This window comes from Marinicella rhabdoformis (assembly GCF_009671245.1).
Classification (GTDB): domain Bacteria; phylum Pseudomonadota; class Gammaproteobacteria; order Xanthomonadales; family Marinicellaceae; genus Marinicella; species Marinicella rhabdoformis.
Genome location: NZ_VTFS01000001.1, coordinates 1,268,770 through 1,384,112 on the forward strand (window position 1 = coordinate 1,268,770; position 115,343 = coordinate 1,384,112).

The 115,343-nt window shown below is 41.8% G+C and carries 108 protein-coding genes, 1 tRNA gene and 1 pseudogene (2 of these 110 only partly in view); 42 read left to right on the top strand and 68 right to left on the bottom strand.

All coding sequences use genetic code 11. From position 1 onward, the window contains the following. A protein-coding gene (locus tag FET73_RS05595; RefSeq protein WP_218944268.1) for an MATE family efflux transporter crosses the window boundary here: on the bottom strand, positions 1-1,143 show its 5' portion. 171 nt of this gene lie to the left of the window's left edge; the window shows 1,143 of its 1,314 coding nt (coding positions 1-1,143); the start codon lies at positions 1,141-1,143; the stop codon falls past the left edge of the window. A 67-nt stretch (positions 1,144-1,210) separates the two neighbouring features. Beyond that, a complete protein-coding gene (locus FET73_RS05600) occupies positions 1,211-2,779 on the bottom strand; it encodes a right-handed parallel beta-helix repeat-containing protein (protein ID WP_154222916.1) in 1,569 nt (522 codons plus the stop codon). Positions 2,780-2,881: 102 nt separating this feature from the next. Between FET73_RS05600 and FET73_RS05605 the strand changes: the two genes are divergently transcribed. After that, positions 2,882-3,064, top strand: coding sequence for a patatin-like phospholipase family protein (locus FET73_RS05605; RefSeq protein ID WP_154222917.1), 183 nt, complete (start codon positions 2,882-2,884; stop codon positions 3,062-3,064). A gap of 353 nt (positions 3,065-3,417) precedes the next feature. Here the strand turns inward: FET73_RS05605 and FET73_RS05610 are convergent, their stop codons facing one another. Together FET73_RS05610 and FET73_RS05615 are read right to left on the bottom strand one after the other, a co-directional pair. After that, a complete protein-coding gene (locus tag FET73_RS05610) occupies positions 3,418-4,326 on the bottom strand; it encodes an MBL fold metallo-hydrolase (protein WP_154222918.1) in 909 nt (302 codons plus the stop codon). Between the two features lie 121 nt (positions 4,327-4,447). Next, a complete protein-coding gene (locus FET73_RS05615; protein ID WP_154222919.1) occupies positions 4,448-6,634 on the bottom strand; it encodes a malate synthase G in 2,187 nt (728 codons plus the stop codon). 237 nt (positions 6,635-6,871) lie between these two features. Here FET73_RS05615 and FET73_RS05620 point away from each other — a divergent pair, with 237 nt between their 5' ends. Next, positions 6,872-8,467: an isocitrate lyase gene (locus FET73_RS05620; protein WP_154222920.1), complete on the top strand. Its 1,596-nt coding sequence runs from the start codon at positions 6,872-6,874 to the stop codon at positions 8,465-8,467. Between the two features lie 111 nt (positions 8,468-8,578). Here the strand turns inward: FET73_RS05620 and FET73_RS05625 are convergent, their stop codons facing one another. Further along, a complete protein-coding gene (locus FET73_RS05625; RefSeq protein ID WP_154222921.1) occupies positions 8,579-11,722 on the bottom strand; it encodes an efflux RND transporter permease subunit in 3,144 nt (1,047 codons plus the stop codon). Continuing rightward, on the bottom strand, positions 11,715-12,848 hold the full coding sequence (locus tag FET73_RS05630) for an efflux RND transporter periplasmic adaptor subunit (protein WP_154222922.1): 1,134 nt from the start codon (positions 12,846-12,848) through the stop codon (positions 11,715-11,717). The genes FET73_RS05625 and FET73_RS05630 overlap by 8 nt, the downstream gene beginning before the upstream one ends. A 207-nt stretch (positions 12,849-13,055) precedes the next feature. Here FET73_RS05630 and FET73_RS05635 point away from each other — a divergent pair, with 207 nt between their 5' ends. After that, the gene (locus tag FET73_RS05635) at positions 13,056-14,852 is read left to right on the top strand and encodes a DUF885 domain-containing protein (protein ID WP_154222923.1); all 1,797 of its coding nucleotides are present in this window, start codon (positions 13,056-13,058) and stop codon (positions 14,850-14,852) included. 128 nt (positions 14,853-14,980) lie between these two features. Here the strand turns inward: FET73_RS05635 and FET73_RS05640 are convergent, their stop codons facing one another. The 4 genes from FET73_RS05640 to FET73_RS05655 form a co-directional block, all read right to left on the bottom strand. Next, on the bottom strand, positions 14,981-15,343 hold the full coding sequence (locus tag FET73_RS05640) for a hypothetical protein (protein WP_218944269.1): 363 nt from the start codon (positions 15,341-15,343) through the stop codon (positions 14,981-14,983). Between the two features lie 84 nt (positions 15,344-15,427). Beyond that, a complete protein-coding gene (locus FET73_RS05645) occupies positions 15,428-15,970 on the bottom strand; it encodes an NADPH-dependent FMN reductase (RefSeq protein ID WP_154222924.1) in 543 nt (180 codons plus the stop codon). Between the two features lie 315 nt (positions 15,971-16,285). Further along, positions 16,286-16,723 (bottom strand): hypothetical protein, encoded by a 438-nt coding sequence (locus tag FET73_RS05650; RefSeq protein ID WP_154222925.1) that lies wholly within the window; start codon positions 16,721-16,723, stop codon positions 16,286-16,288. Positions 16,724-16,926: 203 nt separating this feature from the next. Continuing rightward, the gene (locus tag FET73_RS05655; protein WP_154222926.1) at positions 16,927-17,316 is read right to left on the bottom strand and encodes a RidA family protein; all 390 of its coding nucleotides are present in this window, start codon (positions 17,314-17,316) and stop codon (positions 16,927-16,929) included. 40 nt (positions 17,317-17,356) lie between these two features. Here FET73_RS05655 and FET73_RS05660 point away from each other — a divergent pair, with 40 nt between their 5' ends. Together FET73_RS05660 and FET73_RS05665 are read left to right on the top strand one after the other, a co-directional pair. Then, positions 17,357-17,914, top strand: a complete 558-nt coding sequence (locus tag FET73_RS05660; RefSeq protein WP_154222927.1) for an ECF-type sigma factor — start codon at positions 17,357-17,359, stop codon at positions 17,912-17,914. A 13-nt stretch (positions 17,915-17,927) separates the two neighbouring features. Continuing rightward, positions 17,928-20,942, top strand: a complete 3,015-nt coding sequence (locus FET73_RS05665) for a serine/threonine-protein kinase (protein ID WP_154222928.1) — start codon at positions 17,928-17,930, stop codon at positions 20,940-20,942. Positions 20,943-20,954: 12 nt separating this feature from the next. Here the strand turns inward: FET73_RS05665 and FET73_RS05670 are convergent, their stop codons facing one another. Then, on the bottom strand, positions 20,955-21,323 hold the full coding sequence (locus FET73_RS05670) for a cupin domain-containing protein (RefSeq protein WP_154222929.1): 369 nt from the start codon (positions 21,321-21,323) through the stop codon (positions 20,955-20,957). After that, positions 21,320-22,219: a 1-aminocyclopropane-1-carboxylate deaminase/D-cysteine desulfhydrase gene (locus FET73_RS05675; RefSeq protein ID WP_154222930.1), complete on the bottom strand. Its 900-nt coding sequence runs from the start codon at positions 22,217-22,219 to the stop codon at positions 21,320-21,322. The genes FET73_RS05670 and FET73_RS05675 overlap by 4 nt, the downstream gene beginning before the upstream one ends. Before the next feature lie 111 nt (positions 22,220-22,330). On the opposite strand from FET73_RS05675, the gene FET73_RS05680 reads away from it, so the two are divergent. Next, positions 22,331-24,112, top strand: a complete 1,782-nt coding sequence (locus FET73_RS05680; RefSeq protein WP_154222931.1) for a monovalent cation:proton antiporter-2 (CPA2) family protein — start codon at positions 22,331-22,333, stop codon at positions 24,110-24,112. Here the strand turns inward: FET73_RS05680 and FET73_RS05685 are convergent. The 7 genes from FET73_RS05685 to FET73_RS05715 all read right to left on the bottom strand — a co-directional run bounded on the left by FET73_RS05685 (position 24,105) and on the right by FET73_RS05715 (position 30,264). Next, entirely contained in the window at positions 24,105-25,031 is a 927-nt protein-coding gene (locus tag FET73_RS05685) for an ABC transporter ATP-binding protein (RefSeq protein WP_179952117.1), read from the bottom strand. The two genes, FET73_RS05680 and FET73_RS05685, sit on opposite strands and share 8 nt — an antisense overlap. Next, positions 25,028-25,849 carry an ABC transporter permease gene (locus tag FET73_RS05690; protein WP_154222933.1) on the bottom strand — a complete coding sequence of 274 codons (822 nt, stop codon included), beginning with the start codon at positions 25,847-25,849 and terminating at the stop codon, positions 25,028-25,030. The genes FET73_RS05685 and FET73_RS05690 overlap by 4 nt, the downstream gene beginning before the upstream one ends. A 59-nt stretch (positions 25,850-25,908) precedes the next feature. After that, positions 25,909-26,367 (bottom strand): lysis system spanin subunit, encoded by a 459-nt coding sequence (locus tag FET73_RS05695; RefSeq protein WP_154222934.1) that lies wholly within the window; start codon positions 26,365-26,367, stop codon positions 25,909-25,911. Between the two features lie 180 nt (positions 26,368-26,547). Further along, positions 26,548-27,060, bottom strand: a complete 513-nt coding sequence (locus FET73_RS05700; RefSeq protein WP_154222935.1) for a GNAT family N-acetyltransferase — start codon at positions 27,058-27,060, stop codon at positions 26,548-26,550. A gap of 401 nt (positions 27,061-27,461) precedes the next feature. Further along, entirely contained in the window at positions 27,462-28,991 is a 1,530-nt protein-coding gene (locus FET73_RS05705; protein WP_154222936.1) for a B12-binding domain-containing radical SAM protein, read from the bottom strand. Beyond that, positions 28,981-29,832, bottom strand: a complete 852-nt coding sequence (locus FET73_RS05710; RefSeq protein WP_154222937.1) for an alpha/beta fold hydrolase — start codon at positions 29,830-29,832, stop codon at positions 28,981-28,983. The genes FET73_RS05705 and FET73_RS05710 overlap by 11 nt, the downstream gene beginning before the upstream one ends. A gap of 12 nt (positions 29,833-29,844) precedes the next feature. After that, positions 29,845-30,264 (bottom strand): DUF1801 domain-containing protein, encoded by a 420-nt coding sequence (locus tag FET73_RS05715; RefSeq protein WP_154222938.1) that lies wholly within the window; start codon positions 30,262-30,264, stop codon positions 29,845-29,847. Positions 30,265-30,388: 124 nt separating this feature from the next. On the opposite strand from FET73_RS05715, the gene FET73_RS05720 reads away from it, so the two are divergent. After that, positions 30,389-32,164, top strand: a complete 1,776-nt coding sequence (locus FET73_RS05720) for an ABC transporter transmembrane domain-containing protein (protein WP_154222939.1) — start codon at positions 30,389-30,391, stop codon at positions 32,162-32,164. 174 nt (positions 32,165-32,338) lie between these two features. Here the strand turns inward: FET73_RS05720 and FET73_RS05725 are convergent, their stop codons facing one another. Then, positions 32,339-32,773, bottom strand: a complete 435-nt coding sequence (locus FET73_RS05725; protein ID WP_154222940.1) for an OsmC family protein — start codon at positions 32,771-32,773, stop codon at positions 32,339-32,341. A gap of 188 nt (positions 32,774-32,961) precedes the next feature. On the opposite strand from FET73_RS05725, the gene FET73_RS05730 reads away from it, so the two are divergent. After that, the gene (locus FET73_RS05730; protein WP_154222941.1) at positions 32,962-34,275 is read left to right on the top strand and encodes a hypothetical protein; all 1,314 of its coding nucleotides are present in this window, start codon (positions 32,962-32,964) and stop codon (positions 34,273-34,275) included. A gap of 78 nt (positions 34,276-34,353) precedes the next feature. Here the strand turns inward: FET73_RS05730 and FET73_RS05735 are convergent, their stop codons facing one another. The 3 genes from FET73_RS05735 to FET73_RS05745 all read right to left on the bottom strand — a co-directional run bounded on the left by FET73_RS05735 (position 34,354) and on the right by FET73_RS05745 (position 38,840). Next, positions 34,354-34,758 carry a hypothetical protein gene (locus FET73_RS05735; RefSeq protein ID WP_154222942.1) on the bottom strand — a complete coding sequence of 135 codons (405 nt, stop codon included), beginning with the start codon at positions 34,756-34,758 and terminating at the stop codon, positions 34,354-34,356. Between the two features lie 146 nt (positions 34,759-34,904). Further along, complete coding sequence (locus tag FET73_RS05740) at positions 34,905-38,054, bottom strand: glycosyl hydrolase (protein WP_154222943.1); 3,150 nt, start codon at positions 38,052-38,054, stop codon at positions 34,905-34,907. A gap of 18 nt (positions 38,055-38,072) precedes the next feature. Further along, positions 38,073-38,840 (bottom strand): LolA family protein, encoded by a 768-nt coding sequence (locus tag FET73_RS05745; RefSeq protein ID WP_154222944.1) that lies wholly within the window; start codon positions 38,838-38,840, stop codon positions 38,073-38,075. A 154-nt stretch (positions 38,841-38,994) separates the two neighbouring features. On the opposite strand from FET73_RS05745, the gene FET73_RS05750 reads away from it, so the two are divergent. Then, a complete protein-coding gene (locus FET73_RS05750) occupies positions 38,995-40,308 on the top strand; it encodes a serine hydrolase domain-containing protein (protein ID WP_154222945.1) in 1,314 nt (437 codons plus the stop codon). A gap of 133 nt (positions 40,309-40,441) precedes the next feature. On the opposite strand, the gene FET73_RS05755 is transcribed toward FET73_RS05750, so the two are convergent. Beyond that, the gene (locus tag FET73_RS05755) at positions 40,442-41,809 is read right to left on the bottom strand and encodes an FAD-dependent oxidoreductase (RefSeq protein WP_154222946.1); all 1,368 of its coding nucleotides are present in this window, start codon (positions 41,807-41,809) and stop codon (positions 40,442-40,444) included. Further along, positions 41,806-43,095 (bottom strand): kynureninase, encoded by a 1,290-nt coding sequence (gene kynU / locus FET73_RS05760; RefSeq protein ID WP_154222947.1) that lies wholly within the window; start codon positions 43,093-43,095, stop codon positions 41,806-41,808. The genes FET73_RS05755 and kynU overlap by 4 nt, the downstream gene beginning before the upstream one ends. A 277-nt stretch (positions 43,096-43,372) precedes the next feature. On the opposite strand from kynU, the gene FET73_RS05765 reads away from it, so the two are divergent. After that, positions 43,373-48,760, top strand: coding sequence for a beta strand repeat-containing protein (locus FET73_RS05765; RefSeq protein ID WP_154222948.1), 5,388 nt, complete (start codon positions 43,373-43,375; stop codon positions 48,758-48,760). Positions 48,761-48,860: 100 nt separating this feature from the next. Here FET73_RS05765 and FET73_RS05770 read toward each other — a convergent pair whose 3' ends face one another. The 8 genes from FET73_RS05770 to FET73_RS05805 all read right to left on the bottom strand — a co-directional run bounded on the left by FET73_RS05770 (position 48,861) and on the right by FET73_RS05805 (position 57,506). Next, entirely contained in the window at positions 48,861-49,352 is a 492-nt protein-coding gene (locus FET73_RS05770; RefSeq protein WP_154222949.1) for a P-loop NTPase family protein, read from the bottom strand. A gap of 7 nt (positions 49,353-49,359) precedes the next feature. After that, positions 49,360-49,710, bottom strand: a complete 351-nt coding sequence (locus FET73_RS05775) for an outer membrane protein assembly factor BamB family protein (RefSeq protein WP_154222950.1) — start codon at positions 49,708-49,710, stop codon at positions 49,360-49,362. Positions 49,711-49,833: 123 nt separating this feature from the next. After that, on the bottom strand, positions 49,834-51,384 hold the full coding sequence (locus tag FET73_RS05780; protein WP_154222951.1) for a choice-of-anchor I family protein: 1,551 nt from the start codon (positions 51,382-51,384) through the stop codon (positions 49,834-49,836). Positions 51,385-51,476: 92 nt separating this feature from the next. Beyond that, positions 51,477-52,112: a sulfotransferase family 2 domain-containing protein gene (locus FET73_RS05785; protein ID WP_218944270.1), complete on the bottom strand. Its 636-nt coding sequence runs from the start codon at positions 52,110-52,112 to the stop codon at positions 51,477-51,479. A gap of 73 nt (positions 52,113-52,185) precedes the next feature. Then, positions 52,186-53,394, bottom strand: coding sequence for a M12 family metallo-peptidase (locus FET73_RS05790; RefSeq protein WP_154222952.1), 1,209 nt, complete (start codon positions 53,392-53,394; stop codon positions 52,186-52,188). 195 nt (positions 53,395-53,589) lie between these two features. Beyond that, positions 53,590-54,282: an outer membrane protein gene (locus FET73_RS05795; protein WP_154222953.1), complete on the bottom strand. Its 693-nt coding sequence runs from the start codon at positions 54,280-54,282 to the stop codon at positions 53,590-53,592. A gap of 58 nt (positions 54,283-54,340) precedes the next feature. Beyond that, positions 54,341-54,865, bottom strand: a complete 525-nt coding sequence (locus FET73_RS05800; protein ID WP_154222954.1) for a DUF4442 domain-containing protein — start codon at positions 54,863-54,865, stop codon at positions 54,341-54,343. Between the two features lie 97 nt (positions 54,866-54,962). After that, positions 54,963-57,506 carry a M14 family zinc carboxypeptidase gene (locus FET73_RS05805; protein WP_154222955.1) on the bottom strand — a complete coding sequence of 848 codons (2,544 nt, stop codon included), beginning with the start codon at positions 57,504-57,506 and terminating at the stop codon, positions 54,963-54,965. A 156-nt stretch (positions 57,507-57,662) separates the two neighbouring features. On the opposite strand from FET73_RS05805, the gene FET73_RS05810 reads away from it, so the two are divergent. After that, positions 57,663-58,067, top strand: coding sequence for a biopolymer transporter ExbD (locus FET73_RS05810; protein WP_154222956.1), 405 nt, complete (start codon positions 57,663-57,665; stop codon positions 58,065-58,067). Positions 58,068-58,103: 36 nt separating this feature from the next. Here FET73_RS05810 and FET73_RS05815 read toward each other — a convergent pair whose 3' ends face one another. The 8 genes from FET73_RS05815 to FET73_RS05850 all read right to left on the bottom strand — a co-directional run bounded on the left by FET73_RS05815 (position 58,104) and on the right by FET73_RS05850 (position 65,495). After that, on the bottom strand, positions 58,104-58,577 hold the full coding sequence (locus FET73_RS05815; RefSeq protein ID WP_154222957.1) for a DUF1203 domain-containing protein: 474 nt from the start codon (positions 58,575-58,577) through the stop codon (positions 58,104-58,106). Between the two features lie 94 nt (positions 58,578-58,671). After that, positions 58,672-58,947: a hypothetical protein gene (locus FET73_RS05820; protein ID WP_154222958.1), complete on the bottom strand. Its 276-nt coding sequence runs from the start codon at positions 58,945-58,947 to the stop codon at positions 58,672-58,674. A 59-nt stretch (positions 58,948-59,006) separates the two neighbouring features. Then, the gene (locus tag FET73_RS05825) at positions 59,007-60,074 is read right to left on the bottom strand and encodes a flavin-containing monooxygenase (protein WP_154222959.1); all 1,068 of its coding nucleotides are present in this window, start codon (positions 60,072-60,074) and stop codon (positions 59,007-59,009) included. Between the two features lie 28 nt (positions 60,075-60,102). Beyond that, a complete protein-coding gene (locus tag FET73_RS05830; protein WP_154222960.1) occupies positions 60,103-60,684 on the bottom strand; it encodes a hypothetical protein in 582 nt (193 codons plus the stop codon). After that, positions 60,684-61,940: a multifunctional CCA addition/repair protein gene (locus tag FET73_RS05835; RefSeq protein ID WP_154222961.1), complete on the bottom strand. Its 1,257-nt coding sequence runs from the start codon at positions 61,938-61,940 to the stop codon at positions 60,684-60,686. Before FET73_RS05835 ends, FET73_RS05830 begins: the two co-directional genes overlap by 1 nt. Next, positions 61,937-63,928, bottom strand: coding sequence for a transglycosylase SLT domain-containing protein (locus FET73_RS05840; protein WP_154222962.1), 1,992 nt, complete (start codon positions 63,926-63,928; stop codon positions 61,937-61,939). The genes FET73_RS05835 and FET73_RS05840 overlap by 4 nt, the downstream gene beginning before the upstream one ends. A gap of 18 nt (positions 63,929-63,946) precedes the next feature. Continuing rightward, positions 63,947-64,582: an HD domain-containing protein gene (locus tag FET73_RS05845; protein WP_154222963.1), complete on the bottom strand. Its 636-nt coding sequence runs from the start codon at positions 64,580-64,582 to the stop codon at positions 63,947-63,949. A 10-nt stretch (positions 64,583-64,592) separates the two neighbouring features. Then, a complete protein-coding gene (locus tag FET73_RS05850) occupies positions 64,593-65,495 on the bottom strand; it encodes a recombination-associated protein RdgC (protein WP_179952118.1) in 903 nt (300 codons plus the stop codon). Between the two features lie 570 nt (positions 65,496-66,065). Between FET73_RS05850 and FET73_RS05855 the strand changes: the two genes are divergently transcribed. From FET73_RS05855 to FET73_RS05865, 3 genes are all read left to right on the top strand, one after another. Beyond that, positions 66,066-66,689 (top strand): BON domain-containing protein, encoded by a 624-nt coding sequence (locus FET73_RS05855; RefSeq protein WP_154222965.1) that lies wholly within the window; start codon positions 66,066-66,068, stop codon positions 66,687-66,689. 80 nt (positions 66,690-66,769) lie between these two features. Next, positions 66,770-66,934: a DUF1328 domain-containing protein gene (locus tag FET73_RS05860; RefSeq protein ID WP_154222966.1), complete on the top strand. Its 165-nt coding sequence runs from the start codon at positions 66,770-66,772 to the stop codon at positions 66,932-66,934. Positions 66,935-67,156: 222 nt separating this feature from the next. Beyond that, the gene (locus FET73_RS05865; RefSeq protein ID WP_154222967.1) at positions 67,157-67,357 is read left to right on the top strand and encodes a DUF3185 family protein; all 201 of its coding nucleotides are present in this window, start codon (positions 67,157-67,159) and stop codon (positions 67,355-67,357) included. A 62-nt stretch (positions 67,358-67,419) separates the two neighbouring features. On the opposite strand, the gene FET73_RS05870 is transcribed toward FET73_RS05865, so the two are convergent. Beyond that, positions 67,420-68,352 carry a patatin-like phospholipase family protein gene (locus FET73_RS05870; RefSeq protein WP_154222968.1) on the bottom strand — a complete coding sequence of 311 codons (933 nt, stop codon included), beginning with the start codon at positions 68,350-68,352 and terminating at the stop codon, positions 67,420-67,422. A gap of 68 nt (positions 68,353-68,420) precedes the next feature. Beyond that, a complete protein-coding gene (locus FET73_RS05875; RefSeq protein ID WP_179952119.1) occupies positions 68,421-69,776 on the bottom strand; it encodes a pyridoxal phosphate-dependent decarboxylase family protein in 1,356 nt (451 codons plus the stop codon). A gap of 112 nt (positions 69,777-69,888) precedes the next feature. Between FET73_RS05875 and FET73_RS05880 the strand changes: the two genes are divergently transcribed. Next, positions 69,889-70,500: a hypothetical protein gene (locus FET73_RS05880; protein ID WP_154222970.1), complete on the top strand. Its 612-nt coding sequence runs from the start codon at positions 69,889-69,891 to the stop codon at positions 70,498-70,500. Positions 70,501-70,579: 79 nt separating this feature from the next. Here the strand turns inward: FET73_RS05880 and FET73_RS05885 are convergent, their stop codons facing one another. From FET73_RS05885 to ruvC, 9 genes are read right to left on the bottom strand one after another with little or no spacing between them, the layout of a single operon-like run. Continuing rightward, on the bottom strand, positions 70,580-71,200 hold the full coding sequence (locus FET73_RS05885; RefSeq protein ID WP_154222971.1) for a fumarylacetoacetate hydrolase family protein: 621 nt from the start codon (positions 71,198-71,200) through the stop codon (positions 70,580-70,582). An 18-nt stretch (positions 71,201-71,218) separates the two neighbouring features. Then, positions 71,219-72,511 carry a Tol-Pal system beta propeller repeat protein TolB gene (tolB, locus tag FET73_RS05890; RefSeq protein ID WP_154222972.1) on the bottom strand — a complete coding sequence of 431 codons (1,293 nt, stop codon included), beginning with the start codon at positions 72,509-72,511 and terminating at the stop codon, positions 71,219-71,221. 3 nt (positions 72,512-72,514) lie between these two features. Beyond that, positions 72,515-73,321: a cell envelope integrity TolA family protein gene (locus FET73_RS15390; protein WP_154222973.1), complete on the bottom strand. Its 807-nt coding sequence runs from the start codon at positions 73,319-73,321 to the stop codon at positions 72,515-72,517. Positions 73,322-73,323: 2 nt separating this feature from the next. Further along, entirely contained in the window at positions 73,324-73,740 is a 417-nt protein-coding gene (locus FET73_RS05900; RefSeq protein ID WP_154222974.1) for a biopolymer transporter ExbD, read from the bottom strand. A 3-nt stretch (positions 73,741-73,743) separates the two neighbouring features. Beyond that, complete coding sequence (gene tolQ, locus FET73_RS05905; protein ID WP_246172641.1) at positions 73,744-74,409, bottom strand: protein TolQ; 666 nt, start codon at positions 74,407-74,409, stop codon at positions 73,744-73,746. Further along, a complete protein-coding gene (gene ybgC, locus FET73_RS05910) occupies positions 74,406-74,807 on the bottom strand; it encodes a tol-pal system-associated acyl-CoA thioesterase (protein WP_154222975.1) in 402 nt (133 codons plus the stop codon). The genes tolQ and ybgC overlap by 4 nt, the downstream gene beginning before the upstream one ends. Next, positions 74,804-75,853 carry a Holliday junction branch migration DNA helicase RuvB gene (gene ruvB, locus FET73_RS05915; RefSeq protein ID WP_154222976.1) on the bottom strand — a complete coding sequence of 350 codons (1,050 nt, stop codon included), beginning with the start codon at positions 75,851-75,853 and terminating at the stop codon, positions 74,804-74,806. Before ruvB ends, ybgC begins: the two co-directional genes overlap by 4 nt. Before the next feature lie 8 nt (positions 75,854-75,861). Beyond that, positions 75,862-76,464 carry a Holliday junction branch migration protein RuvA gene (gene ruvA / locus FET73_RS05920; RefSeq protein WP_154222977.1) on the bottom strand — a complete coding sequence of 201 codons (603 nt, stop codon included), beginning with the start codon at positions 76,462-76,464 and terminating at the stop codon, positions 75,862-75,864. Positions 76,465-76,495: 31 nt separating this feature from the next. Further along, positions 76,496-77,011 carry a crossover junction endodeoxyribonuclease RuvC gene (ruvC, locus tag FET73_RS05925; RefSeq protein WP_154223093.1) on the bottom strand — a complete coding sequence of 172 codons (516 nt, stop codon included), beginning with the start codon at positions 77,009-77,011 and terminating at the stop codon, positions 76,496-76,498. A 165-nt stretch (positions 77,012-77,176) separates the two neighbouring features. Between ruvC and xth the strand changes: the two genes are divergently transcribed. From xth to FET73_RS05940, 3 genes are read left to right on the top strand one after another with little or no spacing between them, the layout of a single operon-like run. Continuing rightward, positions 77,177-77,944, top strand: coding sequence for an exodeoxyribonuclease III (gene xth, locus FET73_RS05930; RefSeq protein ID WP_154222978.1), 768 nt, complete (start codon positions 77,177-77,179; stop codon positions 77,942-77,944). Positions 77,945-77,950: 6 nt separating this feature from the next. Continuing rightward, complete coding sequence (locus tag FET73_RS05935; RefSeq protein WP_154222979.1) at positions 77,951-78,469, top strand: cytochrome b; 519 nt, start codon at positions 77,951-77,953, stop codon at positions 78,467-78,469. An 18-nt stretch (positions 78,470-78,487) separates the two neighbouring features. After that, complete coding sequence (locus tag FET73_RS05940) at positions 78,488-79,057, top strand: YceI family protein (protein ID WP_154222980.1); 570 nt, start codon at positions 78,488-78,490, stop codon at positions 79,055-79,057. Between the two features lie 292 nt (positions 79,058-79,349). Here FET73_RS05940 and FET73_RS05945 read toward each other — a convergent pair. The 7 genes from FET73_RS05945 to dnaA form a co-directional block, all read right to left on the bottom strand. Further along, positions 79,350-79,425 (bottom strand) — tRNA-Lys (locus FET73_RS05945). A gap of 116 nt (positions 79,426-79,541) precedes the next feature. After that, positions 79,542-79,946, bottom strand: coding sequence for a DUF3465 domain-containing protein (locus FET73_RS05950; RefSeq protein WP_343032272.1), 405 nt, complete (start codon positions 79,944-79,946; stop codon positions 79,542-79,544). A gap of 13 nt (positions 79,947-79,959) precedes the next feature. Continuing rightward, positions 79,960-80,856: a Grx4 family monothiol glutaredoxin gene (gene grxD, locus FET73_RS05955; protein WP_154222981.1), complete on the bottom strand. Its 897-nt coding sequence runs from the start codon at positions 80,854-80,856 to the stop codon at positions 79,960-79,962. Positions 80,857-80,858: 2 nt separating this feature from the next. Continuing rightward, entirely contained in the window at positions 80,859-83,243 is a 2,385-nt protein-coding gene (gene gyrB, locus FET73_RS05960; protein WP_154222982.1) for a DNA topoisomerase (ATP-hydrolyzing) subunit B, read from the bottom strand. 100 nt (positions 83,244-83,343) lie between these two features. After that, complete coding sequence (gene recF / locus FET73_RS05965; RefSeq protein ID WP_179952120.1) at positions 83,344-84,396, bottom strand: DNA replication/repair protein RecF; 1,053 nt, start codon at positions 84,394-84,396, stop codon at positions 83,344-83,346. 4 nt (positions 84,397-84,400) lie between these two features. Continuing rightward, complete coding sequence (gene dnaN, locus FET73_RS05970; protein WP_154222984.1) at positions 84,401-85,501, bottom strand: DNA polymerase III subunit beta; 1,101 nt, start codon at positions 85,499-85,501, stop codon at positions 84,401-84,403. A 175-nt stretch (positions 85,502-85,676) separates the two neighbouring features. Continuing rightward, positions 85,677-86,981 (bottom strand): chromosomal replication initiator protein DnaA, encoded by a 1,305-nt coding sequence (gene dnaA, locus FET73_RS05975; protein WP_154222985.1) that lies wholly within the window; start codon positions 86,979-86,981, stop codon positions 85,677-85,679. A 189-nt stretch (positions 86,982-87,170) separates the two neighbouring features. On the opposite strand from dnaA, the gene rpmH reads away from it, so the two are divergent. The 4 genes from rpmH to mnmE are packed head-to-tail and all read left to right on the top strand — an operon-like array spanning position 87,171 to position 90,692. Next, the gene (gene rpmH, locus FET73_RS05980; protein ID WP_154222986.1) at positions 87,171-87,305 is read left to right on the top strand and encodes a 50S ribosomal protein L34; all 135 of its coding nucleotides are present in this window, start codon (positions 87,171-87,173) and stop codon (positions 87,303-87,305) included. Between the two features lie 25 nt (positions 87,306-87,330). Further along, positions 87,331-87,687, top strand: coding sequence for a ribonuclease P protein component (rnpA, locus tag FET73_RS05985; RefSeq protein ID WP_179952121.1), 357 nt, complete (start codon positions 87,331-87,333; stop codon positions 87,685-87,687). Positions 87,688-87,690: 3 nt separating this feature from the next. Then, on the top strand, positions 87,691-89,379 hold the full coding sequence (gene yidC, locus FET73_RS05990; protein ID WP_154222987.1) for a membrane protein insertase YidC: 1,689 nt from the start codon (positions 87,691-87,693) through the stop codon (positions 89,377-89,379). Next, positions 89,379-90,692 (top strand): tRNA uridine-5-carboxymethylaminomethyl(34) synthesis GTPase MnmE, encoded by a 1,314-nt coding sequence (gene mnmE / locus FET73_RS05995; protein WP_154222988.1) that lies wholly within the window; start codon positions 89,379-89,381, stop codon positions 90,690-90,692. Before yidC ends, mnmE begins: the two co-directional genes overlap by 1 nt. 67 nt (positions 90,693-90,759) lie before the next feature. On the opposite strand, the gene FET73_RS06000 is transcribed toward mnmE, so the two are convergent. Genes FET73_RS06000 through FET73_RS06010 form a run of 3 tightly spaced genes read right to left on the bottom strand, consistent with a single transcriptional unit; the run spans position 90,760 to position 92,312 of the window. Next, positions 90,760-90,963, bottom strand: a complete 204-nt coding sequence (locus FET73_RS06000; protein WP_154222989.1) for a hypothetical protein — start codon at positions 90,961-90,963, stop codon at positions 90,760-90,762. 25 nt (positions 90,964-90,988) lie between these two features. Next, the gene (locus tag FET73_RS06005; protein WP_154222990.1) at positions 90,989-91,417 is read right to left on the bottom strand and encodes a methyltransferase domain-containing protein; all 429 of its coding nucleotides are present in this window, start codon (positions 91,415-91,417) and stop codon (positions 90,989-90,991) included. Positions 91,418-91,433: 16 nt separating this feature from the next. Beyond that, the gene (locus FET73_RS06010) at positions 91,434-92,312 is read right to left on the bottom strand and encodes an FkbM family methyltransferase (RefSeq protein ID WP_154222991.1); all 879 of its coding nucleotides are present in this window, start codon (positions 92,310-92,312) and stop codon (positions 91,434-91,436) included. Positions 92,313-92,484: 172 nt separating this feature from the next. On the opposite strand from FET73_RS06010, the gene FET73_RS06015 reads away from it, so the two are divergent. From FET73_RS06015 to FET73_RS06065, 11 genes and pseudogenes are all read left to right on the top strand, one after another. Further along, positions 92,485-93,927 (top strand): ATP-binding protein, encoded by a 1,443-nt coding sequence (locus tag FET73_RS06015; protein WP_154222992.1) that lies wholly within the window; start codon positions 92,485-92,487, stop codon positions 93,925-93,927. A 1-nt stretch (position 93,928) separates the two neighbouring features. Further along, entirely contained in the window at positions 93,929-94,594 is a 666-nt protein-coding gene (locus tag FET73_RS06020) for a response regulator (protein ID WP_154222993.1), read from the top strand. Positions 94,595-94,675: 81 nt separating this feature from the next. Continuing rightward, positions 94,676-94,990 carry a hypothetical protein gene (locus tag FET73_RS06025; protein WP_154222994.1) on the top strand — a complete coding sequence of 105 codons (315 nt, stop codon included), beginning with the start codon at positions 94,676-94,678 and terminating at the stop codon, positions 94,988-94,990. Between the two features lie 96 nt (positions 94,991-95,086). Next, positions 95,087-96,412: an MATE family efflux transporter gene (locus FET73_RS06030; protein ID WP_154222995.1), complete on the top strand. Its 1,326-nt coding sequence runs from the start codon at positions 95,087-95,089 to the stop codon at positions 96,410-96,412. 11 nt (positions 96,413-96,423) lie between these two features. Further along, complete coding sequence (locus FET73_RS06035; protein ID WP_154222996.1) at positions 96,424-96,996, top strand: DNA-3-methyladenine glycosylase I; 573 nt, start codon at positions 96,424-96,426, stop codon at positions 96,994-96,996. 1 nt (position 96,997) lies between these two features. After that, positions 96,998-97,525, top strand: coding sequence for a hypothetical protein (locus FET73_RS06040; protein WP_154222997.1), 528 nt, complete (start codon positions 96,998-97,000; stop codon positions 97,523-97,525). After that, positions 97,522-98,034: a GNAT family N-acetyltransferase gene (locus tag FET73_RS06045; RefSeq protein WP_154222998.1), complete on the top strand. Its 513-nt coding sequence runs from the start codon at positions 97,522-97,524 to the stop codon at positions 98,032-98,034. The genes FET73_RS06040 and FET73_RS06045 overlap by 4 nt, the downstream gene beginning before the upstream one ends. 44 nt (positions 98,035-98,078) lie before the next feature. Next, positions 98,079-101,015, top strand: a complete 2,937-nt coding sequence (locus tag FET73_RS06050) for an FG-GAP repeat domain-containing protein (RefSeq protein ID WP_154222999.1) — start codon at positions 98,079-98,081, stop codon at positions 101,013-101,015. A 13-nt stretch (positions 101,016-101,028) separates the two neighbouring features. Next, positions 101,029-101,328, top strand: a pseudogene (locus FET73_RS15615) (GFA family protein). Beyond that, entirely contained in the window at positions 101,321-101,491 is a 171-nt protein-coding gene (locus tag FET73_RS06060; protein WP_484502565.1) for a hypothetical protein, read from the top strand. Before FET73_RS15615 ends, FET73_RS06060 begins: the two are co-directional and overlap by 8 nt. Then, a complete protein-coding gene (locus FET73_RS06065; RefSeq protein WP_154223002.1) occupies positions 101,488-102,024 on the top strand; it encodes a demethoxyubiquinone hydroxylase family protein in 537 nt (178 codons plus the stop codon). The genes FET73_RS06060 and FET73_RS06065 overlap by 4 nt, the downstream gene beginning before the upstream one ends. 193 nt (positions 102,025-102,217) lie before the next feature. Here the strand turns inward: FET73_RS06065 and FET73_RS06070 are convergent, their stop codons facing one another. From FET73_RS06070 to hemE, 3 genes are read right to left on the bottom strand one after another with little or no spacing between them, the layout of a single operon-like run. Next, positions 102,218-102,595, bottom strand: coding sequence for a GtrA family protein (locus FET73_RS06070; protein ID WP_179952122.1), 378 nt, complete (start codon positions 102,593-102,595; stop codon positions 102,218-102,220). A 13-nt stretch (positions 102,596-102,608) separates the two neighbouring features. Then, on the bottom strand, positions 102,609-102,944 hold the full coding sequence (locus FET73_RS06075; RefSeq protein ID WP_154223004.1) for a Rieske (2Fe-2S) protein: 336 nt from the start codon (positions 102,942-102,944) through the stop codon (positions 102,609-102,611). Continuing rightward, positions 102,944-103,990: a uroporphyrinogen decarboxylase gene (gene hemE, locus FET73_RS06080; protein WP_154223005.1), complete on the bottom strand. Its 1,047-nt coding sequence runs from the start codon at positions 103,988-103,990 to the stop codon at positions 102,944-102,946. Before hemE ends, FET73_RS06075 begins: the two co-directional genes overlap by 1 nt. Before the next feature lie 146 nt (positions 103,991-104,136). On the opposite strand from hemE, the gene FET73_RS06085 reads away from it, so the two are divergent. Next, entirely contained in the window at positions 104,137-105,525 is a 1,389-nt protein-coding gene (locus tag FET73_RS06085) for a hypothetical protein (RefSeq protein ID WP_154223006.1), read from the top strand. Positions 105,526-105,594: 69 nt separating this feature from the next. On the opposite strand, the gene FET73_RS06090 is transcribed toward FET73_RS06085, so the two are convergent. Together FET73_RS06090 and FET73_RS06095 are read right to left on the bottom strand one after the other, a co-directional pair. Beyond that, positions 105,595-107,406 carry a DUF885 domain-containing protein gene (locus FET73_RS06090; protein WP_154223007.1) on the bottom strand — a complete coding sequence of 604 codons (1,812 nt, stop codon included), beginning with the start codon at positions 107,404-107,406 and terminating at the stop codon, positions 105,595-105,597. Between the two features lie 34 nt (positions 107,407-107,440). Beyond that, positions 107,441-107,827 (bottom strand): VOC family protein, encoded by a 387-nt coding sequence (locus FET73_RS06095; protein WP_154223008.1) that lies wholly within the window; start codon positions 107,825-107,827, stop codon positions 107,441-107,443. Positions 107,828-107,925: 98 nt separating this feature from the next. Between FET73_RS06095 and FET73_RS06100 the strand changes: the two genes are divergently transcribed. Genes FET73_RS06100 through FET73_RS06130 form a run of 7 tightly spaced genes read left to right on the top strand, consistent with a single transcriptional unit; the run spans position 107,926 to position 113,163 of the window. Continuing rightward, positions 107,926-108,351 (top strand): RidA family protein, encoded by a 426-nt coding sequence (locus FET73_RS06100; protein ID WP_154223009.1) that lies wholly within the window; start codon positions 107,926-107,928, stop codon positions 108,349-108,351. A gap of 8 nt (positions 108,352-108,359) precedes the next feature. Next, positions 108,360-108,896 carry a 3-hydroxyanthranilate 3,4-dioxygenase gene (locus tag FET73_RS06105; protein ID WP_154223010.1) on the top strand — a complete coding sequence of 179 codons (537 nt, stop codon included), beginning with the start codon at positions 108,360-108,362 and terminating at the stop codon, positions 108,894-108,896. A 9-nt stretch (positions 108,897-108,905) separates the two neighbouring features. After that, entirely contained in the window at positions 108,906-109,922 is a 1,017-nt protein-coding gene (locus FET73_RS06110; protein WP_179952123.1) for an amidohydrolase family protein, read from the top strand. 24 nt (positions 109,923-109,946) lie between these two features. Further along, positions 109,947-110,759 (top strand): cyclase family protein, encoded by an 813-nt coding sequence (locus FET73_RS06115; protein ID WP_154223011.1) that lies wholly within the window; start codon positions 109,947-109,949, stop codon positions 110,757-110,759. Continuing rightward, positions 110,756-111,592 carry a DMT family transporter gene (locus FET73_RS06120; RefSeq protein ID WP_154223012.1) on the top strand — a complete coding sequence of 279 codons (837 nt, stop codon included), beginning with the start codon at positions 110,756-110,758 and terminating at the stop codon, positions 111,590-111,592. The genes FET73_RS06115 and FET73_RS06120 overlap by 4 nt, the downstream gene beginning before the upstream one ends. Positions 111,593-111,619: 27 nt before the next feature. After that, on the top strand, positions 111,620-112,783 hold the full coding sequence (locus FET73_RS06125) for a trans-sulfuration enzyme family protein (protein ID WP_218944272.1): 1,164 nt from the start codon (positions 111,620-111,622) through the stop codon (positions 112,781-112,783). Further along, entirely contained in the window at positions 112,780-113,163 is a 384-nt protein-coding gene (locus FET73_RS06130) for a VOC family protein (RefSeq protein WP_179952124.1), read from the top strand. The genes FET73_RS06125 and FET73_RS06130 overlap by 4 nt, the downstream gene beginning before the upstream one ends. A gap of 183 nt (positions 113,164-113,346) precedes the next feature. On the opposite strand, the gene ggt is transcribed toward FET73_RS06130, so the two are convergent. Continuing rightward, on the bottom strand, positions 113,347-115,041 hold the full coding sequence (gene ggt, locus FET73_RS06135) for a gamma-glutamyltransferase (protein ID WP_154223013.1): 1,695 nt from the start codon (positions 115,039-115,041) through the stop codon (positions 113,347-113,349). Between the two features lie 114 nt (positions 115,042-115,155). On the opposite strand from ggt, the gene FET73_RS06140 reads away from it, so the two are divergent. Beyond that, positions 115,156-115,343, top strand: partial view of a hypothetical protein gene (locus FET73_RS06140; protein ID WP_154223014.1) — the 5' portion only. It continues 361 nt past the right edge of the window; the window shows 188 of its 549 coding nt (coding positions 1-188); the start codon lies at positions 115,156-115,158; its stop codon lies beyond the right edge, outside the window.

Genomic DNA, 115,343 nt, shown 5'->3' on the forward strand with positions numbered 1-115,343 from the left:
AGGGAATATCGGCTGTTTAATCGCTTGTAACACGGCCACGCTGTTGAACAACAACACATAACCAAAAAAAGCCAAAGCATCAACGCGCAGATAATACACACCGATACCTATGATTTTATCATCGTTGCTGAATTGATCCATCATCAAGGGTGACAAAAACACCATCATCGGCATGGCCAAAAGCGAAACAAAAAAGCCCAACTTCAATGCCTGATGATAGGTTTCCTTGACCCGCTGATAATCTTTGGCGCCATAACTCTGACCCGCCACTGCCATCACCGCGGCATTCAAACCCATGGCCGTTAATAACAATAACTGTTCAATGCGCACACCCACTGAATAACCAGCCACTGCTTCATCACCAAATCGACCGACAAAATAAATGGTAATAAAACCACCCACGATTATGGTCAACATGTTGGCACTGGAAGGTATGATTTGACGAAGTAAATGTTTCCATTTTCGCCAACGGAATTCAGGGTGTGGCACCACACCCATTTCTTTAGACAACAACCAAAACAACACCACAGCAGAAGCCAACTTGATCACCACTGTTGACCATGCCAAACCTGCCACACCCAAATCAAGCACAAAAATAAACAACGGGTTAAGCAGCCAGTTAACAAAAAAGCCAGCAATCAATACATTCCGAAAAGCTTGGGTATTTCCAAAACCCATCAAAGCACCTGCGGCGACATTGGTTAACACAAAACCCAAATTCCCCAGCAAAATTACCCAGGTGTATTGCCAAGCCAAGTCGATGGTTACACTTGATTCCGTAAGCACAGACAACAAAGACTGACCAAACACCAGTCCCAATATAATGATCAAAATGGAAAGCAACAATGCGATGCCTGTCGCATTGTTCACCCAATGTCTGACTTTTGATTTTTTATCGCCCGACACATCGGGGGCTACCATCGCGGAAGTGCCACTTTGTAAGCCCGCGGCCAAACCAATGAACAAAGCAAAAACCACACTCGCTATGGACAAACCCGCCAACGCATCATCTGAAATTTGGCCTGCAAACCAATTGTCGGTCAGGTTATACAAGGTGTTGAACACCATGCCCAACGCCGCAGGAATGGCCAAACGAATCAAATGCGGCTTAATGGGTCCTTTTGTCAGTTGTTTTTCGCTCACAATTAAATGTCACTGGCTGAAGCCTTGATGCCGACTTTGTGTTTGATGTTGAAATGAATGCCGTTACTCATGGCTGTTGTTCAAAGCCATTTTTATAAATCACATCCGGCGGATTGACATGATAAATACCTGACATTTCGGATGCATTGTTGTCATCATCTGTCAACACAAATTTAACTTGGGTACTGGTTTGACCCTGTAAATCAACCATATATAAAACCGCCTGTTGTGCATTTTGATAAATCGAACCACTGCGCAACTCAAAAATGTCGCTGCCATACGGAGCCACATAGGCTTCAATCCACAGCGGGTATGCTGCATTTTGTTCTGTGGCATCCACCATCAAATCAAATTGAGCAAAATTACCAATCATTTGGTCTTCAATAACCGTCACAGCAGAAACTGCCACATTATTCATCAAGTGATTCGCACCCGTATCGGCATCGTCTGTGTCATTTGCGTTAATACCATCGGGTTCTGTGCCTCCATCTCGAACGATATCAACAGCTACGGTATCATTGTGATATATCAAATTCCTGCTGTAATGATTACCTGATGAAGTTTCACCACTGATAAAAATACCTTGGCTGTTGTATGCAATGGTATTACTGTTGACCAAAGAATCACCACCAATTTTTGTGTCATGCCCAGAAATGATGTCCACACCCCCATAAACATTACCCAAATCAACTGAACCACTTAAATCTGTACCAATATAGTTACCGAGTATGGTGGTTCCTGAAACTTCGTCACCAATATAAATACCTGATTCATTGGCCGCTATCACATTCGGGCTCAAACTGGTGCTATCAGTTAAGCTGCCGATGTGATTATCACTGGCGGCACCACCAAAAAATGATATCCCAGAATACGCATTACCAGCTGCTGTAGTGCCATCTTTTAAAGTGCCAATAAAATTGCCCAAAATGGCATTGTTTTTAGGCTCATTGTCTGTGGGATTACATGAGAAACCACCATAAAATTGTATCCCATCACCGGCATGTCCTGAGATCACATTGCCTTCATTATTCATACCACCAATGATGTTGTCCTTACTGCTACAGCCTAAAATCACCCCATTCGCACCGTTGTTATTTGCCAAAGCCATACCGCTCTGATCAGTACCAATCAAATTACATTTCACTTGGTTGTTATTGGAGTTGATGATGGTAATTGGGTTAAAGAAATTACGCAAATTGAGGCCACTGATAACCGAACCATCAGACCCAGATCCCAGTCTCAGACCATCAAAACCGCCGTTGCCTTGAATCACAATTTTATATTCTTCACGACCAGTAATATCACCACAAACACCACCATTACCGCCTTGGGAACTGGCATCGATAATGACTGGTGAGATGATTTCTGGTAACAACGAATTAATCGTGATAGTACAAACTCCGTTTGGGCAATTGCTGATGAGGAAACCAATTGAATCTTCCGCCGCAGTGGCATTGATTTCTTGAATCAAAGCACGCAATGTACATTCAACCTGCCCGCCAACCATTCCACCGGTATTACATGCACCGTCGAGGCCGGCATCAGGCGCATCACCAGTAGAATTGACAAAATAATTCAAAGCCACAGCCGGTGACCCAACAAAGAAAGCAATACAAAAAGACAATAATATTTTCATCATTTATTCCTCAAATAATGCCAACATAATAACTTAATTGGTAGAATAAAAAAGTGAAATCAAATCATAATTTGGAAAGTACTCGATGACTCAAAAATTGGATTGGCTTTAGGTGGTGGTGCGGTACTGGTCGCCGCACACATTGGTGTTTTACCTGCACTCGAAGAATGTGATATCAAAACTGACATGGTTGTGGAAACCAGCATTGGTGCTTTGGTCAGTACTTTATTTGTTTTTGGTTTGCCCTGGAAGGCAATTCAAAACAGCACCATGAAAATGAAATGACTGGATATTACAAAAATTTCTTTGTCTAAATTTGCCATATTAAGTAACCAATAATAGCCTTTCTGATGCACGATCAATAAGGCGATGTGGACTTCATTCAAGCCAACATACCCTTTGCCATCATTGCCAGTGAGATTTAAAACGGAAAAAAAGCGACCTTTACAACATGTCGAGTTGCCGATGCCGAAATGGTCTGCACCTGTATTCCGGGTGTGTTTTCACCCATCATCAAAAAAGCAGGTATTGATCAATGGAGGTATTTTAGAAAATATCCCCGTCAACACCACCAAAGACATGGGCGCTCATGTCATTATTGGCGCTGACCTCAATCCAAAAAAATTCGTTTTAAATTTTTACTTCAGATCGATTAACATCAAATCTTCTGCCACTAAAACAGGGCCTTGATAAGTTTTTTTAATCACCGATGTGGTTTGATCTAGATAGGGTAAACTGCTATGCATTAAGTGTGCAAGAAGCAGTTTTTTGACCTTTGCTTGAGCTGCAATTTTTCCTATTTCTGAAGGAGGCATGTGCATATTTTTTGCTCTGTCAGTGGCCTCCTCTTTTATGGTGTTGTTGGCCACCAACATTTCACTGCCTTGGGCTAATTTCGCCAAAGAATTATTGTGGTTACTCATATCACCTGAGAAGGTAATGCCACAGTCACCAATGTCCACTCGCCATCCAACCGCACTGATGGGGCCATGGTGTACACCAATACTGCTCACATTAATTCCACCGCTCAGGGTGTGTCGTTCAATTTTATTGGCATCAAGAGCTACATCTATGGCCTTTATTTTATAACTGCTATGTCTATTGGGCAGCAGGTATCTTTTCATATAAGAATAGGCACCATTCTGGCCAAATAACCTCTCCAAATAAACACTGGTATCAGGCATTCTGTTGTTGCCTTTAGGGCCCATCACCCAGAGGTCGTTTTTTCGCTCTGTAAAATATGAATCCTTGATGTAAGCGGGCAAATCAGCACTGTGATCAATGTGCAAATGCGTAAGCAAAATGGCTTTTAAATCTTCAGACTTAGCTTCAACCAATTCAAACTGATGGGCACTTCCACTTCCTGCATCAATCAATACCTCAGCCTTCCCATTGACCCATAGCAAGTGAGACGATGAAACCCGTCCATCGGATAACTCAGGTCCACCTGAGCCAAGCACTTGTAATTTGATGTTTTGCTCATCGCAACTTTGTGACCAGCTAAGAATAGGCCAAATCATTGCCCCAATCATCAATGTTTTCCGCATGAAATTATGCCATTCAAAAATACCAAAATATCACAAGTGCCACCTAACTAACATTAAAATTTCTGTAATAAATATTAACAGTTACATCAAATTCATCAAGCTTGTCTGGACCTGAGGGTACTCAGCTGATTTGGCTTTTTAACTTCAAACGATACACATGTAACAAAGGCTCGGTATAACCACTGGGCTGTTTCTGGCCTTTAAAAACCAAGTCCAGTGCAGCAAGGTACGCGATGTTGTTATCCAAATCATCTGACATGTTTTTGTATTGCTTATCGCCTGCATTTTGATCATCAACCACTTTGGCCATGCGTTCAAAAGTCGCTCTGACCTGGTGTTCACTACAAACACCGTGCGCCAACCAGTTACAAATATGCTGACTAGAAATACGCAAAGTGGCACGATCTTCCATCAAACCCACTTGATGAATATCGGGCACTTTTGAGCAACCCACGCCTTGATCAATCCAACGCACCACATAACCCAAAATACCTTGGGCATTGTTATCCAGTTCGTTTTGAATCTCTGTTTCGGTTAAATTCTTTGGCTCATCACACAATGGTACGGTCAACAAATCAGTTAAAGAAGCTCGCGTTCTTTTGGCTGTTGCTTTCTGTACTTCAAAAACATTCGTTTCATGATAATGCATGGCATGCAATGTCGCGCCATTAGGCGACGGTACCCAAGCACAGTTAGCGCCCGATTTCGGATGGCCAGATTTTTGATCCATCATTTGTGCCATTTCATCTGGCATGGCCCACATGCCTTTGCCTATTTGCGCTTTGCCACTGAAACCACATTCAAGACCGATGTCCACATTCCAGTTTTCATAGGCTTTTATCCATGCCATGTCCTTGATGGCAGCTTTTGGTGCCATGGCGCCCAAATGCATGCTGGTGTGAATTTCATCACCGGTGCGGTCTAAGAACCCGGTGTTAATGAACACGATGCGATCTTTCACTTGCCTGATACATTCTTTTAAGTTCACCGTGGTGCGACGTTCTTCATCCATGACACCAATTTTTACCGTATGCCGAGCCAAGCCCAAGGCGTCTTCTACCCGATTGAATAAAGTGTTGGCAAAAGCAGCTTCCTCTGAACCGTGCATTTTTGGTTTGACTATATAGACACTGCCTGTACGTGAATTTTTCAATTGGCCCAAACCTTTGAGGTCATACATGGCGATCAAGACACAGACCATGGCATCCATGATACCTTCCGGCACTTCATGACCGTTCCTATCCAATATGGCGGGATTTGTCATTAAATGGCCGACATTTCTACAGAACAACAAACTGCGACCTGGCAATGTTAAGTCGCTGCCTTTCAATGAGGTGAACTGTTTGTCATCAGCCAAAACTCGGGTCATTGTTTTACCGGCCTTGTCAAAGGTATCTGATAAGTCACCACGCATCAAACCCAACCAATTGCGGTACACGCCGACTTTATCTTGCGCATCAACTGCCGCCACTGAATCTTCAAAATCCTGAATGGTGGTTAAAGCCGCTTCCATGACGATGTCTTTGACGCCTGCTTTATCAGACCCGCCAATTGCTGTGGTTTTGTCTATTTCAATCATCACATGCAAGCCGTTGTTCTGTAACAAAACTGAAGACAATTTGTTTTCAGTGTTCTGATATGCCAAACACTGTTCCTGCTGTTTCAAACCAGTCACGGCGCCGTTTTCTAAAGAGATTTGTAACGATTGATTGCTCACTTCATAACTGACCACATCTTTATGCGAACCTTGCTCTAATGGAAAATGCTGATCCAAAAAGGCACGACCATAATCAATCACTTTCTGACCCCTTACCGGATTGTAGCCAGCTGAATTTTCTGCACCTTCAGTTTCTGGAATCACGTCCGTACCATAAAGCGCATCATATAAACTGCCCCACCGTGCATTGGTCGCATTCAAGGCGAATCGTGCATTGGCCGTCGGCACAACCAACTGTGGCCCAGCTTGTGAGGTAATTTCTGTATCCACATTGGCTGTGGTGATACTAAAAGTTTCACCTTCTGTTTCTAGGTAGCCAATGGATTTTAAGAACTCCTGATAAACCGTAGGGTCAAATGAGCCTTTGTTATGTACATTCCATTCATCAATTTGCTTTTGTAATGCCCCTCTTTTCACTAACAACTGATGGTTAACTGGACTCAGTTCATGAACAATTTGAGAAAAGGCCTGCCAAAAACCATCTGTGGATAATCTCAATTCAGACAACAAGTCCGGCAAAACTTCATTCTCAATGAATTGAGAAAAAATTGGGTCAACTGACAGGTCTGATTTGTATATATATTTTGGCATATTTAACTCTTTATTGGTCGGTGTTAAGACAGAAACCTTTTTATTCTACAGCAAGGTTTTAGACTAAAAACTCTAAAAGTATAATTTATCCTGAAAATAATTTAATGTCTTTAAAATTCACAAAAAACCCTTTATTTGTCGCTAAAGTGTGCTTAATATGCTGTTAAGCGTAATTCAAACGTTTGTTTGACATTTGCGTACAACCTGAAATATTGACTTAAATAGAGGAAACAATCGATGTTAAATTATCAAAAAGAAATGAATTCTGCAGATGGCCTGATCAAGAAAAATCTGTCTACTTGGGATGCCATTAACCCAGAGTTTGTTGCCCGAATGAAACTGCAAAACAGGTTCAAAACAGGTCTTGATATTGCAAAGTACACAGCCGCCATTATGCGCAAAGACATGAAAGACTATGATGCGGATTCCTCCCAATATACCCAGTCTTTAGGTTGCTGGCACGGTTTCATTGGCCAACAAAAAATGATTGCTGTTAAAAAGCACCACGGCACCACAGATAAACGTTATCTGTACCTGTCTGGTTGGATGATTGCCGCCTTGCGTTCTGAATTCGGCCCTTTACCAGACCAGTCAATGCATGAAAAAACCAGCGTGCCAGCGTTAATCAAAGAATTGTATGACTTTTTAAAACAAGCTGATGCCAGAGAAATTCGCCAATTATTCGCAGCATTAGATGATGCCAAAGCAGCAGGTGATGAAGTCGCAGTACAGCGCGTTCAAGACAGCATTGATAATTTTCAAACCCATGTGGTGCCGATCATTGCTGATATCGACGCTGGTTTTGGTAACGAAGAAGCGACCTATTTATTAGCCAAAAAAATGATTGAAGCCGGTGCTTGCGCCATTCAAATCGAAAACCAAGTATCAGATGAAAAACAATGTGGTCATCAAGACGGTAAAGTGACTGTACCACATGCTGATTTCATCGCCAAAATCCGCGCCGTACGCTATGCTTTTTTGGAACTAGGCATTGATGACGGTGTGATTGTAGCCCGCACCGATTCTTTGGGAGCAGGTTTAACCAAGCAAATCGCAGTCACAGAAAAGCCCGGAGATTTAGGTGATTTATATAACTCATATTTAGATTGTGAAGAAATTTCAGCCGATGAAATGAACAACGGCGATGTGGTATTAAACCGCAATGGCCAATTGTTAAGACCTAAACGCTTGGCCAGCGGTTTGTTTCAATTCCGCGAAGGCACAGGAGAAGATCGCTGCGTACTTGACTGCATTACCAGCCTGCAAAATGGCGCTGACCTGCTGTGGATAGAAACATCCACACCACATGTGGGCCAAATTGGTGGCATGGTCAAGCGCATCCGTGAGGTGGTCAAAGACGCCAAACTGGTATATAACAATTCACCGTCATTCAATTGGACACTCAACTTCAGACAACAAGCTTATGACCTGATGGCTGAATCTGGCGAAGACGTCACAGCCTATGATCGCGCTGGTTTGATGGACGCCAAATACGATGACACTGCTTTGGCGGTCACTGCCGACAAAATGATCAAAGCTTTCCAGATGGATGGTGCCCAAGGTGCCGGTATTTTCCATCACTTGATCACCTTGCCCACCTACCACACCACTGCTTTATCTACGGATCAATTGGCCAAAGGCTATTTCGGCGAAGAAGGCATGTTGGCATATGTCAAAGGTGTGCAGCGCAGAGAAATCCGTGAAGGCTTGGCTTGTGTTAAACACCAAGACATGGCCGGTTCGAACATCGGTGATGACCACAAAGAATACTTCTCTGGCGCAGCGGCCCTCAAAGCATCAGGAGAAGACAACACCATGAACCAATTTGATTGATTTTTGATTTAAAGAAACGCAATCAATGAGCTGGCAGTTTGTGCCAGCTCATTTTTTTACCTTACCTAAAACATGAAAACGTGGAAACATGACAGACTCAACACACCCACACTAAGTTGCTTCAAGCTCACCTTCAGGCTCCTTTAACAAACCCATCAACAATGCCGGTAAAAAGGTCAGACTTAAGAAAGTTGAGACAAAGATTCCGCACATCACAATCAAGCCAACGCCGCGGTATAACTCGGTGCCTTCGCCGGGTAGCAGCACCAATGGCGCGAGGCCGAAGATGGTGGTGGCGGTGGACATCAAGATCGGTTTGAGGCGTTTTTCGACCGCGGCTCTGACGGCATTTTGGACAGTTTGGCCTTGTTCTAAAAAGCGCCTGGTTTGGTCGACAATCAAAATCGGGTTGTTAACCACTGTACCGAGCAAGATTAAAAAACCCAGCATGGTGATCATGTCAAACGGCTGGTAGCCGCCGAGTCCAATGCTGGTCAAGCCGGCATTGACTGCATTGATCACAATCAAGCCCAATAAACCACCGGCCATGCCCAAAGGCACGGTCGCTAAGATAAACAAAGGATAGCGCCAATGGGTGAATATTGCCACCAGCAGTAAATAGATCAGCACAATAGCAATAGCAAAGTTACTGGACAAGGCATTTTGGGTGGCTTCCAACTGATCGGCGGCACCACTGATACTGACATTGATGCCTTGGGCAATGCTGCCTTGTTGGTACAAAGCAGGCAACAAGTCATTACGCACCATGGCTTCTGCGGTTTCTAATGCCACATCGCGCGGTGGAATGATGTACACCGTTACCGTGCGGTTACCATCGACCCGGCGTACCGAATCACTGTTTTTGCTTTCAACCAAATCTGCAATGGCATTCAAGGGAATCACACTGCCTTGTGGTGTCACCAAGGGTGATGAAGCCAGGTCTTCAATGGTTTGTTTATTACCGGCGTTGCTGAACATGAAGATGTCCACTTTGTCATCGTTGAGGATAAATTCATCGACATAAGCACCATCACTGATGGCAGAAACGTTATAACCAAAATCTCGGTTACTGATGCCCAATTCTGCCAGTCTTTGCCAGCGTGGGCGAATTTCTATCAAAGGTTGGCTCAAGGTCAGTGAATTGGGATCTGAGTTTATTTGTGGCTTGTCGAACACAATTTCAGCTTGGGAGTAAACCGCTTCCGCTGCTTGATAGAGGTCGTTCAAATCATTACCTGCCAAATCAACTGCAACCGCACGCGTGCCGCCATTGTTACTTGAAATTATGGAACCGCGTGATGAAAAAGCCCGCATGTGCTCATAACTTCTGAATTTTTCAGTGATGGCATCCATCATGGCATTGATGTGTTGCGCATCTACTGGCGCACTTAATACCCAAATACTGCCTATCGAAACCCGCATGCTGTAATAGGCCAGTGGTGGCATATTGGTTTTACCGCTTTCAAAATCATCTGGCTTGGCATCAACAAATTCTTTGAAATAGCCACGCAGTTCGTCACCAATTTTTTCCATTTCCGACAAATTATAATTCGGTGGTGCAAACATCCTTGAAAAGGCTTTCGGCTCTTCACCTTCCGGCAAGTATTCTGCTGGCGGCATGAATACATAAGCACTTCCCAAAATAAATAATATAAAGGCAGCTGCTGTTATCCGCGCTTGTTTTTTACTGGCAGAAAAAACAGCCACCAAGCGCATCCAACGGCCACTGAGCTGTATGGACCTGCTGTTTTTATCGTCTTTGGCATTGGACTCTTTACCGAAGTTGGCCATCGCCACAGGTACCACAAATATGGCCACCAACATCGAGGCAATGATGGCGCCAGAAATGGCAATGGCAATGTCTGAATACAGTTGACCCGCTTCCTGGTCAATAAACAGAATCGGTGCAAACACCAGTATGGTGGTAGCCGTAGAGGCCAGCACGGCTGACCAAACATCAGAAACACCTTCAATCGCAGCTTTGAATCGACTGAGGCCTTTTTTCCGGTATTGCATGATTGATTCCAATACCACAATGGTGTTATCCACCGTCATGCCTATGGCAAAAGCCACGCCAGCCAGTGAAATCACATTGATGGTTCGACCAAAGGCCAACAAAGCCAGAAACGAAGCAATGGTACAAATCGGAATACCCATCACGCCTATCAGGGTTGAACGCCCGGAACGCAGAAAGTAAAACATCACCAAAGTGGCTAAGATGGCGCCTAAACCCAAATTCACCCAGACATTTTGTAGTGAGTTTGATACATACTGCACATCGTCGCTGATCAACCTGAGTCTGAGGCCATTTTGTTTCAATAAGGTTTTATTCAGGTCTTCCACCAAGGGTAATAATGCCGTTTTTATGGCAATCACATTCGACCCACTTTCTCGGCGCACGGACATCGATAAATTTCGCTCGCCATCTGAGTATGATTTGTCGCGGGTTTCAAAGTGATCCAGTGTAACTTCTGCTATGTCTTTCAAATACAGGTTGGCGTTGTTTGTGCGGGTAATAATTAAATTTTCTAGTTCATCTAATTGTTCAAAACGACCCACCACCCGTAATAAATAACGGCTTTTTCCACTTTCCAAATCCCCAGCTGAAGCATCCGTGTTGCGTGCCCGAATGGCATCTCGCACCTGTGTCAAACTAACCCCTCTTTGTGCCAAGCGAGCGGCGTCTATTTTGATTTGAATTTGTCGTGCAGAACCACCACGCACATCCACTTGAGAAATGCCTTCAACACTTTCCATCCGGGGCCTGATGTAATCATCAGCAAAATCGCGCAACATGTCCACGTCCAATTGCATCGGGTTTCCGGCTAACGGCGACAACCTGAAGTGCATGAAGGCATTACTCGAAAATGAACTTGAATACAGCCGTGGCTGATCGACATTTTCTGGATAAGCGGGGACCTGGCTCAAAGCATTACTGACCCGAATCAATGCTTCGTTGGCATCCACCCCAAAAGGGAATTCCAGCTCAATTCTAGATGAACCCATTTCGGCAGAAGACACCATCCGTTTTAAATTGGGTAAACTGCGCAGGTATCGCTCTTGCTCAATCAGTATTTCTTTTTCAACGTCCTGCGGGGTGGCACCCGACCACCCAGTTTGCACAGTGATGGTCCTGACTTCTAAATCTGGAATCATTTGTATGGGAATGTTAACCGACGCCACGATGCCCATGATGCAGGTAATCAGCACCACCACAGTGACAAGAATACCGCGCCTGACCGTTGACTCAATCATCTTCGCTTCCGCTTATCACGTTCACAGTCACTGGCATACCTTCTTGCAAAAGCTCAACAGCAGTGATGATATAGGCTTGATCGGCAGGCAGATTATAAACAGCCACTTTATCATCTGGTAAAGTTGTGTAGCTGGTCACAATGCGTTTAGCGGTGTTATTTTCAACCACAAATACACTGCTGCCACCATCAGGATGCTGCTTAATGGCATAGCGTGGTAGAACAAAAGCAACTTGGTCACCATCAGGCAACGCAATTTCTGCTCGAGCGGACATCCCAGCCACTAAATTTTGACTGTCAGGTAAATCAATTTGAGCAGTAAAAGTACGGGTTGTTGAGTCAGACACAGGTACCAAACGGCTTAATTTAGCAGCAAAAGGTGCTGAACCTGCAGCATCAGGTATGACTTTAATTGAGACCTCTGCATGTGTAATCAATCGACTGTAATATTGCTGGGGAATCGCCACCACCAACCTCAAGTCATTTTGCGCCACCAGCGTCAATACCGCCGTTTGTGGGGTAACCCACTCGCCCACATCGACATTCCTTTGTCCAATAACACCATCAAAAGGTGCCAACAAACGGTGTCGTTTTAAACGCTCTTGCTGTAAATTTAAACTGGCTATGACCCTGGCCAACTCTGCTTCTGTACTGGCTACCATGGAAGCACGTTCATCAATCAAGGTTTTTGCCACCATGTTTTTTTCAGACAACCTTTGCGCTTCTGCATACAATCGCTTGCTTTCTTGCCTGTCAACTTCGGCCACTTCAACCTCTGCCAAGGCACCCTGAACTTCCAACTCCATCAATTTGCTGTTCAAGCTCAGCAGCACTTGCCCTTGGGTGACGTTGTCTCCAACCTCTACATTCAATGCCGCAACCAAACCTGATTCCAGTGGTGCCAGGCGTGCATTTTGTTTCGCTTCAACGGTGCCTGTTAATACAATATTTTGTCCGCTTCCAAGTGGTTGTGGGTATATAGCATCCACCTTAATGGGATCTTGTGCCATGGCAACGGAGCACCCAATAATTAAAGCTGTACAACTTAAAAGCAGTGATTTCAACGCGGCATGGGTGGTTTTGTTGATGTTACAAACATTGGCTGCGATGGAATTCGATTTAAACATATTACCTCTGTGGTCAAAATAAAATCAGTAAGTGATGTGGGTTAAATTCAATTTTATACAATTCTAACAGAAATCAATTTATTCAACTGGCCGCTTTAAATTTTGTTGAGCTTAATTGTTATAATGTCAGAAAACCAATAACCCATGTAACTATAAACCCATTCGACCGTTTCTCACTTTTTAACCCCATATAAGGACTTTTTCACTATGTCAAAACTTTGGAAATTCATCAAACGCAGCATTCAATTGGCGCTGTTGGTATTGGTGGTCTTTTTGGTCAACCTGATTTGGTTCAGACCGTTCTCTATCAACCATTTCTACGACAAAATCTTTTTAGAGTTTGCCTGGAACAGCCCCGAAACATTAACCAGTATTGGCATGGGTTTCAAGAATGATCAACTAGACGATAATTCCTTCGCCGCTGATGAAGAAAGTTTGGCGCTGCTACAAAAAGATTATCAGCAATTACTGGCCTATGATCGCGAAGACTTAACTGGCCAAACCGCTTTGTCATATGACATCTTGAAATTCTTCCTTGAAGATTCTTTATCTGGTTTGAAATACAAGTACCATGGCTACAGCGTGACACAACGCGGCGGCAGTTACCAATCGGTGGTTAACTTCATGACCAGCACACATGAAATTGAAGACCAAGGTGATGCCGAAGACTACTTGTCGCGCGTTTCTCAAATCGGCAACAAGTTTGACAACACCTTGGCTTATGTCAAAAAAGAAAAAGAAATGGGCATTTTACCGCCACGCTTTGTCATCACTAAAATCATCGAAAACCTGCATAACTTACGCGATCCTGCGGTTAACGAGCACCCTTTGGTGGTTGACTTCAATAAAAAAGTCGATGCTTTGACTGAAGTGGAATCCAACGAAAAAGATGCTTTGAAAGCCCAAATGCTGGATCACATGAATGACGTTGTCTTGCCTGCTTATGACCGTTATTTGGCCTTGTTTAATGAACTAAAAACAGTCGCCACAGATGATGCTGGCGTTTGGAAACTGCCTGATGGCGAGGCTTATTACCAAAGTCGCATCAAAGCCATGACCACCACAGACTACACTGCCGCTGAGTTGCATGCTGTTGGTTTGTCAGAAGTTGAGCGCATCGTCGGCGAAATGGATGGTATATTAAACGAACAGGGTCGAACTGAAGGCACTGTCGGTGAACGCATGTTGGCTTTGAATGAAGATCCCGAGTTCCTATATCCTGACACGGACGCAGGCCGAGAACAAATCCTCAAAGACTATGAAACCATGATCAATGAGATCGATGCCGACATGGAGAAAGTCTTCGCCGTTCGCCCCAAAGCTGGCGTGGTGGTCAAGCGCGTCCCAGAATACCGACAAAAAACAGCTTCAGGCGGTTCATACTCAGCACCTTCGCCTGATGGGTCCAGACCCGGTATTTTCTACGCCAATTTATATGACATCAAAGCCACACCCAAGTGGGGCATGAAAACATTGGCCTACCACGAAGCCGTACCTGGACATCATTTCCAAATCGCCATCAAGACCGAATTAGAAGGCTTACCGATGTTCAGGAACTTCATCGGCTTCACCGCTTATTCTGAAGGCTGGGCGCTTTATGCTGAAAGACTGGCTTGGGAACAAGGTTTTCAAGAAGAGCCGTTCAATAACTTAGGCCGCTTACAAGCCGAATTACTGCGCGCCGTGCGCTTGGTCGTAGATACCGGTATACACTACAAACGCTGGACAAGAGAACAAGCCATCGATTACATGGCATCCACCACCGGCATGGCCATGACCGATGTTGAATCTGAAATCGAACGCTACATCGTCTGGCCCGGACAAGCCTTAGCCTATAAAGTCGGCATGTTGAAAATCATGGAACTGCGCGAAAAAGCCGAAACTGAATTAGGCGATGCCTACGACATCCGCGAATTCCACGACGTGGTACTGAAAAACGGCGCCGTCCCCATGACTATACTTGAACGCTTGGTTGATGAGTATATTGCTGAAAAGAAAGCTTAAGGTTTTGAAATGCTTACACAAGTCGCGAAAGCGGCTTGTGTGAACGCCTCGTTAATAGCCGCGCATTAAATGTTTGGTAGAAACACGCCATTTTAAGCGCGTCCTTTTTAAACGTTTTGTAATGTTTTTCAGTATTCCTCACCTTCATCTCCTATTATCTTTGCGTTTAGTAATACAGCTATTTTTTTAGCCTTTTTAACTGTGGATTTGTCATAGCTGAAAGATACAGTGCCATTTGAGAAAGTGAAGTAGAATTTCTTTTTTAATACTGGAGTTGTCCAAACGCAGCTATTCGGTGTATCAACTTCAATAAGCTCACCTGTTTTCGGATTTTTAGCAACAAAAGTGTCTTGGACAGTTAACGAGTTATCTCTTTCACAAATGGTGAGCCACTCTAACTCTGATATTTTTTGTTCACGCTCAATATGTAGACTGTAACCTGCCATAGCTTTCCAACTTAATAAAAGTGAGAGTATTAAAAACTTCTTCATAGCTTTAGAACAACATAACGCCCGGCTCACGCGCCGGTTTGGAGCCGCGAAGCGGCGGAAAAGCGGTCGCCGTGCAGCCGATTGTTAGGCTTGGCCGCCACTATTCTGGATCGCTGCTTCAAATTTGCTCAAAAACGTCGAAATTTGCGACTCATACTCCGGAACCGCAACGAATTCTTCGATTTCTTCTGGGGACTTTCCGATAAGAGGGATACGCAAAAACATGTCTTCCAGAAAATTATCGCTGACTGTGGAAAGCACTACCCTTAGAGAAGCGAGCATATCGTCACCACGGTGAGAAGCATGTACTAAAGCTATGGGTTTGCCTATAACTTCGAAACGAGAAACCATCCAATCAATGGCATTTTTGAGGCCACCCGGAATGGATCGGACGTACTCTGGACTCGATATAATAATGCCGTCCACAGCAGAAACCGTTCCCATAAATTCGCGCACCGCCACTGGTGTTGCCTCATCTTCAGAGTCTGGAGAAAAAACGGGCAGCAAATCTAGCCTATGAAAAACAGACAACTCGATGCCATCCGGAGTGAGGCTCTTCATAGCCCTCAGTAAAGCCGTATTGGTGGATGCTTCTCGGGCGCTTCCGGAGATGGCTAGTATTCTCATGTTGTCCTCTTTTTTAGCCTAACAATTTATTAAATACACATTATAAGTAATTAACAAAGTATAACCTGGCTATTTCAGGGTATTTTTAGCTTGATAATTCGATTATTTATTTTTATTAAAACAATTAATGTGTTTTTATTCTTCAAATATGAGTTAAAACAGCTCAAATGCGTCGTTAACACTATTATCCGAGATAATACGCTGTTTCTTTCAAAATTTATTGCCTCAATAACCAAGCCAATAGACTGCACTAGTGCGCCCAATCAGCCCAGTCACCAGTTGATTGATTCAACTGGTGACTTAGTGAGCACTAAATCAATTATCTTTGAGTGATTCTGCGGCTTTAACGCCTTCAGCATTCACTTTATGATTGGCTTCATCAAGGTGCTTTGCATCGGCACTTGGCATCTTACATTTCGGACTGAGGGTTGTCCCCCAAGCTTGGAAAGTAATAGAACCACTGCCTTCACTGTGTGTGATACTGGGCGAACAATCTTTACTTTTCCCCAGAATGGCTTTGATTTCAACGGTGTATTCCCCACCAATAGGCACACCATTCAAACTTTGGCATTTGGTTTTACCTATAGCAAAACTGGATGACCAGTCTGTCTTAAAGTGACCGGATTTAATCCGCATTTTAGCTGCGTATCCTGCACCCACAAGTAAAGACACACATGCATCGCTGGCCGCAAAGACCACTCCCGGTGAAGACAACAAGATTATAAGCAGTAAGATTGATTTGATTTTTTTCATTTTAATTCCCCTTAAATATTAATAATAGATATAAACAGCATCACACGAGATGCCACTTACAGTAAGCGGAATCAATTATTGTGTGTGTGAGCTGATATTAATATGCTCCAAAAGCGGATCATTTGCAACATATTCTACAATTATTATGCGTTTTTCAACTGAGCACTGTTGTACATAATATCAACCTAGGTTCAGCGAAATACTCATACAGGTTGTCTCGCTGTGACTTCAATCTCTACTTTCATCTTTTCATCGAGTAATCCCGCTTCAATCATGGTGGCAGCTGGTTTGGCTTGTGCAAAAGCTTTTCTTAAAACGGGCCAACAAGGTTCAAAATCGGCTTTGTTAGGGTAGATGTAATTAACACGCACCACATCATCCAAACTGGCACCGGCTTGTTTTAAAGCTGATTCGATGTTTTGAATGCATTGATACGTTTGCGCTACCACGTCATCGCTGATGCTCATGTTGCTGTAATCATAGCCTGTGGTGCCTGAAACAAAGACCCAGTCACCGCATATCACGGCGCGTGAATAGCCTATTTTTTCTTCAAACTGTGAACCACTTGTGATGTTTTGTCTGTTGTTTGTCATTTCTGATGCCGCTGTTCTGTATTTGAGCTAAAATCATAACATGCAACAAATTCAACAAGTGACTCAATACTTAATGGCCTATCAGCAAGGTGATAAAACGGCCATCAACCTAGTGGTTGATTGCCTTTATGATCAGCTGTGCAAAATGGCCAACAGTCAGTTGCATAAGTACAATCAAAACACCAGCATGGGCGCTGAATTGGTTCATGAGCTGTACTTAAAAATCAACAAATCGAACAATTTGAACGCCCAAAACCGACAGCATTTTCTGGCCATTTCAGCCACCGCCATGCGTCAAATTATCATTGATCAAATCAAAGCCAAAAACAGCATCAAACGTGGCAAAGACATGGTGATGACCACATTATCCAACCAAGCCAAAACCTGGGTCGATAACCATTTAGAAATCCTCGCCGTGGATGAGGCTTTACATAAATTAATGGATTTAGAGCCCACTTTGGCCTCGGTTGTTGAGTGTAAGTATTTCGCTGGCTACACCGAAACTGAAATCGCAGAAGCTTTGAACATCAGCGAACGCACCGTCAGACGACATTGGCAGCGGGCCAAAAAGTGGTTGGCCTTGGAATTAGGTAATTAATTGAATAACAGACATGGATAAAAACGACATCATTAAAAAGGCTTTGTTGCTGGAAACGCAGGACAGAACTGCTTTTTTAGAAGGCATCAATGACCCTGAAATGCGTCAAAAAGTGGCGTTTATCCTCAATGATGACACCGAACTCACCTCTTTTGTTCTCAACACCGCGGCCGCTGATGTGGCCATGGATACCGTACTTTTTAATGATTTAAAGCCTGGCCACAAAATCAATCACATCACCATAAAGTCATTGATTGGCAAAGGCGGCATGGGCAATGTTTATTTAGGTTACGATGAAACACTGAAACGCAATGTGGCCATCAAAACCATTCGTCCTGAATTTTTAGCCAACCCATCAACCCAACAACGCTTCATGCAAGAAGCACAAATCCTGTCCCAAATTAACCATCCGGCCATTTGCCAAATATATGATTACATTGAATCTGACTCAGGTAATCTGTTGGTACTTGAATGGATAGATGGCAAGATGTTGAGCCAACAAAATCTGCCACCCAAAGACGCCCTTAAAGTGCTAGAAGCGCTGGCATCTGCCTTACATGCCGCCCATGAAAAAGGCATCATTCACCGCGACCTGAAACCTGATAACATCATGATCACAGCCGATCATCAGGTGAAAGTTTTGGATTTTGGCATCGCGCAATCTGTTTCTGACTTGAACAAAGACCATTCACCAATCGGTACCCTACGTTACATGAGCCCTGAACAGGCCAATGGTGATGCCATTGGCTTGTTCAGTGACATTTATGCCTTTGGCCTCATCATGTCTGAGGTACTTTCTAAGGAAGATTGTTACCGTTACCATGACACCGAATCTTTGATGAATCAGGTGGCCGAAGCTCAGGTTCACGTACCCACTGACATCAAGAAGCCATTCAAAAGCATCATCAGCCAATGTGTGGCCAAAGATGCTTCAATCAGGCCAACGGCCCAACAATTACAGCTGCATTTAAATAAATTACAATCCAGTTCGTTCAAACATTGGCTTACAGCAGGCTTAATTATATTGCTTTCTGCCTCAGCCGTTTTGGGTCTGCATTTTTGGAACAAATACCAAGCTTCCTTGGCCTTTGCTCACATTGACAGCCGCATTGATTCCCTACATTTACGCCAAGGCAAAATTGAAACGCTACCTGCTCACGACACCACCATAAAAAACAAAGCACTTGCTGAACAAGGACAAGACATCCGCACTGCCATTGCGTCCAACACCACACTCAGTAACAGCCAAAAACTTTACCTAAGTGGTCAGCTTGCCTATTTCAACAGAAATTACAGCCAAGCCATTGAACAGCTTAAAGATGCCTTTGAACTACAGCCTGAAAATCGAGATCTGGCCCATTTGTATCTGTTGGCATTGAGTCAAAATTATTTCCAAATATTGTCACAAAACATTGAAGACACTTCTTTGGCTCAACAAGAAAACAGCCAATTATCAAAAGCCCAAAAGCAACTTGAGTTGGCTTTGAATGAAATCAATCAAATTCACAATTTCAAAAACCACGCCGCTTTGCCACTTTTGGAAGCAACCAACCACATAATAGCCAGCGAATATGATGCAGCCATCGCAGCTGTGGTCACAAAAACATCAACTGATGAAGGTCAATATGCCCCGTTTTACTTGGCTGGCATCATTAAAAGACAACAAGGTTTGGCAGCATACTTCCAAGGACAATACGCAGCGTCATTGACATTTTTAGATCAATCCATGCAACACTTCAAAAAATCCAATGACTTGGCTCGAAGTTATATGGGTAATTATTACGAATTTTGTTACTTAGGTTCCCATATACTCAAAGTCAATCAACACCACAGCTCAGATGTAAAAGACCATTACCAAGAAGCCATCGATTTGTGTCAACAAGGCCTGACCATAGACCCGAATGACCAATTTATCATGGGTCAATTGGCCACTATTAACTGGCGCTATGGCCAATGGCTACTGACACATGGACAGCGTCCAGACGATTATTTTCAGCAATCATTACAGTGGGGCGAACGTTCACTGGCTGTTTCTGAAAGTGCTGATGCATGGACAAATCAAGGCATAGTCTATGATTTAATCGCCCTCCAAAAACTCGAAGCTGGAATTAATCCAGAAAAAGAAATCACTCAAGCGCTGGCAGCCTACGACAAAGTCAACATACTCAACCCGGCTTTGATCACTTCGACAACGGGCAATCAACTTTATGCCTACAATATATTGTCACAGTTTCAAGTGTTGAAAGGTGAGGAGGTCAGTGAAACCGGATTGAAAGCTTTGGATTTAATCGCTCAAGCCACAAAGCACCCACAATTCAAAACATCAGATGCAGCCAATATCTATAATAACTTTGCTTACATCGCTTTATTGGCTGCCTTTTCTGAATTTGACTTTAAAAGAGACCCTCAAATTTGGCTTAATCATGCCAAAGATTATTACAGCCGTGTTGAAACTGAATTGGGTAACAAAAGTATATTTGCCATTGCTGGCTTGGCTGAAACCTATTGGTTTGAAGCTGAAGTTGGCTACAACCATGGACTCGATGATTCAGGTTCAATAGAAGCGGCATCAAAACACATAGACGAGGCCTTGGCTTTGAGCAGACAATACTATTGGATGCCTTTAAGCAAAAGTAAAATATTGATGCTGAAAGTCAAATCCTCCTTATCAAAAGATGTCACTGCTGATATGGCTTTGGCCAAAACACTGATAGATGAAAGTGTGGCTTTGAACGCCAAATATGCAGAAACCCATGTGGCATTGTCTTATTGGCATTATTTACAAATACAGGCCACAGACCTTGATGCCGAAAACAAAACACATTACCAAATGGCACTGGCCAGTGCCGATAAAGCATTGGTGGCAAATGCACACACCGCCCAAGCTTATTTGCTCAAAGCAGCACTGACTAAATTAGCTCAAGACAAAGGCATTCCACATAACCATGAGCCAGAAAGCATTCAGACATGGAAGCGCAAAGCCAAAGAACTCAACCCGCACGCCAGACTGTGGCCCTTACCCCAATGATTTAATTAGCGACTATATCCAGACATCATTTTCAGCTGTGCGTTCGTTGACTTCGCCTGTATTGATAACACCTCTGGGCTCAACAATCATCACCGTACACACTTTTTCTGCCACTGGCTTGTGCATCACACCTTTGGGTACGACATACATGTCACCTGCTTTCAAGTGTACGGATCCATCAGGAAGCTCAATAGTTAATTCACCTTCTTGAATCAAAAAGGCTTCGTCGGTGTCATCGTGTTTGTGCCAATCAAACTCACCTTCCAATTTAGATAATTTGAATTGGTAGTCATTCATTTCAGCCACCACTTTTGGCGACCAACGGTCATCGAATAAACTGGCTTTCTCTCTTAGATTAATGGCTTTATTTTCTTTGTTCATGATAAATGTTCTGATCCATATGTGCCGCCCTGCAAGCCACCGGTGTGGATGATCAAAGGTCGGTCTTGTGCTGTGATTTCACCTTTTTGAATCATATCATTCAAGGCAAAAAATGATTTTGAGTTGTATATTTTGTCCAATTTAATGCGGTGCTTTTGTTCAAATTCAATGCTGAATTTAACCAATTCTGGTGTGAATTTGGCATAGCCACCAAAGTGGTAATTGCTCAACAAACACCAATCTGTTTTCTCGTCCGCCTCACCAAGCAACTGAATTATATCACTTTTTACGCTATGTAAACCTTTCAATACAACTGTTCCAATTACTTGACTTGGCAGTTTATGCTTTGCTACACCTAATATGATGCCCGCCAAAGTGCCGCCTGTGCCTACAGGACAAAGAATATGACTCGGGCTGATGTTTTCATCCACCAATTCATCTACCAACTCAGCCACGCCTTTAACCGCCAATTCACCACTGCCACCTTCAGCAATGAGGTATGGATTTTGGATTTTTGACAACAGCTTTTTCACTTTTTCTGCATCGGCTTTGAGGCGAAAATCACTGCGGCTGACAAAAAGAAAGTCCATACCGTATTTGGCCGCATCATGTAATGTGTGTGACCACAAATCTGGTCTATTTTCTAATTCCTCTCCTCGCACCACACCAACAGATTTAAAACCTGTTTCTCGCGCAGCATAGGCGGTCGCTACCAAATGATTCGAATAGGCTCCTCCAAAAGTAATTATCGATTTTGTTGATTGATGCCTTGCTTCGATTAAGTGGTATTTCAACTTGCGCAATTTATTGCCCTGCACGACGTGATGGTTCAAATCTTCTCTGAGCACACATACGGCTACACCCTTGATGTTGATTTTATCGATAATCATGCCCATAGTTTACCTTCAGTGTGTGTTTTGGCGGTAATTCTTTGACCTTCAGCAAAAATACCGACCAGGCCTCACTGCTCTGATAAAATAATGCAATAACTCATTGAGAAAGCAACCATGCACTTAGATTTTACTCACATTGAATTGTTCTTTTTACAAGCTTTGGCATTATTGACCGCAGCCTGTTTTTTTGTGCCCTTGTTTAAAAAACTGGGTTTGGGCACTGTGCTGGGTTACTTGATTGCTGGTGTGGTGATTAACTGGATTTATTCCGGACAATTTGCTGACCACCCTCAGGAGTTGCTCCATTTTTCAGAATTTGGCGTCGTGTTGTTCTTGTTCGTTATTGGACTGGAATTGAATCCCAGTACCTTGTGGCAAATGCGCAAAGACATTTTTGGCCTGGGTCTACTACAAATGGCCGTTACTGGCTTGGTTTTGACCGCCCTGTCCTTGGCTTTTGGTATGACCTGGCAGTCTGCCCTGGTGATCGGCATGGGCATGGCCTTGTCTTCTACCGCCATTGTGATGAGCAGCTTGGATGAAAACGGCGAACGCATGAGCGCTCATGGCCGCAAGGCATTTGGCATTTTGTTGTTTCAAGACTTGGCCATTGTGCCTTTGTTGTTGATGGTCACTTTATTGGCGCCCAGTGCTGAATCTATGACCATGCAACAGAGCTTGGTCAGTGTCGGCATTGCAGCAACAGCGGTCATTTTATTGATTTTAATTGGAAAATTTGCGCTCGACCCTTTGTTTAACTGGTTGGCAAAAAGTAAGTCACACGAAATCATGACTGCCTGTGCCTTGGCTATTGTTATTGCCGCGGCGATGCTGATGGACATTGCTGGCATGTCCTATGCCATGGGTGCCTTTATTGCAGGCGTGATGTTGGCAGAGTCGAACTATCGCCATGAAATGGAGGCCAATATTGAGCCCTTCAAAGGTTTGTTCTTGGGCTTGTTTTTTATGGCTGTTGGTTTGTCTGTTGACCTTTCGGTGGTGCAAAGCCAATGGTTGACCATCATTCTCATTGCCCCTTTGGTTATGTTGATCAAAGCACTGGCTTTGTATTTGGCGGCTAGATTGACTGGCCATTGCCACAACACCTCGGTTCTAACAGCCATGGCTTTGCCTCAACTGGGTGAATTTGGTTTCGTTTTATTCACCGCAGCCAGCGCTGCATTTTTGCTTGACGGACCATTGGCTTCTTTGCTGATTGCCATCACTTCTATGACCATGGTTTTGTCTCCCTTGTTCAGCATGATTACGCCTTTGTTGTTACACAAAGATCAAGAAATGAACATTGAAGAAAACTTCGATGATGCCTTAGGAAAAGTTTTGATTATTGGCTTCGGTCGCTTTGGTCAAATTGTTTCACAACCCTTATTTGCCGACGGCATGAGCATCACCATTTTGGACAATGATGCCAAGCGTGTACAAGAAGCCAAAAAATTTGGTTTTCGAGTCCATTTTGGTGACGGGTGTCGGCGCGACATCTTACGCGCAGCTGGCATCAATAATGTCCAAGCCGTGATCGTGGCCACAGACAAACCCTCAGTCACCACAACAATCATTGACACCATCATAGCCGAAAAACCCAAAGTGGCCATCTATGCCCGTTCTTATGATCGCCGTCACTCGATAGAAATGTATGCCAAAGACATTGAATATTCTGTGCGCGAAACCTTTGAGTCGGCTTTACATTTAAGTCAAGTGGCCTTGCGTGGTTTAGGGGTAACTGAAGATGACGCCATTGCGCATGTGGATGACATCAGAAAAAGAGACCGCCAACGACTACGTGAACAAGTAGATGGCGACATGCAGTCAGGAAAAGAGCTGTTACTCAATAAACCTGTAGAGCCTGAGTTATTAAAACAACATAAATCCGTCATTTGAACTGATCGGTCATGTACTCCTGTAAACGCTCGCCTTTGGTAAATTCTTTGTAAACCAAGTTAACAGATTTCAACAAAGTCAAAGCTTTAATTTCAATGCCTTCAGTGTCTGATGGGTCGTAATATAAGACCAGCAAGCAACTACCAGGTTGACCCACTTTGATGCGCTTGACCCAAGGTGTTTCATTGAGCTTCTGAATCTGGTCTTCGGTAGGGTGTTCAGTTAACTTAATCGTTAAAGCTTCTTGTTGAACAACAATTGTATCAATGGTTTGGTGGGCATGAAGTTCACCTTTATTCAATATCACCACTTCTTGACACAGGTCTTCTATCACCGCCAAGTTGTGAGAACTGATGATGATGGTGGCTTTGTTTTGTAAACGCTTGATGACCGCTTTGATGGCATCTGTGGTGCTGGGATCAAGGCCAGCCGTTGGCTCATCCAATAAAATCAATTCAGGACTGCCCAATATGGCCTGAGCGATAGCACATCGCTTCAACATGCCGTGACTTAACTGTTCTGGCGTTTTGTTTTGTGCTTCTAACAAGCCAACATCTTGCAGCACTTTCAATGCTTCATTTTTGGCTTGCTTTTGTTCAAAACCTTGTAATTCAGCCAACATGCTGAGTTGTTTTTTGATAGATAAAGATTTTAATAACCGCGCATCTTGAGGCAAAATAGAAAACCTCGCCTTTAATAGAATATCATCAGGCCGACAACCTAAAACAGTGACATTACCTGTACTGGGTTTAAGAAAACCACAAATCAATGACATCAATGTGGTTTTACCGGCACCATTGGGACCAATTAAACCCGTTGTGATGTTGCTTTTGATGGATAAATTGATGTTTTTAACTGCCAATTGGCTGCCAAACTTTTTCGTCAACTTTGTGGTTGAAATGGCTAACTGTTGACTCATATGTCTCTCCTTGAAAATAAAACCCATCCGGCCCAACCGTAAATCAACACGTAAATCGCATTCATCACTAAAGCCTTCAACCAATTAGGTAAATCAAGAATCAATAACCAAGGCTTGCTGGCATTAGGCAGAATATATGACACCACATCTGACATCGATTCAGATTGAAATCCAATCACAGATACAATCACTGTGATAATGAAATAAAAACCGATCCCCAACAAAGCCGACAAACCCGCTGAACCCACCAAGGCAGAACACAAAGACATCATGGCAATGAAAGGCAAAACATACAAAGCCAATGACAAGTACACCCACAACCAATCTGATAGCAAAGACATCACATTAACTTCATTTACCACAGACACCCACAGTACAGCGATTATAGAAATCACAAAGTATGCCAACCAAACCAACAACGCACAGCCAATAAATCGACCCAGATAGATTTCATTGCGGTGACACCTGGGCAATAAAAATCGCAAGTACTTACTGCCTATGTCATTGGCTGTTTGATCACTGGCTGCGAACAGCACAAACAAGGGTGCGGTGTTCATTGCCACCAGATAAAAAACAGAAAAACTGGGGTCACGGTTAGCAAACAACGACCGTGCTGTTTGCTGGTCAAACAGCCATGACATCAACATGGTGCCCTCAGGGTTTTTCAACCACTGGGGGTTGATTAAGTGGAATTTAGAAAATACCCACAACCAAAACACAGCAAAAAAAACCAGAAATAAAACGCCTCTGGCACTGCGAAAAGCATAGGTTAAATCATGTGAAATGATTGTTTTTAATGTGTGAAAACGAATGTTCATGAACTGTATCGAAAAAAGGAGCGAAAAATCGCTCCTGTTATTTTTTTAAATCTTGTGTTTTATTCTGCCGTTTCTATCGGCTGTTCGGCACCACCGCCCATTGATTTTGCACATATAATGGCCAACACACCACCAACGATACCTACAATATTAGTGATTCCAAACGCTGTTATCAATATGCCAATGACTTCGCCTAAAATGGCCATACCGCCAGCTATCATGATGAATTGCGGCTTTTTGTTGGTGAACAAGAACACAGCACCGGCAATCAATATACCCACACTGACTAAAAGGTAGACGCCAAAGGCCATGAAACCCATGCCACTTGAACCAACTTCTTTCGTAACGCGATCTAATTCTGCACGTTGCTCTGATGTCATTTCATTTTGTTGTACATATTCCGAATTCACAGCGCCTGACAAGCCCGAAGTGGCTGCACCACCACCTAAATATGCCAGTCCTGCAAATAAGTTAAATAATGCGGCGATGATTAGGATTACTCCTGCTGCAACTTTCATGATTTTCTCCCAGTTTTGTTTATAAAAAAATGTGTTTTTCGAGTCGAAAAGCCACCACCAAGCAATTTGGCTTATTTATTCTATCACATTTGTTTACAATTGAAGTGCCGGTATTTTTAAGCACCTTTGCTTATCACAAAGAACTTTTGGTCAAAATAAACACATCAACACGGCTTATATTTATGTGATTCGTGCCATCAAATATACGTCCACATATTCTCCACTTCGATAAGCGTAATTTTTCGCTCTGCCTTCAATTTCAAACCCATGGTTTTGATAGAGTTTCAAGGCTGCAGGATTGTCGGTATACACTTCCAGTTCAATGCGCGTCACTGCCTGCCAATTTTCGGCTGTGTCTATGGCTGACGCCAACAAAGTACGAGCCACACCTTGGTTTCTGTGCTGTTCTGAAACCGCCATACCCATGTTGGCCACGTGTTTGCGCCTTGGGTGAGTGAAAATTTCCATGCCCAATTGACCTAACAATTCTTCACCATCTTCATATCCACCAATGGCCACCAAGCTGATGAAGTTGGCTTGCGGCTCTTTGAGCCTGTTTTGCCACATTTGTTCTGATGCGAATGGCTGTTGCAAGGTGCCAGCGTAACAAGAAGGTTCTGCATAAAGCGCTTTGATGGCGGGTATGTCCTCAGGTTCTGAGTGTCTGATTTGGATTGTTGATTTGTGGTTCATTTTTAAAAGTGATTTTTAACAAAAGCATACCATGACCTGATCAAATATCCACAAAACGCTGCGCGTTGTTTGCTTCGCAAACGAGACCCCCGCCTTCGCGAGGGTGACTGTAAGCAAGGCCAAAACCCACTTCCAACCCGTCATTGCGGCGAAGGCCGTAAGGCCGTGAGCAGAGCGAATCAGAGAAAATTCATTAAATACATCTTGAGATTACGGTTTTTGCGAAGCAGGCCTCTTCCGCTCCCTGCTAACGAGACAGACCTACATCCATGTAGGCCAAGAAGTGGTCGAGAGATTCTACAAATGGCAGCGGTTGGTTCGCGAAGCGAATCAGAGCTGGCTCATAAAACAAGTCTTGAAGTTACGGTTTTTGCGAAGCAAAAGAAGTGGCTGAAAGACACCTAAACATGCTGGGCCTGGCGCTTGTTGTGTCGCATGCCTTTATCGGGTTTTTGACGGTTGAGTACCGCGAATAAATGGCCTTTTTCTCCACTGCGGTCAAAGTCTTTTTGTAAGGCTTCAAAAATCTGTTCGGCATCAAGTCCCAAGTGTTCAGTTAATATCCGATAAAGCAGCACAAACTGGCGGCGCAGGGATATTTTCCAGGTGCTTTTTTCTGTCGCGTACAAGGTTTCTGAAAACTGCATGAATCGTTCAAAAGGCGCATCTGCCATGAGCATCGGCAAGGTGCTGCTAAAACGACCTGAGTTACCAAACATGTCCCAGTAGCGAGCAAATCGATTGACTTTTTGCAAGTCTTGGAAGCTGATGGTTGCTGTGGACAGTATGGTGTAAGGTGGCGCTGGGTTGTAACGCATTTGGTAATCGCGGGTATGGCGGTTAATCGGCGCACCACGCAAACGCTTCAAAATGCCCAGCTGTATTTCTTGCGGCTTCAATGCCAACAGTTGATCAAAGCTGCAGGCAAAATTAGCCAAAGAGTCACCCGGCAAACCGAATATCAAATCGGCATGAATATGTGCCAATGTGTTTTCACGTAACCAGAGTAGGTTTTCTTTGGTCTTGTCGTTGTCTTGCTTGCGACTGATCAGGGTTTGGATTTCGGGATCAAAAGTTTGAACCCCAATTTCAAACTGCAAACTTTGCGCTGGAAATTTCACCAACAACTGGCGTAACTTTTCAGGCAAACGATCTGGTATGACCTCAAAATGCACTGTTAACTTGCCGTCCATGCGATCAAGAAAAAACTGTAATATGGCTGAAGAATGGGCCATCTTTAAGTTGAAGGTGCGGTCAATGAACTTGAAGTTCCTCGCTCCTTTTTGATACATCTTGTCCATTTCATCTAAGAAACGGTCAAGGGTGAAAGTTTTAGAAGTGCGGTCTAAAGACGACAAACAAAACTCACACTTAAAAGGACAACCACGCGATGCTTCAACATAAACAATGCGGTTTTTGATGTCATCATCTGAATAATACGCGTATGGCATGTTCAGTTCTTCCAAAGGTTTGGCTATGCCTTTGATGTGTCGATTGATGTGTGAATAATCAGACACTTCATTGTTCAATAATTCTCCACACAACTGTTTGAAGCTGTGCTCGCCGGCACCCTGCACCACATAATCGGCCAAATCCACAACTTCAGGCTGATCGGGCAAATGACTGACTTCAGGGCCACCCAAGACCACTTTGATTTCTGGTGCGATGGTTTTGATCAATTTGACCAACTCGGTGGTTTCGACCACATTCCATATATAAACACTGAAACCTATCACTTTAGGCTGATAAGCCAACAACTTCTCTGCCATGTCGGTGGCACGGTCATGAATGGTGAACTCAATAACTGCTGCACGACTTTGCCATTCGCCCAGGTTGGCATACAAGTAACGCAAACTGAAAGACGAATGGATGTACTTGCTGTTCAATGTGGTCAGTAGTATGTCAGTACTTTGTGTGGTTTCAGGCAGCATGTTGATGTTTTTGATTTTGCAATTCGATGAATTGTTTGATTTGTGGTGTCAACCATTTTGGTCGCTCAAGCGGCAACAGGTGGCTGGCGTCGGCGCATTCTACCAGTTGGTGGTTTGGATTACTTTGCCATTTTTGCCAAAAATCTGCCGGCACAGTGTCGGTGTGTGCACCACGAAAAGCCAAAATGGGCAATTTCGACGTCAATAATTGGTTTCTGAAATAGGTCACGCTGGCATAACATTTGGCTTCCCAAATTTTAGGATAGCGCAATGTCAAGTGATTGCCCTTTGGCACCACGCCGTGTTCTATAAAATCCCACAAAACTGCATCAGAAACACGCTTAAACGCTCGCGCGCGGCGGTGGAAGGCAAAAGCTTGCTTCTTGTTTTGCCACTCATCAGGTCGGTTTAAGGCTTTGTTGATGATGGGGACTTTTTTCTTTAAATACTTCGGCATCAAGGCGTTCAATCCGCAAAAGGCGCGAGAAAAAACGACCGGCTCAATCATCACCAAGGCTTTGAATAAGTCTGGACGCTTTTGGGCTGCCAAAAAACTGGTCACTGCGCCCAAGGAATGGCCTACACCAATGATGTTTTTCAAACGCTGTTGATCAAAAAAACGAATCACATCATCGGCCAAATCATGCCATGATTTGATGCTGTTGATGTGTGGTGAAGGTTGCCACAAACCGCGTTGTAAATAACTCACCACTTGATGTTCATCCAACATGGGCGCTATCAATTGTCGATACGCATCTGGCGGATAGGCATTTGCATGGCCAAAATACAAAGTGGGTTTGGTGTGGTCGGCACCAAAAGTTGTGTGGGGTAATGTTTTCATGGTTTTTATTTTTTATTCGGGGTATTTTTCCTGCATATAATCCAGAGAGGCTTGAATGATTTTTTTCAAAACATCTGTTTTTACATCACTGAGTTTATTGATATAAAGGCATGATTTGCCTAATTTATGCTTGCCTAATTCAGCCAACAGTTCTTCGTACTCATCAAATCCCGACATGATGTACAAAGAAAACTTGGTTTTCCTTGGTGAAAAACCCAAACGCATAAAGTCACCTTCTCTGCCACTGTCGTATTTATAATGATATTCCCCCAGTCCAACAATAGAATCACCCCACATTTTGGCTTTATACCCAGACACATCTTCCATCAGTTTTAAAAGTTCAAAGGCATCTTGGCGTTTCTGGTCCGGTTTAACGGCTGTGATAAAAGACACCACACTGGCTTCAGTGGCTTGGGTTTTGTTAACTGACATGTTCGGCTCCAATTGGGTTGGGTTTGTTGTTATCTTTCAGGTTAAAATAGCACAACATTTACCTGCCCACAAATTATGACACACATTTCTGTTTTCAAGAAATGATGTAACAACTGAATAAAATATGACAGCAACAGAACAAAAAGAACCTGCAAAAGGCGACATTGGCCATTTGAAGTTGGTTGGCCCCTTGGTCAAACCTTATAAAAAGCACATCATTTTGGCCTTGGTACTGCTGGCGCTGGGTGCAGCAGCGAATTTAGCCATCCCTGCTGCCTTTAAGCAAATGATAGATTTGGGGTTTTCTGCTGAAAACAAAGACACTTTATCTAATTATTTTATCGTCGTGTTGGTGGTTTCCTCATTGATGATTTTGTTCACCTCATTGCGCTATTACTGGGTTTCTTGGATTGGCCAAAAAGTAGTCACCGACTTGAGAAAGAAGGTCTATGCACAGGTGATGAAACAGTCAGCACATTTCTTTGAAAGCACTAAGACCGGTGAAATTTTGTCACGAATCAACACCGATACCACTTTGGTTGAAACAGTCGTAGGCAGCACATTTTCAATTGCTTTGCGCAGCGCCGTGACTTTTTTGGGTGCGGCCATCATGATGGTGGTTTCCAGCCCTAAATTAGCAGGTTTGATTGCTTTGATGATTCCTTTGGTGATCATTCCGATTGCTGTCGTTGGTAAAAAAATCCAAAAACTGTCAAAGATTGAACAAGACCGTATCGCCGATTCCTCTGCCATGGCCACAGAAACCATCAATGCCATACATACAGTACAAGCCTATGCACAAGAAGGTCGTGAAAACACTGCATTCCAAGGCGCTATAAACAAAGCCTTTAAAGCTTCTGTTGATTCGATTCGAATGACCACAACCATGTCTATTTTAGTAGGTTTTGTGATTTTTGGCGGTATTATTTCTGTGCTTTGGCTGGGTGCAACAGACGTCATCAACGGCACCATGACTGCAGGAACATTAAGTCAATTCGTCATGTATGCCATCATGGTCGCCACCTCTACAGGCGCTTTGACCACGGTTTGGAGTGAACTGAAAAAAGCCGCTGGCGCCCTAGAGCGCATCATCGAATTGATGAACACAGAATCTGACATCATTGACTCTCCTGATGCCAAAGCCCTTACCATTCCTATCATTGGCAATGTGACCCTTAGAAACGTCAATTTTGCTTACCCAAGCAGGCCTGATTTAAACATTTTAACTGACATCAATTTAGAAGTTCCTGCTGGTAAAACCATTGCCCTTGTTGGACCATCGGGTGCAGGCAAATCCACTTTGTTTCAATTGTTGATGCGTTTTTATGAACCACAGCAAGGCGAAGTGATGATTGATGGGCAAAACATCAAAAATTTTGTCTTAGCTGACTTGAGAAAACAATTCTCATTGGTGGCACAAAACGTGACCATATTTTCAAATTCAGCAGCCGACAACATTGCCTACGGTGAACCTGATGCTACGCAAGAACAAATTCAAAAAGCCGCATCATTAGCCCACGCCGATGAATTCATTCAAGGCTTAGATAAACAGTATGAAACTTATTTAGGCGAACGTGGTGTGCGTTTATCTGGTGGTCAGGCACAACGATTGTCAATTGCCCGTGCCGTTGTTACAGAACCGCCTGTTTTGTTGTTAGATGAAGCCACCAGTGCTTTGGACGCAGAAAGTGAGCGTTTAGTCCAAGATGCTTTGAATCGCATCATGAAGAACCGCACCACTTTGGTTATTGCGCACCGATTGGCAACCATTCGTCAAGCAGACAATATTGTGGTGATGGATAAAGGGCGCATTGTGGCACAAGGCACCCATGATGATTTGGTTCGTTCCAGCCCGCTTTATGCCAAGTTGGCGAAATTACAATTTACTGAAAACAAGTAAATTTGCCATAATTCAAGCCTCATCATTGGGGCTTGAATTTTTCTTTTTCAAAATTGCCAGTCGCTTTTGTATCAACTTTAACTTACGGGCTTTTTAGCGTTTGTATTCATACCAACCATAGATGCCAAACACCACGGGAGCTGCATACATACTGATGATTAAAGCATCCACTGTTTATTCCTCAATGCCAACTATTTCATAACTGTGGGTTACATTTACTGTACCTTGTAACATGTGAGATACTGAACAGTATTTCTCAGCAGACAATTGAATGGCTCGCGCCACATGCTTTTCTTCCAGTTCTTTACCTGCAACTCTGAAATGTAAATTAATGTCGGTATAAATTCTAGGGATTTCATCGCGGCGCTGTGCTTCTGTGGTTACTTTAATGTCAGTGAACTGCTGTTTAGATTTGGTCAGAATCAGTTTCACATCAATACCAGCACAACCCGCCAAGCCCATCAATACCACATCCATAGGTGAAGGTGCACAGGTGCTGCCGTCTTTTTCTGTGGCAGAATCTGTGATGATACTCTGGCCAACACTGTTGCTGCTGATGAAGGTGTAATCTTTTAACCAGTGGCTGTTGATGGTGTTTGTTGTGGGCATAACTAAATCCAATTAAAAAAACAAATTTTAACATGGCAATTTTTGTCAGCATAAAGACATTTCACCTTCAAAATCTCACACAAGGCATTTACATATACTTTTTTTGCATCATGACGACATTAATTGTGACAGCAGTCACAAAATTCATTTACAGTAACTTACCGAACCAATCAACAAAGTGGGAGTTTATGAAAAAACCAATAATGATCCTGTGTGGCTCGTTGAGCCTTTATTGTGCTCAATCATTAGCAGGCGGTCCTGTATGCACACCTAACAACAGCACCTCTTTCCAAGATTTTTTAAATCGCGCCTACACCATTGGTAGTGATGCCATGGGTGACAACACCTTAACTTCGCAATGCACCAATTTAACGGACCAACAAGTGCTCGGCACCTTGGACAATTGTGGCGTCTTAGATAACCCTATTAATGGCTTGGGTTTAAGCCCAGTTGATAAATTTTTATACGGTATGTCACCTACCGATAACCGCGGTATAGGCACACACTTGGAAATGACTTTTCCATTCCCAGCCCCCGGCCAACCCGGTGACATCATGAAAGCTGATGAGGTTGATGTTTATCGTATTGGTAATGATGGTGGCTACCAAAACATAGGCTTCATTTCTCCACCAACTGAAACAGCCACTGGTGATCCAAATGTCCACCAAGTGGTTCCCATTGTTCATTCAGCTTCTACGTTCAACCAAGCAGGTGACATGTTTATGCTCGCTTATCGAACCAACTATGAATCAAGCGCCAACATCATGGCCGGTACCGGTGACGTAAACTATCAAGCACCTCAAATTGTCATTGGACATGTACCATCAGCGACTCTGATTGCTGCAAATAATGGTGCCAACAACCTGAATGCCGTTTGGACGGATGTGGATGACAGTTCTGACCCAGTTTGTGCAGCAGTGGTTAACGAATTCAGAAATCAAACCAATGCATTTTCAGATTGTGTTGTGTCTGACTTTATCGCCAATGGTAACCATGATGCGGCTGTTGATGCTTGTTTGGCAGTTACAGATGCATCAGGTACAACCATTATGGATCGAGGCATTCATGATTTTGCTGTCAGCCCGAGTAATGGCCATTTCTATGCTTACGACTCACAAACTTACAGTGACAAAGATGTTTTGATTGAAGTTGACCCAGACGCCAACCCCATGGAGGCCAGTTGTACCGAATATGCCGATGCCGGTAATGGTACCAGACGATTAACCAGCCTGATGTTTTCACAACAGAACAAACTGGTGGCTTTGTTTGCCGACGCTAACACCGGTGTTTGGATAGATACCAGCAACGGTGACATCAACCCACTGGCAACACCAGTTGCAGACTTTCCTCACGGTGACGGCAGCAGCTTACCTTTCGACATGCTGCGCCATGCCTTTGGTGCCACTGTAGCTGATTTGATTTTTAAGAATGGCTTTGAAGATTTTATCTTTGCTAACGGCTTTGAAGGTGACCCTGTGCCACCCACATGTCCAGCCTTCTGATTCAATCATTTAAAATAAACTTAAATAAAAACGCCGCTGTTTATTACAGCGGCGTTTTTTTATGTGCTGATTACAGTTTTATTTTTTGATTTTTGAAGCCAACCAAGCCATGGGTAGGTACGCCACAACCAAATCCAAAGCGATAAACCACACAGGTGCTGGAATCATCGCACTGGCCGCCACACCACCTGCCAAGAAAAACAAACCAACATACAATGCCAGTTTTTTGTGGTTATTAACAGACATCATCACAGCCACCAATGCGCCCACCAAGGTACCTAACGCGTGGGCTAAAAATGGCATGATGAAATGCTTGGGCTCGAATAAATGTAAATTTGCTTTGATGCTGGCCGCATCCATGACATCGACACCTTCAGGTGGCGGAATCAGCATACCACTGGACATGATGATGCCCATATTGACTGCCATACCTATGGAAATGCCTACCACCAAGGCAATGATGTTTCTGCTTCTGTTTGTCATGATTAACTCCACTTCATACCCTAAAACATTAAATAAATAACCATAAAACTATACCTTAAAATCAAAAACATAACCACCAGACATAAAAAAACCCTTTACCACACGCTTGTCGGTAAAGGGTTATGTTTTCTAAAACAATTTAGGTATCAGTGCATCACAGGCGCACCCTGAATGAACCACTGTTTGTTGACTTTTTGTTCAACCAAACCGAGTCCATTTTTTTCATTCCAAGCACCGCGCTCCAACAATTTAATTTGTTGCGCTTCTTCCAAGGATTTTTTGATACCTGAGAACTGTTGGTCAATCACTTTATCAGCGGCTTTGATAGCCACTTCAACTTCAGCCATCAATTGATCAGCTTGCTCAAATTGTGTTTGACTTGGCTTGCCGTTATAGCCAACCACATTACCAAACAAAGTGCCCAGCTTTTCACGCAACTGTTGCTCGCCAGTGATGGCGCCAACTTTAGTTGCTGTGTATTTTTTGTTCAATGCCGCATAGCTTTCAGCCCATTTTTTGGCTTTCTTTTTCGCACTTGATGACAGGTCTTCAAGGGCATCCAATTGTGTGTTCACGTCTTTCAATTGACTTAATTTGAAGGTCAAATCATTGATTGAATCATACAATTTCATCGACAAGTCATGTTGCGCCTGTCTGTCTGCTTTGGTGTGCTTAGATCTGGGATCAGCGACCAATTCAACAGTGGTGTAATACTTTTTCTTGCCCTTGATGATTTCTACTTTATATTCACCTTCTGCCACTCTGGGGCCAAAAAAGCCCGGAACCAAAGAAGTCGATGGAGGGAATTTGGGTGCTTTCAGTCGCATCGGCCACTCTACGCGGTTGATGCCACGACGTTTACCCGCCACTAATGTGGTGATGATGTTGTCGTCTTTATCCAAAACATTGACCTTCATGTCACCAAACATGTGGCGTTTTTTCAAATAATAACTGATAACAGCCACCTCAGATGGGTTGTCACCTACAAACTCGCCAGCACCTGAAAAGCTTTGTAAAGCACCGCCTTCAACCATCACCGATGGTCTGGATGGCAGCAACAACACATTTTCCTGTAGCTTTTCTTTGTTCAAGGCACGCATGGGTGAAATGTCATCAATGATGTAAACTCCACGACCATGTGTCGCCAATATCAAATCATGTTCAGTCGGGTGGATCACCATGTCGTGTACCGCCACTTTGGGTAAGTTTTCTTTGAAACGCGCCCAATTTTGGCCGCCATCTAAACTTACATATAAGCCTAATTCTGTCCCTAAGAAATACAAATCAGGGTTTACCGTGTCTTGACGCATGATCCAAGCGTAACCCAAATCATCGGCAGCCAATTTTTCCCAGCTCTTACCAAAGTCGTTGGTTTGGTAAACATAAGTTTTCATGTCACCTGTGCGGTGACCGTCATAGGTCACAAAAGCCGTGCCTTTGTCATGTGAACTGGTGGTGATGCGAGAAACCCAAGTACCTTTCGGCACGCCCTTGATGTTCTTGCTCACAGACTGCCAGCTTTCACCCGCGTTTTTTGAAACATGAATCAAACCGTCATCAGAACCTACCCACAACACATCGCCATCAATTTCAGATTCTGCAATGGTATAAATGGTGGCGTTGTTTTCTGCCGTTGAATTATCAATGGTTAATCCACCGGTGGTGCTTTGGCGCTGTCTTTTGGGGTCGTCTGTGGTTAAATCAGGTGATATGGTTTTCCAAGATTCCCCTTGATCGGTAGATACGTGTACATATTGCGAGCCATAATAAATAGTACCTGGCTTGGCCGCACTGACCAACAAAGGTGTGTTCCAATTGAATCGCAAATCTTCTTCATTATCTCGAGCCACGGGAGGAATGTTTTTCACTTCGCCAACCGTTCGATCTAATCGCAACAGCTTACCGCCTTGGTACTCTGAATAAATCACATTATTGTCGGTTTTATCAACGTATGACCAGAAGCCATCACCCATGCCGATTGAATTCCAATGTTTGGCCTTTATGCCGCCGGGTGCGCGTGAGGGACCTTCCCAAGAACCATTGTCTTGTAAGCCGCCATAAACATGGTAAGGCCATTGGTCATCATGTGAAACATGGTAAAACTGACTGACAGGTAGAGAACCTACCATGCGCCAATTGTTGCCTTTATTGTGAGATACATAAACGCCACCATCTGTACCCAGTATGACTTGGTTAGGGTTTTGTGGATTAACCCACAAAGCATGGTGATCAGGATGAACAGATGTTGAGAAACCACCAGAAAACATCGATGTGAAAGATTTGCCACCGTCTTCAGAGATGACTGTTGTGTAACTGGGTTTGTATACGCGTTCTGGATCGGTTGGATCAACTTTCAACTCACCAAAATAGAATGGACGCATTTGAACCATGGCAGATTCAGAACGTTTTTCCCAAGTTTTGCCCATGTCATCTGAACGGTACAAGGCTGTAGATTCAGACTCAACTGTGGCATAAACTGTGGTTGACTGTGATGGTGCAATGGCTATCGCAATTCGCCCCTTTTCACTGTCTGGTAAACCGTTTTTCAATTCTTGCCAGCTGTCACCACCATCTATAGATCGGTATAAGCCAGAACCATCACCACCGGATGTGAAATAATCAGGTGAACGCCTGAATTCCCACATACCCGCATAAAGGATATTGGGGTTGTTTGGATCCATGGCCAAATCAGAACAACCTGTTGATTGATTCACATAAAGTACTTTTTCCCAAGTGGCACCACTGTCTTGGGTGCGGTAAACACCACGTTCTTTGGCATCACTCCATAAAGCACCCGTGGCACAAACAAAAACGTTGTCACCATTTTGAGCGTCCACTTCAATGGCCGCAATGCGTTCGGTTTTTTCTAAACCCAAATGTTTCCACTTGATGCCACCATCTTCCGTGACATAAACGCCATCGCCCACTGAAACCGTATTTCTGACCCACGATTCACCAGTACCAACCCAAACTTTTTTCTCGTCGTTAGGATCTATTGATACCGCGCCTATGGATTGCGTGTGGTCATCAAAAATCGCGCTGAAACCAACACCACCGTCATTAGACTTCCAAACACCACCACTAGCAGTACCCACATAAATCGTAGGAGCATCGCTGTTGGTGGCATCGAGTGCAGATATTCTGCCGCTCATCACAGCAGGACCTATGGCACGTGCCGACATGCCACCAAAGGTATATGAATCGACCTTAACCTCTTTGGCCGAGGCAGTTCCCACTGCACTCGGTCCAAAAATTGGCGCTAATGCCAGGGTTAACAACCATTGTTTTCTGTTCATCATTGTCCCCTTTTTTATTTATTTATCAGCTGTAGCAGCTTCTGGCTTTTCCGCTTTGGCAGGCATAGAAAACAATGCATCATCAATATCGGTATTAAACTCTACTGATTCAAAGACCAGGTTTTGACCCACAGTACCGTTCATTTTAACTGTGGTTTGCATGGGTACAACTGTGTCACCAATTTCTTCATACCCAGATGTGTATGATTCTGTGATCATTTCTTGACCCATCATGGTGGTTTGAGCACGTACCATGACTTCTAATTTGTATTCTTCATCCAAAAAGTAGGTCATCACATCTCCACCTTTTTTTGTGACTTTGAGTTCAATCACTGGCGTGCCTTCAATTTCAGAAGTGCCAATCAATTCAACGTTGTGACCTTTCTTTTCATAATCAACCAACACACCATCCATGTCTGCTTGCTCTTGAATTTGTTTCAGCTGGTCATCTGCCATTTCTTCAGGATCGGGCTTGCCCATGAAAGGCATCACCGACCACCCTTTTTCACCGTCAAAAGCTTGAATACCTTTCATGCCTTGAACTTCGAAAGCCACATGTACTTTACCTGGTCTTTTGGCCGATATTTCCAATGGCACTTCCATACCACCCATGCTCATTTTGCCCTTGGCATGCATGGTCTTGATTCCCCTGATGACTTCTAAACCACCTTTGGCTTCATAATAATCATTCAACACACCCTCTAAAGTTAAATCACTGGCTTGGACACTTACACCCCATGCCAACATTCCTAATGTACCTGCTACCTTTGTTATTGATATTTTCATGCCTTTTCCTCTTGTCATAAATTTAAAAACAATGATTTTATCCGATTGAATAAAAATAAACAGTGCTGAAGGTCATTTCATGACTGTTGACATCTGCCCTGCATACACCGGCTTGTGCTATGATAATTAGCCAATAAAATACCGAGATTTAAGAATGAAATGGCTATTACTGGCAATTAGCTTCAATTTAGCAGCGGCACAAATCCCAGAAGATGTTCAACATGAAGCCGATCAGCGGGTTAAACATAACTATAACCAAGGTATCGTGCTCGGTGTTTATGAAAACCAGTCCAGGGCTTACCATATCAGTGGTTGGGCCAACAAAGAAAACAAAATAAAGTTAAACAAACAATCGGTTTTTGAAATTGGTTCCATCACCAAAACCATGACTGCGTTGTTACTCGCAGAAGCGGTGGTTAAAAACAAAGTGTCCTTAGATGACCACATTGATAACTTATTACCTACTGAACTTAAATTCACATCGCCCAAAGCCATCACCCTGAAACAACTTTCCACACACTCATCTGGCTTACCTCGTTTACCCAGCAACCAAAAGAACATCATGGGCAAAGACCCCTATGCTGACTACCAAAGGGAAGATTTATTAGCCGCCATCAGCGACCAAACCGTATCTCCCAATCAACAACATTACGCATACTCTAATTACGGCGTGGGTTTGTTAGGTGAAGCTTTGGCCATATTAAACCAAGACAGCTACCAAAATTTATTAAAAAAACGTGTATTTGAGCCGTTGAACATGAATAACAGCTATGCCGATGCTTCCTTGGTACCAGAAGATCGTAGAGTGACTGGCTATGCTGGAAAGTATGCTGTTCCTAACTGGCACTTCAAAGCTTTAGCCGGAGCAGGTTCTGTCAACAGCAGCATAGAAGACCTGTTGACCTTTGGTATTGCCATACTCAAAGCTGACCACCCAGAGCTGAAACAAGCCATTGCACTCAGTAAACAAATCCACTACCAAGATCGTGGTGTCACTTTGGGCCTCAATTGGCACATCAATAAAGGCGTTTTATGGCACAACGGAGGCACCGCGGGCTTTCGCAGTATTTTGATGATAGACCCTGAACAAGAGAAAGTGGTTGCTGCCATCACCAATCAAGCTGAACATGCTGTAGAAGACATGGCAGGTCATTTATTGAAACCTGAAAATGAGATGAAATCCTATGACTTCCCAGTCGAAATCAGCGAAGATGAATTAAAAGCTTACACCGGCACTTTTCACAACAAAGTCAATGACAAAACCATCAAAACCAGTATCAAAGATGGCTTTTTGATGCTCCATTTTCCCAAACAGCCAGCCTATCGATTGACTTATTTGGGGCAAAATAAATTCATTATGAAGCTGACCAAAACCCGCATTCGATTTGAGACAAAAAGCTCAGGTCAATTCAAGCAACTTTACTTCAAGGCTTGGGGTGACGAGCAACTGTATCAGCGAGTGGAATAACTTTTATCTAAGCAAGGATGGCGCAATACAGTATACCCAATGCTGTGGTCAAATTTATAATCATGAACACTGCGAATGATTCATACAAAGGCAGGCACAGCAAAACAATATTCTCTGTGACTTATGAATGGCTTCAGCTCAATCTGGGTAGCTTTTGCATCACCAATCGTTCCCCTCGCTCAAAGTCCACTTCTTCTATGTGCTCAACATGGTTACTGAGTTGATCCAATATTTTATTTTGTATTAAACCTCTGGACTGGGCTTCTGCATAAGGAATCAAATGAAACATGACCATTGAATAACGTGGAATAAAGAATTCAGGTAATCGCTTTTCTAATTCAAAAGCAATTTTCTTTTTCAGGTGGAATTTGGGATCACGCACCGATGACCTCATCTCAACATAGTTCTCCAAAGCCATGTCGGCAATGGCGTTGGTGTTGTTGATTCGCGAGGCTTCAAAAATAGGCATAGCCAAATCCCAGTTATCATCTGATGCTTCCAATGCAGCATTCAATGCAGCACAGTCTTCAAAACCGGCATTCATGCCTTGTCCATGAAAAGGTACAATGGCATGGGCCGCATCACCCGTTAATATCACATTTTTATAGTGCCAGTCATTACACCTGATGGTACCTAAATAACCTGTCGGATTGGCAAAAAAGTCATGCGTTAAATCTGGAATCAACGCTTTTACATCGGCAAAATGTTCATCAAAAAACCGTTCTAATTGTACTGGATTTTTAATCGCCTCAAAACTTGCCTCACCCTTGTTTGGCATAAACAAGGTCATGGTGAAACTGGCATCAGGGTTGGGCAAGCCAATCATCATGTATTCTCCACGTGGCCAAATATGCAACGCCTCTTTATACAATTGAAAATCACCTTCGCTGCCTGCTGGCACAGTCAATTCTTTGTATGAATGGTCTAACAACTCTGAACTGACCTCAGTCTCCTCCAAAGCTTCTATACAGGCCCTTACTTGACTGCCACCGCCATCGGCACCAATCAAATACTCAAAATCATGCGAAATGGTCACAGCAGTCACTGTATTTTCAACATCACAGCGTTTTCGATTAAACCTGATGGCTTTTAACTCATGCTTAAAATGAAACGTCACCAAACCAGTAGCTTCTGCTTTATCCCGCAACAAACTGACCAAGCCAGCACGCGACACCGAATAAATCACCTCTTCAGGCTTTTGACCATAACTTTGTAATTTTAAATTTCCCGCTTCATCATGCAACATACGACCTTTCATTGGGATCAATAAGGGTTTGACTTGCTCCATAACACCCACTTCCTTCAAGGCATGAATGCCTCGATTGGCCAAGGCCAAGTTGATAGACCTCCCTGCTGGAATGGCTTCTTTTCGTATGTCCGGCAATTGCTCAAAAACAGTTACTTGGTAACCACGCTGTGCCAAATATATGGACTGTAATGACCCCACCAGCCCGGCACCAATGATGGTGATGTGCGCAGGGTTTTCAAATGTTTCTGTCATATGGCTTGCTCCAAAATATCAACAAAATGAACCATTTCTTCAAAACGATTATACAAAGGTACAGGTGCCACTCGAATGACATTGGGCTCCCGCCAATCACAGGTCACACCCTCGGCTTCAATGGCATCAAATACCGACTTACCGGGTTTATCAGTTTTTATCGTTAATGACAGCTGGCACCCTGACAACTCTTCATCAGGTGTTATGATGCCCACTTCTTCTTTGAGCCTATTGTTCAATAAAAAACGCAAATAGGCAGTTAACTGTTTAGATTTGTTGCGAAGTGCAGAAATTCCTCCGGCTTGTTCAAACGTTTCTAAAGAGCCCCTGATGGCCGCCAGTGATAAAATCGGCGGGTTAGATAACTGCCAACCTTCTGCACTTTGTATCGGCACAAAAGTGTTTTCCATTTTAAAACGAGTGGCCTTATCGTGCCCCCACCAACCGACAAAACGCGGCATGTCAGGATTATCATGGTGTTTTTCATGAACAAAACACCCAGCCACGGCACCCGGACCGGAGTTGACATATTTATAAGTACACCAAGCGGCAAAATCCACACCCCAGTCATGTAACTTCATTTCAATGTTACCCGTGGCATGTGCCAAATCAAAACCAACAGTGATGCCATGGTGTTGTGCGGCATCAGTAATCTGCTGCATATCGAATACTTGCCCGGTGTAATACTGAACACCCGGCAACATGATCAACGCCAATTCATCAGCATGTTCATCAATGGCCTTCAAAATATCTTCCGTTCGCAAACATTCTTCACCTTCACGTGGCTTCAATAGCAGCATAGATTCGGCGGGGTTATGTCCATGAAATTTAATTTGTGATTCGACCGCATAATGATCTGATGGAAAGGCATGGTCTTCTATCAAAATTTTATGGCGCTGGGCTGTGGGCTGATAAAAGCTCACCATCAAAAAGTGTAAGTTAGCTGTCAGTGTATTCATACACACCACTTCAGATGGCTTGGCCCCCACCAACTCTGCCGAAACCTTGGCCAAACCTTCATGGTAATTCATCCAAGGGTTGTCACTTTCAAAATGCCCTTTAACACCCAGTTTATGCCACTTTTCTAACTCTTCTTTGACATAAACTGATGCCAGTTTCGGTTGTAATCCCAAAGAGTTACCGCACAAATAAATTTCTTCCTTACTTGATCCTTTGATTTTGGGAATAAAAAAAGCATCACGCATGTGGCGCAATGGATCATTGGCATCCAGTAGTTGAGCGAATCCTGCATCATCCTGAAAGGAGTTTCTATCGAGTAATTCCATGTTTTTAAAGTCCGGTCAAAATACAAGATTATAATGCAGGTATTTAACAACACCTTAGATTTTTTGAACCATTGTTTGATGTATGGTTTATATTGTCTTGTAACTTTTTTAAATAATTAGAATTTTATATAAATGCTAAACCTTAAAATAACCAAGCTAAAAATTCATTGAATCCAAGTGTAAAATAATGTTAAATCAATAGGTATTAAGGGGGACATACATCAAACATTCTTTTTGATTTTGTCACAACATCTTTTTATTTGCTTGGCTATTTCTTATGAAAACATTTTATTTCAAAGGGTTTTTTATATCCCCTTTATTGCTGTTAATATCACTTTTTTACGCTACAAACTCTTTTGCTACAGCCACCATATTTGAACTGTATCAAAACATAACACCCGGCACAGTACAAGCCAGGCCGAGTAATTTTGCCATATTCAATGGCGAGTTGTTTTTTGAAGCTGCCAATGCAGCTGATAATGATGAGCCATTTAGGTTTGATGGGACGACCTTAACTCAAATTACAAATGCAGCACACCCTGGTGGAACTGCAGATTCAAACCTAACCTCACAATTTGTTTTCAATGGTAATTTATATGCCGTCATGGAAAGCAATGTGGGCCGTGAATTGTTCCAATACAACACAGGCAACCAACAATATGAACTGCATACCAACCTCAATGGTGCTGGTGATGGCTACCCAATTTTGGCTGGGGACATCAATGGCGATGTCATTATTTATAATGGCCACTTACTCATGCATGCCAATCAAGCGGCCAGTGATCGTCGCTTTTATCTTCTTAGGTCTGACAACAACCAATTACAACTTTTAGCCGGTACAACTAAAATTGACCCAAGCAACGTGGCCCTTTTTGGCGGTCAATTATTCTACGAAGCCGATGATGGTGCAGGTAATGATGAACCATTTCGTTTCAATGGCACAACAGAGACACAAATCACCAATGCATCACCTTTAGCTGGTAATGACTCAAACCTCACTTCACAATTTGTTTTCAATGGTAATTTATATGCTGTCATGGAAAGCAATGTGGGCCGTGAGTTATACCAATACAACACTGGTAATGGGCAGTATGAAGTTCACACCAACCTCAATGGTGCAGGAGATGGTTACCCAATTTTATCTGGAGACATCAATGGTAATGTGGTTATTTATAACGGCCACTTACTCATGCATGCCAACCTGTCGGGCAGTGACCGCCGATTTTACCTTCTTAGGTCTGACAATAACACGCTTCAATTGCTGGCTGGCACAACTAAAATTGACCCAAGTAACGTGGCCCTTTTTGGTGGTCAATTATTCTACGAAGCCAATGATGGTGCAGGTAATGATGAGCCTTTCCGCTTCAATGGCACCACAGAATTTCAAATCACAAACAATGCCCACCCTGGTGGAACTGCAGATTCCAACTTAACGTCACAGTTTCCTTACTTAGGTGATTTATATGCCGTCATGGAAAGCAATAATGGTCGTGAACTTTATAAATACAATACAGGAACTAATGTTTATGAACGGATGATTGACTTTAATGGTGCTGGTGACAGCTACCCCATTCATGCCAAAGACATCAATGGCACCGTTATTGAATATCAAAATGCCATGATATTCCGTGCGTCTGACACTGGCACAGAAGGAGAATTATACCGCTTACGCGCTGTAGCAGTGCCGCCAGAACTCAGTATTAACGATGTTTCTATAACTGAAGGAAATTCTGGGACCAGCAATTTGAACTTCACAGTGACTCGAACAAACAACACTTCTACAGTTAGTGTGAATTATGACACCGCCAATGGCACAGCAATCGCAGGCAGTGACTATGTCGCAAACAGTGGCACCTTAAATTTCACCAATGGTGGTGGATTAACACAAAATATCACTATTTCAATCAATGGTGACCAGTTGGTTGAACTGAATGAAAACTTTGTTGTTAACTTATCCAACCCGACTAACAGTGCCACAATAAGCGACAGCCAAGGCACAGGTACCATTAACAACAATGATGCAGCCAGTTTATCTATCAATGACATGACAGTAACTGAAGGCAATGCAGGTACCAGCCAAATGACATTCACCGTCACCTTAAATCAAGGTGTAGATACGGGATTATCAGTTAATGCCAGTACAGCAGATGGCACAGCTACACTTGCAAACAATGATTATGACCAGGTATCTGGCAGCACAATAAACTTTGCAGGTAATGCCGGTGAAACACAAACCCTCAGCGTTAACATCAATGGTGATACAGTGGTTGAAGCCAATGAAACGCTGACTGTTAATTTATCAGGGCTTTCTGCAAGCGGCAGAAACGTCAGCATTGCAGATGCCCAGGGGCTTGGAACCATCAATAACAACGATGCGGCCAGTTTGTCAATTAACGATGTCAGCACTTCTGAAGGCAATGCAGGTACCAGCCAAATGACATTCACAATCACTTTGGATCAAGCTGTCGACACCGCACTATCAATCAATGCCAGTACAGCAGATGGCACAGCAACACTTGCAGACAGTGACTATGTTCAAGTATCCGCAGCTGCCATTAATTTTGTAGGTAACGCTGGCGAAACGCAAACCATCAGTGTTGATGTCATCGGAGACACCGCCGTTGAAAATAACGAAACATTGACTGTTAATTTATCTGGCTTAGCTGCCAATGGCAGAAATGTAACTGTAGCCGACAGTCAAGGACAAGGCACCATTAATAATGATGATGCGGCCAGTTTTTCAATCGCCGATGCTGTTTTAGTTGAGGGCGATGCTGGCAACAGCAGCATGGTGTTTACCGTCACACTCAGCGATAACATAGGCGGTGCAGGCAGTGTTGATTATGCCACAGCAAACAGCACAGCAACTTCTGGCTCAGATTATACCAATGCCTCTGGCACCCTCAACTTTACAGGTACAGCTGGCGAAACCCAAAACATCAGTATTGACATATCTGGGGATGAATTGGTGGAACTGGATGAAATATTCCTGATTAACTTATCAAACCCTGTAGGCACCAATGTAGTCATTGGAGATGGACAAGCCAATGGCACAATCAATAACGATGACAACGCCAGTATATCTATTAATGACATGACCATCACGGAAGGAGACACTGGTACCAGCCAGTTGACTTTCACTGTCACCTTAGACCAAGCAGTTGATACTGCCTTAACAGTTGATGCCAGCACAGCAGACGGCACCGCAACTCTGGCTGACAATGATTACCTTCAACTGGTAGGAATCACCCTAAATTTTGCGGGTACTTTAGGCGAAACTCAAACAGTGAGTGTGGCAATTAATGGTGATGCATTGGTTGAAAACAATGAAACATTGGTCGTTAACCTGTCTGCTTTGGCTGCCAATGGCAGAAATGTAACTGTAGCTGACAGTCAAGGACAAGGTACCATCAATAACAACGATTCGGCCAGCTTATCCATCAATGACGTATCTGTTGCTGAAGGTAATGCAGGAACCAGCCAGTTGACTTTCACTGTCACCTTAGACCAAGCAGTTGATACTGCCTTAACAGTTGATGCCAGCACAGCAGACGGCACAGCCACTCTGGCTGACAATGATTATGCTCAACTGACTGGAAGTACCATTAATTTTGCGGGCACTTCAGGCGAAACTCAAACGGTAAGTGTAATTATAAACGGCGACACTGTGGTTGAGAACAACGAAACTTTGACTGTTAACTTATCATCACTGTCTGCCAATGGCAGGGATGTGACTGTTGCTGACAGCCAAGGATTGGGAACCATCAACAACGATGACTCTTCAAGTTTTTCAATCGCCGATGCTGTTGTTGTTGAAGGAGACAATGGTACCAGCAGCATGGTGTTTACCGTTACCTTAAGTGCATCAAAGAGTGGAGCTGCCAGTGTTGACTATGCCACTGCAAACAGCACCGCACTTTCCGGTTCTGACTATACCAGTGCATCTGGAACACTTAATTTTGTTGGTACTGCAGGTGAAACTCAAACCATCAGTATTGATATTATTGGCGATGAAATTGTTGAATTAGATGAGGCCCTTTTGGTTGACTTATCTAACCCTGTAGGACTGAACGCCACCATTGCAGATGGCCAGGCAATTGGAATCATAAGCAACGATGACAGTGCCACAATAACCATCAATGATTTGAGCCTCAATGAAGGTAATAGCGGCACAACAGCTTTCGACTTTACACTGACTCTCGATAATGCCGTTGACACCAGTTTAAGTGTTGATGCAACGACAAATGATGGCACTGCCACTGCAGGTTCAGATTATGCAAGCAATAACAACACAGTAAATTTTATCGGAACCGGCAATGAGAGTCATGACTTTTCTGTATCGGTTAATGGTGACACTGTTACCGAAGCGAATGAAGCTTTCCAAGTGGCATTAAGCAACTTATCTGTCAGTGGTAGGGATGTTGTTTTGAGTAATAACTCAGTAACTGGAAACATTTTGAATGATGACTCTTCTACCCTCAGTATTGATGATGTAACAATCACAGAAGGTCAAAATGGCACGAGTGTTGCTACATTGACAGTGTCGCTTAACATGGCTGTAAAAAATGGTGTTGATGTTGATTATACAACACAAGATGGTACCGCCCAGGCTGGTTCAGATTACACTGCAAACAACGGTACTTTGAGCTTTACAGGCACCCCTGGTGAAACTCAAACCATTGATGTCACCATTAATGGTGATAACTTGGTTGAACTGGATGAGATGCTGACAGTTGAATTGAGCAATGTTTCAGCACCAGGTGTAACTTTAGGTGATAGCTCAGGTGCCATAAATGTGACCAATGATGACCAAGCCAGATTGTCAATAAATGACATGAGTGTTATAGAAGGCAATGCAGGAACCAACCAGGTAACTTTAACCATCACCTCAGATCAAGCTGTTGATGCTCCTTTTACCGTTGATGCTCACACCACTGATAGTTCAGCAACCCTTGCAGACAACGATTATGTAAGCAGTAGCAGTACAATTAATTTCTCAGGTAATGCCGGTGAAACACAACAAATTACAGTTGATGTTATCGGAGATTTAGCACCAGAAAGTGATGAGGATTTCTATATTGAGCTGTCCTCTGTTTCTGCAAATGGTAGAGATGTGACCATAGGTAACAGCCAAGGAACCGTAACCATTTTAAGTGACGATCCTGATTTATCAGCCACCAAGGTTGCCAATTTCGTTATTCCATTAGGACAAACTGATACCATCAGCTATCAAGTCATATTGACCAACAACAATGTCAATGCAGATCAAGTGGTGTTCAATGACACGCCAGATGTATTGACGACCATAGTACCCGGTAGTGTAACAACCACACAAGGCACTGTACTTACAGGCAATACACAAGCAGACACAACCATTTCAATAGATATTGGAAGCGTTAACAGTGGAGCCAGTGTAACCATTAATTATGATGTACAAGTTAATAATGGAGTTAATGCTGGAAGCAGCATCGTAAACCAAGGTATGTTTTCAGGAACTAATTTCCAAGATATTTTAACTGACGACCCCAACATCAATGGCAATAACAACCCAACAGTTGCTGGTGTTACCGATGCCATCATGGTGCCAACTTTGAACGAATACATGTTGGTGCTGTTACTTGGTATGGTGCTTACTTTGGGAATTATAAGAACCCGTTTACAGTAAACTGACTTAGTATAATAAAACCCCATTGAATAATTCAGTGGGGTTTTTTTTGCTTATTTGAAAGTACACATACTCAGATTTCTTGCCATATTTTCTAAACTTATTTTTTATCGACCTTCAAGTTTTCTATATAACAATGCTTTGAACCAGAAAAGTTTTCAAACAAATTCAAATGTGAATTCAATGAACACACATCAACACGAAGTGGGTATTGAGTAATCCATTCAATCAACATATTCAGGTTGGCATCTTGTGCTGCTTTGCTTTCATACTTATGTGGTTCCCAGGGCCTGTTTTTGGCGTTTGCCACACAGTCTTCCACTGACAAATTCATGAAAATCAATTCATCCGCTTCTTTGGCTGCAAATGCCAGTAAGTCCGCATAACAACCTTCGATCACCCAGCTTTTGTGCTGATTGATAAATGTTCTGATCTTTTCAGCAGATTTTTCAATGGGCATGCGCTCAGGTGGATCACAAGGCAGCCATGCCAAAACATCTAAATCCAAGTGTGCAACACCGTATTTTGCCACTTTGTTTTTGGCTAAAGTTGACTTACCTGAACTTGAATTGCCCATGATTAAAGTTTTCATGGCTTGTTTATCCACCAGAATTAGATGTTGTAGCTACTGTCGATGCTGTGATTACGGCTGCTGCGGCCGCTTGTTGTGCAGCCAATTGTGCATTGATTTGTGCAGCATCTTGATTTTCACTGGCAATAATACATGGACCATAGCCAAAGCCTTTCAACTCATTTTCCCAAAGCATCGTGCCGTCAGCTTTATTCAGGCAGAACAAATGCCCGCCTGAATAGGCAAACAATTTGTTGTCTTCTAAATAAATATTGGTAACCGATGATGTGGACTTCAATGTAGTTTGCCAAATGATGTTTCCATTGTTTTTATCAACACAAACCGCTTTACCCTTGATACCTAAATAGATGTGATTCATACGTGCTCCTTTTATTGATTTCAATCATGTTATCACAGCAAGCACAACGCAATCAGCTGCCAAAAGTCACTCCATACAAACTAAAATACCTGCACAAAGCAGGCATTTTATCTGCTTTTTAATTCAATCTTCAAAATCAGATTTGAAAATCAAATCCTCACTCACGGTATACACAGCAATGGTGCCTGTGTCTTCATGACTGACCAATAACAAGTCTTGATTCATGCCATTGTCACTGGCTGGAATGAACAACAAACCTTCAGGAGCCACATCACCATCGGTTGCTGGCGTGTAACTTTCAAATACAGGCGCGACAGGATCAGTCACATCATAGGTCATTACGCCACCGGTACGCTCTAAGCCAATAAAAGCCAAAGTTTTATCACCCACTTGACCCAAAGTCACACCTTCTGGCTCCATGCCTTTGTCATCACTGCGCTCATCGAATTTATCAACTGATGCGTCATTGGCATTAAAAATTTCAGGGTTTTGAGACGCGATGATATTGGCGAATTCACTGCCTGAGTCAAAAACCTGTGCCCCAGTTTCTCCATTCCAAATGGTGAATGAACGTGCACCATAAGCATACAATTCGGTGTACCCAGTTTGACCTTGACCGAGGTTACTTTGTACTTTTAATCGACCCAAGTTCGCATCAGCTTGTAATGTTGCTAAATCTGGAAAAGTCAGGGGATCTAAAACCAAGTCTTTGACACGTTCATCTTCTGAACGCGCATCACCTTCATTGGCTGTAATGTAGTAATTCACACCATCCACTTGATACGTCGCAATGGCATCGGGCATAAATAAGCCTTTCACTGGCCAGTTTTGTAGGTTTATTTCACCCTCACCTTTTAGACCATCTTTGTCACTGACATCCAACTCATTACCAGCCAGCATGTGGTCTTTACTGCCCAAAGCATGAATCGCTGTGATACTTGCATCAGTCAAATCAACAACTGCAACCGCATTGTTTTCCTGTAAGGTGACAAATGCTGTGTTGTTGTCACTGGATATGGCCACATATTCTGGCTCCACATCATCAATCACAGCCACGCCATCGGCAATGATGGTTTCACCCAAGTCTTGGTTGTTGAATGCTGAAAAATCCAAAGTATTGACGGTTGCTGAAGCCACACCTGAAGTCAGGTCAATGATGCTGATGGTACCCATAGGATTAATGCCTTCATCTGGCTCACCTTCATTGGCCACAACCAGCTTCATGCCATCATGAGTGAAGGTCAGCATGTCAGGTAATGCCCCAACGGTGAGTGTCTTTAAGTGTTGTCCTGTGCTGTCAAAAAATTCAACCGTGCCTGTGTCTGTTTTGGTTTCTGCTTCTACTGCAACGGCCACCAAACCATTGAAAGATGCTATGCTGTTCGGTCCGGCGCCAAAGTTTGATAAGTTTATGATTGTTGCAACAGGTACCTGGCTCGGGTTTGAAAAGTCATATATGCCAAAAGAAGCAAAGCCTGAGTTGATAACAAACAGTTTGCTGTTGCTTTTATCGTATGATGTGATTTCAGCAGAACCTTCACCCAAAGCTGTGTCTATGCTGTTGACTTTGATTAATACCACCGCTGCCGGAGCCATGGTGCTGCAACCCAAAATCAAGGTGGCGGCCAATGCTTTTGAGCTGCCTTTTGACATTGCCAATAATAGTTTCTTCATTATAAATCCCCAGAGTTTAATCTTCAAAAACTTGGAGTTTAATCAGCCATTCTTAATTATTTGTGGCAAACAAATGAAGGTTTGGTTTCATTTTAAAATTGATAGCCAAAACGTTTGATGTCTTTTTCAAAGTGTTTGGCAACAATGGCCTGACTGGAATCATTATAATATTCTTGATAAATCGTGCGTTTTGAGGGTTTTAAATGCGGTAGTTCTGATTCAAGGTTTAATCGTGATTTAAGGTCAACAAAAGCAGCTGCCAATTCCTCAAAACGGTAAACTTTGTCTACCAGCAATTCACCCTCGTCATCACACAACCAGTCACTTTGTGAAACAAACATCAATTCACGGTCTCGGTAAAACGGGTCTTTTTGCTCAAAGCATAAATCCACCCATTGGGCAAAACTGACCGAACCGTCACCCATGCCATGTTGGTTGGTTTTGACCCGATAAGCATAATGAGAGACCACCTTATCCCATGGGTTACGGACAATAGAAAACGTGAATCGCCTTTGCCATTCTTCTTGACCTAGTTCTCTGCGTTTTTCGAGTGCTGAAGCATGTTCAAATGGCACGCCCAAAGCTTTTTCAATGCTGCTGCCCGCTGTTTTGTTGATGTGAATAAACTCGAAATCACGAACAGGCTGTGGTCTGTACTTTTTCAACCATTTTTTAATGATTCGTTTTTTTGCTTTATAAGCATTTTTGGCGGCATAATAGGCTTTCATTTTGTACCTGGTATAAATCAACAGCCATGATACGAAAAACCACCACCTCAAGCCAAACTATTTCTTCCAACCATTAACCTTCGTACCCATCCTCAAAAATGGTGTCGTTTGCTTCTGGCCTGAAAGCGGCCACTATGCCGGCAGTTTGTCTCAAAGTTCTGGCATTGTCTCGAGTGTCCGCTATGCCTGTATCTAAGCCCAAGTATTGAACATCCGGGTTGGAAAAATATTGTCTTCTGGAGCAACCATTCGCACATTGAGCAGAATATGACATCACCGTGCGGTACTCATTGTTGTGGTAATGACCAAAAGACCAAGGATTTGAGGCATTCATTGGATCTGTACTTGAGTTTTCAGGGTTATGTTCTAAACCCATGTTGTGACCAAATTCATGGGCAAATGACAAATTACCCACTGCACACGATCGACTGGTCACTTGATAAGCAAAGCTTTCAAACCCCGCACCAGGTGACTGCATCACATAACCACGACCGCAACTTCCACCAATGTCATTGGACAACAAAGAAACCATGTCGGCGCCATAAGCGGTTCTCAATTGTGCAACTGTTGGATCTGAGCGAACCCATGTCAGACTTTCGGAAGAACTACCTGAATCATTATAATTTGCTAACCCTACATAACTAATTTTAGCCTCAGCATCAACATTGCTGTTATCGAATGACAAGTTCATGGCATCAACTGCCGCTTGTGCCGTTGCTTCTATGCCACTTACACCACCCGCGGCATCTCTGGCTTGTGGTGTATAAATCACCATCACATCCAAAGTATCTGTACTTCCAGAAGGTGTGGTGGGTATCTTTTGATTACTGACAGGCAACGCTGTATCAGAAACTTCGTCAACCTCACATTCAGCAAACGCATCAGTCAATAGCGAAGCAATTCGTATTTGATCTTTTGCTTGAGGCATAAATTCAAATGTTTCTCTATCATTAAAAGCAACACCCGAAATATATCCATTAACGTATGCGAAAGAAACACTTGATTCTGGGTGGCCTTTGAAACGTCCAACCCAAGTAAAATTATTATTGCTGCGTACTTTCAAATCATCCAGCACCAGTGATTCATATCCACCACCAGGTAGATGAATACCAAACTCCGTACTACCGTCTAAAAACAAGTGTGCGTTTACTTGCGCCGTCAAAGCAGCAGATTCCGTCATTGGTAACACTGTACGGTCCAACACATTGATAGATTTTAACAAATCTTTAGCCATTAAAATTGGTGTAAACATGGCCAGACCAATCAGTACAATTTTTTTCATACTTGCCTCAACATCATAAAACAGAACATAAACATATTAACTTGGTTTATTTGCTTACTACAGTTATTGTGGCATTGTTTTCTGTTTAAGTTCAATAATCTTGAAACCCTTCACATTTACACCAACAAAAAAAGCCCGAACCAAAAGGGATTGGGCTTTTTTGTAGTTCAACAGTTAAATGATTTTATACCGTATTTAGAAGCGGTAATTAACACCTAAATTGAATTGTGATAAATCTTGATCAATTTTTGCTTGATAGTCAGATACATTAAATGTTCCTGTATCAATCAAATAAATTTTCTCTTTGCCAAAATCTGTGAAACTGTATTCTGCAAAAAACGAAACATGATTCATGAATTGATGCTCATAGCCAATACCCCAAAGCACCCCATCACGGTCTGCACTCTGCTCATAGTGAAATGCAGGGTTAACTAAAGGGTCATTGTCTTGATATTTGTTATCTGATTGCACATAACCCAACTGTCCATACAACAAACCACTGTCACTGACTTTAAATCCATAGCGGCCTACAAATGAGATCACATCTTCCGTTTCATAAGATACCAGATTTGAAGGTCTTGGAGGATTTTGAGTATAAACATGTTCTGAATATAAGTCTGCATCACTGGCCATGACCTTTAAGCCCCAAACTGATTTTTCTGTTTCTAAAAAATCACAACCAAACTGAACCCCAATACTGGTTTCATCAGCATTGGCAGATCCTGCATTGTCATTCATGGCTTCATCATTGAACGAAGTTGTTGTCCACTGATTGTCTGTTTCTAAATGGCTGGCCGATGCACCTGCATAACAGCCAGACCACACATCATCAGAGGCATAACAACTCAATGAAGTCATACCCAACAATATAGTCATTTTAAATTTCATCTAATTTCTCCCTAAATGGACATTCATCATAATAAACAGTAAGTTAAAAAGAAGTTATTTAACGCCCTCTCTTGGCTTGTTTTTCTTTAAAGTGCGCTTTTGTGGCTAAGTATATTGTTTTACTCACTTCACAATAGACCTTGTCTTTAGCATGGTTTGTCAAAACTGTCTTTTTAATCAGCTCCAGCTCGCCTGAGGACTCAAGGCGTGATTTGATGTCTTGTATTTCCTCTGCTGTAATTACAAAGTGAGCATATAAATCTTCCCTGGCAGGGGCCTTAAACCGAATCTCGGCAGACTTATCCCAAACGATGTACTTATTTTCTAAGATCGTCATCAATTGAATCATAGGAATTGGATCCACTGCTGAAAACATGCTGCCGCCAAAAATCGACCCAACATAGTTCTTGTTTTTATAGCTGTGTGGAATTTTAATTGTGATTTCAGATAAGCCTTCAGAGACCGACTGAATCCGACCGGTACTTCTGCGGTACATGGGAGATAAATTAAAACCGTATTTAAACAGCTTCTCAGGGCCAATCAGCTTGCTGCCAATATTGGCTAGGGTTTGGTAAATGGTCATGTAGATATCTTTTTTATAATGGCGGCACATTATAACGTCAATAATTCACCAATTAAGAAAGCGGCCTAAACCGCTTTCTTAATTACCCTGTATTCATTCAGTGGTGGCTTTCTTCCGCTTCTTCTTTCGACAAGTTGGTTGAGCGAATCAACTTCGATTGGAATACCGCATTGATCAGCCAATTTTGTGTGCCTTTCCAGAAAGATCGGAAATTTGGATTGAAGCCAAATTTAATATACTGTCCTCGACCTGATTTTTCCGCCACAACCAACGGTTTGTTTTTCAGTTTCTCTTGCCAATGGTCTGATACAAAACCTGCTGCCCTGACCTCTTCGGTGATTTGAAGTGGTGTGGCAAACGGGTTATCACTCGCTTTCAGCACACTGCTGCCTTTCATCAAAGCATATTGGGTGCTGTTCTTGGTGCCAAATGCCAATGGGTGCGTCAAATCTGCATCTGCTGAAACAATCGCACCACCTAATACACGCTCGGCTTGATGCTTTTCATAATCGGCATAGTTCAAACGTTCTGATTCTTTTTTAGTGGCTTTGTCTTCTTTTTTAGCGGCTTTTTTAGGATCCTTTTCTTTGGATTTTTCATCTTTGGCTTGCAGCTTGTTTTCAATGAATTGCGCACCTTTTTGTAATCCAATCAAGGTGCCACCTGTTTGAACCCAGGCTTTCAAAGCCGCTTGTGTTTTCTTGTTGATGCTGCTGTTGTATTGTCCATTGGGCAAAATGATGTGGCTGTATTCACTGAATTGAATCCGATTCAATTGATGACTGTGTACTTTGGTCAAAGGCAAATACACTTGGGTATCAAATAAATGCCAAAGACTACCTGCTTGATAAGCATCTACACCATTACCCACCACCATCATCACTTTGGGCTGTTTTATTTGTTGCACTTGAGGCGAGCCTAAATCTACGCCGCTGTCTGCCAGTGACGTATTAATTGGATACCATTTAACTGAAAATGCATCGGTTACTGTGCTCAATGTGCTGAACAATTGATCTTCACTTTGTGCCCCACCCTCAATCATAAAGCTGCCTGCTGGCACCTTAACACCGTCGACATGTAATGGCTTGGCAGTAATGCGAACCGGAATGTCTAGCTGAGTTAAGTAATGTAAAGCCGCTGGTGCGTTGCCACTGTGCCAATCGAACACATAAGCCAAAGCATTTTTACGGTATTGGTTGCTGACATTCAAAGAAGAAAAGTCTGTGTTACTTTCAACATTGCTGTTGAGTTTGGCGAAAGGTAAACCCCAAGCCATGGCTAAGTTCCATGAAGACACATCATAGAAAGTGTTGTCATTGAAACTGGTATCGGTGTTAAACAAAGACTGTAATAAAGTGGTCTGCTTTTGATTCAAGCTCATATATAGGGCTTGATTCTTCTTGAATGTATGGCCTCCGGCACTGCGGTTGGCTGCCAAATTTTTAACTTCAATTTGATGTGACTCTAAAAAAGCCACCAGTTGTTTACCACGGTATTTATTGTCTGATACATCGACCAAATATCCTGACGTATTACCTTTAGCGGCTTGGGCTTTGGCTTTGTCGTAAAAACTGTCTTTATAATCCATGATGGCTTTTCTGTTGGCCACACTGCCTTTAACTGTAGATAATGCAGTTAAAAACTGGTTGCGAATGCCACGGGCCAAAGAGCGTTCACCGTTACTGCTTTCAATGACCCCACCTTGTGCTCGGGCTTGCTCGAATAAAATACCTATACTGCCTTGTAAATCAGGATAAGTAGACCCTTTTCCAGGATAAAAATCATCAAAACCTTCTTTGCTGTAATAAGTCTGACCAATCTCATCCAAAGCTTTGGCGTGATGTTCGGCTATTTTTGCCGTCAACACTGCGTTTTCTTCAGTGATTTTAGGGTTCTTTCTACTCGGAACACCTGGTTGAAAAAAGAAACTCGAAGACGTACCCATTTCATGGTGGTCAGTCAACACATGAGGTTGCCATGCTTGAAATTGAGCGACACGAGCTTTTGATTCGGTTTGCGTCAACAACAACCAATCTCGATTCAAATCAAACCAATAATGGTTGGTTCGACCGGCTGGCCAAAGCTCATTGTGTGACATGTCATTAGGGTCCGTTACTGTAGTTACCGAGCGTGTGTTATTAACATAAGTGGTGAAACGAGACAAACCATCTGGGTTAAAGCTCGGATCAACCAAAACCACAGTATCTTCTAGGTATTTTTGTACTTCAGCGTTATTAGTCGCCAACAAATACCAAGCATACAAAACTGAAGCATTAGAACCACTGGATTCGTTACCGTGGACACTGAAACCATTCCATATTTTAAGGATTTTCGGGTCTTTTTTAACTTGATCTAAATTGGCAATATTACTTTTTGAACTGATGGCCATCAACAGCAAGGGACGGCCTTCATTGGTTTCGCCGTATTGCACCAACTGAGCTTGATCACTGCCTGCTGACAGGAATTTAAAATAACTGACTAATTGGTCATGGCGTAAATGCCGGTCACCCAATTGCTGACCCAAATAGGTATCAGGCGAAGGTAAAGTGGCATTGTACATATCGCCCTTGGGTAAGAAAAACTCCAAAGGTTCAGCCCAAGCTATGACGGGTAAAATCAACAGCAACAACAGTTTTTTCATTCTTAATCCTCTTAAGGTGGGGTTTGTAATAGTTGCTATTTTAAACCATCAAAGTGGATATTGTGAAAGAAGCTTATAAAGTGTAACTCTCAAGGCAGCTGAACCTTGGGTTATCTACCGTTGTCAGAAACTTAACATCAACTATGAGTTCCTACTGTGAAAAGCAGGCAGTTCAACAAAGAAGAGACAAAAATTAACACCACTCCCATGTTGGATGTTGTTTTTATCGTATTGATTTTCTTTATCGTTTCTACGTGGGCAAAAACAGAAACGGGGGTCGACACCTCAAGGCCTTCATGCCCACCTGTTCGTTATGTTAAAAAAGGTCATATTCTTGTAAAAGTCAAAGCCAGTGGTGCAGTTTTAATCAATCAACAATCAACCAGACTTTCACAACTACTCAACCATGTAAAGGCTTTACGTTCCGAATACCCTGTCGCCAATGCAATCATCATAGCCGATCATCATTCGCAGACTGGTGATTTACTTAAAGTCATGGACCACCTCAAAACTGCAGGTGTGGAAAACATTTCAATTGCTGCAGATAAGGACAAAGAATAAACACAGTGTAAGCCGAGTCTAAACAGGCCTTAGTTGTTAAGCCCGATACACACTACAATTAAAACAACCGGGACCGGCATTGTGGATATGGATGTATTCAATTTGACTGTTGTGAAACATGCTTTCAATGGCGCCTTCTAATGACGAACCTTCCAACGTTTCAGCATCTATCATCATTTTTTTTGTATTGTAAGCCCTGACTGAAAGTAAACGGTGACGCAACATGGTAGGCACTTCATTGACATTCAAATTGGCTGTAATAGCCTGTGCTCGAACAAAAATTGGTCCGGTGGCCCGATAGGGCGAATTCACATCATGGTGACAAAAAGACAAAGCCAGTACCCACTCTCCGAGCTTGGCATCAGTTAGTGAAACTCGACATGGATAGCCAGGGTTGACATCAACGGTAAGCCACTGGGCACCCAATGTTTTTAATTCATTGTCAGATTTGCTTAAATACTCAGAAAATATTTCTTGGTTCAATGCCTTGATTATAAATTTGACTGTCATGGCCTTATCCTGCTTAGGTTAAAACAGTGATTTTATAAGCTTTGGTTTTTGATACTCGCCAGATTCGGGTGTGACGTTTTTCTGAACTTTTATTTTAACTAAAGATTGAACCAATGGCCTCGAAAAAACCTGCCACCAGGTCAATGAGGCCACCAAAGAAGGCTTCAAAAAATCCTGTTACTATTTCCAAAACACCTTCACCAGACAATACACTGGGTACCGCCAAACTGAGCACTGCAGAAGTTATCAAGGTGCTGGCATACAAGTTAAAGCCCGCGTTCAAAACATAAATCAACGACCCCAACAACACAAATGAAGCCACCGAAAACAGTAACCTCATCAAAACTGGCTTGTCTTTTCTTTTACTCAACTCACTCTCCTTTTTATTTCATAAGTGGCATGATTTAACCTTGACCTTATGTTTACCTGCTATTCAAACTGGGCTTTGATGTGCGCCACCACATAAGCTGCATCAGCACCGACGCCGGTTAATGTGGCCGAGCCTCGTGTCCATTGCCAAGCTTTACCAATACAATACAAGCCCTTGATTTCTGTGCTGACGCCCCGCTCTTCTTTCAGTTCGCCACGCTCATCCAAAGCACCTTGCACTTTCAACCAATCATAATTGTTGTGGTAGCCCATTGACCATATAACATTACTGACGGGTATTTTTTCACCATCAGCAAATAAAGCCGTTTCATCAGCAGTGTCTGACAACCTGCCTTTGATGCGAATGCCTAATTTTTTCAATTGATTCAGTTTTAGATTCCTACCTGGAAAAGGCCCTTTGCTTTGCGCATATTTTCCGAGCCATGAATCTTTTTTCATCCTGAGCAAGCCCAGTTTATCCAACCACCAAAAAAAGTCACGGCCTAAAATTTGCTGTGGTTTGACTGCACGCTTGCTGCCAGTGGCCAATGTGACTGGGTGTGTTTTAACGATTTCACGCGCCAATTGCCTACCTGTTGATCCATCTCCGACAATCAAAACAGGACCTTCCGATAACTGGCCCGGTCTTTGGTAATTGGTCGGTGTGAATTGTTTCACTGTATCTGAAAGCTTTTTGGCACAAGGTAAGACATTCGGTACTTCAAAGCCGCCCGAAGCACAAATTACAGCTGCACTTGATACCGTTTGAGTTGTTCCATTTGAATCCCTATATTGAGTGTTGAATTGGTCATCTACTTTCCGAACCTCAACCACTTCAGCGCTCAAAGCGACTGGCAGTTCAAAATGTTGCGCATACTTTTCCAAATAATCAGCCTGCTCTTCCTTGTCTGGATAGCCTGTTTGATCACCCTCCAGTAACAAGCCCGGCAAGTGACTGTAACGACGCGAAGCAAACAACACCAAGGAATCATAACGCACGCGCCAATTGTCACCAATGCGTTGGTGTTTTTCAACGACCAGACAGCTGAGACCCGCTTGTTTTATATGGTAAGCCGCCGCCAATCCTGCTTGACCGCCACCGACAATAATGGCGTCTAATTTATTCATTATTAATCCTTTTGGTTGTGGTTTATTCTTACCATTTTCTTTTGTTTTTTCTGTGCGGAACCAAAACCTTACCCGTATAAATTTCGATGCTTTTCTTGATTTCTTTGCCTTTCATGTCGTTACTGACTGAAAACAGTGTTATGCATTCATTGGAGTTGAGTTTTAAATAAACGGTGTGAACATTGATATGCCAGCCATTGATGTTATGAAAATCAATGTGTTTTTCACCTAAAAACTTATACTGTTTGTCTTTGATACATACAGTTTCTCTGATGTTGTCAAAAATAACAAAACCTTGCGTCCAGTTATATAACAACATCAATAGATAAGCAGTGGTTGCGACAAAGAATTTCCAACTTAAAAAAAACTCACTTGGCGCATGACGTTCCATACTGATGATACTGACAAGTATGAATACACTAAAAAACAAAGTGAAAAATACAGTAATAAACACTTTTTCTGACAGACAACCCAACAGTATTTTAAGTTTGCCATCTTTGGTGTGAACCACCCTTATTGGTTCATGCTTGAGTAAATGTGGGTCTTTGGCAGCCAAAGCATCTAACTTATTCCAAAATTTTTGATAAGCCGCTGTTAATTTTTCAAACATCAAATGGACTCAATCAGCACTTGTTTTTCCGCTTTAATCGCAGCAATGCGGGCTTGGCGGATGGCTGATCCCAGTTGCTCACCGCTTTGTCCGCGTTCTTGTGCTTGGGCCACAATGGCTTTGTGGTCAATGCTTGTTGCCGCTTGGAACAATGCCCTGCCGTAATCGGCTTGTGGATAGGTTTTGAATTCATCACCCCAACGGCCAGTGGCATCGGCTTGACAGGCGAGGACAAATTTTTCGTGTATTTCTGGCTGTCTGTAAGCATCCAAAGCTTTGAACAGTTTGTCTATGGTGGTGGCTTTGAGTTCCATGATGGTGTGCGATTGCAAATGCCAACGGCACACTTTCTCGGCCAAGTTTTGATAATCCCTCGGTACTTTTAACCTTTGGCAAACGTCCTTGACCAAGGGTACGCCGGCGGCTTCATGACCTCGGTGGCTAGGCAGCACATCTTCAGGTGTAATACCTTTGCCCAAGTCATGCACCATGACTGCAAAAGCCACGTCATTGGGCATGTCTTTGGCTTGATCGATGGCCAACATGGCATGAATCCCAGTATCAATTTCAGGATGCCACTGCTTGGTTTGTGGCACACCCCACAGGCAATCTATTTCGGGTATCAATATTTTCAAAGCACCGCATTCACGCAAACATGTAAAAAATGCCGATGGCGTGGCCGTGTTTAAACTGTTTTTGATTTCTTGCCAAACACGTTCAGATACCAGTGCCTCAATTTCTCCGGCTTCAACCAATTGTCGCATCAAATCCATGGTTTCTGGATGCACTTTGAAGCCCAAATGCTGATAACGCGCCAAAAATTTAGCCACACGCAAAACGCGTAAAGGATCTTCAGCGAAAGCCGGAGACACGTGTCTAAGCACCTTGTCTTCTATGTCTTGTAAGCCACCATAAGGGTCTATGATGTCGCCATTTTCATCTTCGGCCATCGCATTGATGGTCAAATCCCGGCGCATTAAATCATCTTCTAAAGTAACACTGACATCGGTGTTGAACTTAAACCCTTGGTAGCCTTTGGCGGTTTTCCGTTCTGTTCTGGCCAGGGCATATTCATCTTTTGTTTCAGGGTGTAAAAACACAGGAAAATCATTACCCACCGGTAAAAAACCTTGTGCTGCCATTTGCTCAGCAGTCGCGCCAACAACCACATAATCTCGGTCTTTCACTGGAAACCCCAACAATCGATCTCGAACAGCGCCACCCACCAAATAATGTTTGATTTCTATAGCCTTCATGGCGAACAAGCCCTGATGGGAGCACGTTTGGTCGCTACACTGGCCGCTGGCCAAGGCAGAATGGGTTTGTTATCCACGGGCATACTCGGCATCCAATGACTGATGCGTTTGGGTTGTTGGTTCATCAGCCAATCATAAATCGTCACATTGGATAATATTTTGGCCACGTAATCTCGGGTTTCTCGATACGGAATGGTCTCTAACCACATGTCAGGAGATGATGGAAAACCAACAGACCAATCATCAGATTTGCGCTCGCCAGCATTGTAAGCGGCGGCGGCCAACATCGGGTGATCAAAGCGTTTGAACAAATTCTTTTGGTAATGAACGCCTAAGCGAATGTTATGTTCAGCTTGGTGTAACTGTTTGCTGTCTGTGTATTTTAAGCCCAATTGTTGGCTTAATCTTTTCGCCGTTGGTGGTATCAATTGCATCAATCCATGGGCGTCGGCATGTGATACCGCATCTTTAGCCCAAGCGCTTTCTTGCTTGATGATGGCCATCACCCACTGGGGTAACACTGGGCTGTTTTTACTGAATTTTTCAATCGTTTTTTGGTGTGCAATCGGGTAGCGCAAACTGTAATTATTCCACTGCCCCATGTCGGCCATGATGGCGATACTCTTGGCGTACCAACCTTCCGATATAACACGATCACTCAAGGCTTGTTTATCTGCTCGACTTAAACCCTTGTAAGCCACATTCCATTCGCTGCGCGCCATCCACAACATGCCCAAGTGATGTAGCTCAATCGCTCTCTCTATACCATCTGAAGCTTTGTAGCTATTGTTGGGTGTGACTGATGATTGATGACACAAGGCATAAGGCAGGCGCAAATGGTCTGCTGCAAGGAAGCCATAATAATTGGTCTTTTTAGAAAGTGCCATAAAATGCTTTTTGGCGCCGCTGGGATCACCATTTTTTGCTTTGGCACGGCCCAACCAATACTGCCAGTTGTCTTTGCTTATCTGAAACAATGACATGTCGTTCAAAGCTGACAGTACTTTCGGCCAGTTTTGTTTGTACAAGTAATACCGAACTATCCATGCTTTGATTTGGTCATCTTTGGCCGCAGCTGGTAATGATTCCATCGCCCCAATTGACCAATTTTCATAGTCTGTGGCAGCAAACAACGCATTCTTGCGTTCAATTTTTTGCTTTTGAGTGACTGAGAACTTATGTGCTTTTTGCAAATCCGCCCACATGGCTTGGAATGTCATCGGTTGCTTCTGTGCCATACGCAAAGCAGCTCGATTTACCAACCAAACAGTCTCAGCATCTGAAGACCAAGAGGTGGCTTGTCGCAACCCATGTTCGGGTGTTTTTAATAATTCGATACCACGGTCAATCCATTGTGGTGGGTTTTTCAGTTCTTTTTTCAGGTAAGACATCAAACTGAAATTACGCTTTTCATACGCCATTTTAATGCGCTTTAACACCAAAGCCTCTGTTTTGTGACCTTCTTTATCCCACCAACCAAAGGCCGCATCACAGGCATCAGGCGCTGATAAACCACTCAACCACATGGCCTCAATCAATGGTGCCAGGTCTGCTGTTTTCTTCGTCCCGACCCGGGCATTCAAATACCAACACTGTTGTTTTCCAGTACCGATGCCGTTGTGGTATTTAAGGTATTTATCCCAAGCTTTTTGTTGCCCCAAGGCATTAATTAAGGCTTGTTTTAAACGCTTGTTCAAGGGGCTTTTAGGGTGCTTGCTTTTAAAGTCAGCTATCGCTTTTTCTGGTAATTTATTGATGTCATGGCGAATCAATGCATAGTCCAAGTAATGACTGAGCGGATAATGTTGAAGTTTTGAGCGGTTTTGATTGACCCTCGCTCGCTCTCCATTCAAGGCAGCATAGTACAATTGACCGAAAAGCTTCCTGTCTTGCAGCCTTTGCCTGTCCTTATTATTATGTGCAGTTGAGTTTGCTAAAGCCCCTGTTAACAACCCCATCAAAGCGAGTGTCGTAATTATTTTTTTCATTTATAAATAGTAGCAGTCCTACACCTCATGTGCTAACTGTTTCAAAAATGTTACCATATAATCATGCCTTTCTTGAGCTTCTGCTTTGGCTGAATCGGTTTGGAAAGAGTCTTTCAAACCCAGTAACTTGGTGTAAAAATGATCAATGATCGATGTTTGGTCATTCGGTGTTCTGCTTTCACAAAAAGGATCATCCGATGCCAACAAAGGATTACCAAAAGATTGGCCCACCAACATCGTCCGCGCGATACCAATGGCGCCCAAAGCGTCCATCCTGTCGGCATCCTGAACTACTTTGGCTTCCAAAGTTTCACATGGGATGTTGGCTGAAAAACTGTGGGCTGCCACCGCATGTGCAACGGCCTCATGGTATTGTTCAGGGTAACCCCATTCTGCCAGCAACTTTTTAGCTTCATCAGCTGCCAGACGAGAGGCTTTTTTCCTTAATGGTGAGTCCTTTGCTACTTGAACACAATCATGTAACCAAGCAGCCGGTAAAATCACAGCCATGTCAGCCTGCTCTGCTTCAGCGAATTGTTTAGCCGCTTTGACCACACGTTTGATGTGGTTGATGTCATGCCCTGCATCAACTGCTTCAATCTGTGCCACATGTGCTGAAAAGACACCTTCCCAATGTGTTAAATCTAAGTCCATCAATTTATACTCAAGAAGCGTCTTTGAATATCTCAAACATCGACTCTATTAACACACGCAGCTCCAAACTGAATAAGGTGAATTTGGTGTCGATGATTTGAAACTCATCTTCCATGCCTGTTTCTTCCATTTGATCCAAAACCAGGTCGGTGAATTTGATTTTTTTTACACCCAAGTCGTGACCCAAGACCAAGTCAATGCGTTCATTGAACACAAGACCCAACGAAGTCACCAAATAACCGTTATCTATGTGTTTTTGCATCTGGTCATCCATGTGTTCGATGTTTCGACCTCGTACCACACCTTTGTTGTCATCTAAAGTTTCTAAAACTATTTCTGTGTCCAGTTCAAAACCTGCTTCAGCTTTGGCATGTGTCACCCAATGGGTCATGACTGTTGCTACTGCTGATGATGGACCAAAGGCCGAAACCTTGAACGAACCCAGCGTTTGACGCAAATGCGTCACCAATTCTTCAGCGGCATTTTGACTGGCCGAATCAACCACCAAAAACCCCAGTTTCAAATCCAAATAGGCGAACGTTTGTTTCGGTTTAACAAACGCTTGTGGCAACATTTCCATGGTCAACTGTTGCTTCATATCAGTTTGTTGTTTGCGTCCAGGCTTGTTGCCTGTTTCGGCTTTGATGCTTTCTATGCGTTGGTTCAACTGGTGATTAACCACAGCTGCCGGCAACACTTTTTCTTCCATGCCCAAACAGAACAACAAAGCGTCACCACTTTGCCAAACAAACATTTCGCTGTCAGGCCCAAATGGCGAAACCCAACCCTTAGACACCATTTCCATCGGTGCACAGGCTTTCAAAGCATCATTCTTTAAAGCTTCATTCAAAGCCTCGGCATCCAGGCCAAACTCTTCATTTAATTGAAATAAACGTGCATTCTTAAACCACATATCCTTATTCGCTCTGTAAAAGTTCAGCATTCTATCAAAGGAGAAGTACAAAAGCTGTTAAGAAATCGGCCTCAAGGCTTAACATTCTTGTGTAATACACCATTCCCAATTAATGATTTCTTTAAACTGTAAGGTGGTTATACAAATAAAACAGATCGATAAGACTCATCCTGATAGTTTTTTAAATTTGAAAATCGAAGCTATTGAGCTTAAACCATGTCCATTATTTAGTTGTGGTGGAGTCAAAATTGTCACGGCTTCTTTCTTGAATCTTTGAAAACATTTCAATAAACACCTATTAATGCGGTTATTTATTCAGAAATCACGTTCTGTTTTTTAAACACGCATCTTTTTTAGATACCAAAATAATGGTTTTGTCAATTTTTATTGAGTTTTTTTAAACCATATTCAGTATTATAAAAAACATAACATATCAATAACATAGGGGTTTTTAAGTGTTGTTGTTAACGAATTATTAACTTAATAATCACGCCTTTTTTATTTTACTGTGCATAATGGGAGGGGTCATGACGAACGACATGACACTTTTTTTAAACTAAAGGAGAATTTATGAAATCGAATACAGTTAAGATGAAAAAAGCCGTTAAATCTACATTACTTGCTGCTTCACTTACTGTTACATCACTGGCTTTTGCTGGTGGAAACAACCAATACTCTACAGATGAAAAACTGAAAGATGCTTGGTTAGATGGTAAAGTTGAAACTGCACTTTTGGTTAACAGGCATTTAAATAACTTCACCATAGATACTGATGTTAAAAACGGAACAGCTTTGCTTTCTGGTACAGTTAACTCAGAAATCGACAGAGAGTTGGCAGAAGAAATTGCCAAAGGAATTGAAGGTGTTAGCTCAGTTGACAATGACATCATTGTTAAAAAAGCCAAAGAGGTGATGGATAAAACCCACATCTCCCACAAACACCAAGACGAAAAAACCAGAACCTTTGGGACTTGGTATGATGATGCAACTACAACGGCATCCGTTAAGTCTAAATTATTGTGGAATGAAGAAACATCAGGTTTAGATGTGAATGTTGATACAGCTTATGGTGTAGTTACCATTAATGGTGTTGTAGAAACTGCCGCTGAGAAAAATTTGATTGAACAAATTGCTGAAAACACTCAGGGTGTACTTGATGTAAACAGCGAAATCGAAATTGACAGCAATTCATAAGCAAATCCATTCATGTTTGTGGCGGGGCTTTCCAGCCCCGCTTTTAATAAATCACATCTAAACAACCGAGGTATTTATATATGTTAAGTTATGCACTTTTATTTTTAGTTATTGCCGTAATTGCAGCCGTTTTTGGCTTTGGTGGCGTCGCTGGTACTGCAGCCAGTATTGCTAAAGTGTTGTTCTTTATCTTTTTGGTGTTACTGGTCTTGTCCTTGTTCGGACACTTCTTTAAAGGCCTGTAGTCACCGGTCCCATTAAATATACAAAGCTTCATACATCGTGAGGTTTTTGACCTAAAACATCAGCTACAATAAATTCGAAAACGAGCTTCTTTTAGGGAGTGAAGCATCTTTGCTTCAAAGTAAACCACCTTAAATTAAACAAATTTTAAGTGGCATTTTTAATAACTAACAAACTGGTTTTGGTTTATTACTGAAACTGTTCAAATTTTTTGGGAGAACATTATGAAAACAAATAAATTAATTGGATTAATTCTGCTTGTCGTTGGCGCCGTGTTGCTTTACTTTGGATTCAATGCAACAGAAGCACCCATGGAAGAACTTTCTGAGGCCGTTACAGGGAAATACAGTGATGAAACCACGTATTACTTAATTGGGGGCGGTATTGCCTTGGTTTTAGGCTTGGTACTTTCTATTAAGAAATAACTTAATCACAGATATCAAAATATAGCATTCAAAAAAACCTCACTCTGTTTGAGGTTTTTTGTTTATAACCCCAACCTAAAAGCAATTTCTTCTTTCATTCGCATGACACTTTGATACCCTTCTTCAATACAGTCTTTGGCTTTATACAACTGCAACAAACCCACATCTTTCAACCTCGGCTGTAACAGCACATCTGGTGGATCACCCACCAAACGACTGCTGGTTAAATGTGATGACATGATATGAATCGAGTTTGAAATTACATCGACGCCTTTTGGTTCCTTGACCGTGCTACCATCGGAGCTCACTAGGTTCAATGCCCTTTGAAAGCCTTCCTTGGTTTTATCCCAAAAATTTGAATCATCATCCAGCGTTTCATTGTGCTCTTCTGGTGACTCATCATCACCTTCTTCAATTACCTCATAACTGTTAATGATGTCCGCATTCAAGTTAACAGCAATCACATGGTCAGCACCCATGGCCCGACACAATGAAACAGGTACCGGATTAACCAAGCCGCCATCCACCAACCACTTTTTATCTTTCATCACACTGGGAAATAGCCCTGGAAATGCCATCGATGACCATAAGGCATCATGCACTGAACCCTCTTGAAGCCATACTTCCTTTCCTGAACTTAAATCCGTCGCCACCGCAGCAAATGACTTATCCAACTCTTTAAAGGCAAGCGACTCTATACCAATCGCGTGCTCGAACAGTTTTTGTAGGTTTTGGGCGTTAATAAACCCAGAGGCATTAAAATTTAAACTGAGGAACTGTCTTATCTTCGACTCAGTCATCGACAATGCCCAATCTTCTAATTTATCCAGTTTACTGGTGGCATAACTGGCGCCCACCAATGAACCGACAGAACAGCCAGCGATTATTTTGGGATAGATTCCCATTTCTTCTAATGCTTTAATCACACCAATATGTGACATACCACGTGCCGATCCGCTACCTAAAGCTATGCCTATTGTTGGTTTATTCTTCATAGCTTAATTATATCCTTTTCAAAACGGCTTAAAACAATATTTGTCATCATTATAAATAAGTCAAAAGTCTATTTAACTAAGTTGTTGATGAGCTCATCAATCACCACCAAGCTGTCATCCACCGCCTTAAAATCTGTTTGCCAATTGCTGATACTGATGCGCATCGCCAAACGGTCTTTCCAGATGGTTTGTCCTGCCCAACAAGTACCTTCTTTTTGTATCGCATCCATGACTTGCAAGTTCAGCTCTTCTGAACCGAAACACACCACCACTTGATTCAGTAACACATCATTCATCACCTCAAAACCAGCTGTTGTGAAATGGTCTGCAAATCGTTTGGCACAAGCACAACAACGATCGATCAATTCTTCGACACCCGACTTTCCCAAGTGGCGAAGCACCGCATATATGTCAATCCCGCGTGCGCGCCGTGACAGTTCTGGTGTGTAATCAGACGGATTACGTGTCGCATTTTCAGACGGTAAATAAGATGCCGTGATGGCCATGGCGGCTTTCAAAGCGTGTTCGTTTTTGACAAAGGCCAAGCCTGAGTCATAAGGCACGTTCAACCACTTGTGTGCATCAGTAGCCCAAGAGTCGGCTTTTTCAATGCCTTCACCTAAATAGCGGTGTTTATCTGAGGCCATCGCCCACAAGCCAAACGCGCCATCCACATGAACCCAAGCATTCTTGCTTTCCACACGTTCACAAATGTCACTAATCGGGTCAAAAGCGCCTGAATTGATGTTGCCGGCTTGACAAATAACAATGGTGTTGTCTTTTACAACAGGAAACTGTGCCATGTCTATGCGCCCCTGATCATCTGTTGGCACTTTGGTTACGCGATTGCGGCCAAAACCCAGCATGGCCAATGATTTATATACCGTGGGATGAGATTCTTCACTGATGATGATATGTACTTCAGGTGCGCCAATCAAACCATCGGCCTCAACATCCCAACCCGCCTTGTTGAACACCTGGTTCCTGGCTGCCGCCAATGCCGTGAAATTCGCCACCGTTGCACCGGTTACAAAAGCCACAGCCGATTGGGCAGGTAAACCCAGCATCTCCAACATCCAACGCCCCGAAATACGTTCCAATGCGGCTACAGCCGGTGTGGTTTTCTCAAGTCCGGTGTTCTGATCCCAAGCCGTGCCCATCCAGTTCGACGCCACACTGACAGGGTAACAGCCACCAATAACAAAACCGAAGAACCGTGGCGAGCCCATTTTCATTGTTGCTGGCGACACCCATTGATCCAGTTCTTGAATCACTTGCGTTGCATCAACGCCTTCGGTTTGTAGCTTAAAATCCAAGTGTTTTAAATCACTGCGTGCTTGATCTGAAACTTGAATGGGTAAATCATTGGACTCTTTGAGGAATGTGGTGGCGTATTGAAACGCTTGTTGGTAAAGCTCAGACATGGCACATGATAAATAAAAACAGTTTATCAAAACCCTAAAGCTCATCAACAAATTAAAACCGTTATTTTCACCTATCTCTTATACAATCTACAATTTAGTTACTGAAATTATCATGTCAATTTATGTAATCTTATTGTTTGCCCTTTCCATTGAAAAACCCGCTGTAACAAACAATTGTGGGATAAACAATCAGTCAATTGATTTAGCACACCAGATAATATCCCACCCGGAACAAAACAGAAAAACATTGAAATGTAGTGCATTACTTTCTGAAATTGCTCAACTCAAAGCCAAGATAATAGCTTCAGACCTCAATCAAAATGACATGACACCAAATGAATTTGTGGTCAAACAAGGATACCGGTTTCCAAACTACTATCCACTTCATGGCAATCAAGTAGAAGCTGTGGCGAAAGGATCTGACCCGTTAAGTTATTTGATAAACAGTGACAAACACAGAGATCATGTACTTGGACTGGGAGATTTCTTTTCACTTCAAACAGAAATTGGTATCGGTTTTTTTAAGGACGAAGACCCGGCCACACCAAATCAATGGGTGGTGCTCATTGCCCAACCTTGGCAAGCTCCAAAAGTTAGATACAAAATGGCACCCCCAAAACCCGTCAATGTCAAAGACGTCTGTCCAAGCGGTTGGGAAAACAGTGCTGATTGGCAATTAAAAAGAAAGTGTGAAAAGTTGGATCAAGAGGCCAATCAAGAATAACTCAATTAAATACGTTTTTTTTATATGACGACTATAATTTTTATAGTGGAACCCAATAGTTTTCGAGAATACTTATGCTCTAAATTACGCTCACTCGCCACTTACACTCTAACAAAACATCATTTTTGTCGGAAACAACTCCGAAAAACAGATCGCCTTCTCTCACCACACCCACGCCTTTTGGCGTGCCCGTCATGATGATGTCACCATCTTCAAGCGTCATGAATGTACTGATTTCTTTAAGCAGCGATTCAGGTTTATTGAGCATCATGTCACAACCTCCACTTTGTCTTAACTCACCATTGATATTGAGTTCTAAGTGCAGGTCAGCTATGTTTCCATCAACTTTCACAAATTCACTGAACACCGCAGCGTGATCAAAAGCTTTGGCCCGTTCCCAAGGCAGACCTTTTGATTTGAGCTTGGATTGAATCAGTCTTTTAGTTAAGTCTAAGCCAAAACCCACGCCCGCTATACGGCCATCTATAATTAAAAAAGACAACTCTGCTTCATAATGAATTTCACCATTTTTGTGGCAATATATCTCATGTGAAACAGATGAATTGGGCTTGAGAAAAATAACGGGTTCAGTCGGTATTTCGTTGCCCAATTCACTGATGTGTTCGGCATAATTTCGACCAACACAAACCACCTTAGATGGCGTGATTAAATTACCATCAAAGGTGATTTTATGACTCATTAAGCACCCGAAAAACCATTATTTCAACAAAGGTGACCAACTGGGTTCACGCACGTGGCCATTGCTGAGCACCAAGTCATTGGTGGTTTGGCCATCGATTGATACCGCTTTGAGCAAGCCTTTACCAGCCGGTGTTTTGGTGGCGTAGAGCACCATAGAACCGTTGGGTGCGAAACTGGGTGATTCGTCTAACACGCCAGTGCTTAATCTTTGTATCGTCGCTGAGGGTCTGTGGTAAAGCGAGATGTTGTATTGGTTGTTGTTACCGTGTACCAGGGCAATGTATTTACCATCTGGTGACAGACTGGCACGTGCATTGTAGGCACCTTCAAAAGTCACGCGACTGGTTTTTCCAGAGGCTATGTCTGTTTGGTAAATTTGCGGTTTACCACCACGGTCAGATGTAAAAAAGATGGAGCGCCCGTCAGGTGACCATTCAGGTTCTGTATCAATCGCCCAATGTTGAGTGATTTGTTTCAACTTTTTATCGAACAAGTTGATGGTATAAATTTCTGGGTTACCCGATTTGGATAAAGTGATGGCCAATTGTTTACCGTCTGGTGAGAATTTGGGAGCGCCATTGATGCCATCAAAGTTGGTCATCATGGTGCGGGCACCTGTGCTGAGGTTTTGAACAAAGATTGAAGAATTGCCTTGTTCAAATGACACATAGGCTATGCGCTGACCGTCATGTGACCATGCAGGAGAGAGTAATGGCTCTTTCGAGGTCACCAACGCTTGTGGTGCATAACCATCGGCATCAGCGACAATCAGTTGGTACTGAAAGCCATCTGCATTTTTCACAGCAGTCACATAAGTTAATTTGGTAGAAAACACGCCAGGAACACCTAATATGGCTTCATATATGCGGTCAGCAATGTAATGCGCCCCTGCCCTTGTTTGGCTGGCATCCAATGGTAAAGTCAGTGCCAGAAGTTGTTTTTGATCTGCTACAGATACCAATCGAAAACGCACTTCGATGCGGCCATTTCCTTGGTGTTTGATGTCGCCATAAGACAAAAAGTCAGCACCTAATAAACGCCATGTGCCGTAATTGATGTCTGAATCGGCATTGACACGGTCAACCAATAAGTCTTGTGACAAGGGTTTGAATTGACCTGAACGTGCCAAATCATTGCTGATGATTTCGCTCATGGTGTGGGGTAATGGTGCACCGTTGTTTTCAAAGGCAGCAACAGCAATCGGTAAAGCACTCGCATTGCCACCATCAATGGTGATGTTCAGCTGTGCTGTGGCTGTTTGAAATAAACCCAAGGCTGCAAAGCCCAAAGTGATGAGTGTTTTTTTCATGGATCAATCTCCTTGATACTGGAAAGTAAAATGTAACCTGCGGTCAAAAACCGTTTCAAATCCACGGTAGGGTAATGGATCGGCTTTTTTAACTGCATTGATAATAGAATTTTTAACCACTGTGCTGGCATTACATGGAGAACCAATCGAAACGTCAATCACGCCGCCACCAGGAATTTGGCTGACTTTAATTCGACAGGTCAAACCTTTCGGTGTGCTCGCGGGCCTGGCCCACTGGCGAGTTACCGCTGACTGTATGCTACCAATGTATTGTGTTAACAAGGTGTTTTCTTGGTTAGTCCCTTGTGTGCTGCCCACTGGCTGTGTGGTTTCAGTTGGTTCATCTGGTTCTTTTTCTGGTTCCGTAGATGATTCAGGCGTTGGTTCAGGCGTGCTGTTTTCTAGCTCCTGACGTTTCCTTCTGATTTCATCTAACTTCTTTTGACGCTCAGTTTTTTCTTGCCTTTTTTTAGGGTCCACTTTGGGTTTGACAACCGGTTTAGGCTCTGGCTTCTTTTCCACAGGTTTAGGCTTTGGCTTGGGTTTCGGTTTCGGTTTTGGCTTGGGTTTTGGCTTGGGTTTTTCCACCTGTTTTTTAACTGGTTTTGGTTTAGGCTTCTTTTCAACTGGTTTCTTGCTTTTCGGCTTATTCTTCATGAAATCTTCTAAATTCATGATTTCAGCATTGATGCTGATGCCTCTGGGTGGTTTAACGGGTTCAGGGTTAACTGACAAAAAGACCACAACCACCAAAACCACATGTAATGCGATGGAGAAAAACAGTCCAATAGCGTGTTCTTTTTGAAACATGATCAGTTTTTTACGGGCTTAGGATCACTGATCAAGCCTACTTTTTTTGCGCCAGCTGCTTGTGCCACTGCCATGGCTTGATATACCTCACCATAATCTACAGCACGATCCGCACCAATCATGATAGGTAAATCTGGATTTACTTTGACAAAAGCGGCCAGTTTTTTGGTTAACGATTGCTCATCAATCAACTCATACTCACCACCGATACTGAGGTATAAATCACCATTTTCTGTCACATTGATGACTGCGGGCTCTGTATCAATGGTCATCGTATTGGCATCAGATTCGGGTAAGTTGACATCCACGCCCAAATTCATCAAGGGTGTGGTAATCATAAAGATAATCAACAAAACCAAAGTCACATCAATGTATGGAACGACGTTAATTTCTGCTTTGACTTTTCTCGGTCGCCTCATGATTTATTGACCAATTTGACGGTGTAAAATAGCAGAAAATTCATCTTTAAATGCATCATACTGTGCATAAATACGTTCGACTTTATCACTGAATCGGTTATAAAAAATAACCGCTGGAATGGCAGCAAACAAACCCATCGCTGTGGCAATCAATGCCTCAGAAATACCTGGAGCCACCAATGCAATGGTCGCTTGTGTTACATCAGACAAGGCATGGAATGACAACATGATACCAATGACCGTTCCAAACAAACCAATATACGGACTGGTTGAGCCGATGGTGGCCAATATAGGTAATTGGCTTTCTAGTTTTTCTACTTCACGACTGAGGGCCACACGCATCGAACGGTCAACACCTTCAATCGAACTGACCATCCCAGTTGATGTTTTCAAACGTTGAAATTCTTTGAAGCCTGAAACAAAAATGCGTTGCATACCGGTGTTGTTTTCTTTGGCTAATTTGTCATAAAGGCGATTCAAGTCAACACCAGACCAAAAGTGTTCTTCAAACTTTTTGCCACCACTTTGTGCACTGGCCAAAACACGGCCTTTGGCAAAAATAATCAACCAAGACCAAACAGAAGCCAAGATTAAAATGATCATCACCACTTTCACTGGCATAGAAGCACTCATGATGATTTCTAAATAAAAATTGCCACTTTCGTTCAAAGCTTTAACTCCTCTATCAAATGTTTGGGAAATCGGGTTGGTTTAAAAGCATCAGCCCGTAAGCTGGCCACCGTTACTTTTGCGGTTGCCAATAGTTGTGCACCACAATACATGGTCTGTTCTATCACCATACTGGCTTTGCGGTATGAAACCGGCTGACAGCTGACCGTCAGTAAATCATCCAACCTGGCAGGTTTAATAAAATCTATGTCCATATGGCGTATGGCCAATACAATGTTTTCATTTTGACACATGATACTTTGTTGTAAACCCTTTGAACGTAACCATTCTGTCCGCGTGCGTTCGAAAAAGTTCAAATAATTGGCATGATAAACCACGCCGCCGGCATCGGTGTCTTCATAATAAACACGAAATTGGTGAGTATAAACTGCTGTCATGAGTCAAATAATTCTTTGTTAAGTGAAACTTTAGGCGGTGTAATCCCCATCACTTCCCAGGTTTTTCTGGTCGCAATGCGCCCACGTGATGTGCGGGCCACCAGGCCCTGTTGTATCAAATAAGGTTCAATCACATCTTCCACTGTGCCACGTTCTTCACTCATGGCGGCGGCAAGGGAATTAATACCCACTGGTCCACCTTCGAATTGACCGGTTAAAATATCTAAAAAACGCCTGTCCATTTCATCCAAGCCTTTTTGGTCAACTTGTAACATGTTCATTGCAGCGGCTGCAATCTCCTGAGTGATGACACCATCACCCTTCACTTCTGCATAATCACGCACACGCCTTAACAAGCGGTTGGCAATCCTGGGTGTGCCTCTTGAGCGCCTCGCCACTTCTTGACAGCCTTCAATATCTGCCTGAATATTCAATATCTTCGCCGAACGTGCAACAATTTGCGTTAATTCATCAGCTTCGTAGAATTGTAACCTTTGTACTATGCCAAACCGATCACGCAAGGGTGAGGTCAACAAACCGGCTCTGGTGGTCGCTCCAACCAAAGTAAAAGGTGGTAAATCCAATTTTATCGAGCGAGCGGCAGGTCCTTCACCAATCATGATATCAATTTGAAAGTCTTCCATAGCAGGATACAAAACTTCTTCTACTACCGCAGATAATCGGTGAATTTCGTCGATAAACAACACATCATGTGGTTGTAGGTTAGTTAACAATGCGGCTAAGTCACCCGCTTTTTCTAACACTGGGCCGGATGTTTGTCGCATTTGAACACCCATCTCATTGGCAATCACATGGGCCATGGTGGTTTTACCCAAACCTGGCGGTCCAAAAATCAACACATGGTCTAAGGACTCTGACCTGTTTTTAGCTGCAGAAATGAACAGTTCCATCTGCTCCTTAACCACCTTTTGACCCAAATAATCTTTTAAAGTCTGTGGTCTGATGCTGGCCTCAATCAACTGTTCTTGGCTGTCTTGTGGCGTACCCGTAATCAAACGATTATCTTCTAAGTCACTGAAATCCATTATTATTTTTAGCCTTGGCCCCTCAGTTGTAAGCAGGTACGAATAATGTCTTCAACAGACATCTCATCAGTGGCCACTTTTTTCACCATCATGCTGGCTTCTTGAGGCTTGAAACCCAAAGCTTGTAATGCAGATTCTGCTTCTGTATTTTTACCAAATTGGCTGGCTTGAGGCTTCGCTGTAGGATCTGCTGCCGTGATCGCATCGACATCCACCTTATCCCTCATTTCAATGATCAACCTTTGCGCCGTTTTCTTACCAATACCTGGCACTTTACAGATGGCTGTCACATTTTGTTCTTGAATCACTTGAGAAAACTCCGCCGAACTCATGGTGGACAAGACTGCCAAAGCTGACTTAGCTCCTATTCCATTTACCTTCAATAGCGCCCTGAATAATTGTCTTTGTGGATAGCTTCTGAAGCCATACAAAATAGAAGCATCTTCCCTTACCAAATGATGAATAACCAAAGTAACCGTTTGCTTTAATTCCGGTAATTCTGAAAACACACTGCTGGGCACTTCCACTTCGTAACCGACACCATTAACATCGACAATCAAATGTGCAGGTATTTCTGTATGAACCAATGTACCGTTTAATCTTCCTATCAAAATTTTTCCTCAGCCTTGTGTTTGATTGTTTTTAAAATTTTCGCCAATTACTGGTGTTATTAGATACCAGCCTATTTTGTGCCCAACGGTTATTGGCATGACATATGGCAATGGCCAACCCATCTGCGGCATCTTCCTGTACATTTTCTTTTAAGTTCAATAACAAACGTATCATGTACTGTACTTGTTTTTTATCTGCACCACCTTTACCTACCACAGCTTGTTTAACGGCTTTTGCGGCATATTCATGTACCACAATATCATTCACCACAGTGGCACAAATGGCAGCACCACGTGCTTGTCCTAACTTCAAAGCAGAACCTGCATTTTTAGCCATAAACACATTTTCAATCGCCATTTCATTGGGTCTGAATTGCTTTATCAGTTCATTAACACCTTCAAAAATAATGCGCAGTCGATCTGGGAAGTCACCATTGCCACATTTGATGGTTTCATGGTGAACATGCTGAATCTTTTGTTGTGCTGTGTCTATGATACCCACACCGGTAAACCGAGAGCCAGGATCAATGCCAATGATGCGAACCATGTATTGTTGTTCTGTCAAACAGCTTATTTTAAGACATTCAAAGGTAATTCCACGTAAATTCTTTAAGTTTTTAGTTTCCTCCTTTGACTCTATTACCCATTGTTTAAAAATTCATTTATATCAACCTGTTTTTTGCTATCATGATCATTTTAAATTTAATACCATATGAAGATTGCCTCTTGGAATGTTAACTCTCTTAAAGTTCGTTTAGAACATGTTTTACAATGGTTGGATACTGAGCAACCTGATGTTTTGGCGTTACAAGAAACTAAAATGACCGACGATGTTTTTCCTCATCAAGCATTAACAGATGCAGGTTGGCATGTGGTGTTTGCAGGGCAAAAAACCTACAATGGTGTAGCCATCATTGCCAACGAACCACCCCAGGATGTCATCACTGATATTCCTGATTTAGATGATCCTCAACGCAGAATAATTGCCGCAACTGTTAATGATGTCCGTGTCATTAATTTATATGTGGTCAATGGTTCAGCACCAGGAACACAAAAATTTGCATACAAGATGCATTGGCTTGATAAAGTCACTGCTTTTATCGAGCAACAACAATCTGAATATGAGGATGTCGTGGTTTTAGGTGATTTTAATATTGCACCTGATGACCGAGATGTACATGACCCAATCAAATGGAAAGACAAAATACTTTGTACTAAAGAAGAACGTGGCGCCTTGAATCAAATTTTAGACTTGGGCTTTCAAGACAGTTTCCGGCTTTTGCACGACGATGCTGGTTTTTTCAGCTGGTGGGACTACCGCATGAACGGTTTTGTAAGAGGTTTGGGTTTACGAATTGATTTGATACTTTGTACTGATGAGATGTCAGAAGCTGTCACCGCATCGTATATAGATTTAGAACCGAGAAAATGGGAACGTCCTTCCGACCATACCCCTGTGGTTTCTGAATTTGATTGGTGATATTTCATGAATAAATACCCTTTAAGCACACGAATCATTCACTGGATTTCCGCTTTAATCATTGTATCACTTTTTGTTTCTGGCTGGTTTATGGTCGATCTAGATTACTACAGCTCTTGGTATCAAACACTTCCAGATTTACACCAAATTTTTGGACTGGCTTTGCTGTTTCTTTGGTTATATAAAATCCTCCGCTTGTTTTGGATTAAACAACCTAAAACTTTAGAAACTCTTAAACCATACGAAAAATTCACAGCAACTGTTGTTAAATTGTTCTTTTATGTTTTGGTTCTTGTTCTGTGTTCTACTGGTTATTTTATGTCCACTGCAGGTGACCAGCATGCTTTATTGGGTTGGCTTACTTTGCCTAGCCTTTGGCTATTTGAATCAGAGGCACTTGATATGTTGGGCAATACACACAGATATATGGCATACACCATTATTGTTTTGATGTTGCTACACTTATTAGCCGCTTTAAAACACCATTTTTATAACAAAGACGCGACCCTACGTCGCATGATTTAAGTTTGACAGGAAATTACTATGAAAATTAAAAACCTATTATTGGGCTTGGCTTTATCAACAGGTATAGCCCAAGCAGATATTTATAACATCGATACCAAAGGTGCTCATGCCTTTGTTCAATTTAAAATACAACATTTAGGCTACAGTTGGTTGTATGGCCGATTTGATTCTTTTTCAGGTACTTTCAATTATGATGAAAAAAACCCGTCTGCTTCATCTATAGAAATGACAGTTGATACTTCCAGTGTCAATTCAAACCATGCGATGCGCGATAAACATTTACGAAGTGATGACTTTTTAAATGTAGACAAATTTCCTCAAGCCTCTTTTAAGTCTTCGGCTTTTTCTGAAACCGAAAATGGCAACGGAACCATGCTGGGTGATTTAACTTTAAATGGTGTGACAAAAAATATTGAATTGGATGTGCAGTTGATTGGCGCTGGTAAAGATCCATGGGGTGGATATCGACGTGGTTATGAAGCCAAAGGTGAAATTAAATTATCTGACTTTAAAATAAAAAAATCTTTAGGTCCAAAATCAGAAACCTTATTTTTAACAATTTCTGTTGAAGGCATCAAACAAAAATAATTTTTGCATCAATTCATCACATCAGAAAAAAGCGCGATTCTATCGTGCTTTTTTTTGCTTCTCAGTTTTCCTGAAATTGATTTATTTGATACATTACCCACATATAATTACATAGGAACGCTAAAATCCATCTGTACTTTTACATAAGTTATTGAAATTATTAAAAATATTTTTAGCTCACGAAAAGCCACTTGTTCTGTATTATATATACAAAATTAAACAAATATTTAAAATAAGTAACAGAATAACAAATAATAATTGTTTTTTGATGTTTTGAAGAATTTTTAGAAAGTGGTGGGTCGTATAGGATTTGAACCTATGACCAATGGATTAAAAGTCCACTGCTCTACCAACTGAGCTAACGACCCACAGCATGATTTGCTGATTCAGAGCATGACTTGCTCCGAGGTGCGAAATAATATGCGAATTCAAACGATTAGGCAAGTCTTTTTTTTCGTTTTATTAAGTTTTTTTATCTATTTAATCAGTGATAAGTTTTCTTTTTGTGAGAGATAAAACCGTCTGGGTGTGAGGCTTTTAAATCTCGATGGGTCCAATGAATCAACCCGCCTTTTTCATTCCATTCATATTCACCGTAAACCCAAACATAATCACCTTTTTTAACAGGAACCCGTTCAGCTATATCTATATTATGAACAATTAACAAACTCAAATCGTTACTTCGAATGATGAACTTTTGATGTCGGCTGCCTTTATTATCATCAGGCAATAATTTAATAACCCTACCAAAAACCTTAACTTGTACATCAGAAGTTCCTTGATTGTAGTAGTTTTTAACTTGATTTTCAGGTTTAGGAGCTTCAGCCAGGGTGAGGTATAAAGCCACTATAATGGCCAAGAACGCACCCAGACTGAATGATGATTTCACTTAATGCTTTTCCTTAAGCAATCCAGGCATTAAATCCGCCTGTTAAGTTATGGATATTTGTGAACCCTTTCTTACGGAAAAACTCTGCTGCTGCCATAGATGATTGCCCCACTTGGCAAACAAACACCAAAGGTGTATCTTTAGCCATGCTTTCTATTGCTTCTATCGCGCCCTTATCCAAACGAACCGCAGTATCTACCGTTCCTTCAGCTATTTTTTCTTCTGATCTCACATCATAAATATGTGGATTGGCTGTTTCAGATGCCATCCAGCCACGCAATTCATCCACTGATAGAGATTTAACAGCAGGTGGTTCGTTAGGGTTGTCAATACGCAATCCAGAGCCTTGTAGCTCATCTACCCACGATATAGACAGTCCTTTTGCTCGTTCGGCCGTGGCTATGTCCATATACACTTTCAACTCACCTAAATCACTCACAATCTCAAAGCCCTTGGGTTGTTCTAAGCTGAACCTTGTATTGAATGCGTCATCAATAGACAAAAATAATTGATGATCTCCAGCTTCAGCCATGCCTTCTTTTATGTGTCCCAAAGCTTCATCAGAGATATTCATTTCCGGGGGCGTTCTGTCTGGTTGTTCAATTCCTAATAATTCATGCAACTCACCCGAATTAAACATTTCAGTGATGATGTCATTACCACCTATTAATTCTTTATTGACATACAATTGTGGAATCGTTGGCCATTGACCGTAGGCTTTGATACCTTCACGAATCTCAGCATCTTCCAGTACATTGAAATGTCCAAAGTTTTCACCCAATAAATCCTTTAGAATTTTTACTGTGTTACTTGAAAAACCACACATTGGTGTTTGTGGATTACCCTTCATGAACAAAAACACTGGACTGTCTGCCAACATTTGTTCAATTCTTTCTGTAGTATTTGTCATGGTTATACGTCTAAATTACTTGCACTCAGTGCGTTTTCTTCAATAAATTGTCTTCTTGGCTCAACCACATCTCCCATTAAGGTAGAAAAGACCTGGTCAGCTGAAACTGCATCTTCAATGGTTACCTGAAGTAAGCGTCTGGATTCTGGGTTCATCGTTGTTTCCCACAATTGATCTGGATTCATTTCACCCAAACCTTTGAATCTACTGATGGTTAAACCTTTTTTCGCTTGGCTTAATAAGAAGTCCAATACCTCACCAATACTGTTGATGGCTACTTTATTCTCTCCTTTTAACAAATATGAATCTTGTTGTAATAGGTCTCTGTTTTGTCCTGCAACTTTCATTATTTGTTTGTAATCTTGTGAAGCAAAAAAGCTATGGGTTAACAATGTTTCTTCTATCAAACCATTGCCGTTCTTCTCACAAACAATGGCACTCCTTTCAGCATCAAAAAACACTTTCCAAGTGACACCCAAGCGGTTGTTTAAATTTAACAATGTGGTCGCCTCCGTTACCCATTGAGCTTGCTCCTTAACCAAGTTTTCAGAATCAATCTCTGGTAACAGTGACAATTGCTCAATCACCTTGTTGTCATATAACAGTGTTAACTTTTCAACCACTTCTTTAACAGCAACTTGTTCTTTAACCAAGCGATACAAAGCATCACCTTGTAATGGTGGTAAATCTGCTTGGTAATTTAAAGAAACATCATCCAAAGAACGGTTTAATAAATACTCGTTCATTTCTTCATCATCTTTTAAATAATGCTCTTGTTTGCCTTTTTTAACTTTATACAATGGTGGTTGACCAATGTATATATGCCCCCTTTCAATTAATTCAGGCATTTGACGGTATAAAAAGGTTAGCAATAAGGTTCTGATGTGTGATCCATCAACATCAGCATCGGTCATGATAATCACTTTATGATATCTTAGTTTATCAGGATCAAAATCATGCTGACCAATACCACAACCCAAAGCCGTAATCAGTGTTCCTACTTCTGCTGAAGACAGCATTTTATCAAATCGAGCTTTTTCCACATTCAATATTTTACCTTTTAAAGGCAAAATGGCTTGGTTCTTCCTGTTACGGCCCTGTTTAGCAGAGCCTCCTGCTGAGTCACCCTCCACTAAGAATATTTCTGAAAAGACGGGGTCCTTCTCTTGGCAATCAGCCAATTTTCCTGGCAAGCCTGCAATATCTAATGCATCCTTACGTCTGGTCATTTCACGTGCTTTACGTGCAGCTTCTCTTGCTCGGGAAGCATCCATGACTTTTTCAGTTAGAATTTTGGCATCCTTGGGGTTTTCTAACAAGAAGTCAGAAAAATTTTCACCAACACAAGATTCAACGACACTTTTAATTTCAGAAGAAACCAACTTATCTTTAGTTTGTGAAGAAAACTTAGGATCTGGAGATTTTACTGAAATAACAGCAATCAACCCTTCCCTACAATCATCTCCTTGCATTGTGGATTTCTTTTTGGCATTTTGGTTTATAAAATTATTCATGGTTCGCGTTAACGCACCACGGAAACCAGCCAAATGTGTACCACCATCTTTTTGAGGAATGTTATTGGTAAAACAAAAAACGGATTCTCGGTAAGAATCAGTCCACTGCATCGCTACTTCTACAGCTGTTCCATCTTCTTCTTCTTTCTTAAAATGAACCACACTGTCATGTAATGCAGTTTTTCTTTCAGCTAAATGACTAACGAATGAAGAAATACCACCTTCATATTCAAATTTCTTCTCTTCTCCACTGCGTTCATCCTTTAGGTTAATTTTAACACCTGAGTTCAGGAATGAAAGTTCGCGTAAGCGTTTTGCTAATATATCAAAATGAAATTCAACATCAGAAAAAATATCTGTAGATGGCAAAAACCTGACGTTAGTACCAGTTACATCTGTATCCCCAACCACTTTTAGGTCGGATTGTGGCTCTCCCATTTTATAATGTTGTTGGTATACTTTACCGTTCCTATGGATTTCTAAATCCAAGCTAACACTCAATGCATTCACAACAGAAACACCTACACCATGTAAGCCCCCTGATACTTTATATGAATTGTCATCAAATTTACCACCGGCATGCAATACCGTCATGATCACTTCTGCTGCGGATTTTCCTTCTTCATGTTTATCTGTTGGTATGCCACGTCCGTTATCAGAAACAGACACACTACCGTCAGTATGAATAATCACATTGATATCATCACAATGGCCAGCCAAAGCTTCATCGATAGAATTATCCACCACTTCAAAAACCATATGATGTAAACCGGTACCATCATCTGTGTCACCAATATACATACCAGGGCGTTTCCTGACGGCATCTAAGCCTTTTAAAACCTTAATATTGGAGGAATCGTAATTTTCACTCATGGGTGTATTTCACTGTTAAAACAAGCAGGAGATTATAACACTTAAGCCCTATCAAAGCTTGTTTTAAGTAAAGTCAAACTAAGAAAAACAAGAGTAAAATTCAACAATGTTTCACGTGAAACATATCAACTTTTTTATCTGAATAGCGATTAGGCTCGACAGTGGAAATAAGTATTTGATTTGGTAGAGAAATCAAGTAATCAAAAAAATGCGCTGCATTGTCATGGTCTAATTCTGCATCAAAATCATCTAAACACAAAACACTTTGATTGGATGATATTGAGTCCATTACTTGCAGGCAACTGAGGTAACAAATCAGTGATATCATTTTCTTTTGTCCACGTGAATAGATGTTTTTCACAAGGGTATTTTGTGATTTTATTTGAATATCCATCCTGTGTACACCATGACGTAATTGGCCATACATTAAATTTTTATCCCAATCGAGGTTTAACATTTCAGTTAATGAATATTGATCAGACCAGCCTGGATAGAATTCTAATGTAGTGACAGGCATTTTAGGGATAAGTTGATGACAGAGACTAGAAAAAAATGAGTTAAATAATTTAAATACATCAAGACGTTGATTATTAAGATCAACAGATAATGCACAGTATTGTTCTAACCACAGTGGAAGTTCTTTGGTTTGTTTGGTTTTTAATAATTGATTGATGTGTTTTTGACAACGCAGTACTTTCGTCCAGGATATCAAATAATCATGTTTCACGTGAAACACCATCCAATCAAGAAATGAACGGCGAAACTGAGGACTGTTGTCACAAAATAAATAACTGTTAGGATCAATACTAAGCACAGGAAGTAAAGAAGTTATATCAGTTTGCTTTTTGACAAGTTGATTGTTTAGTTTAAGTATTTTATGAGAAGGTTTGTTAAATTGACATCCCAAACTGTGTGTATTGTTATCTTGAGTGAAATGAGCAAATAGTGTAAATGTATTTTCTCCCTTCTTTATCAGGTTACTTGCTTTTGCTGATCTGAATGACTTACCTGTAGATAAAAAATGGATACCCTCAAGAATGGAAGTTTTTCCAACCCCGTTCACGCCAGATAAAACATTTATATGAGGAGAAAATTGAAAATCGGCTTGTTCGAAACAACGAAAAGCCGATAGCTTCAATTGATCTATAGACACGAGACTATATTCGTAAAGGCATAACAACCAATCTACAATCTGTTCGAGTCGGGTGTTTTATTAAACAACTTGAGGTTGCTTCTTTAAAACTGAATTGGATTTCGTCATCTACAAAAGCGTTTGTCGCTTCTAGTAGGTAGTTAACATTGAAAGCTGTTTCAATTTGTTCAATATCAGTTGAAATACTGATCACGTCTTCAGCCTGTTCTTGATCTGGATTATTACCCACTATTTCTAAACGGTCTTGTGTGATTTTGAATTTGACGCCTTTATATTGCTCATTCGATAAAATGGCCACACGAAGTAAAGATTTTCTGAGTGTTTCTTTATCTGCTACAAATTGTTTTTCCATGTTAAGTGGAATAACAGCTTCGTAATCAGGGAATTTACCATCTATTAACTTAGAAGTCATGGCAATGTGCTCAACTTGAACTTTAACATGATTGTTACCAACATATAATGTGATGGTTTGGTCTATGTCTTTGATCATTTTCTGTAATTCTAAAACGCCTTTACGGGGAATTAAAATTTGTTTATTTATATCAGATTCATTGACATAGTCACATTCTGATAATGCCAAACGGTGACCATCAGCGGAAACACAGCGCAATTTATTATGACTTACTTCAAAGAGCAATCCATTCAGGAAATACCGGACATCTTGTACAGCCATACAGAAAACTGTTTGTTTCAACATGCGTTTTAAGTCAGTACTGGCAATTTTTACTTGCTGGTAACTTTCCATATCTTCAATTAAAGGAAACTCCATCGCTGATAATGTACTTAAACTGAATTTACTTTTACCGGAAGTTATCAAACATTTACCTTCTTGGAACTCAAATTGCAGAACAGAACCATCTGGTAGGGCTTTACATATATCTAAGAACTTTTGAGCTGGTACGGTAATTTCACCAGGCTCAATAACATCAGCAGCGCATTCTGAGCGCATTTCTACATCTAAATCACTGGTCGTTAATAATAACTGTTCTGTATCGGTTTTGAGTAAAACGTTACTTAATACTGGTAAGGTTCCTTTTTTTTCAACAACGCCACATATTTGTGTGAGGGGAGCCAGTAAGGTTTCTCTTTGTGTCTTAAATATCATAGTATATATATAAAAATAGTAGTTATAGTAATGAACTGTTTTCTATAGTAATTACTTAACTAATTGTTTTAAAACGTTTTTTATCTGTCTAATCGGCTTGTATATCCTGTGGATAAGTTGTGCGTAAAATAGACTTTCTTTTTTCTTAACAAGTTATCCACAGATTATACATTGCTTATTCAGTGAGTTTGTTAACAATCTTTTGTTTGTCTTCATTAACATCAGGAGAATCTATTAATATTTGCTCCATTTTTCTGTATGCATGTAAAACAGTAGTATGGTCTCTGCCTCCAAACAGCTCACCAATTTCGGGATAACTTTTATCAGTCATGTCTTTAGATAGAAACATGGCCATTTGTCTCGGTCTTACGATTGAACGTTTGCGTGATTTACCTAAAAGTTCTGACAATTTAATGTTGTAGTACTGTGCAGTAATTTTTTGAATATTTTCAATAGATACTATTCTGTGATGAACCATAAACAAATTTTTCAGTGTTTTTTTAGTAAAATCTAAATCGATCATTTGTTTGGTGAATTTGGCATTGGCATAAAGTGTATTCAATGCACCCTCAAGTTCTCTGATGTTTGAATTGATCTGTTTGGCAATGTAAAAAGCAACTTCATCAGGAATGTTTAGCCCGGCTGCTTCAGCTTTTTCCTGTAAAATGGCCACACGGGTTTCATAATCAGGAGGATCAATGGCTACAGACAAACCAGAACCTAATCTTGATTTTAATCTTGGATCCAATCCGTTAACTTCTTTAGGAAACTTATCACAAGTTATGATGACCTGTTGTTGACCATCTAAGAGGTAATTAAATGTATGGAAAAACTCTTCTTGTGTTCGTTCTTTCCCAGCAAAAAATTGAATGTCATCAATCAATAAAGTAGTGACTGAACGGTACTTAAGTTTGAATTTGTCCATGTCATTGTTTCTGATGGCACTGACCATTTCATTAACATAGGTTTCAGAGTGTAAATAGCAAACAACTTCTTCCTTGTTATTCTTTAGTACCCTATTCCCAATGGCATGTAATAAATGTGTTTTACCTAATCCTGTACTGCCGTAAAGAAATAATGGGTTGAAATGTTGGTTATTTTTTTGTGCTGCTTGTAAGGCAGCGGCTAAAGCAATGGCATTCGAGCGACCCTCAATGAATGTATCAAATATAAAACGAGGATCTATGTTTGATTTTATCAGTGGTTTGGCAACAGCTGCTGATGCAGTGGTTGATAAATTGGGACCGTTGTTAGATGGTGATAACCGCAAATGAGCAGAATGTGTTTCTCCAAAAACTTCTTTAACAGCAGCTTTGATTAATTTAAAATATTTTTGATTGACGTAGTTGAGTACTATGTCATTGGCAGCATACAGCATCACTCCATCGGATTTGATGTCGATTTGCATGGGTTGAATCCATAAATCAATCTCGGCTTGAGGGATTTCAGATTCTAATCGTTTAAGACAAGTATTCCACATTCAGTTAAAAAAAATAAAAAGCAAGACAGTATATCAAAGTTTGCAAGCTCAGCTCAAGAAAGATAAATAAAAGAAAAACACTTGATTAAAGCGCAGAAAAGCTTTATTATGCACGGCCTTTTGATAGCCACGCATGATGCATGGCACAAAATAAGGCAGAAACAAGCAATCATTGATAGGTAAGCAGTCATGAAAAGAACATTTCAACCAAGTAATTTAAAAAGAGCTCGTACTCACGGATTCAGAGCACGCATGAAAACTCGTGGTGGTCGCGCAGTGATCAACGCAAGACGTGCCAAAGGCAGAAAAAGATTAGCTGCCTAATAACCTTTTAGATTCTATCAAAAAGGTGTGCCTATTTCCTAAGGGCAAGAGATTATTAACCCGGTCAGATTTTGACCGGGTTTTTAAACGCTCGAAAAAAATTCAGAACAAGCATTTCAGCTTACTCATTCACTACACCAGTACCAAAAACATTAAAAATGATGACTGTAACAGTCGTTTGGGCTTGGTTGTATCAAAAAAAGTCGATAAAACAGCTGTTGGGCGCAACAGAATCAAGCGATTGGTCAGAGAATCATTTAGAATACGCCCAAATTTAAAGTTAGCTGACTATGCCATTTTAGCAAAGCCCGCTTGCAAGAAAGCAGACAATAAAATGCTTTTAGCAAGTTTGGACCATTTGTGGCAACAAACAGAGAAATAAATAATGAACAACACGAAAAATATTTACTTGATTGCAATGATGTTTTTGGCATTTTTACTGTATGTAGAATGGCAAAAAGACTACCCACAACAGCCAACAGAAACAGTGGCACAAACTAATGAAGTGCAAACCACTTCCATACCAGGTTCAAACGAACCTGCTGTCGTAAATAATCAAGAAGATGTGCCAAGGTTAACGCAGTCATTATCAAGTTCAGATACACCACAAGTTTCCGTCAATAATACCAAAACGCAAATTATTACGGAATTAGAAACCCCTTTATTAAAATTGAAATTTGCTGCCAAAGGGGCTGCAGTTGTTTATGCTGAGTTAAAAAACTATCCTGTAGAGAAAGGCGCTACAGAAAATGTGGTTTTATTTGATTACTTAAATAACCCTTATCAAGCGGAAAGTGGACTGGTAAGTGAAACAGCAAACTTCAGTCACAATACAGTGTTCAGTGCTTTGAGCCAAGGTGGTCAATTAAATAATGGAGAAACTGTTCTGGTTTTTAAAGCTGATACGGCTCAAGGTGTTGTAGAAAAAAGTTACACCATAAAAGCAGACAGTTATGCCATTGCAGTAACGCAAAAGGTAACCAATAACACATCATCTGATTGGTTAATGACCGAATATAATCAGTTGAAGAGGAGTAATGCCTGGTTAGGGAATGATGCAGGTTTTACTGATTCTAGTCGGTATTCATTCAAAGGAGCAGCTTATTTTGATTCAGAAGATGGATACGAAAAGTTAGATTTTGAAGATTTAGAAGAAGAACAAGTCAAGACCACGTTAACTACAGATGCTTGGGTCGGCATGGTGCAACATTACTTTATGTCGGCGATTATTCCTGATGCCGATCAAATAGAGGTGCAAACAGAATACAAAAACAACACCAATATGCCCTATCTGATCAGGTATTTAACGCCACAAAAGACAGTTCAAGCAGGCGGAAGCCAAATGTTTGAATCGACTTTATATGTGGGACCAAAGTTACAAAAGGAATTACCTGAAATTAATAAAGGTTTAGATTTAACCGTTGATTACGGTGTGATGACAGCCATAGCAAAGCCTTTATTCTGGGTATTGGATAAAATTCATGGTTTGGTGGGTAACTGGGGTTGGTCTATCATTTTATTGACAGTGTTAATTAAATTGATGTTCTTTAAACTGTCAGAAGCACAATACAAATCAATGGCCAAAATGCGTAAGTTACAACCGCGTATTACTACACTGAAAGCCAGATATAAAGATGACAAGCAAAAATTCAACCAAGAAATGATGGGCTTGTATCAAAAAGAAAAAGTGAATCCTATGGGTGGTTGTTTACCTATTTTGGTTCAAATTCCAGTGTTTATTGCTTTGTACTGGGTACTGTTGGAGTCTGTTGAGTTACGTCAAGCACCATTCATGTTATGGTTACAAGATTTGTCTAGCCCAGACCCCTACTTTATTTTGCCTGCTATTAATGCCGCAGCCATGATCATGACACAACGTTTGTCTCCAACGCCAGGTATGGATCCGATGCAACAAAAAATCATGAAGTTCATGCCAGTGGCGTTCTCTGTGATGTTTGCATTCTTCCAATCAGGCCTGGTACTGTATTGGGCAGTAAACTCTGTATTGAGTTTGGCACAACAGTGGTTCATTACCAAACGCATTGATGCACAAGACACTGCTGTAAAAGTTTAATGACAGTGATTACCGACACCATCGCCGCTATAGCAACACCTGCGGGTACCGGTGGTGTCGGGATCATTAGAATATCTGGCAAAGACAGCCTGTCAATTTGTCAAAAGCTCTCAGGGATTAAAAACCCTCAACCACGCAAAGCCTATTTTGCTCACTTCAAAAACCAGCAACATCAAACCATAGATTCTGGTTTGGTCCTGTATTTCAAAGATCCCGCTTCTTTCACAGGCGAGGATGTGGTTGAACTACAAGGCCATGGCGGTCATGTGGTGATGCACATGTTGTTGAAAGCGGTTTTGTCATTGGGTGCTCGCATGGCCCGGCCGGGTGAATTTTCAGAACGTGCTTTTTTGAATGACAAGATTGACTTGGTTCAAGCAGAAGCCATTGCTGATGTGATATCAAGTGGCTCTGAACAAGCCGTATTGGCCTCACAACGTGCTTTAAAAGGTGAGTTTTCAACCCGCATCAACAACATTTTGGAACTGTTGATTCAAACACGTATTTGGGTAGAATCTGCGATAGACTTCCCTGAGGAAGAAATTGATTTCTTGGCCGATACGCAGTTACGTGAGCAAATGAATCAATTGAATAAAACCCTAACTGACACAGTAAGACAAACCCAAACTGGCGTGGTATTAAATCAAGGCATCAGTATTGCCATAGTGGGGAAACCCAATGCAGGAAAATCTTCATTACTTAACTGTTTAACCCAAGAAAATACCGCCATCATTTCAGATGTCGCTGGTACCACCCGAGATGTGGTTAAAGAAGACATCGTATTGCAAGGCATTCCAGTTCGTTTACTGGATACGGCAGGCATTCACGAAACAGATAATCCAATTGAACAGCAGGGTATTGAAAAAGCCCTGACCATCAAAGAACAAGCCGATGTGGTGTTACATGTGGTTGATGGCAGTCAAAATCTTGATTTTGAAATTCAATCTGAAAAAGAAATTGTGGTCATTAATAAATCAGATTTGATTGATAATCAGCAACAAAAAGAAGACTGGGTATATGTTTCGGCATTAACACAAAACGGTATTGAGGCTTTGATACAAACCATTGTAGATAAAGTCACAGTGGCCACTTTGAATGAATCGACTTTCACGGCCCGAAAAAGACACATCAAACAGTTAGAAATCACCCAAACACACGTGGCAGAAGCCGAACAGCAATTGACACACAACCAAGGTGAACTATCTGCTGAAGAATTGCGATTGGCACAGAATGCATTGAGTGAAATCACCGGTGAATTTTCATCAGACGACCTACTCGGCCGAATTTTTTCTAGTTTCTGTATTGGTAAGTAAGGTTTATCTTGGTTTGTGAGCCACAATAACGGAGCGTCCATAACCAAAAAAGGCATCTGTATCAGGTTTAATTATTTTTTGCAGATTTAAAACCAACGGCTTCAACTCTATCCACTACATCAAATCCATAATTTCTATAACAAAAGACCTTATCAACACCACGCAAAGAGTCAGAATGGTATTCAGCGGGTAAAATTTGTTTTCGCTTACCATCAATGATGGCTGTGCGTTCTGTGGTTTTATCTTGGGTGCTTAGTGGTACTGTGAACAATATTAACCCGCCTGGTTTGAGTACCCTATAAATTTCTGAAACCTTTCAAGTCATCTTCTACATGTTCAAAAACTTCTAGTGACGTGCATACATCAAATTGATTATTTACATAAGTCAGTTGTTGTACGTCTTGGCACTGAGTGTCGTTATAAAAAACTCCTAATGGAACATCATCAAAATATTCACTGAAAGTTAGCTGATGAATAGATTGTTGCAGACATTGGAAACATGAACCGCGCGAAGATAGCTCGTAGATTTTAAGTGATTGATTTTTATCTACATGTTTATTAAATACTTGGGCTAAAGACTGGCTGACAGCAGAGCCTTTACATCTTAAACAACGCACGCCCATTTCATCATTGAAAATTTTTAACTGGTATTTGAATCCACAAAGTGAGCAAGGTGTATTCTTTAAAGAAACTTTGGTAGGTTCAAGTTTCTTTATTATATTCAACAATTTAGTAAACAAATCAGGTGTCAGTTTTGGTGATGGCTAACATTAAATGTTGACTGGTACTTGAGTTTAATAAATAATCTTTATCTATAGGCTCATACAAAGATTCTTTGTGACTCAGTTTAATCACTTGATAACCTTCATCAAATATTTGGTTAATAAAATGTTCAACATTGTTATAACGGGCTCTGTTGAACTCCATCAGAATTTTTAAGTTGGGATTTTTCTCTCTGGTTTTCTTGCTTCCATACCAAAACCTGTCTTCGGAACCTTCAATATCAATTTTAATGAAATCAATTTGATTAACATGACTGAGTAAGTTATCGATAGAATCTGTTTCGACTTGAATTAAATTAGGGTAGTGCCTTTTTTGGGCTTGAACAGACACATTGTCTGCAAGCAAACCATTCATTGGTGTGTCGTCACTGTAAGCAAAGTCAATAGACTCCCCTGCAACATCAGAAACGCCTTTGTTAATTACATTTATCTTGTTTTCAAAACCGTTGATTTTACTGCTTTTTATGACAAGCTTACTCAGGTTGGGATTGGCTTCTAAGGAATGAACCTCACCATGAGGGCCGACCAAAGAAGCCATAAGCATTGAATAGTAGCCATAATTAGCACCAACATCTAGAGCTGTCATGCCTGGCTCAACATGTCTTGCAATATACTCTGTTATATTCATTTCCCAAAAACCATTCATCTGTAACTGAATGCCGAGCCGTTCATCTAAGGTATTTACAAACATTAAAAATTGACCTAAAACACGGCAAACACACTGGTTGTGTCCTTGATAACTGGTGTGAACGAGTGACCTTATGGTTTTGATGTTTTCATTTCTATTACTTTCTGTTTTTAATCTTTGAATCGGGAACAGCCCATTAGCAGCTAACATAAAGTTTTCCAAAATAAACAAGTATCATAGTCAAATACAAAAAACTAGCCAGTATTTATTGGAAAAAAGTAATTTAATGTTGGTTTGATTCACAATAAACGAGGGTAATTGAAAATATTAGTAAAATAAAAAATTCATATTGTTTACACAGTTTTAGGGTTTAATAACCCTCATGAAAAACTATTCTCTAAAAGCCAAAGTATTTATGTTGTTATTGGTTATCACCGGTATGGTTGTGTTGGTGATGTCTTTATTAATGCAACAGGGCGTTGATAAAAGCTTTAAAAACTACAAAAAATCATTGTCGAAAGAATTCAATCACCGCGTGATTAATACATTGGAATGGTATTATGACAATGAAGGTGGCTGGGATAAATTGGTGGGTAATGAAAGGCAGTGGTTTCATTTACTCAACAAAAGTGCCATCAAAGTCAGCAGAAAAGCCAGTGAAGTTAAATCAAAAAAAACACACAAAGGTATGAAAATACCTGACATTGAATTGCGAGATGAAATCAAAGAAAAGCTTAATCAATTCATACCCAACTATGCCTTATTTGACACGAAGAAAAAAAAGATTGTAGGCGCTTCTGAATGGGAAAAAGACCAAGGAAGTGTGTTTAAAATTTGGCATCAAAAAAAAGTCGTGGGGTTCTTGATATCTACGGGTGAGCAGGCTTCAGTTTCAAAACAAGACAGAAACTTTGCATCTCGCATAAAAAAACTGATATTACTGATGGCTGTTATTTTGTTGGTGATCAGTGTGTTGTTAACTGTGCCGGTTGCCAATTATTTAGTTAAACCCATCAAAGCCATCAACAATGCCACCAAAAAAGCCGCTTCTGGCGATTATTCAGTCAGAACTAACATAAAAAGAAAAGATGAATTGGGACAATTAGCTACTAACTTTAACCGGTTGGCTGAAACATTAGAATCTAATGCAGCAACACAGAAAAAACAAATGGCAGACATCGCCCATGAGTTGCGTACACCGATTGCTGTGGTGATGGCAGAACTGGAGGCGATACAAGATGGTATTCATCATGCTGATAAGGAAAGTGTAGGCACCATGCACGGACAAATTTCGGCATTGAAAAATTTGGTGGATGATTTACACCAATTGAGTTTGTCAGATTTGGGTACCTTACGCTACAAAATGGAAAAGATGGACTTAGTGCCTTTGGTTAAACAGGTAGTTGCCGCATTCAGTTTGGCAGCAGAACAAAAAGATTTGTCTTTGAAACTCAAAGAATCGTCTTTGTCTTGTTATGTCTTAGGAGATCACAACCGGTTACATCAACTTTTAAATAATTTGGTCAACAATGCCATCAGTTATACAGATGCCGGAGGGGTGATTGAAGTCAGCATTGAATGCAAGGACAAGGTGATAACATTATTGATTGCTGATTCAGAGCCTACATTAACCACAGCAGAAATGGCAAAGATGTTCGACAGGTTGTATAGAAAAGAAGCATCTCGAAACAAAAAAACAGGTGGTTCAGGTTTGGGTTTAACGATTGTAAAAAACATTGTTTCAGCACACCAAGGACACATCATAGCCATGCCTTCAGAATTGGGTGGTGTGGCAATGAAAATTACCCTACCAAAGGTGGTTTGATATGCCGCATATATTGATAGTTGAGGATGAATTGCATTTGGCAAAAACCATGTCAGATTATTTAAAACAGGAACATTATCAGACAACTATTTTGGAACGCGGTGATGTGGTGATGTCTTTTTTATCTGAAAACCAAGTGGATGTGATTTTGTTGGATTTGATGTTACCAGGATTGAATGGCATGGATGTGTGTCAGATGATAAGAAAAATGAACTCATCAACGCCTGTTATCATGACCACAGCCAGGGTTGATGAAATTGACAGGATTTTGGGATTGGAAATTGGGGCCAATGATTATGTGTGTAAGCCTTACAGCCCGAGAGAAGTGGTGGCTCGGGTCAAAGTGCAGCTAAGACAGTTAAATAAAACAGATATCAGTCCGCTCCAAACCAATGACAACGACATGACGGTTGAACAACAACGTAAACATGTACAACTGACGGTTGTTGAATACAGGTTATTGACTAAAATGATGTCACAACCGGGTAGAATTTATACCAGAGACCAATTGATGGATGCTGTCTATGATGATGGCCGCATTGTGACAGACAGAACGATTGATTCACACATTAAGAAATTAAGACAAAAACTCAAAACATTGTCACCTCAACATAATTTCATTCAAGCGATATATGGTTGTGGGTATAAGTTCATCAACAGTGAATAGCATTTTCACAATTCTTCCACATTTGTTGTGAATTTGGTTGTTATCATGATTTTACTTTAAACAAAACCCCCAGGGTGATTTATGAAAAAAATGATGATATTGATGATGTTAGCGATGAGTTTTTCTGTGATGGCAGGACCAGGACACAAAGGTCATGATGATTACAATTTGACCGATGAGCAGAAAACGGCTTGGAAAGCATTGAAAGAAGAAAAGCATGAACAAATGTCAGCAGCAAAGAAAGACATTTATGCAGATTATGAAGACCGTTTGTCAGCGATATTAGATGATGAACAAATGGCCAAATACAAAGAAATGAAAGCCCATAAAAAAGAGCACATGGCAATGAAAAAACACAAAAAAATGAAACATAAAAAACGCAACAATGAACGTTAATATCTCTATGAACTCGAGAAAACCACCCGCAACAGGGTGGTTTTTTTTGCTTAAATTTTACAAGCCAAAGTACGAAAAATAGAATACCATAGACCAATGCTTGATAAAAAACGAACCAAGGCATTGTTAGCCATATCTTTACCCATCATTGGTGGCATGATGTCTCAAAACATCTTGAATTTGGTTGATTCAGCAATGGTTGGACAGTTGGGGTCAACGGCTTTGGCTGCTGTGGGTCTTGGCGGGTTCATTAATTACATGTGTGTGGCTTTTTTCCTTGGCTTTGGAGCTGGTGTTCAAGCGATGGTTTCCAGGCGCATGGGAGAAAAAAAGTCAAACGAAGCGGCAAACCCCTTGCATGCAGCTTTGATTATCATTGCTTTGACGGCCATTCCAATCACTTTTTTACTCTACTGGTTGTCACCGACTTTATTTCAAATCACCAACTCAGATCCTGAAGTGATGCAACAAGGCGTACCCTATTTGCAAATGCGCTTTCTTGGTGTGATGTTTTTGGGACTGCATTTCAGTTTTCGTGGCTACTGGAGTGGCATCAACATGACCGGCGTGTACCTGAAAGCCTTGTTGTTGGCGCACAGTTGCAATATCGTCATTTCATATGTGCTGATTTTTGGAAAATTTGGTTTGCCAGAAATGGGAACAGCCGGTGCAGGATTAGGCACCAGTATCTCTATGGCCATAAGTACTTGTTATTACTTTTATGTTGCCATCAGTCGCACCAAAGATTTTGGCTTCATGCAAACTTGGCCAAAAAAAGAAACCGTCAAACAAGTCGTAAAAACATCTATCCCCTCTTCTTTCCAACAGTTTTTTTTCGCTGCGGGGTTCACTGTGTTGTTTTGGATTGTCGGTCAAGTGGGCACCCAAGAGTTGGCTGGCGCCAATGTGATCATTAATTTGATGTTGGTGGGTATATTGCCAGCACTGGGTATTGGCATCGGCGGTGCCACACTGGTTGGTCAAGCGATGGGTCAAAACAACATTGATCAAGCCCACCAGTGGGGCTGGGATGCGGCCAAGTTGGCAGGTGTTTTGGTGGTGGTTTTGATGTTGCCTGTGATGCTGTTTCCTGACCCAATCATGGCGGTGTTTTTATCAGAACCACCGGTTCGTGAATTAACACGCCTGCCATTACAATTGGCAGCTTTGTCTTTGGCTATAGAGAGTATTGGTATTGTTTTTTTCAACACCATCAATGGAGCGGGTGATACATCAAGAACCATGATGGTTTCGTTTGTTTTACAGTGGCTGATGTTTTTACCAGCAGCTTGGTTTGTGGGGCCTTATTTAGGTATGGGCTTGACAGCTATTTGGATTGGCCACATCATTTACCGCATGGTGTTAACCGTAGCAATGGTAATCATGTGGCAAGGCAGAAAGTGGTCTGCGGTTGAAGTGTGATGCAAAATAACATGAAAAAGCGTTGTGGATGGGCAGAAAATCAGGATGAAAATTACCAAGCCTATCACGATGAAGAATGGGGTGTTCCTGTAAAAGATGATCGCGTTTGGTTTGAATTTTTGACATTAGAAGGTGCGCAAGCCGGCTTAAGTTGGGCGACCATTTTGAACAAGCGCAAAGGGTACAGAAAAGCGTTTGTTGACTTTGATTATAAAAAAGTGGCAGAATTTTCTGAAGAAAAAATTCAAGCTTTGCGTGAAGATGCCAGTATTGTCAGAAACCAATTAAAAATCAGGTCAACGGTGGGTAATGCCAAAGCGTTAATTACTGTACAAAAGGAGTTCGGTAGTTTCAATGACTACATCTGGCAGTTTGTTGGCGGAAAACCCATAGTAAACCAATGGAAAGACATGTCAGAAGTGCCTGTCAGTACGGTTGAATCTGATGCCATGAGTAAAGACCTCAAAAAACGTGGGTTCAAGTTTGTTGGAACTACCATTTGTTATGCCTTGATGCAGGCTACCGGCATGGTTAATGACCACACCACAGATTGTTTTTGTTATCCAAACCTAAGAGAGAAATAAAATGAAAAAAACAGGGTTAATAATTTTGGTGGCTTTCTTGTCAGCATGTCAACACAAACCAGTGAACACCAAAGCTACTTTTTTTGAAAACTTATCAAGTTTGTGCGGGCAAGTATTCACTGGCTACAGTACTTTTCCTGACGATCCAAAACATGATTTTGCCGGCAAATTATTGGTGGCCAATTTCAGCGAATGTTCTGCTGAAGAAATTCGTGTGAAGTTTGTTGTCGGTGAGAACCACTCAAGAACTTGGGTGATTACCCAAAGTGATAAAGGTTTGTTACTCAAACATGATCACCGCCATGAAGATGGCACACTAGATGAAATAACCAACTACGGTGGTTGGGCCAATGAGAATGGCACAACATGGCAACAGCACTTTCAAGCCGACCAAGAAACAGCCGACTTGATACCAGCGGCTGCTACCAATGTCTGGATGTTGGCGTTTGACCCGCAGTCTAAGGTGTTAACTTATGATTTGAAACGCCATGACTTACCTCGCTATCAAGCCAAGCTTAAACCAAAATGATGTCCCCTATTCTGACCACTGAACGACTGGTTTTAAGTCACATCAGCACATCGGATATACAATTGATTTTTGATATATTCACAGACCCTGTCTGTATTCGCTTTATCGGTGACCGAGGCATTCGCAGTTTGGATGATGCCAAGTCATATATAGCAGAACGTTTTGTTGGTCATTATGAAAAGCATGGCTTTGGGATGTATAAAGTATCGTTTAATAATAAAGGGATTGGTATTTGTGGTTTGATACAAAGGGATGAAGCAGGCCCTCCTGATATTGGCTTTGCATTTTTAACTGACTACCGAGGCGGTGGTTTTTGCACGGAAGCGGCCCAAGCGGTGTTGGATTATGAAAATCAACGCCATGAACTGCCTGAAATCTTGGCCTATACAGACCCAGAAAACACTGCCTCTCAAAAAGTATTAGAAAAACTGGGCATGAAAAGAAAAGAAGTCACGCAGCTGAAAGGGCAAGATGTTGATAGTTTGGTGTTTGTACTGAAAAATACTTAATTATTCATTTATAATAGCAAGTTGTACTTACACACAACAACAAGATGAATAAACAATTACCTTTACTTGCCTTATTAAGCAGCACCTTTGTCTTTGCCCAAGAAGACACCTTAAAAGCCAATGCCAAATACACACAATACAGTCGTGCCACATCAGTCAAATCAGCTGATATGAATGGTGATGAATTAAATGACATTGTTATTGCATCTGACCACTTTACCGGCGTTTCAATATACTTAAACCAGGGCGGAATGAAGTTTATTCTGGATACTAAGTTTAACCAACAACAATTTGCAGGTGGATTTAGTATAAAAGATTTTGACAATGATGGTGATTTCGATATTTGGGTAACAGAAAGTTTTGGTGAAAATGACTCGGCACAAAACACCATTTATTTGAATGATGGTACAGGAGGTTTTGATAAAACATTAATTTCTGTGAAAGAAAATTACTCTCAAAGAAATGCACAGGTTCATTCAGGGGATTTTGATGGGAATGGTACTGAAGATGTTTTGGTGGTATATGACCAGTATTTAGGAAGTGCAGACCTATTTATTAACAGAGGTTCAGGACAGTTTTCGCAGAAAGAAACAGGGTTTTCTGATGTATTTGAAGATGCTTTGAATGTTGATCTGGGAGACTTTGATGGTGATGGCGACATTGATATTTGGTCAGCAAATGATTGGGTAACCGTCTATTTAAATAATGGAACAGCAGGGTTTGATGTTGAAAACCCAGTAACAGGCTTGGCGTCTACTCCTTATCATGGTCGCTTTATTTTAAAGGATATTAATAATGATGGTTTGATTGACTTTCAAACCTTTTCTACTCAGTACATGTTACCTCGATACATCAATAAAGGAAATGGTGTGTTTGAATCAGGGTCTGTTGCTGGATATTTCGGATATCCTGGGATTCAAAATGGCGTGTTTTTGGATGTAGATTCTGATGGTGATTTAGATTTGTGGTACACACATGAGTTAGATTTAAGGTCAAGAGTCATAAAAACATCAGCATCAGGTGCAGTGGATTACTCTTTAGATGAAATTTATTTTGATGACAGTCAGGTCTTTCACTCGGTAGCCAGTGACTTCGATGGTGACGGTGATGAAGATGTTATTTCTGTTGGCTATCATGGTTTGAGTGTGTGGAAGCAAGTGGCTCCTGAACAGTTTGAAAAAATGAGTCAAGCTGACATAAATGGAAAATGGGGTGTGTTCAGGAATACAGCTTTGCTTGATATGAATAATGACGGAAACAAAGATTTGATCTTAGTGGGTGACAGTGGTATCAAGGTGGCTGAAGGGCGTGGTAGAACAGGTTTTGGCCCACTTCAGTCCTGGACTGAGCATGTTGTTTCTGCATTTCATGCAACAGATATAAATAAAGATGGTTGGGGTGATTTAGTCGTAATTGATAAAAGTAAGGGAGCCTATCTATTAATAAATGATAAAAACAACAGTTTTGAACAGTTTGAACTTAGTTTACCTGGTCAGTTGGATTGGTCGGACCCATTTTCTAATAATATGATTCCAGCAGACCCATTTAAAGTTAAGGCATTTGATTTAAATAAAGATGGTATTGAGGAAATTGTCATTCAGGAGTTTTATGGACGCATTTTTGTGTTGTCAAAATCTGATTCTGATAACACCTACAGTGTGGCACAATCAATACAAGGTGAGTTTAGGGCTTTTGGATTGGGTGATTTAAGTGGTGATGGAGAGGTTGAATTAGTTACAAATTCACCATTAGGCTTTGATGATGAGTTTAAAGGTGTTTCAGTTTATTCATACCAAAGCAGTTTTACAAAAACCGCTGACTATCAAGGCAGTTTTTATCTCCCTAATATATTGATTGGTGACCTGAATAACGATCAAAGCAATGACGTGTTATTATCAAACACAGGCTCTGTTTATAAGTATTTAAATTTTGACGGTCAGTCTTTAGTCCAATACGAAATGCCTGCACCCACACCTGGTTACCCTCAATATGCTTTTGACTTTAACATGGACCAAAAAGTTGATTTTATTACTGAAAAAGGACAAGTTTTAATCAGTGATGGATCTAATTATGTTGAACAAGGTGCAGCGGAAAATCAAAGCGTAAATACATCGATGGAAACATTTGTTTCTGATTTAGAGGGTGATGGCGATTTAGATTTGGTATTGTTTGAACAAGTGGCTGGAATCACTACTTTTGTAAACACCACTATTGACCAAGATTTCAGTGGTTTGTGGTTTAACCCACTTCAAAATGGTCATGGGCTTCAGGTTGAAGAAGTGATCTCAAATGGTGTGCCGCAAGTTAATTTGGCTTGGTATGTATACGACCAGGGTGAACCGATGTGGGTAACTGGTGTCGGCCCAGTTGTGGGTAATTCTGCCACAATTCCACTGGCTATTACCACAGGTGCCAGTTTTGGTGCGGCATTCAACAGCAGTGATGTTGAATTAGAAGCATGGGGTAATATGACCTTAACCTTCACAGATAAACACAAACTGAATATGGCCTGGGATGGATCAACCTATGGGTTTTCTCAAGGTGAAATGGCACTTGAAAGGTTATCTGTGCTCAGTGGTAATGTAAAAAACCAAACAGGTATCAAAACCTGTCACACAGGCTCTTGGTATAACCCTTCTGAAAACGGTCATGGGTTCTTAGTACAAGTCATAGCAAGTGAAGTTGATCGCATGATATTGACCTGGTTTACCTACCATAACGGTGAACAATACTGGATGATTGCAGATGGTAACATAGAAGGTGATACGGCGGTTTTGAATGCCTATTCAGCTTCAGGGCCAAACTTTCCACCCGACTATATTACCCAAGATTATAACCCTAAATTATGGGGTCAAATCACTTTCAAAATACAAGATGACGAAACAGCTCATGTTTCCTGGCAGCCAGAATTAGGTGGCTTTGAAGCCGGCTCATTATCAGTTAATAAGCTGACTTATATTGACCGATATCGTTGTCATTAAGAGAGAAATACATATGAAAAAAGGTGGTTGTTTGTGTGGCGAGGTTCGTTATGAGTTTACTGGCGAGCCCTTGGTGACACATGCCTGTCATTGTGTTGAGTGCTAAAAAATATCGTCCAGTGCTTATGGTGTGAACCTGTGGATTGAGGCCAAAGACTTGGTGTTTACACATGGAAAGCCATCAAAGTTTTCCACAACTGGTGGCAGCGGTAAGCCACATGATAATTATTTTTGTAAAAAGTGTGGCAGTGCGATTTATAGCGTCTATCATGCTGCACCGCCTCAGTTTTGTTTCATCAGGATCATTGGATGAAGCATCTTGGATTAAACCTGATGTACACATTTTTCTTAAAGACAGCCAAAAAGGCTTGATGATTGAAGACACCATTCCGCAATATCAAGCCTATTATAATTTCAAAGACGTTTGGACTGAAGCCAGTCAAAAGCGTTTTAAAAAAATCTTATCAAAGGCGTGATTTACAAAGACAGTAACAACCACATTCCGACAGCGACTAAAATTTTGAAAGTCAATCATGCGGGTGAGTTTGGTGCTGTTTGTATTTACCGCGCTCAAATTTGGGTTTGTACTATCTTTAACCGCAAAATGTTACCCGTGCTGAATGATTTTATTGTGGATGAACGTCGGCATTTACAGGTGTTTGATGAAGAAATCAGTCGCAGGAATGGCGTTCGATGTAAAAGCTATTATTTTTGTGGTTTAGGTGGTTATTTTCTGGGGTTCGTTTCATCCCTGTTGGGTACTCAGGGAATAAAATCTTGCACATTTGCTGTCGAGCATACGGTGGTGTCACATTTAAAAGAGCAGCTAAAGTACTTAAAACAGGTTGATGATGTACATGCCTTTGAAGCTGTATCTTCTATTTTAGCTGATGAAGAAAGCCACAGAGATTATGGGTCAGAAGGGCTTGAGAGCACTCGATTGGTCAAATTCTTAAGTTATGTTGTCAAAGGCGTTACTACTGGAGTCATTAAGTTTGGAATGAGATGAATATAGCTGTTTTGGCATCAAGTTGACATAAATTTGCCAGATTTGGTGATTAAACTGGTGTTTTTATTTCTTGAGAATTACACCATGAAAGTTTTTTATTTTTTTGATGAAGATGAATTTGATAACTTGCCGACAGACTTTCAGTTGCTGCCTTTAGATGCTAGTTATTTGGATGCCATCTGTAACGATAATATTATTCCGGTTTCTGAGGTGCAAAAACCCAAAACTTGGCCATCACAAAAGTCACCACAGGAACCGAAACCATCAGAACCGGGCCAGCCAATGTTTTGTAATCCCAACCCCATTGATGAACAAAAAGGTAAACACCTCCCTGATGTAAAAACAGTGCGGTTAAAGAGCTGACGACAAATTTTGGAAACCGTTTCTGGTGTGCTTGATCGTCTTTGAATGTGAAATAATAGTGCCCCGCATAGGCCGTGAGTAAGCCACCAACAAACCCCGTTGCATGTGCCCAAAAGGCCAACCACCCCAGTTTTTCATGCAAAAGCAGTCCGGTACCAAAGTGCGCTATGGTTGCCGCCACACCGACCAGACCATATCGGATTAGCATGTGAAAAGTTTGCTTACCTAAACCAAACATAGACGTCCTTGTTGTCTATTTCTACAGTTAATTTTTTCAATGATTGCCCAACACAAGGGCCAGTTTTACATTCGCCATCGACAATTTCAAATGTGGCACCGTGTGCCGGGCAAACCAAATAATGCTCAGGTGTTTCCAAAAAAGCATTTTCAGCATAGTCCATGCGCCTTCCTTGGTGCGGGCACTCATTGACAAAAGCGGTCCACTCTGTAGCTAACCTTTTAATCATCACTGACACAAATCCATTGTTGGTTTGAATGCTGTGTTCGCTCCAGCCATTCAAAGGAATATCAATTAATTTTGCCAGTTTATATTTCATCAGCGGGTTGAATATTTCCTGACCGCATCTACCAATACAGCGACCTTCTCAGGCTCCATATCGGGTTGCATCCCATGACCCATATTAAAAATATGTCCGGGCTGATCACCATAACAATCTATCACTCGTTTGACTGATTGATCAATAAACTCATCAGAAGCATACAAGGTGGCAGGATCTAAGTTACCTTGTAAAGCCACCCTGCCCTCAGTCAACTGTAAAGCTTCATCAATGTTGATGGTCCAGTCGACACCCAAGCCATGGCAACCGGTATTGGCCAAGGCATTTAAACTCCGATTAGCGCCTTTGCTGAACAAAATTACAGGTGTTTCGCCATAGCCAGCTTGTTTTAAACCATCGACAATTTGTTGCATGTATTTCAATGAAAACTGCTGGAAATCAGCGGGGCTCAATACCCCACCCCAGCTGTCAAAAATTTGTACAGCTGATGCGCCGCTTTCTATTTGACCTATTAAATATTTCACAATGGAACGTGCCAATTTATCTAATAATTGGTGTGCCAACTCTGGTGTTTTATACAGCAAGGCTTTTGATTTGGCATACGCTTTACTTCCACCATTTTCCAACATGTATGTCAACAATGTCCAAGGACTGCCAGAAAACCCAATCAAAGGAACGCGGCCATCCAATGTTTTGGTGGTTAAAGAAATCGCATCCATAACGTACTGCAAATCTTCAGCGTCAGGAACTGGTAATTTTTCAATGTCGGCAGCACAGGTGATTGGGTTTTTGAATTTTGGCCCTTCTCCTTGAACAAAATACAAATCCAAGCCCATGGCATCAGGTATGGTTAGGATGTCTGAAAATATAATGGCCGCATCCAAAGGAAATCGTTCCAAAGGCTGGATGGTGACTTCACAAGCCATTTCAGGCGTGCTGGCCAAGGTCATAAAGTCTCCTGCTTCTGCACGGACTTTACGGTATTCTGGTAAGTAACGACCAGCTTGTCGCATCAACCAAACGGGTGTTCTCTCGGTTTTTTCACGGCGCAAGGCACGTAAAAATAAATCATTTTTTAAGGTCATGAATGCTTAGAAAGGCTTAAAAGCGCTTATTTTATCAGCATTCTGGGGAGATTGAAGCTTTGCATCTGTTAAAATGCCCTGATTTTTTGAACCTCAGGCTGTTTTTGTTTGTCTGAGCTTGCAGTTATTAACCCTTAGGACAATATATGAAAACAATAGTTATGACCTTGTTGTTGCTTTTCTCTTTCAGTGTGCACGCCCAAGTATCTGACGAAGCATTTGAGACTGAAATAAACAAGACGAATGTCATTCATCAACTTGAACAAGTGGCGGCTGGAACATTTAAAAAACAACAGTTTGAACGGTTTAACTTGGTGATGAATCGCTTGGTTGAATTAAGACCTCAAAACACTCGATATTTGTTTTCATTAGCCAAATCTTATGCTTTGTTAGACAAAAAAACAGAAGCTTACAATGCTTTGGTTAAGCTTCAAAATGCTGGATTCAGCTACCCAATTGCAGAAAATACTGACTTTAATAAAGTGGCAGGGACGAAAGTTTATGACTATATTGAAGATGGAATGATTGCAAATGGAAAACCTTATGGAACAGGTCAGTCTGTGGCAAAAGTTTCAGAGCAATATGGTGGCATGTTGTTTGAAAATATAGCTTTTGATAAAAATAGATCAAGGTTTTTGTTGGGCAGCATCCGTTCCGGTGAGGTGTACTTCATCACAGAATCTGGGGTTTTTAAACCATTTATCAAACCACAGACAGGAGAAAATGAAACCTACGGTGTTGTTGACTTGGTGACAGATCCGAAACGAGATTTTTTGTGGTTGGCCACGGCCAGTATGCCTCAATACAATGGTACAACGCAGGCGAACTTTGGAATGGCAACCATATCAAAATTTAGACTGAGTACTGGTGAATGGTTGGAAAATATAGACACATCATCTTTATCCAAGCCGCTGTTGTTTAATGCTTTACATGTGACTGATAATGGTGATTTGTATTTTATCAACCCATTCACCAGAGAAGTAATGACTGTCAATGAAGGTGAAAGTCAAATTAAACCATTTTTAAATGTGGCCCAGTTGTCATCTGTAAAAGCCATTACCAGCAATAATGACGCTTCAATTTTGTATGTTTCAGATTACGACAAAGGATTGTTTTTAATCAATAGGGATACAAAAGCATATAAAATGCTAAATGATCCTAAACAGACTTTTTTAAGTGGTATTGATGATTTGTTTTATTCTGATGGTGATTTGATTGCTATACAAAATCAAACATCACCAAACAGAATTTTGAGAGTACTGTTGAAGGAAGACCTGTTCTTTCAAGGTGCTGTTCCAGTAGAAAGTAACAACGAGTTGGCTTCGGCAATGACCAAAGGTTTTGTTGATGGTGGTGATGTGTATTACATTGCTAATTCTCAATGGGGGAAAATGGATATGGGGGGCAATTTGCAAGAAGGGAAAAGTTGGGACCCTGTTCATATCATTAAAGCCGAAAATAATTATAAGATACAAGAATTCATAGAAAGTCAGCAAAGAATTGCTGATATTAAAAAGAAAAGAGGCATCAAATAAGTCAGCTTATTTATATCCAAAAAAAGCCCCAAACTGGGGCTTTTTTTTGAGCTTGTAGATGTAATCACATCAAGATTTCTCTTTGATGTATTGGTCAACCAACTGTTCCAAGATATTTAACGGCACTGAGCCATTGGTTAATACCACACGGTGGAAGTCACGCACATCGTATTGGTCTCCCAAAGCTTGTTGTGCCTTGTCACGTAGTTCAAGAATTTTGGTCATTCCGACTTTGTAAGCTGTGGCCTGACCTGGCATAACGAAATAACGCTCTATTTCAGCAACCACATCAGATTCCGCCATGCCTGTGTTTTTTAACATGTAATCGATGGCAGCTTCTCGGCTCCAACGTTTTTTATGAATACCCGTATCGACCACCAAACGAACAGCGCGGAACAATTCAGCTTGCAATCGACCGATGTTGTCATAAGGATCTGGTAACATGCCCATCTCAAATGCCACACGTTCAGCATACAAGGCCCAGCCTTCAGAATAAGCTGTAAAAGGCACCATTTTACGGAAAAACGGCATGTCTTCTAATTCCTGCTGGATAGCCAGTTGAAAGTGGTGGCCTGGAATGCCTTCATGGTAAGCCAGTGTTTTCATGCCATATTTGGGTGTGGCTTTGATGTCATGCAAGTTGGCATAAAATACACCAGGTCTTGAGCCATCCATCGCGGGTCTTTGGTAATAGGCGCCAGGTGATGTTTTTTCTTTGAACAAAGGAATTCGCTGCACATCGTATTTGGCTTTTGGGATGTCATAAAAGTGCGAATCTAATTGCTTTTCGATGTCGACCAACATGGTTTTGTAGTCATCTAAGATTTGTTCACGGCCTTCATCTGAGTCAGAATAGTAGAACTTCTCGTTGATGGCCATGTTGGCAATGCTGCTTTCGAATCCTGCTGACACATCCCAGCCCTCACCTGCTAAAATCTCTAAGATTTCTGCTTGTATGCGGTCAACTTCTTCCAAGCCAAAATTGTGTATGTATTCAGGTGTATAGTCAGTTGTGGTGAATAAATTCAAAGCCGTGACATAAAAAGCATCACCGTCAGGTAAGTTCCAAACACCGTAGTTATTCTCAACTTTGTTATCTAGTACCACAAAATAATCAATTAACTTTTGATAAGCAGGATAGACAGTTTTTTCGATTTCTGCTTTGGCCTGTTTGGCTATCGCTTGTTGGTCAGACAGCTCTAATTTGGCTTTTTCCATCTTTTCGCCCAAAGCCATATACAGAATATTGTCCTCAGCTGGGGTGTTAACAAAGCCGCGCATTTCGTCTAATACCTTGGTTACGACGAATTGGGGTGGCAATATACCTAAATTTTCACGGTGCTTTAAGCCTTCCAACACTTGGTCAAATTTAATCCCTATTAATGATAAGCGGCTGATATAGTCTTCGGCATCATCTACATTATGGACCTGGTGTGTGCTTTCCATAAATGAAGGGAAGCCATTTTGAACGCCAAACAGTTGATTGACTGGGTAGTTATGGTAACGAAAGCGTTGGTTTTCTACTACCAAATCCAATAAGGACAGCATCACATCTTTGGACATTTTGTCTGCAGCATTGAGGTCTTCGTCAGCATACGATTTCAATGTTTTGTGTGCTTCGGTGATCATTTGAAACATCTCATCACCTGAAGCCATACTGGCATCATCTAATTTGGCATTGTGACCTGTGATGCCCATGCCTTCTAAAACACGAACTGAGCTCAGTGTTTCAGGGCTGTCTAGGGCAAACTTTAATGCCGTACGGCCAAAGAATAAGTTGATGTCATAGGGCTTGAAATACCAAACATGGGTAAAGAAAGCACCCGCTAAAATCAAAACAACCAACAAGAGTCGGCCGATCCATTTAAACAATTTTTTCATTTTGTTTCTCTGAGTGGGTAATGGGTTGGGGCTGTTATTCACCAGCCATGTAATAAGCGTTTAATTTGTTACCGTCTAAATCTCTAAAATAAGCACCATAAAAGCCGTTGCCGCGGTCACCTGGTTTGCCTTCGCAAGTGCCACCTAATCTGATGGCGGTGTTGTAAATGGCATCGACCTTTTCAATTGAGCCAGCACTCAAGGCGGTCATGTTGCCGTTTCCTGCAGTGGCGGCTTTACCGTTGTGTGGTTTGCAAACAGCAAATCCAGTCGAATCCATATCTGACGCCCAAACTATGAAACCTTGGGCCTCTAATTCTTCCATGATGCGCTTGCCGTTGATTTCTTCGAACAGCTTGTCGTAAAATTTAGATGCAGCATCCAAGTCATTGGTGCCGAGGGTGATGTAACCTATTAGCATGATGATTTCCTCCTTCAAAGGTTAATAGAACTTTTGGCAATTATTTTGAGTGTCACAAAGCCAGAAGTCCAGAACAAACAAAGAGAGCGCAATAAAATATGAATAAAGTCATGGCTGACCAAGCCCCAGAACCCGTAGGTTTGTACCCACATGCACGACAAGTGGGCCATTTGTTGTTTTTATCCGGAGTGGGCCCTAGAAGTAAAGGCACGAAAGAGATTCCGGGTGTGACATTAGATTCGGATGGAAACATCACTGACTATTGTATAGAAACCCAGTGTCACAGTGTGTTTAAAAATGTGAAGTTGGTGTTAGAGGCATCGGGTGCCGACTGGTCAGACTTGGTCGATGTGACGGTGTTTTTAACTAACATGAAGGATGACTTCAAAACCTACAATAAGGTGTACGCGGAATATTTTGCTGAAAACCAGCCGTGTAGAACGACGGTCGAAATCAACGCATTACCCACACCGATTGCGATAGAATTGAAATGCATAGCCACCATCAACGCAAACAATGAATAGGAGTCACCATGAGTTCAAATAAACCCGTTCCACCGTTTAACTTTCAAAAATGGATAGATGAGCACCGAGATTTACTCAAGCCACCGGTGTGTAACAAGCAAGTATTCGAAGATGACGACTTTATTGTGATGGTGGTCGGTGGGCCTAATGGAAGGAGAGATTACCACTACGATGAAGGTCCAGAGTTCTTTTACCAGTTGGAAGGTGAGATGTTGTTGAAGACACAACAAGATGGTCAAGTGGTTGATTATCCTATCAAAGCAGGAGAAATCTTCTTGCTACCACCTAAAATGCCCCACTCTCCTGTCCGGTTCAAAGACTCCGTGGGTTTAGTGGTTGAGCGCAAACGTTTGGATGATGAGATGGATGGCTTGATGTGGTATTGCGAAAATTGTAACCACTTGTTGTATGAAACCTATTTTAAGTTGCAGAGTATTGAAAAAGACTTTTTGCCCGTTTTTGATGGTTTTTTTGCTGATGAATCACTGCGTACTTGTGATGAATGTGGCACGGTGATGCCTGATTCAAACAAGTTGTCATTATAAGGAGGTTTGATGTTGAAAATAGACATACATACTCATATATTACCCGAAAACTGGCCTAACTTACGCGAAAAGTATGGATATGGCGGCTTTGTTCAACTAGACCACACCGGTTGTGGTTGTGCCAGAATGCTTTTGGATGACAAGCCTTTTCGTGACATCGAATCCAATTGCTGGGATCCGCAAGCGCGACTTGCAGATTGCGACCAGCACGGTGTCCATGTACAGGTTTTATCGACCGTTCCAGTGATGTTTTGTTATTGGGCCAAAGCCAAAGACACCTACGATTTAGCACAATTTTTAAACGATGACATTGCCCAAAAAGTGGCAGCTAACCCCAATCGTTTTGTTGGTTTGGGCACTTTACCCATGCAAGACCCGGATTTAGCGATCAAAGAATTAGAGCGTTGTGTTAAAGAGCTGGGCATGGCAGGAGTCCAAATTGGCTCTCATATCAATGAATGGAACCTTAATGAACCGGCACTGTTTCCCGTGTTTGAAGCGGCTCAAGATTTGGGGGCTGCGATTTTTGTTCACCCTTGGGATATGGTGGGTAAAGAGCAGATGAATAAATATTGGTTGCCTTGGCTGGTGGGTATGCCAGCAGAGACTTCATTGGCTATTTGTTCTTTGATATTTGGCGGTGTTTTGGAGCGTTTGCCAAATTTGCGCATCGCATTTGCTCATGGCGGCGGTGCATTTCCAGCCAGTATTGGCCGCATTGAGCATGGTTTTGATGTGCGACCAGATTTGGTGGCTGTGGATAACCCACACAACCCGCGTAAATATTTGAAGCAAATGTATTTAGACACCTTGGTGCATGACCCGGGTATGCTGAAGTTTTTGGTTGATTTGATGGGGCCAGATCGCTTGGCTTTGGGTACAGATTATCCTTTTCCCTTGGGTGAATTACAACCTGGAAAATTGATTGAAAGCAGTGGTTATTCTGATGAAATCAAAGCCCGTATGTTATCCGGTACGGCTTTGGAGTGGTTGAATGTTTCGGCTCAACGTTTTGCCTTGTCATGAGCATTTTTTCATGAGTGCTTTGTTATGAAATTGGCTGTTCAAGGCTTTACGTTTGATTTAACTAAAACACCAGAATCCATAGGCATCACTTTAAATTTTGAAGGCCCACAACCGAATCATTTTGGTGCGACGGTGGCTGCGGCGCAGCCAATGCAATCCGGAAGTTTTGTGGGTGATACACGCCAAGGTGGTTCTTGCAATGCACAGGATGTTTATCTTAATCCACACTGTAATGGTACCCATACTGAGAGCATATCCCACATCATTGATGAGCTTTTGGCGCCACATGAAGTGATCAAACAAGCACTGGTATTAGCACAAGTGGTTACTGTAAAACCTGAAGCTGGTTATACAGGAACCGACAGATACCAGCCGGTCCTTGAAAACAATGACAAAATCATCAGTAAGAAAAACCTTACAGCTGTGTGTAAAAGCATACACACTGGTGTAAAAGCATTGATAATCAGAACCTTACCGAATGATGAGTCCAAGCAGTCTTATCAATATGGTGATGAGGTGCAGCCTCCATTTTTCACCAATGACGCCATGAAATGGCTTGCAAAAAGTACAGAAATTGAACATTTGTTGGTTGATATGCCCTCAGTTGATCGGCTTTGTGATGATGGGTTGCTAAGTAATCACCGATTATTTTGGAACGTTGCTGCAGGTTGTCATCAGTTGAAAGATTCACAATATACCCACAAAACCATCACAGAAATGGCGTACATTCCACAAAGCATCGAAGACGGTATTTACCTGCTTAATTTACAAACACCGAAGTTAAAGTTAAACGCGGTGCCGAGCCATCCAGTGATTTACCACCCAGAAAACAATTGAAAACGATAAGCTATACCCTACTTGCCCTATTGGCATTTGCTGGAAATTCAGTGTTGTGTCGTTTGGCACTGGCAACAGGTGAAGCTGACGCCTTGGGGTTTACAGCAGTTCGTTTGATTTCAGGGGCGGTAGTTTTGATGGTTTTGATGCTGATTAGGTATAATGATACAGCCAAGGACAAGTCATCATGGACACAACAATGGATACCTGCTGTTATGTTGTTGGGTTATGCCTTAGGGTTTTCATATGCCTATAACAGCCTGAGCACGGGTGCAGGTGCTTTGATTCTGTTTGCCTCTGTTCAAATCACCATGATGGTTGGTGGTCTAATGAAAGGACACCAGCCTAACGGTTTTGAGTGGTTGGGCATGGTTTTGGCCAGCAGTGGCCTGTTGTATTGGCTGTGGCCTTTATGGGGACAGCCTGGATTGATTGGTTTGTTGTTGATGTGTTTTTCTGGTTTTTGTTGGGGGGTGTATTCCTTGTGGGGTCAAAAAACCAAAGACCCTATTAAAGCCACAGCATTGAATTTTATTTTAACTGTACCTTTTTTGGTGCTTCTGATGATGTGGCAATGGCCATCGGTTGAAATAACAGACAAAGGCGCTTTATTTGCTGTGGTATCGGGTGCCTTGACTTCGGCGTTGGGTTATGTGCTTTGGTATGCCGTGTTGCCTAAATTAAGGGCGGTGCAAGCGGCGGTTTTACAATTAACAGTACCCATCTTGGCGGCTCTTGGTGGCTTACTTTGGTCAAAAGAACCCATTACACCGACTTTGTTTATCGCCACAATATTGGTGTTCAGTGGTGTTTTACTGACCCAAAAAAAGTAAAATCATGTCTTTTCCAAGCTGAAAGTCATGAGCAAAGCATCAAAACCAAACACTGCAAAGCACTTTGCCACCATGGCAATTCAATCCACCGAACCAAAGGGTGATGAAACGGGCTCTGTAGCCAACTCCATATATCCCACCACCACGTTCAAGCGTGAACTCGATGGCAGCTATAACAGTGGCTATATTTACACGCGCCATGATAACCCCAATCGTCAGTTGTTAGAAGAAGCACTGGCCACATTAGAAGGTGGTGAAACTGCCTTTGCTTTTGCTTCAGGAATGGCAGCCATTTCAACCATGTTTCAAGCCTTGAAAGCAGGTGATCATGTAATCCTGCCTGATGACGCTTATTACTCTGTTCAAGCGGTAGCCAAAGATGTGTTTAAACGTTGGGAACTGTCACACAGCATTGTTGACATGACCGATTACGAAGCCGTTCAAGCAGCCATCAGGCCAGAAACGGCCATGCTTTGGTTAGAAAGCCCATCAAATCCACAGTTAAAGATCAGTGACATTACTGCTTTGTCAAAATTAGCTAAAGCCAATGGTGCGATCACGGTTGTTGATAACACCTGGTGTACGCCAGTGCTTCAAAAACCTTTGAATTTAGGGGCTGATGTGGTGATGTATTCGACAACAAAATATTTTGGAGGACATTCCGATTGTTTGGGTGGTGCATTGGTGCTTGGTGAACCTGTATCAGAAGAATTGGCGCCAGTGCTTAAAAACATTCAATCACTGGGAGGGGCTGTCCCTGCACCTTTCGACTGTTGGTTGATGACCCGAGGTATTAAAACGCTGTATTTGAGGCTTAAACAACAGTCAGAAAATGCGACAAAACTGGCCAAACATTTGTCCACTCATGAAAAAGTGGCGATGGTCCACTTTCCGGGCTTGCCGACACACCCGCAATACGATTTATCAATGAAACAAATGCCAGAGGGTTCAGGTGCCATGTTGTCAGTCCAGTTGGGCAAAAGCCAAGCAGAAACCATGGCATTGATTGGCAAGCTGAATTTGTTCACAGCGGCAACCAGCCTAGGAGGTGTTGAAAGTTTGATTGAACACCGCAAATCTGTAGAAGGTGATGACAGCTTAACACCTGATGATTTGTTGCGAATTTCAGTGGGTATAGAACACATTGATGACCTGACTGCAGACTGGGATCAAGCGCTGGATAAACTGTGAATTTAAATCAAGTTACGATGCCAGTACGTGACATGCGGGCAGCCACCAGTTTTTACCTTAAATTGGGTTTTATACAGATTGTAGATACAGCACATTATGCGCGATTTGAATGCCCCAATGGCGCCAGCTTTTCCTTGTCACTGGAAACAGAGCCATTCAACAACGGTGCCACCATTTATTTTGAATCAAAGGAATTAGACCATTGGGTAAGTGTGATAAAAACGAAAGGCGTATTATTCGATCAAGAACCAATTGATCAGGACTACTTGTGGAGAGAAGCTGTATTGCATGACCCATCTGGTAATAAAATTAAATTGTATTGGGCTGGAGAAGATCGATTGAACCCACCTTGGCGAGTCAATTTGAAAGAAGAAAATTGAAGGCAAAAAAAATCCCAATCGGGTTGGACTGGGATTAAGAGGTATAACCGAATGTTTGAAATCGGTTTAGGACACATTTCTTAATTGATACAGTAACATACGAACTTTTCTTAATGCAAGTAATTTAATTAAAAAAATCAAGAAAAGCTTGTAAGTTATTGATGTTATGTGTCCTTAATGTGTTTAATAACCAGCTGCCTGTCCATCTTTGCGTGATTCTGAAGCACCCCAATAAACACCATTTTCAGCTTTTTGAATGGCTTGGTAACCGCCATAAGGCCCATTGGCAAATTGAATTTTGTGTCCCATTCGCATCAGTGCGCGGATGGTAGGGTATGAAAAGCCACTTTCTAAATTCAAAATACCGCCATCAGTCATCATTTCACCAGTGGGTTCAGATGATCCCGTGTGGTGAATACGTGCGGCGTCACCAGCTTCTTGCACATCCATGCCGAAATCTATCATGTTGATGATGATTTGAGCATGACCTTGTGGTTGCATGGCACCACCCATCAATCCAAAACTCATCCACGGTTGATCATCCTTGGTGACAAAGGCTGGGATGATGGTATGAAAAGGTCTTTTTCCGCCCTCAAAGGCATTAAAGTGCCCTGCTTCTAGAGAAAACATTTCACCACGGTCTTGAAGAATAAATCCCAGCCCAGGTGGTGTCATTCCTGAACCCATACCTCGGTAATTACTTTGAATCAAGGAAACCATGTTCCCATCCTTATCTGCCGTGGTCAGGTAAATGGTATCACCATGAGATAAAGCCACATTACCTGCAGGAAAATGTTTGCCTGCCTTATTCTTGTCAATCAGTTGTAGTCGTTTTTTGGCATAGGCTTTGCTGATGAGTTCTTCCACGGGCAATTGATTAAACTCCGGATCGGCATAGTATTTGGCGCGGTCTTCAAAAGCCAGTTTTTTAGCCTCAGTGAACAGGTGAACATACTCTGGGCTGTCATGACCTAATGATTTAAGGTCGAAATTTTCTAACAGGTTCAATATTTGTAAAGCAGCAATGCCTTGACCATTGGGTGGTAATTCCCAGACATCATATCCACGGTAATTGGTGCTGACTGGATCGACCCAGTTGCCACGGTGATCAGCTAAATCCTCAACAGATAAAAAGCCGCCTTGCTGTTGAATATATTCGGCGATGGTTTTGGCTACTTTACCTTTATAAAAAGCATCACGGCCCTCTTTGGCAATGGTTTTCAGGGTGTTGGCCAAGTATGGGTTTTTCCATATTTCACCATGTGCCGGTGCTTCACCATTATTAGTGAATTGTTCAATAAATCCGGGGTATTTGCTGAGAAGTGGTGTCGAACGGTTCCAATAATAGGCAATCAGTTGAGAAACAGGAAAACCCTGTTCAGCATAGTTAATCGCTGGTTGTAGCACTTCAGACATGGGTAGTTTGCCTAATTTACCATGTAACATAAACCAAGCATCTACCGTGCCAGGAACTGAAACGGGTAATGGGCCATGTGAGGGAATTTTGTCATAACCATTGTCAATAAACCATTGACGGGTTAACGATTTCGGTGAGCGGCCTGAGCCATTCAGCCCATGTAATTTTTTTGTTTTGGCATCCCAAACAATGGCGAATAAGTCACCGCCTATACCATTACCAGTAGGCTCAACCAAACCCAGTACTGCATTGGCTGCAATGGCTGCATCAATAGCATTCCCACCTTTTTTCATGACATCCAAGGCCACTTGAGTTGCCAATGGTTGGGATGTGGCGGCCATGGCATGACCTGCCAATACGGGAGATCGCGTAACAAAATCCTTCCCGGTGACACGGTCAGCGGCATAGGAAAATGATCCAGTGGTGAATAATGTGATTAAAATATAACTTAAGTATTTCATTGATTTGTCCCAGTGGTTTATTTATGTAATCAGAATTTAAGAAAATAATATAGCAGTTACTTTTCTCTTCTTGAGTCGTTAAGATTATACGTAATAAAATAATCACCAGCAAAAATGACTGATCATAATTACAGTAAAGATGGCTTATTACAGTTTTTAAAAGAAGCTGCAGTATCAGGTTTAATGAATCCAGCCGTAGCGCGCAGCAGAAAAACAGCAGCTCAACAGCTTTTAGAACATGTGACGCCTGATGAACGAATCAATTTACGACAATTGGATGTGGATGAATTATGCTCGCGAAT

What these genes read in the sequence shown, in the direction of transcription:
- FET73_RS05615 (WP_154222919.1), bottom strand. Translation starts at nt 6,634, where the DNA reads ATGCCAAAATATATATACAAATCAGACCTGTCAGTTGACCCAATTTTT.
- FET73_RS06035 (WP_154222996.1), top strand. Translation starts at nt 96,424, where the DNA reads ATGAAAAAGCGTTGTGGATGGGCAGAAAATCAGGATGAAAATTACCAA.
- FET73_RS06020 (WP_154222993.1), top strand. Translation starts at nt 93,929, where the DNA reads ATGCCGCATATATTGATAGTTGAGGATGAATTGCATTTGGCAAAAACC.
- FET73_RS05790 (WP_154222952.1), bottom strand. Translation starts at nt 53,394, where the DNA reads ATGAAAAAAATTGTACTGATTGGTCTGGCCATGTTTACACCAATTTTA.
- FET73_RS05855 (WP_154222965.1), top strand. Translation starts at nt 66,066, where the DNA reads ATGAAATCGAATACAGTTAAGATGAAAAAAGCCGTTAAATCTACATTA.
- FET73_RS05805 (WP_154222955.1), bottom strand. Translation starts at nt 57,506, where the DNA reads ATGAAAAAACTGTTGTTGCTGTTGATTTTACCCGTCATAGCTTGGGCT.
- FET73_RS05685 (WP_179952117.1), bottom strand. Translation starts at nt 25,031, where the DNA reads ATGAGTCAACAGTTAGCCATTTCAACCACAAAGTTGACGAAAAAGTTT.
- FET73_RS06090 (WP_154223007.1), bottom strand. Translation starts at nt 107,406, where the DNA reads ATGAAAAAATTGTTTAAATGGATCGGCCGACTCTTGTTGGTTGTTTTG.
- FET73_RS06015 (WP_154222992.1), top strand. Translation starts at nt 92,485, where the DNA reads ATGAAAAACTATTCTCTAAAAGCCAAAGTATTTATGTTGTTATTGGTT.
- FET73_RS05695 (WP_154222934.1), bottom strand. Translation starts at nt 26,367, where the DNA reads ATGAAAGTTGCAGCAGGAGTAATCCTAATCATCGCCGCATTATTTAAC.
- FET73_RS05780 (WP_154222951.1), bottom strand. Translation starts at nt 51,384, where the DNA reads ATGAAGAAACTATTATTGGCAATGTCAAAAGGCAGCTCAAAAGCATTG.
- FET73_RS06085 (WP_154223006.1), top strand. Translation starts at nt 104,137, where the DNA reads ATGAAAACAATAGTTATGACCTTGTTGTTGCTTTTCTCTTTCAGTGTG.
- FET73_RS06115 (WP_154223011.1), top strand. Translation starts at nt 109,947, where the DNA reads ATGAAATTGGCTGTTCAAGGCTTTACGTTTGATTTAACTAAAACACCA.
- FET73_RS05690 (WP_154222933.1), bottom strand. Translation starts at nt 25,849, where the DNA reads ATGAACATTCGTTTTCACACATTAAAAACAATCATTTCACATGATTTA.
- FET73_RS05935 (WP_154222979.1), top strand. Translation starts at nt 77,951, where the DNA reads ATGAATAAATACCCTTTAAGCACACGAATCATTCACTGGATTTCCGCT.
- FET73_RS05640 (WP_218944269.1), bottom strand. Translation starts at nt 15,343, where the DNA reads ATGAAGAAGTTTTTAATACTCTCACTTTTATTAAGTTGGAAAGCTATG.
- FET73_RS05765 (WP_154222948.1), top strand. Translation starts at nt 43,373, where the DNA reads ATGAAAACATTTTATTTCAAAGGGTTTTTTATATCCCCTTTATTGCTG.
- FET73_RS05850 (WP_179952118.1), bottom strand. Translation starts at nt 65,495, where the DNA reads ATGTGGTTTAAGAATGCACGTTTATTTCAATTAAATGAAGAGTTTGGC.
- FET73_RS05710 (WP_154222937.1), bottom strand. Translation starts at nt 29,832, where the DNA reads ATGAAAACATTACCCCACACAACTTTTGGTGCCGACCACACCAAACCC.
- ruvC (WP_154223093.1), bottom strand. Translation starts at nt 77,011, where the DNA reads ATGGTTCGCATCATTGGCATTGATCCTGGCTCTCGGTTTACCGGTGTG.
- FET73_RS05645 (WP_154222924.1), bottom strand. Translation starts at nt 15,970, where the DNA reads ATGAGAATACTAGCCATCTCCGGAAGCGCCCGAGAAGCATCCACCAAT.
- FET73_RS15390 (WP_154222973.1), bottom strand. Translation starts at nt 73,321, where the DNA reads ATGTTTCAAAAAGAACACGCTATTGGACTGTTTTTCTCCATCGCATTA.
- FET73_RS05860 (WP_154222966.1), top strand. Translation starts at nt 66,770, where the DNA reads ATGTTAAGTTATGCACTTTTATTTTTAGTTATTGCCGTAATTGCAGCC.
- FET73_RS06025 (WP_154222994.1), top strand. Translation starts at nt 94,676, where the DNA reads ATGAAAAAAATGATGATATTGATGATGTTAGCGATGAGTTTTTCTGTG.
- FET73_RS06095 (WP_154223008.1), bottom strand. Translation starts at nt 107,827, where the DNA reads ATGCTAATAGGTTACATCACCCTCGGCACCAATGACTTGGATGCTGCA.
- FET73_RS05675 (WP_154222930.1), bottom strand. Translation starts at nt 22,219, where the DNA reads ATGGGCATGATTATCGATAAAATCAACATCAAGGGTGTAGCCGTATGT.
- FET73_RS05665 (WP_154222928.1), top strand. Translation starts at nt 17,928, where the DNA reads ATGGATAAAAACGACATCATTAAAAAGGCTTTGTTGCTGGAAACGCAG.
- mnmE (WP_154222988.1), top strand. Translation starts at nt 89,379, where the DNA reads ATGACAGTGATTACCGACACCATCGCCGCTATAGCAACACCTGCGGGT.
- FET73_RS05840 (WP_154222962.1), bottom strand. Translation starts at nt 63,928, where the DNA reads ATGAAAAAAATAATTACGACACTCGCTTTGATGGGGTTGTTAACAGGG.
- FET73_RS05775 (WP_154222950.1), bottom strand. Translation starts at nt 49,710, where the DNA reads ATGAATCACATCTATTTAGGTATCAAGGGTAAAGCGGTTTGTGTTGAT.
- FET73_RS05700 (WP_154222935.1), bottom strand. Translation starts at nt 27,060, where the DNA reads ATGAACCACAAATCAACAATCCAAATCAGACACTCAGAACCTGAGGAC.
- ybgC (WP_154222975.1), bottom strand. Translation starts at nt 74,807, where the DNA reads ATGACAGCAGTTTATACTCACCAATTTCGTGTTTATTATGAAGACACC.
- FET73_RS05845 (WP_154222963.1), bottom strand. Translation starts at nt 64,582, where the DNA reads ATGGACTTAGATTTAACACATTGGGAAGGTGTCTTTTCAGCACATGTG.
- FET73_RS05885 (WP_154222971.1), bottom strand. Translation starts at nt 71,200, where the DNA reads ATGAGTCATAAAATCACCTTTGATGGTAATTTAATCACGCCATCTAAG.
- dnaN (WP_154222984.1), bottom strand. Translation starts at nt 85,501, where the DNA reads ATGATATTTAAGACACAAAGAGAAACCTTACTGGCTCCCCTCACACAA.
- yidC (WP_154222987.1), top strand. Translation starts at nt 87,691, where the DNA reads ATGAACAACACGAAAAATATTTACTTGATTGCAATGATGTTTTTGGCA.
- xth (WP_154222978.1), top strand. Translation starts at nt 77,177, where the DNA reads ATGAAGATTGCCTCTTGGAATGTTAACTCTCTTAAAGTTCGTTTAGAA.
- grxD (WP_154222981.1), bottom strand. Translation starts at nt 80,856, where the DNA reads ATGACAAATACTACAGAAAGAATTGAACAAATGTTGGCAGACAGTCCA.
- FET73_RS05825 (WP_154222959.1), bottom strand. Translation starts at nt 60,074, where the DNA reads ATGAATAAATTAGACGCCATTATTGTCGGTGGCGGTCAAGCAGGATTG.
- FET73_RS05630 (WP_154222922.1), bottom strand. Translation starts at nt 12,848, where the DNA reads ATGTTTAAATCGAATTCCATCGCAGCCAATGTTTGTAACATCAACAAA.
- FET73_RS05600 (WP_154222916.1), bottom strand. Translation starts at nt 2,779, where the DNA reads ATGAAAATATTATTGTCTTTTTGTATTGCTTTCTTTGTTGGGTCACCG.
- ggt (WP_154223013.1), bottom strand. Translation starts at nt 115,041, where the DNA reads ATGAAATACTTAAGTTATATTTTAATCACATTATTCACCACTGGATCA.
- FET73_RS05745 (WP_154222944.1), bottom strand. Translation starts at nt 38,840, where the DNA reads ATGAAAATATCAATAACAAAGGTAGCAGGTACATTAGGAATGTTGGCA.
- FET73_RS05635 (WP_154222923.1), top strand. Translation starts at nt 13,056, where the DNA reads ATGTCAAAACTTTGGAAATTCATCAAACGCAGCATTCAATTGGCGCTG.
- FET73_RS05785 (WP_218944270.1), bottom strand. Translation starts at nt 52,112, where the DNA reads ATGAAAGCCTATTATGCCGCCAAAAATGCTTATAAAGCAAAAAAACGA.
- FET73_RS05655 (WP_154222926.1), bottom strand. Translation starts at nt 17,316, where the DNA reads ATGACAAACAACAGACAAAACATCACAAGTGGTTCACAGTTTGAAGAA.
- FET73_RS05750 (WP_154222945.1), top strand. Translation starts at nt 38,995, where the DNA reads ATGAAATGGCTATTACTGGCAATTAGCTTCAATTTAGCAGCGGCACAA.
- FET73_RS05795 (WP_154222953.1), bottom strand. Translation starts at nt 54,282, where the DNA reads ATGAAATTTAAAATGACTATATTGTTGGGTATGACTTCATTGAGTTGT.
- gyrB (WP_154222982.1), bottom strand. Translation starts at nt 83,243, where the DNA reads ATGAGTGAAAATTACGATTCCTCCAATATTAAGGTTTTAAAAGGCTTA.
- FET73_RS05730 (WP_154222941.1), top strand. Translation starts at nt 32,962, where the DNA reads ATGAAAAAACCAATAATGATCCTGTGTGGCTCGTTGAGCCTTTATTGT.
- FET73_RS05900 (WP_154222974.1), bottom strand. Translation starts at nt 73,740, where the DNA reads ATGAGGCGACCGAGAAAAGTCAAAGCAGAAATTAACGTCGTTCCATAC.
- FET73_RS06010 (WP_154222991.1), bottom strand. Translation starts at nt 92,312, where the DNA reads ATGTTAGCTGCTAATGGGCTGTTCCCGATTCAAAGATTAAAAACAGAA.
- FET73_RS06075 (WP_154223004.1), bottom strand. Translation starts at nt 102,944, where the DNA reads ATGAAATATAAACTGGCAAAATTAATTGATATTCCTTTGAATGGCTGG.
- kynU (WP_154222947.1), bottom strand. Translation starts at nt 43,095, where the DNA reads ATGGAATTACTCGATAGAAACTCCTTTCAGGATGATGCAGGATTCGCT.
- FET73_RS05715 (WP_154222938.1), bottom strand. Translation starts at nt 30,264, where the DNA reads ATGTCAGTTAACAAAACCCAAGCCACTGAAGCCAGTGTGGTGTCTTTT.
- FET73_RS06050 (WP_154222999.1), top strand. Translation starts at nt 98,079, where the DNA reads ATGAATAAACAATTACCTTTACTTGCCTTATTAAGCAGCACCTTTGTC.
- tolB (WP_154222972.1), bottom strand. Translation starts at nt 72,511, where the DNA reads ATGAAAAAAACACTCATCACTTTGGGCTTTGCAGCCTTGGGTTTATTT.
- FET73_RS06030 (WP_154222995.1), top strand. Translation starts at nt 95,087, where the DNA reads ATGCTTGATAAAAAACGAACCAAGGCATTGTTAGCCATATCTTTACCC.
- FET73_RS05680 (WP_154222931.1), top strand. Translation starts at nt 22,331, where the DNA reads ATGCACTTAGATTTTACTCACATTGAATTGTTCTTTTTACAAGCTTTG.
- FET73_RS05650 (WP_154222925.1), bottom strand. Translation starts at nt 16,723, where the DNA reads ATGAAAAAAATCAAATCAATCTTACTGCTTATAATCTTGTTGTCTTCA.
- hemE (WP_154223005.1), bottom strand. Translation starts at nt 103,990, where the DNA reads ATGACCTTAAAAAATGATTTATTTTTACGTGCCTTGCGCCGTGAAAAA.
- FET73_RS05870 (WP_154222968.1), bottom strand. Translation starts at nt 68,352, where the DNA reads ATGAAGAATAAACCAACAATAGGCATAGCTTTAGGTAGCGGATCGGCA.
- FET73_RS05705 (WP_154222936.1), bottom strand. Translation starts at nt 28,991, where the DNA reads ATGCTGCCTGAAACCACACAAAGTACTGACATACTACTGACCACATTG.
- FET73_RS06040 (WP_154222997.1), top strand. Translation starts at nt 96,998, where the DNA reads ATGAAAAAAACAGGGTTAATAATTTTGGTGGCTTTCTTGTCAGCATGT.
- FET73_RS05800 (WP_154222954.1), bottom strand. Translation starts at nt 54,865, where the DNA reads ATGACCATTTACCAAACCCTAGCCAATATTGGCAGCAAGCTGATTGGC.
- FET73_RS05625 (WP_154222921.1), bottom strand. Translation starts at nt 11,722, where the DNA reads ATGATTGAGTCAACGGTCAGGCGCGGTATTCTTGTCACTGTGGTGGTG.
- FET73_RS05620 (WP_154222920.1), top strand. Translation starts at nt 6,872, where the DNA reads ATGTTAAATTATCAAAAAGAAATGAATTCTGCAGATGGCCTGATCAAG.
- FET73_RS05735 (WP_154222942.1), bottom strand. Translation starts at nt 34,758, where the DNA reads ATGACAAACAGAAGCAGAAACATCATTGCCTTGGTGGTAGGCATTTCC.
- dnaA (WP_154222985.1), bottom strand. Translation starts at nt 86,981, where the DNA reads ATGTGGAATACTTGTCTTAAACGATTAGAATCTGAAATCCCTCAAGCC.
- ruvB (WP_154222976.1), bottom strand. Translation starts at nt 75,853, where the DNA reads ATGGATTTCAGTGACTTAGAAGATAATCGTTTGATTACGGGTACGCCA.
- FET73_RS05875 (WP_179952119.1), bottom strand. Translation starts at nt 69,776, where the DNA reads ATGTCTGAGCTTTACCAACAAGCGTTTCAATACGCCACCACATTCCTC.
- FET73_RS05755 (WP_154222946.1), bottom strand. Translation starts at nt 41,809, where the DNA reads ATGACAGAAACATTTGAAAACCCTGCGCACATCACCATCATTGGTGCC.
- FET73_RS06110 (WP_179952123.1), top strand. Translation starts at nt 108,906, where the DNA reads ATGTTGAAAATAGACATACATACTCATATATTACCCGAAAACTGGCCT.
- FET73_RS05660 (WP_154222927.1), top strand. Translation starts at nt 17,357, where the DNA reads ATGCAACAAATTCAACAAGTGACTCAATACTTAATGGCCTATCAGCAA.
- FET73_RS05865 (WP_154222967.1), top strand. Translation starts at nt 67,157, where the DNA reads ATGAAAACAAATAAATTAATTGGATTAATTCTGCTTGTCGTTGGCGCC.
- FET73_RS05725 (WP_154222940.1), bottom strand. Translation starts at nt 32,773, where the DNA reads ATGCCCACAACAAACACCATCAACAGCCACTGGTTAAAAGATTACACC.
- FET73_RS05670 (WP_154222929.1), bottom strand. Translation starts at nt 21,323, where the DNA reads ATGAACAAAGAAAATAAAGCCATTAATCTAAGAGAGAAAGCCAGTTTA.
- FET73_RS05770 (WP_154222949.1), bottom strand. Translation starts at nt 49,352, where the DNA reads ATGAAAACTTTAATCATGGGCAATTCAAGTTCAGGTAAGTCAACTTTA.
- FET73_RS06070 (WP_179952122.1), bottom strand. Translation starts at nt 102,595, where the DNA reads ATGCTAATCCGATATGGTCTGGTCGGTGTGGCGGCAACCATAGCGCAC.
- FET73_RS06125 (WP_218944272.1), top strand. Translation starts at nt 111,620, where the DNA reads ATGAGCAAAGCATCAAAACCAAACACTGCAAAGCACTTTGCCACCATG.
- FET73_RS05830 (WP_154222960.1), bottom strand. Translation starts at nt 60,684, where the DNA reads ATGTTTGAAAAATTAACAGCGGCTTATCAAAAATTTTGGAATAAGTTA.
- FET73_RS05835 (WP_154222961.1), bottom strand. Translation starts at nt 61,940, where the DNA reads ATGAAGGCTATAGAAATCAAACATTATTTGGTGGGTGGCGCTGTTCGA.
- FET73_RS05610 (WP_154222918.1), bottom strand. Translation starts at nt 4,326, where the DNA reads ATGCGGAAAACATTGATGATTGGGGCAATGATTTGGCCTATTCTTAGC.
- FET73_RS06045 (WP_154222998.1), top strand. Translation starts at nt 97,522, where the DNA reads ATGATGTCCCCTATTCTGACCACTGAACGACTGGTTTTAAGTCACATC.
- FET73_RS05815 (WP_154222957.1), bottom strand. Translation starts at nt 58,577, where the DNA reads ATGACAGTCAAATTTATAATCAAGGCATTGAACCAAGAAATATTTTCT.
- FET73_RS05740 (WP_154222943.1), bottom strand. Translation starts at nt 38,054, where the DNA reads ATGAACAGAAAACAATGGTTGTTAACCCTGGCATTAGCGCCAATTTTT.
- FET73_RS05880 (WP_154222970.1), top strand. Translation starts at nt 69,889, where the DNA reads ATGTCAATTTATGTAATCTTATTGTTTGCCCTTTCCATTGAAAAACCC.
- FET73_RS05940 (WP_154222980.1), top strand. Translation starts at nt 78,488, where the DNA reads ATGAAAATTAAAAACCTATTATTGGGCTTGGCTTTATCAACAGGTATA.
- FET73_RS06105 (WP_154223010.1), top strand. Translation starts at nt 108,360, where the DNA reads ATGAGTTCAAATAAACCCGTTCCACCGTTTAACTTTCAAAAATGGATA.
- FET73_RS06100 (WP_154223009.1), top strand. Translation starts at nt 107,926, where the DNA reads ATGAATAAAGTCATGGCTGACCAAGCCCCAGAACCCGTAGGTTTGTAC.
- FET73_RS05720 (WP_154222939.1), top strand. Translation starts at nt 30,389, where the DNA reads ATGACAGCAACAGAACAAAAAGAACCTGCAAAAGGCGACATTGGCCAT.
- rpmH (WP_154222986.1), top strand. Translation starts at nt 87,171, where the DNA reads ATGAAAAGAACATTTCAACCAAGTAATTTAAAAAGAGCTCGTACTCAC.